The sequence below is a fragment of the Thalassotalea sp. HSM 43 genome (assembly GCF_004752005.1).
In the GTDB taxonomy this organism is placed as follows: Bacteria; Pseudomonadota; Gammaproteobacteria; order Enterobacterales; family Alteromonadaceae; genus Thalassotalea_A.
In genome coordinates this window covers 3,689,168-3,804,510 of sequence record NZ_CP038493.1, presented here as the reverse complement: position 1 = coordinate 3,804,510, position 115,343 = coordinate 3,689,168, and the positions used below count along the sequence as shown (strand labels likewise).

The following is a 115,343-nucleotide window of genomic DNA, read 5'->3' as shown; positions in this document are numbered from 1 at the left end:
GATTCTATTTGCTGTACTTGCTGTTGTTGTTTTGCTGTTAGGTCTTGTTTAGTAAAGGTTTTACCGTTAACGGTATATTCCGTGTTTTGCTTATCATGATTTCTAACTTGTATTTGAACATCGGATTGCGCCCATACCGAACGATTAAACGCGGATACTGCAACAAATAAGGTGACTACTGCCCATAGTGCAGACTTTGAATACGAAACTTTCATTTATAACTCCTAAAATAATTATCAGCGTTACAGCTGGTGTTATTAGTCTTAGTCGACCTAAGCCAATAAAAAGTTTACATGGTCAGTAAAAAATATAAAAAAAACGCCAGCACTATGCCGACGTTTTTTGATAATGATAACTAAGCGACTAACATTTAGCGTCTAACATTTAGCGGCTAAGGCTAAGAGTTAGAGCCCAATGTTTGGTACCTAAGAATTAACGCTTAGCGTCTAATGCTTGTTGAATTTGATCCAATTGCTCTGGTGTAAACTTGCCTTTATTAAGCATCATAACGATAGCTTTTGCATGTCCGCCTTCCTCATCAGAATGCACAAACACATGACTTTCTGAATCAACGTTTTTTACCATGTGATGGCCAACGTCACTGCCTTGGATCACCATGATTTTTTTGTGCTTGCCATCCTCACTAACCCACTCTAGTTCTTCTGAATCAGATAAGGTTTTCACTTTGGTTTTATCAACAACAATGACTTTACCGTCGTGATCAGCATGGATCATACGCATGCCACCCATAGCCTCAAGAATGGTTGCTTGCGTTTCTTCAGGTAAATCAGCAATAGCGGCTTTTAATTGCTCTTGGTCGTGCAATGCTTCTTTTGGCAATTGCAATTGCGTTTTTTGGCCGTCTTTGATTATGGTTACGTCAGCATTGGCGTCTTCACCAGCAACGATTTCAACATTCACGTCTTGCTCAACTGTTTCTGCTAAGGCGTTAACGCTGGTGACTGAAGCGAGCAATCCTAAACTTGCAGCGCTTAAGCCGGTACCGACTAACATAGATTTGATTGTATTAAGTTTCATAACTTTCTCCGTCTTTTTTCTAATTAATTGATGGTTTTCTATCTTTCCTTGATATACCAACAAGATTCGTACCAGATTTTAGGTCAATTAATGTAATGCGAGTAAATACAAGCGATTGCGAAAGTTGCTCAGCTTAGAGTCTAGGTTATCAGCGCTAAATTTCCACAAAAGCCGTGCTCATTTCGGGGTTCGATTTCCCCATATCAGGAAACATTTTTGGCAAATAAATTAACCACACTTTTAGGTGTTTTTAAGTCGTTGATTTATATACAATTAATTCACACTAGAAAATGGCACTAATGTTGTTATATAAACATAACAAGAGAATTTATAAGAGACAACGATATGTCGTTAAAACGATATCTATTTTTATTGGTCAGTGCGCTTATTTTGATGATATTCGTATTATCCCTGTTAGTGCTCGATTTTTTTCGAGACAACTACAAATATGAAGTCAGCCAACAAGCCAAACAAATTTCAAAGCGAGTCATTTCTTTTGCTGCCAATGAAGTACAGTATGCAATATCAGGTGCCGATAAACAGTTTGTCCTTAAAGGCAAGCCTAAGGTTATCTTTGCCGGTGATAGCGAGACCGACATTGAAATAATCCATAATGGTGACGAAGAATACAAAATCATTACAGCCAAGGGCCATTCCAAAGATCATGACAAGGGGCATACTCATAACAGCAAAGACCCCGACTCAGTTGATACTAAGGTGGATACCAAGGTGGACAAGGCAGTAAACCAAGCAGTAAACAATGCGGCTAGTGCAGCAGACAACTCAACAGTTGACGACAAGGTCAAAATAATTGAGCAGCAAACCATAGATGACATAGCCACGCAAACGGCAACCGAGACACCAGCTGAGCAACAAGTTATCGCCGCCCAGCAGTTCTCACAATTGGTTGAGCAATTGCACGAGGTAGTGATCGATGAACAAGGTAAAGAAGTCGAAAAAACCAGTAATTTTGTCTACCAGATCAAACACCCGCAAAACTCTGGTATTGATAACTTAATTGAAGAAATCATGTACACCCTACTTGGCTTAACGATTATCGCGTTAGTTTTTGCTTATTGGCTCAGTCATAAGTTTAATAAACCGCTCAACGCGCTTGCCGGTGGATTTTCCAAACTCGCACAAGGGAATTATCAACATAAAGTGGTGCCACAAGGGGTTGATGAGATCAAAACCACAATCGTGCAATTTAATGACATGGTGTCTCGACTTGATGCCTTGTCACAAGCACAAAAGAAAAACCAACAACTGCAACAACTGGCGGAATTAGGGGAAGTATCAAAGGGCTTAGCGCACGCATTGCGCAACCCAATTCACACCATAGGGCTGAGTGTTGAACAGTTACTGCAAAATAATCTGTCGGCGCAAGACAAACAACAGCTATTGGCGCGTGTGCAAAGTAAAATCGTGCATATGAACAAAACCATCGGTGCGATGTTGCAACTTACCGTGCAAGGTGTAAGTAGAGATCAACAGGTGCCTATTTACGCCGTAATACAGGATATTATCCTTGAATATAAAGCCAGTGATGATAAGCAGTTGTCATTAGCTATTGAAGGAAATAGAGAGTTATGTATAACCGGCAACGAGTCAGAAATACGTTCAATATTGCACACCTTAATTATTAATGCCTGTGAAGCCAGCGATGACAATGGTGACATTATCATCAAAATAGATAACAACAGCGATAACGATACAATTGTGGTAGAGGTGCAAGATCACGGCCCAGGGGTTAGTGCACATATTCAAGCAAATTTATTTAACCCACACACCAGCGATAAAGCCGAAGGTGCCGGCATGGGCCTGTATATTGCCAAACGCATAATCACCTTGAATTATGATGGTGACATTAGCTTAGTTAACACCGACCAAGGTTGCCACGCGACGGTTACCTTTGGAGCAAGCCATGCATAAAGATAGCTTAAATGAAGACAATAACATTCAGGTACTTGTCGTTGAAGATGAACCGCAGCAACGGCAAATCATTGTCGAGCTGTTGCAAGCCTCAAATTATTCGGTGCTCAGCGCAGACAGTTGCGAACAAGCCATTGTTATGCTTAAGGACAATCCCGTCGATGTGATTTTTTCCGATTGGAAATTGGTTAATCTATCGGGCATAGATCTGTTGAATTATTGCCGTAAAAGCGACAGTAACATATTAAGTCGTGATCCAGGCTTTGTCATCGCAACCGCACATGGCACCATCAGTCACGCAGTAGAAGCACTGCAATTAGGTGCAGATGATTACCTAGCAAAACCCTTTCAACGCCAAGAACTGTTGCTGACCATTGATAAAGCGTTAAAAGCCAAAGAATTGCGCTCGCAAAACAAACGATTAAGCGCACAACTGTCAGAACAAAGTGAACTTGTTGGCCTAGTAGGCAAAGCCAAATGCATGCAACAGGTATATCAACGCATTAATCGTGTCTCGCAAACCAATGCCTCTATTTTAATAAACGGCGAGACCGGTACAGGTAAAGAACTCGCCGCCAGAGCACTGCATCAACAATCGACTCGACATGGACAATCGTTTATCGCCATTAATTGCGGAGCGATTTCCGAATCGATAGCCGAGGCGGAGCTATTTGGTGCCGAAAAAGGTGCTTATACTGGTGCAACCGCGTTAAAAATAGGAAAGCTTGAAGCGGCGAACAAAGGCACCATCTTTTTGGATGAAATTGCCGAATTACCGCTTAACTTGCAGGTAAAGTTGCTGAGATTCCTACAAGAAGGCTGCATTACTCGCTTAGGCAGTCATCAAGAAATTCATCTCGATGTACGAGTCATAGCCGCCACTCACCGAGATTTACCCGAGCAAGTGCAGCAAGGTCGCTTTCGCGAAGATTTGTTTTATCGCTTAAACGTGGTACCTATCTTGATGCCACCGTTAAGAGAGCGCCAAGAAGATATCCCGTTACTTAGCGAACACTTTTTAACCTTGCATGCCAAGCGCCATCAATTGCCAAAAACCGAGCTTTCAAGTAATGCACTAAGACGGTTACTGGATTATCACTGGCCTGGTAATGTGCGCGAATTATCGAATCGTTTAGAGCGTTACTTGTTACTTGATGATGAAAGCGAACTCACCGCCAATACGCAATTAAATGACGCTTATGATAGCGCTGGTTTGCCAGTATTTAATTTTCCTAAAAGCAGTTTTAATTGGGAGCAGTTTGAGAAGTATTGTCTTGCTGAGTCGTTATCATTACATGAAGGGAATCGCACCAAAGCGGCTAAATATCTGCAGATGTCGTATAAGGCTTTTCTCTATCGACTGGAAAAATACCAACTCAACGGTTGATCGATCGCTAAATTAATTGTCAGCTAATTCAACAGCTAACCGAATCGTTTTAGGTTTTGCCGAGAATCAATGATCATTTTTCACTGCGCTTTGCCTGGGCCAACATAATACTGACCTCTTACAGGCCAGTAAAAACAGGCAACCTTAATGATTTTAGCCTATTCTTTATAGATGACTCATTCACTTTTGGAGGTAGCATGAGTGGCATGTACAATCATCACGCAAGACACCTTAAAGGCCTGATGACTGCGAACGATGAATTACAAGCGCATTTATATCTTGAGCAATTGATGCTGTTCCCAGTGGATATTCAAGATAAGATAATCGACGAGATTTCTAATCTGAAACGTTGCAGCACAGAAGATATTGCGCAAATCATTCATTTCTATACACGTAGGGCTTAGAGCAACGCCCTATCGTGCACATTATGTCTGGATAAACTCTGTTATGAAGCTAATTGTTGGTCTCTGAGCTTCGAGATTTCATCTCTGCACGCAGCAGCCTTTTCAAACTCAAGGTTGCGAGCGTGCTCAAACATTTCATTTTCTAGCGCAGCGACCTTCTTATCGATGTCTTGCGTTGATAAGTATTCGGCATCGGCTTGTGGTGCAGCCACTTGACCAAGCGCTGCGGCACCTTTAACCGTGGTATCAACCCCCATAACATCGGCAATTTTCTTCACCAATCCTTTAGGCGTAATACCATGTTGTTCATTGTGCGCTTGTTGTTTAGCTCGACGACGATCGGTTTCGTCTATGGCACGTTTCATAGAGCCGGTAATTCGGTCAGCGTATAAAATAGCCCTGCCCTCTAAATTACGCGCTGCTCGACCAATGGTTTGAATCAATGAGCGCTCTGAACGCAGGAAACCTTCTTTGTCGGCATCGAGAATCGCCACCAAAGAAACTTCAGGCATATCCAAACCTTCTCGCAATAAGTTAATACCAATGAGCACGTCAAACTTACCCAAACGTAAATCACGAATGATTTCCATACGCTCTACGGTGTCCACATCAGAATGCAAGTAACGTGTTTTAACGCCATGTTCGCTTAGATAATCGGTTAGATCTTCCGCCATACGTTTGGTCAATGTGGTCGCTAATATGCGCTCATTTTTTGCCACTCGGATGCGAATTTCACTCAATAAATCATCAACTTGTGTTTCAACTGGACGAACTTCAATCTCAGGATCGAGTAACCCAGTTGGACGTACAACTTGCTCGGCAACCTCATCACCACTTTTTTCCAACTCATAGGTGCTAGGAGTCGCCGATACATAAATGGTTTGCGGTGCTAATGCCGAAAATTCATCGAATTTCATCGGTCGATTATCTAGCGCTGACGGCAGGCGAAAGCCATACTCTACTAGGTTTTCTTTGCGTGAACGGTCACCTTTATACATGGCGCCTAATTGCGGTACGGTAACATGCGACTCATCAATGATGAGCAAGCCATCATCGGGTAGGTAGTCAAACAATGTTGGTGGCGCTTCACCCGGTTGGCGTCCTGACAAATAGCGAGAGTAATTCTCGATACCAGAGCAATACCCCAACTCGGTCATCATTTCGATGTCAAATTGCGTACGTTGCACAATGCGTTGCTCTTCAACCAAACGATTATTATCTTTTAGTTGTTGCGAACGCTCTTTTAATTCGACTTTTATATGCTCAACGGCTTTAAGAATTCGCTCTCTAGGGGGTGCATAGTGGGTTTTAGGGTAAACCGTGACCCGTGGCAAGATATTTTCTATTTCACCGGTTAGTGGGTCAAAATGACTGATTCGTTCGACTTCTTCATCGAACAGTTCAATACGCAATGCCAATCGGTCGGATTCTGCAGGGAATATATCAATCACATCACCACGCACACGATAAGTCGCGCGCTGAAAGGCAACATCATTGCGAGTGTATTGCAACTCTGCTAAGCGACGTAATATATCGCGTTGATTAATAATGTCGCCCTGTCTTAAGTGCAACATCATTTTTAAGTACGAGTCGGGATCACCCAAACCGTATATAGCAGACACCGAGGCGATAATGATCACATCGCGACGCTCCATCAACGCCTTGGTTGCCGATAAACGCATCTGCTCAATATGTTCGTTTATTGACGCATCTTTTTCGATAAAGGTGTCTGTGGTTGGCACATACGCTTCAGGTTGGTAGTAATCGTAATAGGACACAAAATATTCGACCGCATTGTGCGGAAAGAACTCTTTCATTTCACCGTATAACTGCGCCGCCAATGTTTTATTGGGCGCTAAGATCATGGTCGGTCGATTTTGTGTGGCAATGACATTGGCAACGGTAAAGGTTTTACCGGAGCCTGTTACACCGAGTAAGGTTTGATGCGCTAAACCAGAGTCGATGCCATCCAATAACTGAGTAATCGCGGTTGGTTGGTCACCGCTAGGTTTGTAATCTGAAACGATTTGAAAATCTTTGCTCATGATCCCCCCTTTTATGCCGAGACCAGTTTTTGTGGACATTTGAATTGGCGCTTAAATAATTGATAAGACACCACAGCCATAAAAAAGTTACCGATTACAGCGCCAATAAAGAAGCCTTCGATATCAAATAACAAGCTGCCAACATATGCCAGCGGTACGTAAAAAACAAACAAACGCAAAACCGATAGCACCAAAGCAATCATCGGCTTGTGTAACGCATTAAATGAGGAGTTGGTTAAAATGATAATGCCTTGCAAGCCGTACCCTAATGGTAAAATATAAATAAACAGCTTTATCAGGTCAGCAACCTCTTGCTCATTGGTAAACGCTGCGGCGATATACGGTGCGATTAAAAGCAACGCCAAATAAACACCCAATTGCCACATTAACACAAAGCGCACCGATACCTTATAGCCCTCTTCGACACGAGACAATTTCTCAGCACCAAAGTTTTGACTGATAAATGGCGGAAGCGTCATTGATAACGCCAACACAACCAAGCTTGCGATCGATTCGATTCGCGAGCCTACACCAAATGCGGCAACGGTCGACTCGCCATACGTGGCAGCGATCGCTGTCATCACAGCCGCTGCGATTGGCGTCAGCATATTAGCTCCCGCTGCTGGCAAGCCAATTTTTAAAATTTGTCGTGTTGAATTACGAATCACCGACCAAGGTGGCAAGTTCATGTGAATCAACTTTCGTTTAATGCCTAGAATATAGGTAATAAACACCAGACCAAATGCCCATGAGATCAAGGTGGCGATAGCCGCCCCTTGTATACCCATTGCCGGTACAGGGCCAAAGCCAAATATAAACACAGGATCCAGAACCGCGTTAATCAAACCTGCGCTACCCATAATAATACTTGGCGTGTGCGTATCTCCTGATGCCCTTAAAATCGCATTACCGATCATAGGTGCCACCAAGCCAATACTGCCTAAGAACCACAAATCCATGTACTGATGAATCAGTGGCAATAATTTTTGCTCCGCGCCGAGTAAGGTAAATATTTCAGCGGAATATAGATAACCCAGTGCGGAGAGAATAATAACAATCACCGATGACACCATAAGAGCCACCGTTGCGGCGTTACAGGCATCGTCTTTATTGCCCTTACCTAGGGTTTTAGCAATAACTGCTGACGTACCTATGCCCAAACCAATGGCCATGCTGATAACGGTAAAGGTGATTGGGAAGGTAAAACTGATTGCAGCAAGAGGTGCGGTACCCAGCATGCCAACAAAGAATGTATCAACCAAATTGAAGGTCATCAGTAGCACCATGCCGTATGTCATCGGTATGGTCATTTGCTTCAACGTTTGGCTAACCGAACCGTTTAATAAATCTCGTTGGGTTCGCTTATTGGATTTGGTCATTAATTAGGGCAACCAGTAACAGAAAATCAAAGACGCTTATTGTAAAAGATTGTTATTGCTGTTGCTAACAAAAATCATCCTAATTGGACAAATTTAAATAGCTCTGTGCAAGTAACGTTAATTTAATACACATAGATCATAAATATGTCACATATGCACAGATTTCGCTCAAATAGATGAAATAATAACCACCAACAACCTAAGCCACTGTATTTGTTATAAAAAATACATATCAAGTAGGCACATAAAAAATATAAAAATCAATAGAAACAAGCTCGTACAGTTTGTTTACACATTCACTAACACAGTTATCCACAACTTTAGTGGATAACTTTGGTCTCTCTACAAACATCAACAACTGGCTAATACGGCTGCGACTTGTACGCAAAACAGGCAATTGAAAAGAATATACACTTTATTATCATTTTTCCTGTTGACAGCCCCGAAAGAGATATATAATATTCCGCACCGTTAGCGCAACGGCGCTTACAGCGATTCCTCAATAGCTCAGTTGGTAGAGCAACGGACTGTTAATCCGTTTGTCCCTGGTTCAAGTCCAGGTTGAGGAGCCAAATTAAAGATAATGGTACTTGTACGGTTATCAGAAGATTTAAAGCACTCAAATAAGACTTTAAAATCGAAAAGAACAATTCCTCAATAGCTCAGTTGGTAGAGCAACGGACTGTTAATCCGTTTGTCCCTGGTTCAAGTCCAGGTTGAGGAGCCATATTACAGATAATGGTAGGTGTACTGTTATCAAAAGATTTAAAGCACTCAAATAAGACTTTAAAATCGAAAAGAACAATTCCTCAATAGCTCAGTTGGTAGAGCAACGGACTGTTAATCCGTTTGTCCCTGGTTCAAGTCCAGGTTGAGGAGCCATATTAAAGATAATGGTACATGTGCTGTTATCAAAAGATTTAAAGCACTCAAATAAGCCTTTAAAATCGAAAAGTACAATTCCTCAATAGCTCAGTTGGTAGAGCAACGGACTGTTAATCCGTTTGTCCCTGGTTCAAGTCCAGGTTGAGGAGCCACTATAAAAAAGCCCGCATTTTGCGGGCTTTTTGCTATCTGCTAACCGCTATTATTGTTGTTACTTAACAGTGACTTTTCAATAGGTAAGTCTTTGCAATACGTAAGTCTTTACAATACGTAAAATTTGTTAATACTTTAGCTGACCTTGCGCCCATACGTTAATGATCGCCATAACCATTCTAACGGGCCGTATTGATGTCGTGCTAGCCAATATTGCGCCAACTTTAACTGAACAAGCCAACAAATAACCGCCCCCCCTAACGCCGTAGTTTGTGGCATCGAATCATACATCCCGCCAGCATAACCATAAAATAGCATGACCCCAACAATGGATTGCCCAACATAAAGTGTTAAGCTCATCCGCCCCGCTGCTGATTGGCTATTCAACAGGCGTCTACACACTGGCAAGTTATACAATGCCAACAATACGCAAACTTCCAATACCATAATGGCCGTATTGTGATAATTGGCGATCACCCCATGTAGACTTCGTAACTCTGCTTGCGCTAATTGCCACGCTTGAATCCGATGCGATAAGAAGTCACACAGCACAATAATACCAATAGCCATCAACGCAATAAGCGCAAGGTCTTTATATGGTATATTTTTCTTAAACAACCAACCTGTACGAGCAATGGCATAGCCTGCAATAAACAAACCAATCAAGGTATATAAGCGTCCGCTCTCGACAAAAAACAACCACTTTCCTAATTGCCCATTTGCACTGTTGTTTATAATAACGTCCCATAACGAGCCATGCGCTAATGCCTCAAACGTTTGTCCCATTACTGAATAATGTAGAGGCTCACCATAACTTAGACCTTGACCAACAAGCCAAGCAACGTGGACTATTAACGGCAATTGTAAAATAAACAGCAATGCCACAACCGCCAACATGCGAGTCGATAAGCCTTGCAACACGACCAGCAAAAAGCCACACACACCCAAGACTAACAAGATATCACCGCTATAAATCAGACCATGCAAATAGCCCAACAAACACAAAATAGCTAAACGGCGTGTAAATAGTCGACTGAAATGTTCCCCCGACATGCGTTTGCTATGCTGCAAGATATAAAAGCTAACCCCAAATAACATGGCAAACATCGCGTAGGCTTTACCGCCAAACAACCCAAACACCACATCATGGACCCAACCTGGCTTAGGTTGATACCAATAAAGCTCAAAATACTCAACCATATGCACAACAAATAGGCCCATCAAAGCAAAGCCTCGCAGTGCATCTATGTTCTCGTAACGTAATGATTTAATAACGGACATCCGGTTTGACTCTTAAAGCTGCTGGTTTGGTAGCGTGTTATTGCCTATAAACTACACTAACCGACAAAAAATGTAAGCGCTTTCTAGGCAAATATGGTCAAGTGCTGTGGTTTAAACACTAAATCGTGCACATACACCCCCTACAAAAACGTTAAAAACCACACCCAGTTAAAATTTATGCTATTTTCAATAAAAACAGGGACTAAGGTATTTGCAATGATCGCCAATCGTTTTGTAACACATATTAAACAGCAAAATTGGCTTGCCGTTATGTTGGATTTATTGATCGTCGTGGTCGGGATTTTTCTTGGTCTACAAGTCAACAATTTAAATATCGAGCGACAAGCAAATAATGAGCTAAAAGCCTACCTTCAAGACTTGGCTACCGAAGTACAAAACTCTATTGATATGAAACAAAGTCATGTCGTTTGGCAAAATAAAGTGCGCCAAGGTTTGCAATTGACATTAACTACCTTAGAGGGGCACCAGCCAAATGATGACGAATTGCAGCAAATCTACTTTGCACTGACTAATGCCTCTTCACCAGCGAACTTCCCCGATAAGCGCGAAGTATTATTAGAAATGCAAGCCACCGGTGCCATGCAACTGATTAAACGAGGTGATTTACGATCCGCACTAAGTGAAGTCAGTTCGCAATACAAACAACGACAACTCTATTTCCAAAAAGAGTTAAAACAAATAACGGCTGCGCCATTCTCACCAATCATTGTCAGCTATGAAATGCTCAGCGATAAAGACTCACTCAAAAATAGTCAAATTATCGTATCAAAAGTCGATTTTGAAAAAGCAAAACAGGATCCTGCGTTTAAATTACGGGTTTTACAGAGCTTTTCACTGTATACCAATATTCGCAATAACAACTGGCATACCATTCAAATGGAAAAACTTATTTTGTCGCAGTTGCACCAACAAGGATACCAACCACGGGATAATTGGTTAAAAACCAACATAGATAAGATATTGGTTGCGCCAAGCAGTGACGATTTAGTATCCAGTAATGATTTAGGTGTCCAGTAATCGCAGATAAGCGTAACCCATCACCCTCGTTCTATAAATTAATTGCCACTGCCCCACTTTATTGTCACCTAGGTGACAGATCGAGAATGCAATATTGTTACAGTGACAATAGTTGTTTTATTTGAGGCTATAGATATGTCTGCACCAATACTTAATCGTCGTGATATTGAGTTTTATCTTTATGAAATGTTCAATGTTGAGGCGCTAACCCAACGTGAACGTTACCAAGATCATGACCGTTCGACGTTTAACGGCGCGATAGACACCGCGCAAGCAATCGCTGAAAAGTATTTTCTTCCTATTCGACAAAAAGTTGACGCCAACGAACCAACCTTTGACGGCGAGAAAATACACATGTTGCCAGAAATAAAAGTCGCCCTCGATGCCGTAACAGACGCAGGATTAATGGCTCCGACCGCTGATTTTGATATGGGTGGTATGCAAATGCCTTTGGTCGCTGCCAGTGGTGCCTTTGCTTATTTATCCGCGGTTGCGAGTACCACCTTAGGTTATATTTCCCTGACTCACGCAAACTGTAATTTAATTGAAGCACATGGCAGCAATGAGCAAATCGAAAAGTGGGTTGTGCCAATGCGAGACGGTCGCTTTGCCGGTACTATGGCGATGACGGAGCCAGGTGCAGGTTCAGGTTTAGCCGACTTAACCACCACGGCGATTAAAGATGATCACGGTAATTATAAGCTTAGCGGCAATAAAATTTTTATTTCCGGTGGTGATCATGAACTAAATGAAAATATCGTGCATTTGGTGTTAGCCCGAGTGAAAGGTGCGCCTAAAGGTGTGAAAGGTATCTCGTTGTTTATCGTTCCGAAATACCTTGTCAATGACGATGGTAGTTTAGGCGAACGTAACGAAGTCGCCCTTGCCGGTCTATTTCATAAAATGGGTGGTCGAGGCCATACCTCTACCGCACTAAGTTTTGGAGAGAAAGACGGAGCTACAGCGTATTTGGTTGGCGAAGAAAATAAAGGCTTACTTTATATGTTTCATATGATGAATGAAGCTAGGATCCTTGTTGGAACCGGTGCTGCACTTACCGCCTTAACCGGGTATCAGTATTCACTGCACTACGCCAAAGAAAGACCACAAGGCCGTCTATTGTCATGTAAAGACCCATACTCGCCGCCAGTAAACATCATAGAGCACCCCGATGTTCGCCGTATGTTGCTCACACAAAAAGCCTATTCAGAAGGCGCTTATGCATTGTGTTTGTATGGTCATCAACTTGCCGACGATGAAAAAACAGCGCCATCAGAGCAAGAACGCCAACAGGCTTCACTGGTTTTGGATTTTCTTACGCCCATCATTAAAAGTTGGCCTTCAGAATATGGCCCTAAATCCAATGATTTAGCCATTCAAGTAATGGGCGGCCACGGTTATATCAATGAACACCCTGTTGAATTGTTTTATCGTGATAACCGACTTAATCCAATCCATGAAGGTACTACGGGTGTGCAATCGCTTGATTTAATGTGCCGCAAAGTACCAATGAACAACGGTAAAGGCTATAACGCCTTTCTTGAGGTGATGAAATCGACTATTGATGACGCCTTGCAACAAGATGAGTTAGCCCAATATGCAGCGCAACTTGCTGCCGCTATAGACAACCTACAGCAGGTAACCACTGAAGTATTAGCGCAATCGACGCAACAACAAATTGACCTAGTATTTTCCAACTCGGTAAGTTACTTAACCATGTTTGGCCATATTACTATTGCTTGGTTATGGCTAAAACAAGCAGTCATCGCCAACGTCGCATTAGCAAACCAACCACATATTGATGACCAACAATTTTATCAAGGAAAAATGCAAGCAATGAAGTACTTTTTCCACAGTGAATTACCCCTGACCTACCACTGGGGAAATTTAGTTAAGAATATCGACAGCACCTGTTTTGACACCAAACCAGACTGGTTATAAGAGAGAATAAAATGTTTGAATACAAAGCCCCATTACGCGATTACAAATTTGTCATGCAAGAGCTGTTTGATTGCGAAAAGCATTACCAATCTCTTGGTTATGAAGATGCCAGTACAGACATGGTAGATGCCATTCTATCTGAAGCAGCAAAATTTACCGAGCAAGTCATCGCACCAATTAACCAAATTGGTGACCAACAAGGTTGTCAATGGCATGATGGCAAGGTAACCACCCCTGATGGCTTTAAAGACGCCTATCAACAATACATCGAAGGTGGTTGGCCGACGTTGTCGCAATCCACAGACTTTGGTGGTCAAGGGCTACCGCATTCCATTAATAGTGTGATCAGCGAAATGCTCTCAGCCGCAAATCATAGTTTCGCCATGTATCCAGGCCTTAGCCATGGCTGTATGTCGACATTGGAACACCACGGCAGTGATCAATTAAAGAATATGTTTATGCCTAAATTAGTGGATGGTTCATGGACAGGTACCATGTGTTTAACCGAGTCGCATTGTGGTACAGATTTAGGCTTGTTGCGCACCAAAGCTGACCTTAACGAAGACGGTACTTACTCACTAAACGGCAGTAAAATATTTATTTCAGCCGGTGAACACGACTTGTCTGAAAATATCGTTCACTTAGTTATTGCCAGAGTGTCAGGCTCCCCTGCGGGCACCAAAGGTATCTCATTGTTCGTGGTTCCCAAATTCAACGTCAACGACGATGGCACAATAGCCGACGAAAATGGCGTAAGTTGCGGATCGATTGAACATAAAATGGGCATCAATGGTAACGCTACCTGCGTGATCAATTTTGATAATGCCAAAGGTTATATGATCGGCGAACAAAACCGCGGTCTGCATTGCATGTTTACCTTTATGAATGGCGCCAGATTAGGTGTTGCCAATGAAGGTGTTGCAGCAACAGAGGCTTCATTTCAAGGTGCTCTATCTTACGCACAAGAGCGTTTACAAATGCGTTCGATGACAGGCGTTAAAAACCCGGATGGTGTCGCGGATCCAATCATCGTGCATCCTGATGTTAGACGTATGCTTTTAACCCAAAAAGTGTTTGCAGAAGGCGGCCGTGCCTTAGTGACGTATTTAGCTCATTTGGTTGATACCTCTCACGCGGGCAGCACTGATATGGACAAAAAACTCGCCAATGATCGTCTCGCGTTGCTAACGCCAATCGCCAAAGCGTTCTTAACTGAAACCGCGGTTGATGCCACAAGTTATGGTATCCAAGTCCTCGGTGGCCATGGTTTTATTAAAGAATGGGGTATGGAACAACTGTTAAGAGATACCAAAATTTGCTGTATCTATGAAGGTACCACAGGCATTCAAGCGTTGGATCTCATAGGTCGAAAAGTGATTGGCAGTAACGGCGCCCTACTCAGCAATTTCACCGATGAAATCCTAGAGTTTTGTCAGGCACACCAATCCGGAAAGTTTGCTGACTTTTGCGCAACATTACGAGAATACATTGAATTATGGCAAGAAGTGACACAAGACATCGCGATGAAAGCGGCAAAAAATCCTGATGAGATTGGCGCAGCTTCTGTTGATTACTTAATGTTATCTGGCTACATAACCTTAGCTTATATGTGGCTTAAAATGGCAAAAACCGCGGATACCATGCTAGCCGTTAATCCTCAAGATGCGGATTTTTACAAGGCAAAATTACACACTGCTGAGTTTTACTTTGACCGAATCTTGCCAAAAGCTCATGGTCATCTTGCCTGCATAGGCAATGGTGCAAAAAGTTTAATGACATTACCAAGCGAACACTTTAGCTTTTAACAAGGAATGCCAACCATGACACAGATCATTAATAAAGCCATAGTTATGAGCACGCGTCCTGTGGGTATGCCTAAACTTGCTGACTTTAGCTTACAATCACACAACATTGATAGCTATAATTTAACTGATGGTCAGGTCTTGATAAAGAACCACTATTTATCGCTCGATCCCTATATGAGAGGCCGTATGAGCTTAAAAAAGTCATACGCCGAGCCATTGCAAGAAGGTGAGATAATCACCGGTGAAGCGGTTGGCGAGATCATTGCGTCGAAAAGTGATAAATACCCTATTGGTACGTTTGTTTGTTCTATGTCTGGTTGGCAAACCCACTTTGTCAGCCACCAAAAATCATCGGCACTTTACCCTGTATTTAATGATCAAATCGCTTTATCCGCTTATCTTGGTATCATTGGCATGCCTGGCAGAACAGCCTATTTGGGCTTTAAGCACAAGGCCAAGCCACAACCAGGAGAAACTATTGTCGTCTCCGCTGCTTCGGGTGCTGTAGGCTCTGTTGTCGGTCAATTAGCAAAACAACAAGGGTTGCGAGTCATTGGTGTTGCCGGCAGTGCGCAAAAATGCCAATACGTAAAACAACAATTAGGCTTTGATGAATGCCTAAGTTATCAAGCGGATGATTTTGAGCAAGCATTAACAACAACCTGCGCCAATGGTATTGATATATATTGGGAAGGCGTTGGTGGGCGCACCTTAAATGCCGTGGCGCCCCTCTTAAATGAAGGTGCTAGAGTGCCTATTTGTGGCTTCATCTCTAATTACAACGATACAAACGTTGCAGCTGAAACGCCTTTTCAAGTATTAGCGAAACTCAAACCAACTCCCGAACACGGATTTTTCCTAGTCAGTGATTGGCTAGACGAATACCCAACTGCAACCATGGCACTTGCCCAAGGTGTCATCGATGGTTCATTAAAATTTAAAGAAAGTACTGCGCATGGGATTGCCAATGCGCCACAAGCATTTATCGGCATGCTTAGCGGTAAAAATTTCGGAAAACAAATCGTAAAGCTCGTGTAAATCTCGAGCTTTTTTGCGTTATAGAAGAGGTTAAAATGGCAAGCTGTCAAAAACTATTGATAAATGGCCGTTGGGTTGAGGCCCATAGCAAAACTCAACTGGACGTAATAAACCCAGCGACAGAAAAAACCATTGCGTCGATTGCCATCGCTAACGAGCAAGACGTCAATGACGCAGTAGACGCTGCAAAAGAGGCGTTTAAGACTTGGCAATATGTCAGCAGTGATGAACGTGGCAGATACATAGAGGCTATTGTCACAAAGCTGAGCGAGAAACGTGCAGATATGGCAGCCACCATCAGTTCAGAACTAGGCATGCCCATCGTGTTATCTGACATGGTTCAAACCGGCGGCCCTTTAACGGGTATGTTGCCATATGCTGCACTAGCTAAGAGCATGGATACTCAAGAGCACATAGATAATTCAATCGTTATTAAACAAGCCATTGGTGTTTGCGCCTTGATAACGCCTTGGAACTTTCCATTGCATCAACTGATCGCAAAAGTTGCGCCCGCATTGGCTGCAGGTTGTACTATGGTCGTTAAGCCGAGTGAAGAGACACCGTTAAACGCCATTATGTTTGCCGAAATACTACAACAAGTTGGCTTACCCGCTGGTGTGTTTAATCTGGTCACTGGCGATGGCGAAACAACCGGTAATGCGCTGACAAAACACCCAGATGTCGACTTAGTCAGCTTTACTGGCTCAACATCAGCAGGAGTAAACGTTGCGCTGAATGCTGCACCATCGGTAAAACGTGTGTGCCAAGAACTCGGCGGTAAGTCAGCAAATATTATCAGCCCAACAGCACCGCTTGAGCAAGCGATTAGCGACGCCATCATATCAGTGATGTTCAATAGTGGCCAAACCTGTGTAGCCGCAACACGAGTTTTGGTTCATCAAAGTCAATATCAGCAAGCGGTTGATATAGCCAAAGCCGTGACAGAGACGTTGATCGTTGGCGAACCTGACAATGAACAAAGCTTTATCGGCCCTCTTTGCTCGGCGAAACAACAACAATCCGTGCTCAACTATATTCAAACAGGTATAAACGAAGGCGCCACGCTCATTACTGGCGGGTTAGAAAAACCTGATGGCTTAGATAAAGGCTTTTATGTAAAACCAACGGTGTTTGCCGATGTCGAGAACGATATGGTGATAGCACAGCAAGAAATTTTTGGCCCCGTCGTGTGTTTTATTGCTTATCAAGATATAGAGCATGCCATCAGAATCGCCAACGATAGTCAATATGGTTTGGCGGCAAAAGTATGGGCAGAAACACAAGATCAAGCCGTCGATATCGCCAAGCATATTCGCGCTGGTCAAATTACCATTAACGGTGGCAACTTTAACTACAATGCACCCTTTGGTGGATTCAAACAATCCGGCAATGGTCGCGAATGGGGTGCGGCTGGTTTAAACGAATTTATCGAACTTAAATCGATGCATTGCTAGCAAAATGCTAATAATTTGGAATAACAATGACCATGAAAATTACCCCCTTTAGCCCTAAATGTGGCGTTACAATTAACAATGTAAATTTGGCCAACCTTACCGACCGTGAATTTTTAGTCATTAAGCAAGCGTTTATCGAACATGGCTTAGTCTTTTTCCGAGATCAAAATATATCTCCAGAACAACATAAACAACTGGCATTGCGCTTTGGCAGCATTGTCAAAAATAAGATATTTAAATCATTGCCTGGTTATCCTGACATAGCTGTGGTGAGCAAAGATAAGAATCAAACAACCAATATTGGTGGTGGCTGGCATACTGATCATTCCTACGATGATGAACCGGCTATGGCATCAATATTAGTCGCTCGGAAATTACCATCGCAAGGGGGAGCAACTAAGTTTGCCAACATGTATGCTGCCTATGATGGTTTATCGCCGGGTTTACAACACACTCTAGCAAGCATTAATGCATTGCATGCCAATGATCATTTATACGGCAAAGGCGGCTATTTTGATGGCACCGATTTAGCCGATAAGCTCGCTGAAAATGTCGAAGTCAGCGCTGCGAAACATCCCGCTATCATTGTCCACCCTGAAAGTAAACGCAAAGTTCTGTATGTCAACAAAGGCCATACAGTTGGATTTGAACACTGGCATACTGACGAGGCATTTGCCTTGCTGAATTACCTATACGAACACGGCAGCAAAGCAGAATATACTTGTGAATTTAATTGGCAGCCCGGGTCCATTGCTATTTGGGATAATCGCTGCACCTGGCACTTTGCAAACAATGATTATCAAGGTGAAGAACGCGTATTACATCGAATAACCATAGCCGGAAAACCATTATCCGGTGTTTTACTTTAAAAGGCGGTCAAAGTGGAGTTGAAGAATAAAGTTGCGTTAGTAACCGGTGCGAGTTCCGGCGTTGGGGCACAAACGGCGACACAGCTTGCACAAAATGGTGTTCGCGTCGTTATTAACTATGCCAACAACAAACAAGGCGCGCTAAAAACCCAACAACATATTACATCCCTGGGTGGTCAAGCAGAGATTTATCAGGCTGATGTTCGTGACCAGCAACAATGTACAGACTTGGTTGAATTTGCTGTAGCAACCTATCAACGCTTAGACATCGTTATTAATAACGCCGGTTATACTCAATTTGTGCCGCATCATGAACTAGACCTTTTAAGCGACGACGTATGGCAACAGACCTTAGCGACCAATCTGCTTGGGCCGTTTTATATTAGTCGTGCTGCTGTTCCCCACCTAGCCATTAGCGGTGGTGAAATCGTCATGACATCAAGTATTGCCGGTTTAACAGCACATGGCAGTTCGATTGCATATTGCGCGTCAAAATCGGGGTTAAACAATCTAACCAAAACGTTGGCGAAAACCTTAGGGCCGCAAAACATTCGCGTCAATGCCATTTGCCCTGGCCTTATCGATGATAAATGGGCAGAAAGTGGCTGGGGTGATAATTGGCAGGCCGCTAAAGACTACACCCTAGCGCATTCAGCAATAAAACGTATTAGTCAGTCCAGTGATGTTGCTGCCAGTATTCTGGCTATTTTAATCGGATCCGATAACATGACAGGACAAGTCATTCGTTTAGATAGCGGCCTGACGTTATAATTTTTATCAACTTAATAGTGAAAGGATCACCATGAACAAATCAACCAACGATGCGGTCATGAATACCAAAGGCAATGCACCTAGCATTCATGAGGGCGATACTATTGCGGAGATTCGCGAGCATCGAAAAAGAGCCTTAGTGGCGGCATTTCGACTATTTGGTAAATTTGGTTTTGATGAAGGCTTAGCTGGACATATTACCGTACGCGATCCTGAAAAACTCGACCATTTTTGGGTAAATCCTATGGCGGTGTCGTTTAAACAAATGACCCTATCGAAATTATTGTTAGTTAACCATCAAGGGGACGTGGTCGAAGGAGATGGTCTATTAAATGGCGCAGCGTTTGCCATCCATTCGCAGATTCACCAAGCTCACCCTAATATTAACGCCGCTGCCCACGCTCACTCTCTTTATGGTAAGGCGTGGTCGTCGTTAGCGAGAACTCTTGACCCTATTACCCAAGATGCATGCGCATTTTATCAAGACCATGTGTTATTTGATGATTTTACTGGCGTGGTTTTGGATCAAAGTGAAGGTAAACGAATTGCCGATGCGATCACAAATAATAAAGCGGCGATTCTACAGAACCACGGCTTACTTACGGTTGGTCTTACGGTTGAAGCAGCTGCATGGTGGTTTATAACGATGGAAAGAAGCTGTCAGACGCAATTATTGGCTGAAGCCGCAGGTACACCAACAATCATTACCAATGAAGCTGCGCAATCTGCACATCAAGTTGTGGGCAGTGAATTGGCCGGTTTTTTTAGTTTTATGCCAATGTTTCAGGTCATTTGTGCAGAGCAACCGCAGATGTTTGAGTAATCGAACATCTACGGTTTAGTTTATCCAATAAAGTGAGTCCAGAGTGGTTAACTATTGCCCTTCCTACTCTTTAACACGCCCTTTTCAAAACCCAATAGTTTTTCATAACTGTTTGGAAACCAACGAACAATTTTATCTAACAGTTTGGCATCCTTGCCAACTAAAATACGTCTATTTTTGTTTTCAACACCAGCTAAAATAGCATCAGCAGCCTGCTCAGGCGTGGTGATCGCTTGTTTGTTAAAACCCTCAAGGATCTCACTTTTAGTGACGGATTTTGCGGTGACTTTTGCGTTATTGGTTATATTGGTTTTTATACCGCCCGGGTGCACACAATGTACCGAGACATTCGTACCAGCCATTTCCATTTTCAATGATTCAGAGAAACCTCTAACGGCAAATTTGGAAGCATTATAAGCACTGGTTAATGGCAACGATAACAAGCCAAACAAGCTTGATACATTAATAATGTGTGCTTTTGGTGCACGTTTAAGAGCGGGCAAAAACGCATTTGTACCATGTACAACGCCCCAAAAATTGATGTTCATTAACCAATGAAAGTCGTCAAGCGACTGATTCTCTACCGAGTCGATTAAACTGACCCCAGCATTATTGAAAAGGTAATTGATTTCAGAAAACTCCTTTTCAACGTTTGCTGCAAATGCTAGAAATGCGCTGTTATCAGCCACATCTAGATCTTCAATCAAGCATCTAACCCCTAGCGCTTCGATTTGTTGCTTCGCCGCTTCTAAGCCATTGATATCACGATCCGCCAAGGCAAGATGACATCCTTGTTCGGCTAATCTGCTTGCCAATGCTAAGCCAATGCCTGATGCAGCGCCGGTAATAACCGCAACCGAATTTTTATACTGATTCATCACATTGGTCCTTTTTTGTTTTTATATGGGTTTGGATATGACCGCTGATATCGGAGACGATAGATGGTAGCAGTTCAACGGGAAAATCATGCCCCATTCCAGGGTATATTTTTAATGTTGCGTTGCGAATTGACTGAGCAGTGGCTTCACCACATGCGACGCGAATAAGGGGGTCAGCGCCGCCATGCAACACTAAGGTAGGCACGTTCATTTCAGCGAGCTGTTTCTCGCGGTTTTTTCCTGCCATGACCGCCAACATCTGTCGCAACGTTCCTTTACCATAAAGACCTCGACGCACAAGCCCTTTAACGTAGTTGTTTAGGTAATGCTCTCGTGCGGGATAGTCTGGACTGCCGATAATTCGCCACTTTTGTACATTAAATTTAACGATATCCTGTTCACTATTAGAGTCTGGCTTAGCACTGAAAATGTGTTTCACCTCATCGCTCATCTTCGGTAACGTTTTATTGCCGGTTGTCGACATGATCGACGTTAACGTCTTAACTCGATGCGGATAATGAATGGCGAGTAATTGCGCGATCATCCCCCCCATTGATGCGCCAATTAGATGGAAGTTCTTGATATTAAGATGATCGACTAAGGCTATGGTATCCCTCATCATGTCTTCGAGCTTATAAGGTACATTAATCGGTAAACCAAGTTTCGATTTAACCACCAGCCATGCCAGATTTGGTATTTTAAGATGCTCAAGTTGTTGTGAATAACCGATATCTCGGTTATCAAACAATAAAACCTGAAAGCCCCGTTCAACAAATTGCTCAACCATAGCCATGGGCCACGCGGTCAGTGGCGCACCAAGGCCATGGATTAACACTAACGTAGGATGGTCACTAGCACCGTAAAGTTGATAAGCGATATCTATACCATTGACATTAACGATTGCTTCTTGGCATTGTTTGTTGGCATTCAGATCACTCACCGTAAACATCCTTATTGGTCATAGCGCGCTGCATAGCCGCACGCATTTGCTCATTAATTGACTCAGGCGTTTGTGTTGTGCGATTGACAAACACGTGGGTTAATTGCCCTGTCGCCGCCGCGCAATTGCTGTGTTCTTTAAATATGGCCACACCATACTGTACTGAGCTATTACCAATACGATTAACTCTTACTGCACCAATCAACTTTTCTGGGTAACAAAGCGAGTGAAAATATTGGCATTGTGATGACACAATAAATCCTATTTGTTGGCTGTTGTTGGGCTCAAAGCCGGCATATTCAATTAAGAATTGATTAATAACCGTATCGAAAAATGAGTAATAGTTAACATTGTTGACATGACCAAACATGTCATTATCCATCCACCGCGTGGTGATTGGAAAAAAGTATCGATAACTGTCTTTATCTTTGTCTTTAAGTGGTTGTGTTGTGTTTGTCATTGTTTGGTTTCATTCTCAAACGAATTAAAAGCCTTTATAGGCCAATAAATAAATATCTTTTGCATCGGCTAAGTTCACAGGTTTTGGGTTATTAACCAATAAACGAGTTTGCAACATAGCGTCGTTCGCTAAGGTATCTAAATCAGCGTATTTAACACCTAGATATTTAAGGCTGGTCGGTAAATTCAGTTGCTTAATTAACTTGGCAATATAATCAATCAGAGCATGTGTTATCTGTTGCTGGCTTTGCGACATACAGATGGTGTTGTCGATGAAAGGCGCTAGCTGAGCATACAATTCACTGGCTGCACTGATGTTAAAACGTAAGACATGCGGCAATACAAGCGAGTTACTCAAGCCATGTGGAATATGAAAGTGTCCCCCCAATGGATACGCCAAGGCGTGCACTGCCGCGACGGGTGCATTAGCAAATGCTTGGCCTGCTAGACATGCACCCAACAACATCGCTTGTCTTGCTGCCAAATTTTTGCCATTAAACGTCGCCTCAACAATATTTTCAGACAGCAATTGCAACGCTTGTTTTGCCAATAGATCCGAATAAGGGTTCTTTTTAATTGCACTGGTGTAGGCTTCAATGGCATGAACCATAGCGTCTATCCCAGTCGCAGCTGTTACATGAGCTGGTAACTTCAAGGTCAATTCGGCATCAAGTAACGCCACATCCGGAAGCAATTTTGCTGAAACGACACCAGCTTTGGTAGTCTCGCCTGTGGTGACAATGGCAATAGGGGTCACTTCAGAACCTGTGCCTGCTGTGGTTGGTATCAGTACTAGAGGAAAACGTTCACCCTTAATCTGCTCTATGCCGTATATATCCTGCAGTTGCTCGTCACTAGAGGCTAACAGCGCGACTAATTTGGCGGTGTCCATAGAACTGCCACCACCAAAGCCTATGACCCCATCGACTGCATGTTGTTGCGCAAATTCAACCACTCGTTCGATCAGCGCATCTTGCGGATCAGCGCTAACGTCAGAGAAGATCTGAGCGCTAATATTGGCATCATTTAGACTGCTCATTATTGAGGTAAGTAAGCCGCAGTCAACAATCCCCTGATCAGTCACAATCAGCGGCTTTGCAATGTTAAGCTTGTTACAAATAGTCGCAATGTGTTTAATTGCGCCTATTTCGCTGACGATTGATTTTGTGGTTTCAAAAACGAATGCTTTCATAGTGACTTATCTGTACACGAACAGTTCATCATCAAGATTGACATTGGGCAGTACGTCTTTTTCTGACCAGTAATCTTGAGTGTGTTGCCACTCAGGTTTATTGCCACGCTTTGGCATTAGGTGCAACGAACGCAGCATATAACCGGGATTAAACTCGTCGGTGTTAATCCATGGCAATAACTCCATATCTTTGTCTTCTTCGCGCAACGTCATGGTGACTTGTTTAACCTGTTTGTCATCCATGTGTTTTAACAATCGACAAATAAAGTCACCGATCAAATCGACACGCAGTGTCCAACTTGCTCTAAAATAGCCCATAACCCATGCCATATTTGGCACATCGGTAAACATTAATCCTCTGTAGCCAACTTTTTCGGCAAAATTAATCGCTTGCTTATCAACCGAAAATTCAATCCCACCAAGTACCGATAGATTGAATCCGGTGGCAGAAATAATGATATCCGCGTCAAGCTGTTCACCGGACTTGAGTTGGATGCCTTGCGCATTAAAACACTCTATTTCGTCTGTTTTGATACTTGCCTTACCGCTACGAATACCGGCAAAAATATCCCCTTCAGGGACGACAGCAATTCGTTGTCGCCAAGGGTTGTATTGCGGCGTAAAATGTTTTTCAACATCAAAATCTGGCTCTAGATGCGCCTTAACACCGTCGATCAAAGCTTTTTTGACTTCCCCAGGGTAATCCTGAGCTAATTTAATAAAGCCTGCCTGCTCTTGCAGGATTTGTTGGCGTGCAATTTCATGAATCCAAGATTCATCAATATTAAGTTTGCGTAACTGTTCGACTAATTCATTTTCATTTTTACGTGGGAAAAAATAGGTTGGTGAGCGCTGCAGCAATGTGACGTGTTTACTCTGCCCTGCTATATTTGGTGCCAACGTCGCAGCGGTTGCTCCAGAACCAATAATAACGACCTTTTTGCCTTGATAATCTAGATTTTCAGGCCAGTTTTGCGGGTGAACCAACTCGCCAGCAAATTCATCCATGCCATCCCATTTAGGGGTATAACCTTTATCGTGCTTGTAATAGCCTTGGCACATCCACAAAAAATTGGCCGTAAATCGCTTGTTTTGCTGTGTTGCTTTGTCAAAGGCGGTAATTGTCCATAACTGGCTTTGGTTGCACCAATTTGCGGTTAACACATTATGGTTATAACGAATGTGATCATCTAAATGATTATCACTGATCACTTCATTCATATAGTTTAAAATCTCTTCACCAGACGCTATCGGCTTACCTGTCCATGGTTTAAAGCGATAGCCAAAGGTAAATAAGTCACTGTCGGAACGGATCCCTGGGTATTTATGTGTTAACCAGGTACCGCCAAAACTTTCCATACCATCCAATATACAAAAGCGTTTATTTGGATGTTGTTGCTGCAAATGATATGCCGATCCGATGCCTGAAATGCCGGCCCCTACGATCAACACATCAAAATGTTCATTGCCTGAATTAACTGCTGAATTCATAATTTTCCTAATTCAATCATCAGGACATAACATGTCCTGGTCTCTCTATGTTGCTTGAGTGTAACGCGGTCGCTTTCGTATTTTTGTCACCAAGGTGACACCTTTTCAAAGGTTGGTTAACCTCTGTCGGTTAATCATTTTTAAGCCGAGTATGTTCTTTTAATGCCGCCATATCTTTAACCAAATAGCGCAAGCCTCTGATGGCAATCACGCCGTCACTTTCCAAAGTTTTAATCACTTTATTTACTCGCTGTCTAGAGCCTAGCGTGAGATCGGCTATCTCTTGTTGGCTCATCTTTTTGTTAATCTGCACACCTAACTCAGTTTGTTGACCATAATGATGTGCAAACCAAAGCAGTCGCCCGGCTACTCTGGCACTAAGTGGATAGAACAACATTCCAGCAAGTAATTCACACATTTTTGCGGTACGGTCTGTTTGCTCGAGAAATAAGTTTTTATAAATAACTGGATGTTTATCAGCCAGATTTTGTACAACGTGCTTGGGAATTTCTAGTAGTTGAGAATCTTCTAGTGCCTGTGCTTCAAACATACGAATGGGCTTATCGGTTAAAGCAAACTCACCAAACCAAGCCCCGGTAGAAAACTCGGTAATGGCAAATTCTTGTCCTTGAATACTGCTAATTTTGACCCGAACAAAGCCAGACAAAACGCAATAAACATAATTTGACGTATCTTCTAATCGATATAGGTATGTTTTGTCTTTGTAGTGTTTTATGCGTGCAGACTTGGTTAATTCAGCTACCCCATTGTCAGGAAGCCCTTGAAACCAACTACACTCTTTCAATACTTGCTCAATTTGTTTCATTATATCGACCTAAACATAAGAGCAGTTCAGGTAGAAGCCACTTAACTAGTGGCCTCTACCTACTTTCTCGTTAGTAAAAGCTATAACGCAACTGCAATCCGTAGGTAATTGGATCGGATAATTCAGCCGCTTGCATTCGGGTTTGTGTTGATGGTGCGCTGTAGCGAAGTACATTGCGCTCATCGCCAGCGTTTTTCACAAACGCGGCAATCACAAAGGCCTCTTCTGGCGATGTCCAACTTAAACGGGCATCGATGCTGTCATAACTGTCCACTTTATCAATATCATCACGGTTAAATTCACGAGAATACTGTTCGCCAACATAGGAGTAGCTTGCGGTTAAAGCAATAGAACCCTTGTCGTTCAAATCGAAGTATTGCGTACCAGCGATACTAAACTTGTTTTCAGGTGCCATATTTAGCTGATTACCCGACAAGTCTTGAATCTCACATTCACCATAAAAAGCACAGGCGATAGAGTCGATAGCGGTAAATTCATCGTATTCAGATTCGTTATATGAATAGGTGGTATTGATCACTAAATCATCGGTAAGCAAAAACTGTAATTCAGCTTCAAGGCCAAGCACGGAGGCCTCAGCGGCATTATCAAATGACGATGTAATAACACCGGATTCTAACTTATCAGACTGCACCTGTAAGTCAGTGTAATCATAGTAATAAGCGGCTAAAGACAGATTCGCGCGATTATCAAACATCGATTTTTTATAACCAACTTCAAACGCTGTAAGCTCTTCTGGATCAACCAAGTCAGGATCGTCGGTCGCCGCAGCACCTAAGTTGAAACCACCTGAACGATAACCTGTTGCGACGTAACCGTATAACAAAGTGTCTTGGTTCATCTGCCAATCGGCTTGTAGGCGCCAAGTTACTTTACTCCAATCATCTTTTACTTTGTGTTGTGTTTGCGGCACAAATAAGTAAGTAAAAACATCATCAGAACCTTCTTTTTCATCTTCCGAATAGCGCAGGCCAGCGGTTAATGTCAGCTCATTTGTCATGTCATATTCAATTTGACCGTAAACTGCTTTCGATGTGGTTTCTAATTCATTTTGAGTTGAATATAGATAGCCTCCGTCACCTTCTGGCGTGGCTTTAAATGGTGCACCACCTAACAATGCAGCATTAAACTGATACAAGCTCAATTGCACACCGGGTAAACCTAAGAATGTACCGGTATCTGACGGCAGACCAAATTCAGGTGGGAAAGAACCATAGTACGCGTTGATTGCATCGCCTTGCATTAAGCCAAAGCCACGTTCAACAAAGTCATTGTATTGACTCTCTTCACTGTTGTAATAGTAAAGACCGGCAATAAAATTAAAGTTACCATCGAAATTCGAGATGAATTGCAATTCATGAGAACTGGTATCAACGTCTTGTTTGATACTTGTCGTCATATCTGACGCTAAGGTGATAGGTTCGCCAGTGATAGGGTTCGGTAGGTAGAACGGACCGCCTGGAATAAATGCACCGGTTGTTTCAGCGAACATCATGGAGAAGTCCATTGCACCATAGGCGGCGTTAGTTACATCACCATCCGCCAATGAATCGTAATCTAAGGTGTAATCACCGTAGATATATTTAACATCAATGTCGCCGACAGTGATGACATTGGTAAAGATAAAACGCTCGGTTTCAGAGCTTAAGTGGCCGACGGTATCGACATTGATTTTATTTTCGTCATCAACCGCTGGGTTAGCCATGGTGTAACCCGATAAATGATTCAATGCGACGGAGTTTGGATACATGCCGGGTAAATTGGCTGGGCCAATATTGATGTAATCCGTTGGGTATTCGTCTAGCAGATAACCAGGAGACGGATTTTCGTCACGATCGGTGTTCATATAACGTAATGAACTGGTCCAGTTTTCACTCCAATCCGCTTTCAATGTCGCCGAATAATATGTGCGGTCTTCATCGTCTAAGTCAGCGACACCTTCAGCAATGTTCTCTTGCAGTGCGTCACGTTCTTTTTTAGATACCGTTACGATAGCGGAGAAAATATCACCTAAACCACCGGTTACTTGGCCTTGAGTTAACAAATAGCCATCATTACCTGCTTCTAGGTTTATGTATCCACCAAAGTCTTTTTGCGGCTCGGTACTGATAAAGTTAATTGCACCACCGACGGCATTGCGACCATACAATGTACCTTGCGGCCCACGAAGTACCTCAATACGGTCAACGTCACAAAAGTTACAATAGCTAAATACACCATTTTCAGTGTTATAAACGCCGTCAGTATAAATACCAACACCCGGATCTGAACCTAACGATGTTGTTGGACGACCAACACCACGAATAGAGACACGATTTGAGGTAATAACCAGTGACGGTGAATATTGAACTAAGCCTTGTGCATCATCAATGCCCAAATCTTCCATTGAATCCGCATTAAATGCACTAACCGCTTGACCGGTTTCCATCAACGATGTTGCCCGTTTGGTTGATGTAACCTGAATCACTTCAATACCAGCTTCATCTGTATCAACAGCATCTTCTTGTGCGTAACCCGATGCACTAAAGCCAGTAACTAACATAGCGCAGGCCAAAGGCGATAATTTAAATCGCAAAGCCTTGTTGGTGATTTCCCTCATAAGTATCCTCGTTATTCTTGATGTTTTTGTTTTATTTTTATGTATCAAAGAGCCGCATATCTACGCATGCTTTTAATGGCCTTAGATGAGTTAGTTTTTTTGTTCGTTAAGTTGCATACAAATTTCTGTATGCTTGGTTTTATTTAGATCGTATTTAGTGGCGATATACGCCGAAATTAGGTAAATAAGCATAGGTACTGGACCTGCGATCATCCCCAAATCAAACAATGCCTCAGCACTCACTTGGGATACGTCGACTTGCTTTGGAAACGCAATAACGTCTAGGCCGATACCGGCAATTAACGTTCCTAAGCCAAACGTCGCTTTTTGGGCAAACGAATTGGCAGCAAAGAATATTCCTTCTTGGCGTTTACGAGTAGTGGTGGCGTGTAGGTCAGCAACATCGGCTAACATTGAGCCAATAATGATTCCCGCAGCAATGAAAAAGCTATAGCCCACAACGTAGGTAGAGAACAAAATAGGCATAATCATTGGCGAACCGTTTTCAGGTAACACGGTTAATAAACGCAATATGATTGGACTAAAACTAAATACTGTCGCGACCAATAGACAAAGCACTAAGCTCGGCATTTTGTCGATTTTTTTCGATAATACCGGGGCAATGATCGTTGCGGGTACTAATCCAACAACAATGGTTAATGTCAGTAAGGAAATTTCAGCTGGAGATAAGGCAAAAAAGTAACTGCCAATATAGAGCATAAACGTTGCACCCGCTCCACCGGCGACCATAGTCAATACTTGAACGATAAATATAAGGCGAAATGGACGTAACTTTAACGCTTCAGCAAACGCACGAAAACTTCGCTTAAAATCGACTTTCTTTTGGTCCTTGGGCGCCTTTGGTAAATGCGGAATGGTATTTTTAGTACCCAAGATACAAAACACCATGGCAACAAAGGCAATGACAGCCGCAAGTAGCCCTAACTGGCTATAGCCTTGAGCATTCAACATGCCATATGGGTTTTGCTCGGTCACTTTAAAAAAGGTGTTTAAGGCAATGACCGAAAGTGAGATGCCACCTACATAGCCTAAAAACGTTCGATAGCTGACAATTTTAGTGCGCTCTTGGTAATCTTTACTCAACTCAGCACCAAGCGCGTTGTGTGGTACATTAAATAGCGTCAACATCACACGTACAATGATTGACCAACACACTAGCCATAGAAACAAGCCTTGCTGATCGAGACCTGCAGGCGGTGAAAACAGCATAAACAATGACAGCGGAAACGGTATCACTGCTGCAATCATAAATGGATGCCTACGACCCCATTTAGAGTGCCAATTATCGGAAACATCGCCCATTAATGGATCGGTAATCGCATCAACAAGGAGGGCTATTAGTGCTGCAAAACCAGCCATAATGGCGGGCATTCCTAAGACCTGACTAAAATAAAAGACCACAAATGATTGAAACGCCGTGTCTTTAACGCCTTGAGAGATCTGACCTACACCATATGAAAACTTGGTAAAGAAAGTAAGTTTTAACATCTAATTCCTACCCTATTTATGCCATTAAAAAATGGGCACATTGGTAATAATAATTAATCTTTATGATTTGAACTTACAGTATGTAAATATAACTTACAAGAATTATTTAACAAAAAATTAAACAATAATATAGAGCAAAACGGCCTTGCAAATCGCTAAAAAGATAAACAATTTGCCAACAAATCGAACAAGTGGTATGTATTTATACCACACAGTATTACGGCAAGTACGCGCATGAGCACCAAGTCAAAAATTGAACAGCAGATAAAGCCATCAGCAACGCAAAAACGTCAGCGTCTGAACAATCAACCTCAAAATGACACGGCCATCACAACCCACCTCGGTATCGCATATGCTGCGCTTAAAACCAACACGCCTCGTTGGAGCTCGAGTCAGGTACGGTCAACCATAGAACAAACTAGCCAATCATTTGGCAATATTGCGCCGCAAACCTTCGACCATAACCCACTATTACAATACGCAAATGATTTAGCGCAAAGCGAAGATTGTTTGAACCTCAATATCTATGCGCCTCAGTCAGACAAAAAACTGCCTGTTATGGTCTGGATACATGGTGGCGGTTTTCTAAACGGTGCCGGTTCACAACCTATTTATGATGCGAAAACCCTCGCCGCTAACGCCAATGTTGTGGTCGTTACCATTAATTATAGACTGGGGGTGCTTGGTTATTTACGGCTGTGCGATGTTAGCAATAATAAGATTCAATCAACCGGCAATGAAGGACTTGGTGATCAGATCACCGCGTTGAAATGGGTTAAAAAGCATATCCATGCGTTTTCTGGGGATGCGAATAACGTGACAGTATTCGGTGAATCTGCCGGTGCAATGAGCATTGCTTGCTTACTTGCCTCGCCATTAGCAAACACCTTGTTTCACAAAGCTATATTACAAAGTGGCGCAGCTCATACCTACGCGACCAAAGAGCAAGCTAACCGCATTGCTCAACGTTTTGTTTGCTATGCTGAGCAGCAAGGTTACTCGTTGGATGATTTGACAACGATACCAAGCGAAAAAATAATGAGCTTGCAACAAGGTTTTTTAACCGACCTATCTGTTTACAAAAAATTTGGCATTTTGCCATTTAAACCGGTCATTGATGGCACCACCCTGACTATTGCGCCCCATGAAGCAATCGCACAAGGCAACGCAAAACACATCACCTTAATAAGCGGCACTAACAGTGATGAATGGGCATATTTTGCCGCCCTGTTAGGACAAAACATAACCACAGACAAAGCCTTGCTCAGGTCAATAACATCGCTCGTTGGCGAGCAAAACATCGAACAATGCTTGGCATTAACAGATCAACAAATTAGCCATAGGCAACACCAGGTAGCTATCACACCACAAGATCGCCTTAATGAGGTGTTATCTGAGTATTGGTTTGGCCAGCCAAGTCATCGTTTACTTGATAAGCACATATCTGCAGGTGGTCACGGCTATGGCTACAAACTGTCTCGTCGGTCAGTGATACCAAGTTTGGGTTGCCCCCACATTGCCGATATTGGTTTGGTGTTTGGTAATTTAGATAAAGCTTTTTATGGTAGCGAACCGAGAGTGGCTGAGCTAAGTAGGCAAATGCAGTCTTATTGGGCAGCAATTGCTTACCTTGATCCAATATCACCGTATCTAAAAAATTGGCCTAGCTACAAAGATAACGGCACGGTTATGGTGTTGCACTTTGGTCATGACCAAACGAAACAACAGCAAGTCAATGATGAGACAATCGCCTTTTGGCAAAAAATAAGCGATCAGCAACTTGCGTCATTTTGACAAACCCGACAATCAAGAATGCAGCATATAACCGCACAAAACTAATTTGAACCTTTAGTATGTTTATTTACTTAAAAATATAATATAGTGACAAAACTTGTTACTTTATGGCGACATTTACATGCCTTTTGAAAAATTACTCAGCCCAATAACGTTGGGCTCTACAACAATAAAAAATCGCTTATTAATGGGCTCTATGCATACCAATCTCGAAGAAGTCGAACATGGTTTCCAGAGAATGGCAGCATTTTATAAAGAACGAGTTGTTGGTGGTGTAGGCCTTATTGTAACCGGCGGCATTGGCCCTAACGAGGAAGGAGCGGTAGCCAAAGGAGCTGCCTTAATGGTCACAGCAGACGATGCCAAAAACCACGAAGTCATTACCCGTACGGTACATCAACATGGCGGTAAAATTTGCATGCAAATCCTGCATGCAGGCCGTTACGCCTATAATCCCGAGTTGGTTGCACCTAGCGCAATTCAGGCCCCTATTAACCCGTTTATGCCTCGCGAATTAACTAGCGATGATGTAGAACAACAAATTGAAGATTTTGTCCGTTGTGCAAGGTTAGCAAAGCAGGCTGGTTACGATGGTGTCGAGATCATGGGCTCTGAAGGCTATCTAATAAATCAATTTATTGTCGAGCATACTAATAAACGGACGGACCAATGGGGTGGCGAGTATAAAAACCGCATTCGTTTTCCACTAGAAATTATCAAGCGAACTCGCCAATGCATCGGCGATGACTTTATTATTATCTACCGACTATCAATGTTGGACTTAATAGAAAACGGCAGTTCACAACAAGAAGTACTTCAGCTTGCTAAAGAAGTCGAAAAAGCTGGGGCGACAGTAATTAACACTGGCATAGGCTGGCATGAAGCTCGAGTACCGACCATTGCGACATCGGTTCCAAGAGCGTTATTTGCGAAAATCAGCAAGCAGGTTAAAGACATTGTCGATATCCCGGTGATCACCAGTAATCGCATCAACACACCAGAGGTTGCTGAGCAAATACTCAATGATGGCTATGCCGATATGGTGTCTATGGCGCGCCCTCTTCTTGCTGATCCCGAATTTATCAACAAAGCCAAAGCGGATAAAAGTGATAACATTAATACCTGTATCGCCTGTAACCAAGCATGCCTAGATCATACCTTTGACAATAAAATATCGTCTTGCTTGGTTAACCCTCGCGCTGCCAATGAAACCTTACTGAATTTTTTAACAACCACAAATGCGAAACATATCGCTGTTGTTGGCGCAGGTCCTGCTGGTATGGCATTCGCCACCTATGCAGCACAGCGCGGTCATAAAGTTAGTTTATTTGATAAGCATGAAGAAATTGGCGGCCAATTCAACTTAGCAAAACAAATTCCGGGTAAAGAAGAGTTTCATGAAACAATCCGTTATTTCGGTAAACGATTAGCTCACGAGAATATCAGCATGCATTTAGGCTGCGAGGTGAGAGCGACCATGTTGGTTGATTTTGATGAAGTCGTACTGGCAACCGGTATTGCGCCACGGACACCAGATATAAAAGGCATTAATCACAGCAAGGTTGTCAGTTATACCGAAGTGCTCAATAAAACAGTTGCTATCGGTAAGCGTGTGGCAATCATTGGCGCCGGTGGCATTGGTTTTGATGTTGCCGAGTATCTAAGCCACCAGGGCACATCGCCAGCACTGGACAAACAGCTTTATGCCAAAGAATGGGGTATCGACTTAAATAATCGCCAGCGCGGAGGTTTGCAGCCAAAACACATAACGCCAAGCGCGAGAGATATTTATTTATTACAGCGTAAAGCCAGTAAGGTAGGTAAAGATCTCGGTAAAACAACTGGCTGGATCCACAGAGCAAGTTTAAAGAACAAGCATGTCGCAATGTTATCAAATGTCCAATACCGAGAAATTAGCGATCATGGCCTAGAAATTAGTATCGACGGCGAGATTCAACTACTCGAGGTTGACCATGTGGTTATTTGTGCAGGCCAAATGTCCTTTAAACCACTACACTGCGAGTTACTCGATGTGGGCTATGAAAAGCCCATTCACGTGATTGGCGGCGCAGATGTAGCAGCAGAGTTAGACGCCAAACGCGCCATCAATCAAGCAGCATGGTTGGCAGCGGATATATAACTAGCCAATAGAGGTGAACATGCTAGATATTGTGATGATCGGCAGTAGTATTTTTGAATTTTGGGGCACACCAAAGTGGTCTAGCTTAGCGGTTTCAAACAACGCCATTCGCAGTACAGTTAGTGCTGATTGGTTACAAGCCGATTTAACCAAACTACCAGAGGCAAGACACATTATCGTCTATTGCGGTAGTAATGATTTGGTCTTTGGCAATGATACCTTGCACATAATTAACAACGTACAGCGGTTGTTAAAGCAACTAAAAACCACCTTTCCTGCGACTCATATAGGGTATTTTTCCATTATTAAATGTCCGCAAAAGCAAGCGGCGAAACAACTTGGCGTAATTGACGAGATTAATGGTCGCATTAAAGATTTTTGTGGCAATCAATATCGCTATTTTGAGTTTAATGATTTCATCACTAATGACCCCAAGTGGTTTGTCGATGATGGTTTGCATTTAACAGAGCAGGCCTATGCCATGCTTGACACAAAAATCGCACCAATATTGCAACAATGGCGTAATGATTTAGCCAATAAATAACACTATAAAGGCACAATATGAGTAATTTATTTTCTGTTAAAGGCAAGACAGCCATTGTCACTGGTGGTTCTCGAAGTATTGGAAAAATGATCAGCAAAGGGTTGGTGGAACACGGCGTAAAAACCTACATAACGGCTCGAAATGAAGCCCAATTGCAGGCCACAGCTATCGAGCTATCAAATCTTGTTGACGACAGTCTATGCATTCCTATTGTGGCTGACTTATCTAGCTTAGAAGGCATTAATGCTTTTGTTGAAACCATAAAACAAAGCGAAGACAAGATTGACATTTTAATCAACAATGCTGGTGCAACATGGGGGGCGAGCTTTACTGAGTTCCCTGAGGTTGGCTGGGATAAGGTAATGAATTTAAATGCAAAGTCACCATTTTTCTTAACCCAAAAGTTATTACCATTGTTATCTCACAGTGCCCATGCAGAGCATCCTGCCCGAGTGGTCAACATTGCCTCAATTAATGCATTTAACAACCCAAGAATGAGCAATTATTCCTATTCAGCTAGCAAAGCGGCGGTTGTGCAAATGACCCGTCATTTAGCTGCCGATCTGGTAAAAAAACACATTAATATTAATGCCATTGCACCAGGATTCTTTTTAAGCAAAATGACAAAGTATGCTGTAGAGAACAAAAAAACGGAGCAATTTGTTAAACAAATGGTGCCCAAAGAGCGTTTAGGTAATGGTGATGATATCGCTGGCAGTGTCATTTATTTATGTTCAAAAGCCTCAAACTGGATGACGGGTCATACTCTAGTTTTAGATGGCGGTGTCATCGCCAGCAGCGGTTATGGTGAGTATTCTGGCTTTCTCGATTAACGACCGATTGACTGCGACTGACAATAGCGCAGGTATAACCGCTAGATAATACCTTGGCGTGTGATACTTCAGGGCATTCTTTATGATTCTGATTTGCAATCATTGATTCAGCTGAAGTTGACCATTTTAGAGTTATTATTGGCTTGGATATATGCGTTTCCAATCTTGTTTCATATCCACTATCAGCCAACCTTGTGATTGCGCCTGTTGTAAACCTTTATCAAGTTGACCTATTTGTGACTTCGCATCATACGCCCACTCTCGATTTGCATCCGTATGATGTATAAGCATCGCTAATCGCAACCCATCACCTTCACTCACGTATTTTAACATTGGTAAGTCACCATCTGAATTACCAAAAGCGGCAAGCGGACGTCGACCAATGTGGTTGTTAATCGCAATAACTTTGTTTTCTTTGTTATTATAAAAAGCCATCGTTGGCAGTCTTTTTATAATGGTTTTGTCAGCCTCCGTGGCAAGTTCTTGCGCCATGACACTCCCTATTACCTGTTCAGGGGGAATGCCATACACCTGTGATGACCAAGCTCGTATAAACTCGATACCACCGCCTGAAACAATGTATGTTTTAAATTCGTTGGCTCTGAAGTATTCGAGCAATTCCAACATAGGTTGATAAACCATACTGGTAATCGGTTTTTGTGTGACTGGGTGTTTCGCGGTAGCGATCCAAGCAGCGACAATCGTTTGATACTCAAGGTCACTCATGCCGGTATTTGCTGCCATGACGATATCATTAACCGCAGATGCGGAACTGCTAAAAGCTGCTTTAACATCCCCTTTCAATATAAGGGAAAACGGCGGCTTCGTTTGCCACTCAGGGTGCTGAGACGCCAAGCTATGGATGCGCTCAATTGCAAATAACAGCTGCGCGTAAATGGGTTGTTCTGCCCATAACGTACCGTCATTATCAAACGTAACGATGCGCTCATTGACGGCAACAAAGTCCACACTGTCTTTATTGGTAACGCGACTAACAAAATCAATAATTGCTTGTTTACTTTTGCCATCTTGCCATGACGGCAATGGCTCGGTAGTCGATGCCATGGCAAGAGTAAAAAAAAGCATCGCAAACGTTGCACTAATAAACGCTATTGAGCGACGTCTAAGATGAGTATTGATAGGCATAATAATCCTTAACTGTTGACCGTAATAGCGGTCTATTTTGGCAACTAAAAAGCGATACAACTAACTATATACATCAATAGAGAGGTATGAGTAAGCTCCACCGCGCTGATTTCAGTCGTTATTTATAGTTATTTAAAGCACTTCAAACAGCCCTGCCGCGCCCATACCGCCACCGACACACATGGTGACAACAACATATTTTGCACCACGGCGCTTACCCTCAATTAGCGCGTGACCGACCATTCGAGCCCCACTCATACCGTAAGGGTGACCAATTGATATCGCGCCACCGCTTACATTTAGCTTTTCCATTGGAATTTTTAACGTATCAGCGCAATACAAGACTTGCACAGCAAACGCTTCGTTAAGTTCAAACAGACCAATATCATCGACCGTTAGGCCGTGTTGTTTGAGTAATTTTGGTACCGCATATATCGGGCCTATCCCCATTTCATCCGGTTCACAACCGGCAACAGCGATACCCATATAGCGGCCTAGTGGCTGCAAGCCTCTTTGTTCTGCCAGGGTCGCTTCCATCAGTACGGATGCAGACGCACCATCTGATAATTGACTGGCATTACCTGCGGTAATACACCCCCCTTCAATGACAGTTCTCAGACCAGCTAAACTGTCCGCTGTCGTCGCGCGTATACCTTCGTCAGCAGATAGCGTCACCTCATGAAAAGACACTTCTTTGGTTTCTTTATCCATGACCGCTTTGGTGGTGGTCATCGGCACAATCTCAGTATCGTAATGGCCAGCTTGTGCAGCCGCCGCCGTGCGCTGCTGGCTCAATAAGCCGTATTCATCTTGGCGTTCACGGCTTATGTTATAACGCTGTGCAACGATTTCAGCTGTTTGTAGCATTGGCATGTATATATCATTATGCATACCAACTAATTGCTTATCGACCGCCATGTGTGTATTCATATGTTCATTTTGAACAAGAGAAATCGACTCAATACCAGCCCCTATTGCCACCTCCATACCATCATGAATGATTTGTTTCGCGGCAGTTGCAATAGCCATTAAACCTGACGAACATTGACGATCTAACGTCATCCCACTAACACTCACCGGCAAGCCACCCGCTAAGGCGGCTTGTCGACCGATGTTCATACTGGTTGTGCCTTGCTGCATGGCACACCCCATGATTACATCTTCGACTTGCCCACCTTCGATGCCTGCGCGCTCAATCGCATGCTTGATGGCATGGCCACCCAGTGTAGGTGCCGTCGTCATATTAAACGCGCCTCGATAAGCTTTACCGATAGGCGTGCGTGCGGTTGAAACGATTACTGCATCTCTCATGATTCGCTCCTATTTGGCTGTTAAGTCAACGCCAAGTGAAGCCGCAGCTTTACCAACGTATTTGTTTGTTTGCATCCAACCGGCTGTAATTTCCTGGGCATTATTTTCATCGTCAATGTCATTCCACATAGCGAGAATGTTTTCAGGTGTTTGCTCTTCAGGTGTAAGATAGATACCGTCGGTTTCTTTAATTACTGCACGAGCATAACCGCCAGCGCCACAGCCTAAAATGGTTCGATTAGGAGAGTTTTCACATACAAGAGCCAATAAGCCATTAGTTACTGATTCAACTGTCATCAGTTCTAACACGCGTTTATCGTCAATTAATTCTTCCGTCATCGCGGTACGAGCCGTCGGCGAAAGACAATTTACATTGATGTTGTATTTAGCACCTTCAATACATAAGGTGTTCATAAAGCCAACAACAGCCATTTTTGCCGCACCATAATTCGCCTGGCCAAAGTTACCGTACAACCCCGATGAAGATGTGGTCATCACAATTCGACCGTATTGTTGCTTCTTCATAATGTCCCATACCGCTTTGGTACAGTTTACCGAGCCCATAACATGAACATCCAACACCAATTTAAAATCAGCGATATCCATATTACCAAACGATTTATCACGTAAAATACCGGCATTATTGACCAGAATATCAACTCGCCCCCACTTTGCCATTGTTTGCGCTACCATATCTTGGACTTGCTCAATGTTAGCAACATTAGCGCCATGAGCCATGGCTTCGCCACCTGCTGCTTCTATCTCAAGTACCGTAGCTAAGGCGCCTTCAGACATTGCGCCGTCTGGACCTGCTAAATCATTAACAACAACTTTTGCACCACGTGCAGCCAACATTAACGCGTGTGATCGACCTAGCCCTGCACCAGCGCCCGTTACTATGGCCACTTGGCCGTCATATCTTACCGACATAAAATCCTCTATCTATCTTATAAACCGTTAATAATTAATGGTTTAAATGGTTATTTTTTGAATTGGTTTTATTTTGTTTTAGTTTGCTTTTGATTTTCTACTCTGTTTCGATAATCGTCATGGTCAGCCACTGCGCCGTTAATGCCGGTTTCGCTTCGCCTTCGATTTCAACCGTTACATCCCAGGTATATAAAAATTGACCTGGACGTTTTTCAATCACGTCGGTTAAAACCATCTGACCGCGAACACGACTATCGACTTTTACCGGTTGTAAAAAACGAATTTTTTCGAATCCGTAATTTAACCCCATAACCGTATTCTCAAGGTTAATCGCAGCGTCATAGGCAATAGCAGAAAATAGCGATAAAGATAAAAACCCATGCGCAATGGTGCCACCAAAAGGTGAACTTTTAGCCTTTTCGGGGTCGACATGAATGTACTGCATATCATGAGTCGCTTCGCCAAATTGATTAATTTGTTGCTGAGTTATCGTAAACCAACGGGAAACACCGGTTTGTTGACCAATGTAGTTCGGAAGCTCTTTTGCGTTTATTTCAATTGTCATCGTTTTTACTCATAAAGTGAGGCCAAATTATTGGCCAAACATGCTAACCAATGTTCGTTTATCTATTTTTCCCGAGCCTAATCGAGGTAGTTTATCTTCGACTAGCCAAATCTGCTGTGGCACTTTAAATTGCGCTAAATGTTGGCCAACAAAATCTTTTAACTGGATTTCGTTTACTGCCGTACTATCGGCAACATAAACCACGGCAGCAACGGCCTCACCAAGCCGTTCATCTGAAACAGAAAAAACTGCAGCTTCAATAACTTGTGCATGTTTATAAAGGGTTGATTCAACCTCAAAGCAAGAAATATTCTCGCCGCCTCTGATAATGATATCCTTGGCTCGATCGACAATAAAAACAAAGCCATCGGTATCAAGATAACCAATATCTCCGGTACGAAAATATCCGTTTACAAACGCCTCTTTTGTGGCGTTATCATCGCGCCAATATTGGTTTATATTGGAGATGGATTTAATAACAATTTCACCAATATCGCCTATTTCTAAAGGTTGATTGTTGTCATCTAGAATCTGAACTTCAACAATTGGTGGCGTTGGTAAACCGGCACTGTTTGGCTTAAGAAGATAATCTGCAGGGCCATTAACGGCGCCTAAGGCATTGGTTTCAGTTAAACCATAGCCACAACTCGGATTGCCGCTGCTGAATGAATCATATATTTTTCTTACGTGCTCTGCCGGCCTTGCCGCACCTCCTGCACACACGTCAAGTAATGAGCTTAAATCATAGTGATCACGCATCGGGTGATCCATTAGCTCCATTGACATAGTCGGTACCCCATTAAAATAGGTAATACGTTCTTGCTCGATAAGTTTCAGTGCATGCTCCGCGTCCCAATAAGGCATCATCACCGTTTTGCGACCCGCGATCATCGACAGTAAAAATAAAGTATGACAACCGGTAACATGAAATAGTGGAACCGTCATTAATGCGGCTGCAGGGTATGGAGACGGCGTGCTGATATCGGCATTAGCAATCGCTGCTGCGTTTCCTAACATCAACCATGTATTGACTGCGGTTAAGATACTTTCGTGAGAAGATACTGCACCTTTTGGTGTTCCCGTTGAGCCGGAAGTATAAAATATCGTCGCAATATCAGTGGTTTGAACGCCGTTAGTGATTTCGCCACGCCCGGTATATTGAGCGCAGAGTTGCTCAATATTGTGCAAATGGCTTTGCGCTTGATTGGGTCTGGCAATAACAAAAGGTAAATTTTTACCGTCTAGCCAGTTGGCTAATAAGCTATAACGTTTGTCATCAGCGATAACCAATACAGCCTGACTGTGTTCAATCACTTGCGTAAATTCTTCGCACTGCCACCATGCATTCAAAGGTACTGCTACCGCACCAATTAAGGTAATGCCCATAAACGCCACTATCCAATCTGGATAATTACGCATAGCAATAGCGATTCTATCGCCTTTTTGTACATTAAACTCTTGTTCTAATGCATGACCAAAAGCCGTGGCTTGTTGATATATATTTGCAAAGCTAATTCTCTCATCTTTATAAATAATAAATTCGCCATGCTCAAACGTATCTGCCGCCGTTTTGTACATATCACCTAAGTTATTTGGAAGATTTTCAAATGCCGTATAGTCAATATTGTTTCTGTTTTTTTTGGTTACTGCAAAAGGTTGACCTGCTGCAGTAATTTTCATTATTTCGTCAACAACTTTGTCTGCCGATACTTGATCAATTGTAATATCTTGATTTTTCAAGCTCATATTTTTATCCCGCAAAGCCACCCAGAACAGCAACCGCTAACATCGAGTTGCCATGAAGCTTTACAATTTATTTATAATTTAACTAATTTGAACTTACAGTATGTTTTAATTGCGCGCAAGTATTTCAACGCTAAAATTTGCTCACATTAGTATTTGCATATATTCGATGGATATATTTTTTCTAGTTTTGACAATCACTTAAGGTCTCGAAAAGTAACACCAGTGAATTTAATGAAGAACAAACGTGCTAACTTTTATTGTTATTGAACAAAGCTTGCGGATAACTTAGAATGGATTTTGAACATTAAGTATGCTTTTTGACTCAATTAAAGTGATTACAAATGCCAAGTTTTAATAATAAAAAAATTACCTCGCCATTTAGCAAGACAAATCAGCATGATGAAAAATATAAAACCATCATATCTGCTGCGTCCGAGCTATTTAATATTCATGGCACGCGAGGAACCACGCTGGCGCAAATTGCACAGCGTTTAGAACTTACCAAAACAAGCCTTTATTATTACGTCAAAACCAAACAAGAATTGGTACACCAATGTTATCTAAATACCTGTATTGAAATGCAAGACATGGTAAATACAGCGATAGAATCAGACGGCTCAGCGTTGGCTAAAATTGAGCTGTTATTAAAGCTTAATTTTGATTGCTGGAATGATATAAGCAATGGCAACCGCGGTCACTTAGCAGGTTTAACTGAAATTGCCTCGTTGTCTAGCAAGCACCAGCAAGAAATATCCGAATATTATCGCTGGTTGGTAAAACAGGTGATTGAGTTAATCAACGCTGGCCGATTAGATAACACTATTCAAGAGCAAGTCAGTGCCGGTAAAACCGCCAACGCGATTATCGGTACGCTGTTTTGGTTGCCAGTGTGGCTAGAGTCCGTTGACCAAGACAAACGCCATGACGCATTTGAGCAATGGGTATCTGTTATTAAATACGGCATCAAAAGCTCAAAGACGCCCTTCTCATTCACCTGGACAGATTTACAAGACGATAAGTTGGCGCCGACAGGTTTCGACCGAAAAGAGCAAAACCGTAAAAAACAAGAAGCGTTTTTTAAAGTCGGCACCATGTTTTTTAATCAAAAAGGCTTTAAAGGCACATCATTAGATGAATTAGCGCAATCATTGGGTGTTACTAAAGGTGCTTTTTATTACCATATTAAGAATAAAGACGATTTACTCATTAAGTGTTTTGAAAGAACATTAATGATTGAAGAAAATGTTTTGCAAAATGCATTAGCGAGCGAATCTTCAGGCATCGATAAATTAGCATCGGCAATGCAACATTTATTTGCCATTCAAATTGGCGATCAAGGACCGTTGATTCGATACGCAACGATGTGGTCCCTATCATTAGACAAACGCAAAGAAATGCAAGTAGCCACCAGTGCTATAAGACGTCTGTTTGGCGAGTTAATCAGTCAGGGGGTTAATGACAACTCGATTAGAGGGGTAGACCCATTTGTTACGCAGAATATTTGTGCGGGCGCTATAGAGTCGATACCAGATATGACCGCAAGCATGAAAAAATATGATGCAAAAACAGACGCGAGCGATTACTTCCACCTTATTTTTAACGGCATAGCTAGCTGATAGCGAGTTGCTATCTGACTAAGTACATAACAATCATTTGTTTATATATTGCTTGCCACACGCAGCGATAATCCCATCGGTAAAGCGCTTTTTCCTTAGTTGCGGCCGACTTAACGTTGCTTTCTACTTTAATTTGTTATCTGTGCCTTAAACCAAAACCAAAATTTTTTGACATTAATTTAGCAAACCTTCGTCTTTTGCATTTAGCCTGCGTCTTATAGGGTGACAATCAATTAATTGAATAGGTATGTAAATGATTAAAGTAGTAAGTTTTAAGATATGCCCTTTTGTACAGCGAGTAACAGCATTGTTAGCAGCCAAAAATATTCCATTTGAGGTTGAGTACATAAGTTTAAAAAACAAGCCGCAATGGTTTTTGCAAGTATCGCCTAACGGTCAAGTACCATTATTAGTTACTGACAACGGCAGCGCCTTATTTGAGTCTGACGCCATTATTGAATACATCGAAGAAGCGTACCCAGCACTTGAAAGTAATGTCAGTTTCGAACAAAAAGCACTCGATAGAGCCTGGAGCTATTTAGCAACCAAGCATTATTTGACGCAATGCTCGGTAATGCGCAGCAAAGATCAAACAACCTTTAGTGAGCGTAACGACAAGCTAATGTCCGCATTTGCCAAAATAGAACAGCAGTTGACCGGCACTGGATTTTTTAAAGGCAACCATATGTCATTAGTGGATATTGCCTGGTTACCGTTATTACATCGTGCCCATATTATTGAAACTCACACTGGTTACGATTTTTTTAACAAGCTACCAAACGTTAAAGCATGGCAACAACGAATCGTTAACAGCGCAATAACCATAGAATCCGTCGCAGACGACTTTGAATCTGCGTTTAGAGAATTTTATTTATCCAACACCACTTGGTTAGGAAATGGCTTTACTGATTGCACTACGGTAGGCGCACCTTGCCAAACAAGCAGTTGTTGTTGATCCGCAATAGCGCTTAAGTTAACGCGCTTAAATTAGCGCGTTTACCCTAACCAGCAAGATGCGTAGTAACCATGATATACATTGGGTTACGCTAATTTCATGGTCTTTACTTCCCTAGCCCACTATATTAAGTCGTATGATGAACATTGAAGATATTTGGCAACAATACCGCAGCCTTCTGCATAAATTTTTGTCCTCAAAAATCAACAATCCGCAGGATGTTGACGATTTATTGCAAACCATTTTAATAAAGGTGCACAAAAATCTATCACAGTTGAATGACGCCAGCAGCGTCAAACCTTGGCTGATGCAAATCGCAAGTAATACCATCACTGATTTTTATCGCCAACAGGCAAAACACAAACAACTAAACGCCGCCGACCTTTGGTATGAAGATGATGATGAAACCGAACACCAACTGGCAAAATGCATTAAACCGTTTATTGACTGTTTAGAGCCAGACACGGCGGAACTGCTCTGGTTGGTGGATATTCAAGGGGTAGCACAAAAGCATCTTGCCGAAACAAAAGGTATTGGTTATTCAACACTGAAATCTCGTATCCAAATTGGCCGTAAAAGATTAAAAATGCTGTTTGAACAGTGTTGCCAATTTGAATTAGATCGCCATGGCAATGCTATCGATTGCCATAAGAAGCCGGATGGATGTACTCCTTGCTAAGCAATTATGATTGACAGTCATTATCGCTAGGTATTTTTTGAATCATTTAAAATCCAAGAATCATTTATCACTGTATATAAACCAATGTATATTTAACGCCTTATAACGAAAAAACATTGACGACATTTAGATTATGAAAAAACTTGTTATCGCCGCCCTCGTCATATTTACTGTGGCTTGTGCAAGCGTCAGTAGCTCGGATGACGAAGCGGTTGTTTACAGCAATAATCATGTGACCCATTCGCAAAAATCGTTTTGGGACTTTGTCTCGATGCGCCTGTTCGGCGATGATGAATGGAACGATCCAGCGCCCTTTAAAGATTTGGTTCCAAGTACCGACATAGATAAACAGGCACTAAATCAAGTGACACAAAGACAAGTCACTTGGTTGGGTCATTCGACGTTCTTGCTGCAAATCGATGGTGTTACCATACTTACCGACCCAATATTTTCAGAAAGAGCATCACCGGTATCGTTTGCCGGACCCAAACGTCTAAGCAAAGCGCCGATAGCAATAGATCAACTACCCAATGTTGATTTTGTCATCATTTCTCATAACCATTACGACCATTTGGATGAAGACAGTATCGCTCAGCTCGGCTCTAAACCACATTATTTTGTTCCCAAAGGTCTTAAAGCTTGGTTTGTTGATTTAGGCATTGAAGACAACAAGGTGACGGAAATGGCTTGGTGGCAAAAACACCGCTTTAACGAGCAAACCAATATTACCGCCACACCAAGTCAACATTGGTCGAGCCGCGGCTTGTTTGATCGTAATAAAACCCATTGGGCGAGTTGGTTGATTAGCATAAACGATTTTACCATTTGGTTTGCTGGTGATACCGGCTACAACGACAAAGACTTTAAAGATATCGGTAAGCACGCGACCAACATAAATCTTGGCTTGATCCCAATTGGCGCTTACGCACCGCGTGACTTTATGCAGCTATATCATGTCAATGTGGAAGAAGCGGTACAAATTCATCATGATATTGGTGCCGAACACAGTATTGGCATGCATTGGGGCACCTACCCGCTAACGGCAGAGCCATTATTAGAGCCGATGCAAACTTTAGAAAAGCTCACCAATAAAGGCGAAGACATTAACTTTACCTCGATGGCAATCGGCGAAACTCGACCTGTACTGTGATGGTATGATGTCTGTCGTGCTGATTGAAGAGATCTGCGTTAGGGCATGACGTTAGTGCAAGGCGGTATGATTTAGCAATATAAAGTCGCTACAAAAGGTAACTGTTTAGGTAAACGGTATGCTTTAACAATCAAGAGAACCAATAAAAGAACCAATAAAAGAACCAATAAAAGAACCATTAATAGAGCAACTAAAACAACAATTAGCCTAGAGCTAACCATACCCCTACCGCCGCCATAAGCGTGCCAGATATTTTATTCATCATCCGCACATTGCTACCTTTTGATAAAAAGGTACTTAGTGCTTTACCACCTGTTGCATATATCATCATACAGATAAACTCTGATACCAAGATGATTGAAATTAACATCACCATTTGTGGTGCCATATCATATTCGGTGTTAATAAAAGGTGGTAATAACGCAACCATAAATCCCCAGCCTTTGGGATTTGATATGGCGGTAAGTAACCCCTGAGTAAACAACGCAGCCCTACTTACATCGGTATCGGCATTGGTATCGATTGCCATCTTTCCTTTTGATAGCCACATCTGTGAACCAAGATAAATAAGGTACGCGCCACCAACATACTTGAATACATTGAAAACATCAGGGTACTTAAGCATAACCGACGCAACCCCTACCACAGCTGCGATAGCAACTGTAGCCACACCTATCAGCTCTCCCACCATCATCCATAAGGTTCTGCGCACACCAACAGACATACCAAGCACAAGTGCTAGGGTCATACACATACCAGGAGTGATTGAGACAAAGAAAAATGTCGGAATAAATACCGCTAATAAAGCGTAGTCAGCCATCAGTTAAACCATATACCTTAAAGTTGCTGCGTAGAGTACTTCAATATGCAGGATAAAAAAAGAGAGCGTCGTGCTCTCTTGTTGGTTTTATCTAAATAATTGCTGTCTTGTCATTGTTCTTTAGCAACACAGCGTATTTAAAAACTAGCGAGTGCGTGGCTAATGCGCATCTCGTCTGACTTCCATCCACTTATCGCAATGTGAATTACGTGACGGTTTATAAAATGTGGTGCCTTTGTAACCGTATGCACATATCACAGCACCGGCTTGAATCTGGGTGCCAGTATTTTGTATTTCTACTACGTCCGACTTACCTGCTACATCTCGTGTTGCGGTTTGGTTGTCCGTACTTACACAACCAGATAATGCGGCAATCGTTACTGATGTTGTTATTAGTTTCTTCATGGTTTGTATATCACCCTACTCAACTTGCTATTGTCTGTATAATTTATGTTGGATTCGGTTAAGATAAACGACACATTGGCACATTACTGTTTCATTGTGTTGGCAAAATGTTTTCACCGTTAACGTACATCATCTCTACTTATGCCGCGTATTCATTGGGCTAATACCTATAAACAGATTAAACACACGATTTATCATCGAATGGAAAACGTAACGCTTTATTAAACGTGCTGTGACGTTGTTGCAGAACAATGAGCAGATATCAAAATCGCTATGGGTTAGTCACTAACACGACAATAAAAAAGCCCGCGACTACGGGCTTTTTTTTCAGCAACATTTAACCCGTGTTAGACAGGCAAGAAATAATAACTTATTGATAACTGGTGAAATCAAAGCTAAAGGCAGTGACATTTCCTTGGCCGTCATCGACTTTGACGATCATCATCCAAACCATACTGTCTTCGGTACAGGCACCGATCATGGTATCGGCGACAAAAGCACCATTTTGATAATTGAAAAACAGTGGAATTTTGCCCATATACATGGTTTTACCTTCGAGGTGCCCGGTTATCGACACATCATCTGCAAAAGCCGCTGATGACAGTCGAAACTGAACCTCGGTTTCAGATTTAATGACCTTAGGATCAGCGTCTAACACGTAGTCAATGTTAGACCGGCTGATTTTGCAGAGACTTTGTTGGAAATCACAAACAGATTCAACTTGTTGCGAGATTTGAGTTGTTAAATTTGGTGATTGTAAATAAATCACTACGAAGCCAACAACAATTATGGCTAAGGATACAAATATAGTGCGCAAATTTTACTCCATTGAACTGATAAAAAAGTGTTAAAAATTAATCAGTTCTTACGTTCAAATTACAAATTAATACATTTTCTTGATCTAGGTCATAATTTAATACAACTTCACGTGACATCTACCTCAGAGATGTATATTATCGCCAGCGAAAAATAACTATATGCGTGTGTTGTTTTTTTTGAACTATAACTATAGGTTAACGAAAATCGGTAAAAAGCGTTAGTTTTCACAGATTTTAGTGACCTTAAACGCTCACATCAACTTAATAACTATAAGTGTGGAACCTTTAATATGAGTCAAAGTAATCTCACAGAAATGGATTACAACTACAAAGTTGTGCGCCAATTTACTGTAATGACTGTTATTTGGGGTATTGTCGGCACTTTGGTCGGTGTTTTGATCGCGGCTCAGTTAATCTGGCCAGCTCTTAACTTCGATACGCCTTGGCTGACTTATTCTCGTTTACGTCCATTACATACCAATGCGGTAATTTTTGCATTTGGTACCAGTGCGCTCTTCGCTACGTCGTACTATGTTGTACAACGTACCTGTAAAACTGCCCTTTTCGGCGGTGCCTTAATACCGTTTACCTTCTGGGGTTGGCAAGCCATCATTGTTGCTGCCGCTATCACCTTACCACTGGGTATTACCTCGTCCAAAGAGTATGCTGAGCTGGAATGGCCAATCGATATTCTTATAACCCTGGTTTGGGTTTCGTATATCATTGTCTTCTTCGGTACTTTGTATAAACGTAAAACGTCCCACATTTATGTTGCAAACTGGTTCTTCGGTGGATTCATTCTAACCGTTGCTGTTTTGCATATCGGTAACTCAATGGCGATTCCATTGACGTTAACCAAATCTTATTCAATTTACTCAGGTGCTATCGATGCGATGATGCAGTGGTGGTATGGTCATAATGCCGTAGGTTTCCTACTGACTGCTGGCTTCCTGGGTATGATGTACTACTTTGTTCCAAAGCAAGCTGAGCGTCCGGTTTACTCATACCGTTTGTCTATCGTTCACTTCTGGGCACTTGTATCTCTTTATATTTGGGCTGGTCCTCACCACTTGCACTACACAGCGCTTCCTGACTGGACTCAAAGCTTAGGTATGGTTATGTCTGTTGTTCTATTCCTACCTTCTTGGGGTGGTATGATCAACGGTATCATGACGTTATCTGGTGCATGGCATAAACTTCGCCACGATCCAATTCTTCGTTTCTTGATTGTTTCATTGTCTTTCTACGGTATGTCTACCTTCGAAGGCCCAATGATGGCAATCAAATCAGTAAACGCATTATCTCACTACACTGACTGGACCGTTGGTCACGTGCATTCTGGTGCGCTAGGTTGGGTAGCTATGGTATCAATAGGTGCTATGTATCACCTTATCCCTGTACTGTTTGGCCAAGGCCGCATGTACAGCATCAAACTTATCAATGTGCACTTCTGGTTACACACTACCGGTATCGTTTTATACATCGTTGCCATGTGGATTTCAGGTGTAATGCAAGGTCTAATGTGGCGTGCGGTTAATACCGACGGTACATTAACGTACAGCTTTGTTGAGTCGCTACAAGCCTCTTACCCATTCTACTTCATCCGTTTTGTTGGTGGTTGTTTCGTAGTAATTGGTTTCTTATTGATGGCTTATAACATGTTCAAAACTATCGGCGCCAAAGACGGTAGTTTACAGAAAGAAGCGATTGCCTAAGGAGTTAATGATGCAAAATAAACATGAAAAAGTAGAAAAGCACATTGGCTGGTTCTTCACCGCAACAATTGCTGCTATCAGTATTGGTGGCTTGGTTGAAATCACCCCTCTTTTCTTCCAAAAAGAGACGACTCAACCAGTAGAAAGTTTGCGCCCTTATACCGCGCTTGAAATGGAAGGTCGTGATATTTACATCCGTGAAGGTTGTAATAACTGTCACTCACAAATGATCCGTCCATTCCGTGCTGAAACTGAACGTTACGGTCACTACTCTGTCGCTGGTGAATCTGTATGGGAACACCCGTTCCTGTGGGGTTCTAAGCGTACCGGTCCTGACTTAGCTCGTGTTGGTGGTCGTTACTCTGATGATTGGCATTATGCGCACTTAATGGACCCACGTTCAGTGGTTCCTGAGTCAAACATGCCGTCATACAAATGGTTAGCTGAAACACCAATCAGCAATAAACTGTCTGCAGATAAGATGAAGTTGTTTAACAACTTAACCAAAAACCGCAGCCACAAAGATGAGAATGGTAACGCCATCCCACTTTACTCGGCTGAGGACATCCAAAATGCAGGTAAAGAGTTTGCCACGACAAAAAGTATTACTGGTAAGGCTAGTCTAACTGAGATGGACGCCCTTATCGCTTATTTACAATCTCTTGGTCACGCGTTGAAATAATTATGGATATAGGCACTATTCGAGGCATATTTACCGTTCTAATTTTTGTAATGTTCATCATCATTGTGTTGTGGGCATACAACAAGAGACGTAAATCATCATTTGATGAAGCCGCTAATTCTATATTCGACGACGAAAAAGATCAGGTGAAAGAGAAACAGGAGACTAATAATAATGTCTAGCTTCTGGAGTGCATGGATAATCGTTCTAACCTTAGGAACCTTGGTTGGTTGCTGGATTCTGTTACGTTGGTGTTTAACAAACTTCGCCGGCGTACCAGAAGGTGAGCCAATGGATCATGAGTTTGACGGTATTCAGGAATTAAACAACCCACTACCTAAGTGGTGGAGTACGTTCTTCTTGGTAACTATTATCTGGGGTTTCGGCTATTTGGCACTGTACCCAGGTTTAGGTAACTTCCAAGGTTTATTGGGCTGGAAAAGCTCAAACCAGAACGTAACCAGCCTTGAAGATTCAAAAATGCAAAACGCCACGTCTAAAGAAGCAGGTTTTGCGGTTCAGTATGACCGTGAAGTTGCCGCTGCAGATGAGCGATTCGGTCCAATTTTTGCGAAATACGCCAGCCAGGATATTGCAACCTTGGCGCAAGATAAAGACGCATTAAAAATTGGTCAGCGTTTGTTTTTACAAAACTGTTCACAATGTCACGGTTCGGACGCCAAAGGTACAACCGGCTTCCCTAACCTAACCGACAAAGACTGGTTATACGGTGGCACCCCTGCCGATATCGAGCACTCATTATTATATGGCCGCACAGCCAAAGGTATGATTGCTTGGGAAACCATGGTTGGTGGTGAACAAGGCGTTAAGGAAGTTGCAGCTTATGTACTTAGCCTTAACCCAGAACGCGCCGATAAAGTTGATGCCGATCTTGCCGCAGCCGGTAAAGATAAATTCGCAATGTGTGCCGCATGTCACGGTGCTAACGGTGAAGGTTCTGACGAAATGGGCATCGCCCTAGGTGCTCCTCGTTTGAACGATGGTATTTGGTTATACGGTGGTAGCGAACGTGCGGTTCAAGAATCAATCCGCAATGGTCGTGCCGGTGTAATGCCAGCCTGGAAACATATTCTAGGTGAAGACAAAATCCGCGTTGTAAGCGCATACGTGTACAGCTTGTCGCAAGACAAATAAACTGTTCTAGTAGAACTAAAACCCTGTAAAGCATCGCTCTGCAGGGTTTTATTTTGCCACCAATTTATATTGTTTTGCCCTTTTATAACGATAAACGTAAAAGAATAAATCAATATGAATTGCCTTTTCGTATCATCTATAGAGCAAAATGCTCGGTTACGTTAAAATAGCGCACAGATTTTTAAGGGAAACAGCAGTAATGAAAACTCCTTGGTACAAAGAGCCTTGGGCTTATTTGGTCTTTATTCTTCCGTTAAGTGCGGTTGTTGCCGGTATAACGACGTTTATCATCGCCAATACCGATGCCGACACTGTGGTGGTTGATGACTATTACAAAAAAGGTAAAGCGATCAATCAAGATATTCGCAAATTTAAACTTGCTCAAAAATTAGGTGTTCGCTTTGACATTAAAGTCACCAATGACGAATTGGTGCTAAAACCAACCGGTATCGAAAAAAGCTTTCCAATGCTTAATGTCAACTTTTACCACTCTACGCTTGCCCATCGCGACTTTTCGGTAAAACTCACACCGGATGGCAAAGGCTGGATGCGTCAACGCATTGATAACGATATTTCGGGCAAATGGCGTATTGTTGTCACACCGTTTGATAATCAGTGGAAGTTGCAAACCACATTAGGCTTGCCACAACAGCAATTTAGAGAGTTTGAGCTTAGATACTAATTATGTCGCACGCGCATCAGGATTGCTTTCATTGTGGCGAAGTCATTCCGCCAGGTATAGATTTAACCGTTGATATCGACGGTAAACGTGAAGACATGTGTTGCATCGGTTGCCAAGCGGTGGCCGAAACCATTGTCGCCAATGACCTGCAAGATTATTACCGATTTCGCAGTGAGAAAGGCAATAAAATTGATGCCCTTGTACCCGATGCGCTGAAAGACAACCGCTTTATCGATGATGAGAATCTGCAAAGCGAATTCACCTTTGATATCGATGATCATAAAGAAACCATTCTGTCTATTGATGGCATGAGCTGCGCCGCCTGTGCATGGCTTATCGAAAAACAATTATCGAAAAACCCTGGTATTGCCAAGATTCAAGTTAATGCGACAACCCAAAGAGCGACGATTGCTTGGGATAATGCCCGTTTAAAACTGAGCGAAATTCTCACCGCTATCAATAATATTGGCTATCAAGCTCTGCCTTTTAAAGCCAATCAAGTAGAACAAAGTAACAACAAGCAATCCAAAGCCTTTATTCGTCGATTAGGGGTCAGTGGCATATTGACTATGCAGGTTATGATGATCGCTGTCGGCTTATACTTTGGTGCATTCAGCGATTTATCCGAACATAACTTGACCTACTTACGAGGCACAAGTTTTGTATTAACACTGCCGATTGTCACCTATGGTGCCTTACCTTTTTATCTTGGCGCCATGAGTGCCCTGCGCGCGCGCCGATTATCGATGGACGTGCCGGTTTCGATTGCCATCATTCTCGCCTTTTGCGCCAGCACCTGGGCGACATTCATGCAAACCGGTGAAGTGTATTTTGAATCACTTGCCATGTTCACCTTCTTATTATTGATAGGTAAATTTTTAGAATTTCGAGCCCGAGCTAGAGCTGCGGAAGTATCAGCCAACTTATTAAAGCTAATGCCCTTGACCGCGACAAAATTGCTCGATGGACAGGAACACGTGATCAGCGCAAAACAACTTGAGGTGGGCGATCAGGTAATTGTAAAGCCTGGTGAAACCATTCCTGGTGATGGTGTCGTTATTCATGGCCGCTCCAGTGTCGACGAGTCCATGCTAACCGGTGAGCACGCCCCCGTTGCCAAGGGGTTAGGTGCGACCGTTTTTGCCGGTACGGTTAACGGTGATGGCAATATCAATATTGAAATCAATAAAACCAATTCAGACAGTTTTTTGACCAACCTGATTCGACTCAGTGAGAACGCGCAAGCTCATAAACCTGCTATTGCGCAATTATCAGACCGTATCGCCCAATATTTTGTCGGTATCATCTTAGTTACCGCCATAGGCACCTCGATTTTTTGGTCACAACACATGCCATCAGAAGCGTTTTGGATCACCTTGTCAGTATTGGTGGCTACCTGCCCTTGTGCGTTGTCGTTGGCAACACCAACCGCCTTAACCTGCGGCACCATCCGACTCAACCGTGACGGCATAATGATCAAGTCGGGTCACGTATTAGAGGCAATGCCGAAAGTCGATAGCATAGCGTTTGATAAGACAGGAACCTTGACCAATGGTGAATTCACCTTGATCGATTGCAAACTATTAAACGGCGATCTTGATAGCAAACACGATAGCAAACTTGATAAGAGTACGATTCTGGCCACCATAGCCGCAATGGAAAGTCATTCTGAACACCCTATTGCCAAAGCATTCGGCGCCTATCGTGATTTCAACATCAATGTCGAACAAGTCGACATTGTCCCAGGTTGTGGCATTACAGCCGTACAAAAAGACCAACAGTTGGCCATTGGTAAAGTCAACTGGATTGCCAGCTTTGCCGATGTCGATGAGCAATATAAAGATGCCCAATGCTTGCTCACCATAAACCAACAGGTGGTGGCGGTGCTCTACCTTGATGACGTAATGCGTGACGATACGGTTAACGTCATTAATGCATTACAACAAAAGCACACCGAAACTCTGTTGATCAGTGGCGATAACCAAGCTGGCGTGGATAAATTTAATCACACATTGCAACTCGATGAGCAACACCATACCTGCTCGGCACAAGATAAATTGACGATCCTTGCAGATAAACAAGCACAAGGTAAAACCGTAGCCATGGTTGGTGATGGCGTTAATGACTCGCCGGTATTTGCACAAGCGCATGTTGCGATTGCCATGGGTAGCGGTACCGAAATAGCGAAAAGCGGTGCCGACGTAATCTTGCTCAATAATAAACTGAGCAGTGTTCTCGACTTAATGACCATATCCAGTAAAACGGGTCGTATCATAAAACAGAACTTTGCCTGGGCATTTGCCTATAATGCCATAGTCTTGCCATTGGCCGTTTGTGGTTTTATTACCCCATATATGGCAGTATTAGGTATGTCAGCAAGCTCGATTATCGTCGTGACCAACTCTTTGAGATTGCTAAAATAAATTAACTTTAGGTTATTGATACATGAGCGTCATTTACATCCTAATCCCTATCGCCATCTTATTTACCGCCATTGCCATTTATCTATTCTTTTGGGCGGTAAAGTCTGAACAGTTTGATGATCTGGAAAAACAAGGTATGAGCATTTTGTTTGACGAAGAGAAAAAACAAACGCCAGGCCAAAAGCGAAGCCAAAGCCAAAGCCATAACAAAGACGCTGAGTCTCACACCGACGATAAACCGAACTCAAGCGATAATTAATGACTTTAGATTTTCTCTCTGCCCTAATGATTGGTATTGCTGGTGCTGGCCACTGTATCGCCATGTGTGGTGGCATCTCGTCTATGCTCACCACCACAGGTGATAGCTCAAATCAACTGAGAAAAGCGTTAAGCTATAACCTAGGCCGTATAGCATCTTATACCTTCTTTGGCGCTGTCGCCGGTTTTACGGGCTCCCTAGCAATAAAGTCGATAGGTATCCAAGTTTTATGGTTAAAAGTCATCGCCGCCATATTCATTATTCTACTTGGTTTGTATATCGCAAGAGTGTGGTTTGTTTTAACGCATATCGAAACGGCAGGTAAATACCTGTGGCGCTATATTCAACCTTTTGCCAAACACTTACTGCCGATAAAGAATGCTAAGCAAGCGCTATTACTCGGTGTTATTTGGGGCTGGCTGCCCTGTGGCCTAGTCTATTCAACACTTACATGGGCATTGGCTGCCGGCAGTGCCAGTCAAGGGGCGATGATCATGTTGGCGTTTGGCATCGGCACCTTGCCAGCGTTATTAGTGTTATCAACCAGTGTTCAATCGGTTACCAACCTTATAAGTTCGTTACTTTTTAAGAAAATCAGTGGCTTTTTGTTAATCGCCTATGGTGTTTATTCATTGTTTATTGCTCTAAATCAAATATTTTAGTAACCTTACGTTTACTAATGTTATTGACGCATTAACTGGATAAATATCAATTTATGGCAATCTCTATAGCACAAAACATCAAGTGCCAAAACTGCAGTATCAGCGAACTTTGCTTACCGTTTAGCTTGAATGAAAACGAACTAAATTTATTAGACGATATCATTCAACGTAAAAAACCGATTCAAAAGAATACGCAAATTTTTAAAGCTGGCGAACAACTGCAAACCTTGTACGCAATTCGTTCTGGTACCTTTAAAACCTTTATTATTTCTGAACAAGGTGAAGAGCAAATCACCGGCTTTCACTTGGCGGGCGATTTAATGGGCTTTGATGCATTAGCGTCAAGACATCACCCAAGCTTTGCTAAAGCATTGGAAACATCTATGGTGTGTGAAATCCCATTTGAGGTTCTCGATACCCTATCCAATAAGATCCCACGCTTGAAGTCGCAAATGTTAAACCTAATGAGCGATGAAATTCAGTGTAATAATGAGATGTTACTGCTACTAAACCGTAAAAATGCGGAAGAGAAACTGGCCACATTTTTAGCCAACTACGGTCGACGCTTAGGCAGTCGTCACTTGTCACCGACGCAATTTAACTTGCCTATGACCCGCAGTGAAATTGGTAACTACATTGGCTTAACCATTGAAACCATTTCTCGTTTGATGACTCGATTCCAAAAAGATGGCTTAATCAAAGTTGAAAATAAGTTGATCACCATCCTCGACAAAGACGCCCTATTCAAATTGGCTGGCTTAAATAAATAACCTGTCTTTATACCTGTAAGGTGTTGTATTGGTTGATTTAAATCAACACCTTGCGGGAAACTTCATTAACAAATTTGTAACATACCCTTTGACCAGTTAAGCTTATCTATAGCGTATTGATCTTTGCCGTCTCTGCTGGCTTTATAGCCAAGCAAGGCGCGCTACGAACCACGTTAAGGTTACGAGGCATGTTATGGAAAAATATCAAAATATACTTGCAGTTGTCGATCCCACCACAGAAGAGCAAAAGGCGTTAGCAAGAGCCTGTACCCTTGCCAAGGAAACTGGCGCCCGTATTACTGCGTTATTGGTTATTTATGATTTCTCTTACGAAATGACCACCATGCTGTCTGGAGACGAGCGAGAAGCCATGCGTGAAACCGTGGTAAATGATCGCAGCGTTTGGCTAAAAGAGATCACCGAACAGTATGAAAGCGATATGGACATTAAAGTGATTTGGCATAATCGCCCGTTTGAAGCCGTTTTATCGCAGGTACGAGACCAACAATTCGATGTGGTATTAAAAAGCACCCATGAACACCCTACATTACAATCGGTTATTTTTACCCCAACAGACTGGCACTTAATTCGTAAATGTTGGGTGCCTCTGTTATTGGTCAAAGATCATCAATGGCCAGAAGGCGGACACATACTTGCCGCCGTCAATGCTGGCAGTGAAGAAGAAGAGCATCAATCACTGAACCGTAAAATCACCGAAGAAGCACAAAATCTTGGCCGCTTGGTCAAAGCTGATGTTCACTTGGTAAACTCTTACCCGGGCACTCCGATTAATATTGCCATTGAAATTCCAGAGTTTGATGCCAACGAATACAATCAAACCATGAAAAACCACCACGCTGATGTAGTGCAGCAACACGCCGACAAATTTAATATCAGCGCTGAGTATTTGCATGTCGAAGAAGGTTTACCTGAAGATGTGATCGAAAAAGTTGCCAACCAAATCGATGCCGAATTGGTGATTTTAGGCACCGTCGGTCGCACGGGGTTATCCGCTGTACTTATAGGCAATACCGCAGAGCATGTTATCGATCGACTCAATTGTGATTTACTGGCGATAAAACCAGACGGTTATCAATCTCCGTTCCTCGAGTAACCATCTTTAACCATTGTTGAGATAATAGATTGTAGAGCTATTGAATCAGCCAGCACAGCCCGAGCAAGCGCTTGGGCTTTTTTATTGCGTTTTTAAAGACGGTTTTATTGTTGGTTATATTTCAGCTTGCATTTCGAAATTTATCGTTTGTTTTTATATTTCGTCAAAATAGGCGTCAATCTGCAAAAACGCGCAAAATAGCTTACAATTTGTAACAAAATTACGTAAAATACCGCGATTTTTTAAAACTGGTCAGTCCTCATGTAACAGCGATGTTAACAGCAGTATGACTGGCTACGCAAAAATAATGCATACATCTTCAGGAAACAAACTAATGTTTGAAAAACTATTCAAACTTGCTGAACATGGTACAAATGTTAAGCAAGAGATATTGGCGGGTTTTACTACCTTTCTAACCATGGGTTACATCATTTTTGTAAACCCAAGCATGTTAGCAATGACGGGTATGGACCAAGGCGCTGTATTCGTCGCAACCTGTTTAGCTGCGGCTATCGGCTGTCTAATTATGGGTTTTTATGCCAACTACCCTATTGCCTTAGCACCTGGCATGGGACTCAACGCATTTTTTACCTTTACCGTGGTTCTAGAGTTAGGTTATAGCTGGAATGTTGCCCTTGGTGGGGTATTTATTTCCGGTGTTATATTTACTCTTTTGAGTGCGTTTAAAGTGCGAGAATGGATCATAAATTCAATTCCGCACGCACTACGCTTTGGTATCGCCGCAGGTATTGGTATGTTTTTAGCGTTAATTGCGCTTAAAAACGCAGGCATCATCGTCGCGAGCCCTGCAACATTAGTAACCTTAGGTGATATTACCTCGTTTGGCCCTATGATGGCGGTGTTAGGCCTGTTCCTAATCGTTGGTTTGGTGAGCTTAAACGTCCATGGCGCAGTAATGATCGCGATTTTAGTGATCACTATATTAGGCCTGATGTTTGGCGATGTGCAATACACTGGCGTTATGTCAATGCCACCATCTATCGCACCAACCTTTTTGGCACTTGATATCGCTGGTGCGTTTGAAGTTGGCATGCTTAGCGTTATTTTCGCTTTCCTATTTGTTGATTTGTTTGACACCTCAGGTACCTTAGTAGCTGTTGCACAACGCGGTAAATTGCTGGATGAGAATGGTAACTTACCACGTCTTAAAAAAGCATTATTCGCTGATTCTGGTGCAACCATTGCCGGTTCATTATTTGGTACGTCAACCACCACAAGTTATGTCGAAAGTACCGCTGGTGTTGCTGCTGGTGGCCGCACAGGTTTGACCGCAGTTACCGTTGCCGTACTATTTTTACTGGCGCTTTTCTTCTCGCCACTTGCGGGTATGATCCCAGCCTATGCGACTGCTGGCGCGTTATTTTTTGTCGGTGTATTGATGGTTGGTGGTCTCGTTAATGTAAAATGGGACGATCTAATGGACGCGGTTCCAGTGGTTGTTATCTTAGTGACCATGCCACTTACCTTTTCGATTGCTGATGGTATCGCTTTTGGCTTTATCAGCTACGCTGCAGTACGTATTTTCTCTGGTCGTTTTGGCGAAATTAGCCCAAGCGTCTGGTTTTTGGCTGCCTTGTTTGTTGCCAAATTTATGTTTATGTAAGCACACAAAAACAAGCCAAAGACGGCACTAAGATGACGTCTTTGGCAACCACAATACTCCCGAGTAAACAACAATCTCAGCAGTAGACTGAGTCCGTTTGCTCGACAACAACGCTATTATATTTTTCAGGGAATCCCATGAACACCTTTAAAACTTTATTTTCATCTGCCCTTTTGGCAGGTGCCGGACTTGTTTGTGCCAATGCTAATGCAGAAATGTTTTGGAGCGACAATTCAATCTCATTGCTTAAAAATGCCAGTGAGTACGAAGTAAACGAACATGAAGACGTGGTAACGGTCACTTTAGAGCATGCGTCTGGACACAACTGGGGCGACCTATTTTTCTTTGCTGACCGTTTAGACTACAAACAAGATTCAGATAATCAAGCAGCAAAAGAAACCTACTCTGAACTTTCACCACGTTTGAGCCTAAGCTACGTAACTGGCAATAAGCTAGGCTACGGCATCATTACCGATGTGTTTATTGCCAGCACATGGGAGCACTCAACCTTTGAGTCAGATGGTTTCTCTAATAGTTTTGATAACTATTTATTGGGCTTAGGGGCCGATTTAAAACTACCAGGTTTTGCTTACGCCAATATCAATGTATACCAAGCCAATAACGAGCAAACGGACAATGATCAGCAATTAACCTTGGTATGGGGTTACCCGTTTAGCCTTGGTAATGCTGATTTCATGTTTGACGGTTTTATTGATTGGTCATCTGCCGAAGAGACCCACAAAGCCGATTTTCACTTTAACCCGCAACTTCGCATGGATGTTGGTAAATACTTTGATGTACCAAAGAAATTTGAAGCCGGTTTTGAATATTCTTACTGGAAAAACAAATTCGGTTTGGATTACCCAGGTCTAGATACAGAATCGACGTTTAGTTTCCTTGTTAAGGTGCATTTATAAGGGACTAGGGACTAGGGACTAGGGACTAGGGACTAGGGACTAGGGACTAGCATTAGTTTAAAATCCTAAAACAAAAAAGCGAGCCTAAGCTCGCTTTTTTTATGTCTGTTTATCACCGCTTAGATAACGGTTTTCTATCGTCTATTCTTCAACCCAAGGCGCTACCACAACCGGTGGCGTAGAAAACTCAATGGCGTTTTCATCGCGCTTATCGTCCATATCAATCAGCAGTTTACATACCGAGCCATCACAATTGAGTGCATCGCGAAGTGAAGAGTCAATGTACTTCAAGCTATCTGCTTTTTTCATATCAATATGCAAACCTTGAACATTTGGCATCATAAACGACAGTAAACCACCAAATTCATCGACCAACTCCTGCATTTGCCAAGTGATCAACGCCAGCTCGCTAAAACTAAATGCTTTTTGTTGTTTATCTTTTACCTGCATTTGCATTTGCAGTATGCAATTTTGACCTGCGTCTTGTTGCTCGACCCGCAACACGGCAAAATTATCATAGTATGACTGCGACAGCGGCACCAACAATTGACCATCGTCTGCGATGGCGATGTCATCATGTTGACCGTTCTTATTAAGCATTTTCGCGTCGCTTAAAACACAACGACTGCGCTTGTAAGAATCAACCAAATAAAACGCCATAGTGATTTTATCTAGTTTGTTTTCTTCAATCAGATTAAGGCGCTGATAAAAGCCTTTATATTCTAGATCAACAGCCGCGACTGGCGCTGAAACGCCCAGCATTATGGATGTTGCTAACAGTAATTTTTTCATTTTACTCATTATAAATAACGACGGTTATGTCTAAGCATAGTATTGATTTCAACGACGTAGTCGATACCACGCTCAGAATAAGGCAATAGCCCGGTTGCTAATATATCCGCTTGCAATGGTACATCATGCTCTCTTAATTGCGCTCTGATCTGACGCAGCATGTTGTATGCAGCATTGGAATTGATATTAAGAAAGTAGTGGCCGATTACATCATCAACCGAATCAAAAGCAGCCACTTCGTGTCTTAAGCCAGCATCACGACCATTTGGCACCATGCCACAGCCCTGTTTGAAGCACCAAATACCAAAAAAGTTAAGCCCTATTTTGGCAAATCGTGAGCTGCCCCATGCGGATTCATTCGCCGCTTGAACAAGCACCAATTGTCTTGGGATCTCATCGACTTTAACCAATAAGGCACTCAACTGTTCTGCAATGTTCCATTTTGGGTTAACACGGTAAGATTTGCTTAATTTTGTCAGCCATAACACTTGTTGGTTTGACAGTGTGTCGCCCTGCTGGTGTTGTTTAGCTAATAACATAATCGTTTGTCTTAGCTTATTTAGGCGTTGATTTTCTTTTTCAATAGCAGGCTTTAAAAACTCAAAGAACGCTTGTTTGCGATCAGGAATATGGCGAATAGACAAAAAGTCTGGTAATTCAACATCATGCAATGGTTGCTCAGGCTTTTTATAATGCGGCTTGTTGGCTATTTCAACATCGCTCACTTCGACTTCGCTAACGCTGTAAAACAGTATTGGCGATAGCGCCATAAAGAAAATAACTATCAGCAAAATACCTTTAATGGTTTTATGCTTTTTTCGATTTGGACTAACCATGGATTCCCTTAAATTTACTTCGTCCTTTAGGCTGAAAAGTAGGTATCTTTTCGGCCGTTATTATCGACAACTTGCATTGATACACCAAATATCTCTCGATACAAAATGCCTTTTACGTTGTAGTAATACGGTGCTAACAATAACAAGGCAACCACCATGATAGGTAAAGAGATCAACAAAGGAGTCCCCATGACCATAGGTAATATCGACATAATCGCTAATGAGAACAATGCACTGTAAATCTGTAATAAGCGCAACCACTGAAAGCGAGTGGCTTTAAACGACAAGATAATTGCCTGGATTGGTGTCATGTTTTTTTCGATAAGCAGCGGTACCGTTAACGACAACGCAATTGCAATATAGATACCAGGCAAAATCAAGGCAAAGCCTAATGAGGTTAACGACCAAACGATAATCGCCGTTAAAGCGATAAACGCGCTGCGTTTTAAAAACGCAAACACAAATCCGGTACGGGTTTTTATGCCAACAGCGTGCGATACGCCCATCATTTCAACCCCGGCTAAAAATGGCCAAATAATCACTGTAAGTACCATATTGGCGATCACGTTCGCTTGCGGATCGGCCATCATATTTTCTGGCCCACCTAAATAACTGGCAATAACAGATACCGCGATAATCGCGATAAAGAACACAAACAACAACCCGGAAATAATCGGTGTCTTATGATTTTTGGTGATCGCCCAACCTTCTTTTAAAATGCTGGCGACATCGAGTGTGTAATCGCCCTGCTCGGCTTTTTCTACCGTAGAGCCAATATGGATAATTTTTTTATCAGACACGAAAATGATGAAATAGGAGAAATTATGGCGCGATTATAACAAACTTATTGATAACGGTCAGGCAATTCACTAACAACAATTAAAAATGATATAAAAAGTTGTAAAGCAATCAAACCATTAGCGTCTGCAGACGATAACGAATGGCGGTTTTAGCGATATCGACAACAGCTAATGTTGCGCTTTACATCACCACAATATTTATCGCCAGTATGATCAACAATGCCCCCATAATGCGTTCGATCCAATAACCATTTCGCTGCAATTTATGGCGAAACTTATCTAACGTCAGCATACACGATAAAAACGAAAACCACGCAAAGGTCGCCATCGCCATATAAAAGCCATAGGCAGATTTTACTATAGTGGGTGTTTGCGCCGAAATAACCACCGAAAATAGTGATAGGAAAAACAACGTCGCTTTTACGTTTAAACCATTGACTAAAAAGCCCGTCGCATAAGACTTCCAGCGACTTTGCGAATGTGCTTGAATGGCCTCACTTGCATCGTCACTATGACCTGGTTTTGCACGCAAGCCCATCACGCCAATATAGGCCAAATACGCTGCTGCAATATAGGTAAGATAAGTAAACAGTTGTGGGTTGCTTTTGATAATGATGGCAATACCCACTAACGAATAAAAGACATGCAAAAGTATTGCGGTACCTATGCCTGCGCTGGTAAACAATGCCGCTTGCCGTCCCCGAGTCAGGCTTTGTTTAACAACAATGGCAAAATCAGGCCCAGGGCTGGCAACTGCCAATAAGTGAGCAAGCGCAATGGTTAAAAATTCGCTGTAATAAGCGGAAAAGTCCATCTTCGCTATCCTTTATGCTTGCTGTCTAATGCGCTGTTTAGTGACGTTAACAATTGACTAAAATAGTCATGGCCTTTGCTATCACACATATCCATATTGGTATGTGGAATCGATTCGGGATCAGGATGCAATTCGACAACCTTAGTCAACAAATCTTCTCGTATGATATGCAATATTGGCCAAGGAGAACGATTGGTATAATTGCTTACATCATCCGCCGGTACCCCTTCGAAACAATAGTTCGGGTGAAAACTGGCCAGTTGGTAAACGCCTTCATAGCCTTGCGATTGCAATAACGCATTGGCTAAATCGAGTAGGTCTAAATACTCGTCAAACTCGTCAAACCCTTGCGGTAACACCACTAACGTTGTGGCGACATCTGCATGTTTATCTAAGTGTTCAAATTCAGCGAGTAACGAGGTTAACGCCTGTTCCATGCCCGATTCAGACTGCACCTGATATCGCACGCGATTATTAACATAATCTTTTTTCGCGAATGGGCAAAAATTAAGACCAATAATGATCTTTTCAATCCAGACCTTGATGTTTTCAATGATTTGCTGTTCAGTATACATACAACACAATATAAAAAAGCTGCTTCGGATCATTCTAACAAGAGCTGAGTGTCGACAACAGCAATAATTAAGAGGTGTGCTATGTTAACGTTTTTTGCCCGGTTAATTGATAAATTGGTGTTTGCCATTGCAGGTGTCACCGCCATGCAATTACCGGCATTAATGCAGCAATATCAACAACGTCTGTCCGGCCATTTATCGGAAGCACAATACCAATTAGGCAAGTACCAACAAATTGCCGATGAGCATTATCAAGGCAACATCGCGTCATTAATTGAACAATACCGTAACAATACCGATCCTGGCATTAACGCCGCAGGTGATCTCGTTTACCAATTGGTTGATCGCATCAGTGTGTTTTCCACGAAATTGCAACATTTGCAAACCGGTGATTATATTCAACAAGTGTATTACTTTGTCAGTGAGATTGAACACTCTATTTTTACGGCAACGCTGCAGGACTTTCAACCAAGTATTCCGTTAGAGTCGTCTGCGATAGCGACCGGTGTGATAGGTGCAGTTTTGATAAGTTCGCTGTTACATATCATCCTTAACGCCTTACAATTACCGTTTAAACGCTACGCCTAAGTAAGCTTTTGCTGGCGCCAATAATGCGATGTGCTTATTGGCGAACTAGCGTAAGCCGACGATGTTTCGCCGTGCTAAGCCATGTAGACATTCAGCATTTAACGAGCAGCCTTTAACTAACGATATCGTCAATTTCATTCAGCAATCGACTACGTAATTCTGGGTATTGTTACCAGGAAAAATGAAAGTCACTATGAAAATTTTCAATTAATTGAAAAAAAGCACTTACCAAATCGAATATTTTGTGTACATTAATATTTAACCTTGTTGTAACATTGTGGTGGCGCTGTGAAAAAAACCGATGTAACTCAATATCAACACTTCCTAAAAGTTGTCGACTGTCAGCAAGCGTGTCCAGCACATACGCCTGTCCCCGAATACATACGTCTTATCGCTGATAAACGCTATAGCGATGCCTATATGCTTAATTGGCAATCAAATGTTTTTCCCGGCATTCTCGGTCGCGTCTGTGATAGGCCGTGTGAACCTGCATGTCGTCGCGGACGAGTTGAAGAAGAGCCTGTAGCAATTTGTCGACTTAAACGTGTTACCGCCGATTATAAAGACGATATCCGTGACCGATTACCAAAAGCGCCAGCTCAAAGTAATGGCAAAAAGGTGGCACTGATAGGTGCAGGCCCAGCGTCACTTACAGTCGCCCGTGATCTTGTACCGCTTGGCTATGAAATCACCATGTTTGACCGCGACATCAAAGGTGGCGGCATGATGCGCAGCCAGATCCCTGCGTTTAGATTACCTGAGTCCGTACTCGATGAAGAAGTCGACTACATTATCGACATGGGTGTAAAAGCGCACTTTGGCACGCCAATAACCAGTCTTGAAAAGCTGGTCAAAGATGATTACGACGCCATCTTTGTCGGTACCGGTGCGCCCAAAGGTCGAGCATTGAATATTGAAGGCGTTGAGGAAGCCAATTCGCACATCGCCATTGGGATTGATTGGTTATCCAGCGTCAGTTTTGGTCATCTAGATAACGCGCCTAAAAGAGTTGTTGTCTTAGGTGGTGGTAATACCGCCATGGATTGCTGTCGTACCGCAAAACGCCTTGGCGCCACTGATGTCAAAGTCGTGGTTCGCTCAACCTATGAAGCTATGAAAGCCTCGCCATGGGAAAAAGAAGATGCCATGGCCGAGAATATCGACATCACTTGTAATCACACGCCTAGCAAATTCGTTATTGAAGATGGTGAGTTTAAAGGGGTGTTATTTGACGAAGTTGAATCGATTTACGATAAGAATGGCAAACGCGTATTAAGAAACTCTGGCAAAACCTTATTGGCTGAATGTGATTTGGTGTTGGTCGCCATCGGACAAGATACCTCTTTCCCGTGGATTGAACGAGACATTGGTTTGGAATTTAATGAGTGGGATCAACCAGCGTTAAACCAATCGAGCTTACAATCGAGCATTGCCAAGGTGTTTTTTGGTGGTGACGCCGCTTACGGCCCCGAAAATATTATCACCGCAGTGGCCCACGGTCACAAAGCGGCTATTTCTATCGATTTATTTTGCCAAGGCAAAGATCCAGGTCAAAGGCCAGACAGTGATTTTAATCTGGTCAGTCAAAAGATGGGCATGCACGAATGGAGCTACACCAATATCGTCGACCATGAAGATCGACATCTTGTGCCCCATATTGATTGGCAAAAAGCCGCTACCGAGTTGGCCACTGAAGTTGAATTAGGTTTCGATGAACAACTTGCCTTTAATGAAGCACAGCGCTGTCTAAATTGCGATATCCATACCATCTTTAGTGAACCGGCTTGTATTGAGTGCTCGGCTTGTGAAGATATCTGCCCTACAGATTGCATTAACTTTATTGCCGATATCAACGACGACAACACCGCGCCAGAACAATTACTCAAGGGTAAGTTGCGAGTCGACAAAATGCATAACGATCAGGATTATATGATTTCTGACAACCTCAAAACCGGCAACATCATGGTTAAAGACGAAGATATGTGTCTACATTGTGGTTTATGTGCTGAGCGATGCCCAACTGGCGCTTGGGATATGCAAAAGCTGGTATTGGATAATATTGAGGCGACAATCAAGTAAGCGAGAAGCAGTTATGAGTGAAATTAAAATAAACGATCTTGTTGTCAAATTTGCGAACACCAATGGTACTGGCTCTGCCAGCGCCAACAATATGTTTGCCAAAGCCATAATGCGCATGGGCATCCCCGTGAGCGCTAAAAATATATTCCCATCGAATATTCAAGGCGCACCTACTTGGTATGACGTACGCATCAACGAACAAAACTTTCTTGGTCGTCGAGCAGGCAAATCCGATATTGTCGTTGCAATGAACGCACAGAGCTTTGTCGCTGATATCAATAATGTATGTGATGGCGGTTACTTAATATACGATAACTCCAAACAGCTCCCAGAAACCTTGTTGCGAGACAATATCCACTTTTTAGGCATCCCAATTTCGTCGATTTGTCTGAAAGAGTTTCAAAATCCGAGGCAGCGACAACTATTTAAAAACGTCATCTATGTCGGTGCGTTAGCGGCGTTACTCAATATTGAGTTTGATGTACTTAAAACCTTGGTTCGTGACCAATTTAAAGGCAAAGAAAAATTAATAGCACCGAATATCTTTGCGCTTGAGCTTGGTCATCAATACGCCATTAATCATTTTGATTGTCCGATTAACTATCGTATCGAACGCCGCGACTTAATTGGCAGTCGTATTATGGTTGATGGCAACACCGGATGTGCCTTGGGCGCCCTTTATGGCGGTGCGACCGTCGTTGGTTGGTACCCTATTACACCGTCAACCTCAGTGATTGAAAAGTTTGCCAGTTATTGCCAACGTTTGCGAATTGATCCCGCCAGCGGGAAAAAGAATTACGCCATCGTTCAAGCTGAAGACGAATTAGCCGCAATTGGTATGGCTATTGGTGGTGGCTTTAATGGCGCTCGTTCGTTTACCGCAACCAGTGGCCCTGGTGTTTCATTAATGGCTGAATTTTTAGGTCTAGCCTATTTTGCTGAAATCCCAGTGGTGTTGATGAACATTCAACGTGCCGGCCCGTCAACGGGAATGCCAACTCGAACCCAGCAATCTGATATTACCGCCTGTGCGTATGCGTCACACGGTGACACCAAACAAGTCTTGTTGTTTCCAGACTCACCGGCAGAATGCTTTGAATTATCGGCCATGGCGTTTGATTTAGCCGATAGGCTACAAACACCTATTATCATCATGAGTGATCTCGACTTAGGAATGAACGATCACCTGTCACCTCCCTTTCAGTGGACCGACAAACAGAAATACGATTTGGGTAAGGTATTAAGCATTCGTGAACTCGATAACATGAAGCAATACGGCCGTTACCGCGACGTCGACGGAGACGGTATCTGCTATCGAACAATTGCCGGTACACACCCAAATAAAGGCGCATTTTTTACCCGCGGAACGTCGCGCAACCAAGACGCGGTATATTCTGAAAAATCTGCGGATTATGTTGAAAACATGGAGCGCCTGACGCGAAAATTTGAAACCGCCAAGCACTACTTGCCAAAAGCGGAAATATCCAAAGGCTTACAAAATACAAAAGTTGGTTTGGTTTACTACGGTACGACGTCGCAAGCGATTAACGAGGCACGTTTTATGCTGCAACAACAAGGCATTCCCGTTGATTTAATGCGTATCTTGGCCTTCCCTTTTGGCGATGAAATAAAAGACTTCGTCGATCATCACGAACAGGTATTTGTTATTGAGCAAAATCGCGATGGGCAAATGCGCAGTTTGCTCATTACTGAACTGGAAATTAACCCAAGTCAGCTCGACAGCATTTTAAATTTTGATGGCTTAGCGGTAACAGCGGATGCCATCGTTGACGGCGTTCAAGCACAAATGGACCAACAACAGCAGGAGGTGATCTAATGAGTTTTGCCAAATCGAAATTTCACCATAAAGCGTTACCTAAAAACGAATTGGGTTTAACTTACCGTGATTACGAAGGCGCTATTTCAACACTCTGCGCCGGTTGTGGCCATGACTCAATTTCATCCGCCATAGTTCATGCCTGCCATGAATTGTCTATTGAACCACATCATATTGTCAAAATGTCGGGCATTGGCTGTTCTTCAAAAGCGCCAAATTATTTTTTGAATAACTCCCATGGATTCAATACCGTACACGGACGTATGCCGTCGGTAACCACGGGCGCTAATATGGCCAATAAAAACCTCAAATACTTGGCTATGTCTGGCGATGGCGATAGCGCCTCTATCGGCCTTGGACAATTTGCTCATGTGGTGCGCCGGCAATTAGACATGGTCTATATGGTTGCTAACAATGGTGTTTATGGTCTAACCAAAGGGCAATTGGCAGCCACCTCAGATAAAGGGGTTAAAAACAAAGCCGGTGAAATAAGCCTATTTAATGACATTGATTTATGTACCATGGCTTTGCAACTCGGTGCATCGTTTGTAGCCCGTTGTTTTTCTGGTGATAAAGCCCAGTTGGTGCCAATCATCAAAGCCGCGATGTCGCACAAAGGGTTTGCGTTTATCGACATTATTTCGCCCTGTGTGACCTTTAATAACCATCCCGACTCGACCCGCTCATATGATTATGTACAAGATCATATCACCACCGGCGCGATTACCGATTATGTACCGATTAAAGAAGAAATAACCAAGGAGATCCCTGCTGGTCGCTTTGAAGATATATGTTTGCATGATGGTTCGATTATGCGCATCAATAAACTTGATGCCGATTACGACACGTCCAATCGGATGAAAGCGATCATCGATGTCGAAGAGCATAAACAACGCGGTGAAATATTGACAGGTCTGTTGTATGTCGATCCGACGAGCCGTTCGTTTCACGAATTAAATGAAACGACCGAAACCTCGTTAAATCAAGTGAAGCAAGATATTCTCTGCCCCGGACAACGGGTTCTAGCGAATATTAACGACGGTTTTCGTTAACCTTTCAAGGGGTCAGAACAGTTGAAATTTCAACTGTTCTGACCCCTTGAAAAAAGGATAATAAAAAAGGCTGCAACTGCAGCCTTTTTTTAATGGTTATCATGCTAATTCAAGCTTAATCGTTGTTTGCTTGCTCAACACGGGACTTAAGTTTTTGTCCCGGTCTGAAGGTAACAACTTTACGAGCGGAAATTGGAATATCTTCACCAGTTTTAGGATTACGACCCGGACGCTCATTTTTGACACGCAAATCAAAATTGCCAAAGCCCGACAATTTTACCTGTTCGCCAGTCTCAAGACTTGCTCGAATCTCCTCAAAAAAGTCTTCAACCAATTGCTTTGCATCACGCTTGCTTAGGCCAATTTCTTCATATAGATGTTCTGCGACTTCTGCTTTCGTTAGCGCCATATTGTTAGTCTCTCAATGTTGCGTTAAATTCGCTCTTAAGGGCATCAACAACCTTGGTTACGACATCTGAAATGTCTTTTTCTTCAAGAGTGCGACTACTATCTTGTAGTGTTAAGGCGATTGCTAAGCTCTTGAAACCAGGGTCGATACCTTTCCCTTGGTATACATCAAATAATTCTAGGCTAACTAAATGATTTGTGCCAACCTTTTCAATAAGTTGTAGCACATTTTTCGCATTAACTTGTTCTTCAACAATTACGGCAATATCACGACGGTTCGCAGGGAACTTGGAAATTTCACCGGCTTCTGAGATTTTTTGCGTCAATATTTCGCTCTGCAATAACTCAAATACCAATGTTCTGCCGTTAAGTCCTAGCTTGCGTTCTAGCTCTGGATGAACTGCACCAACATAACCAACTAACGTATCATTACGATAGATTGCGGCGGTTTGACCCGGATGCAAAGCAGCAATATCTGCTGGCGCAAACTGGTAGTCATTAGCAAACCCCGTCAATGCAAGTAAGGCTTCAACATCACCTTTGGCATCAAAGAAATCAACATTGGTTTTATCTAGGTTCCAGTGTTCACCGTATTTTAGGCCGCTGATAACACCCGCTAGCATAGGTTCTTGGCGCACACCATTTTCAGCGCTAGCATCTGGAACGAATCGCAAACCGGCTTCAAACAAACGAACACGAGATTGCTGACGGTTTTGGTTATAAACCACCGACTGCAACAAGCCTGTCCACAAGCTCAAACGCATTACCGACATCTCTGACGAAATAGGATGTGGTAAGGTCATCACCTCTTCACCTGGGTGTAACTGTTCTTGCACCTTAGGATCAACAAATGAATAGGTTATCGCTTCTTGATAACCACGATTTACCAGCGCATTGCGGAATTTAGCAATACTAAGTTTCGCTTCTTTATGGTTACGCATCTGCAAACTTGCCGTCGGAGACACGTTTGGAATGTTGTTGTAACCAAATACACGAGCGACTTCTTCGGTTAAGTCTTCTTCGATAGAAATATCAAAACGATACGCTGGTACCTGTGTGGTCCAAAGGTCATCGGCAAAACTTACCGTCATACCTAAGCGCTCAAGGATTTCAGTAACCGTGTCGGTATCAATGTGAATACCAATACGAGAATCCAGCTTATTACGACGTAAGGTGACTGTACGTGACGCAGGAATATGTTGTTCGCTAACCGCTTCAACGATAGGACCGGCGTTACCACCGACGATATCAAGCAATAACGTTGTCGCACGTTCCATTGCTTGGCGTTGTAATTGTGGATCAACACCACGCTCGTAACGGTGAGAGGCATCTGTATGCAAACCGTATTGACGTGCTTTACCTAAAATAGCTAACGGCGCAAAGAATGCACTTTCTAACAGGATGTCTTTACTCTCGGCGGTAACACCGGATTTCAAGCCACCAAAGATACCCGCCATTGCAACGGCTTTTTGATGATCCGCGATGACCAAGGTTTGTTCTGACAAGGTAACTTCATTGCCATCAAGCAAGGTTAGTTTTTCATCTTTATTGGCAAAGCGAACTTTAATACCGCCGTCTAATGCCGCCAAGTCAAAGGCGTGCATAGGATGGCCAAGTTCTAATAAAACGTAGTTCGTCACATCAACCACAGGATCGATTGAACGAACGCCACAGCGGCGTAATTTTTCAACCATCCAAAGTGGTGTTGCTGCGTTTACATTGACGTTTTTAATGACTCGAGCAAGATAACGAGGGCACGCTTCGCCGGCGTCAATATCAACCGGTAAACTATCATCAATACTTGGTACGTTGTCGCTTATTTCAACTTCGTTAACCGCTAAGTTATTCAGTACGCCGACTTCGCGAGCCAAGCCTTTAATGCCTAAACAATCACCGCGGTTAGCGGTAAGATCCACATCGATGGTCACATCGTTTAGATCAAGGTATTCGCGAACACAGGTGCCAACCGGCGCATCTTGCGGTAGTTCAATAATACCGTCAGCGCTGTCAGCTAAACCTAACTCAGACTCACTACACAACATACCGTGCGACGGTACACCACGTAGTTTGGCTTTTTTAATCTTAAAATTACCTGGTAATACTGCGCCAACTTTGGCAACAGCTACTTTTAAACCAAGACGACAATTTTTTGCACCACAGACGATATCAACGACTTCATCGCCAACATTGACTTTGGTGACTTGTAATTTATCAGCATCGGGATGCTGGCCACATTCAACAACTTCACCAACAACGACATTGGTAAACTCGCCAGCAACCGGATCAACACCGTCGACTTCCAAACCTGCCATGGTGATTTGATGTGCTAATTCTTCCGAAGAGATCTCAGGATTAACCCACTCTCGTAACCAAGATTCACTAAATTTCATGTTATGGGCCTTCCTACTTGAACTGTTTTAAGAAACGAAGATCGTTTTCAAAGAATGAACGTAAATCGGTTACGCCGTAACGTAACATGCTCAATCGTTCAACACCCATACCAAAGGCAAAGCCAGTGTATTCTTCAGGATCGATACCAACACTGCGCAATACATTTGGATGCACCATGCCGCAGCCTAATACTTCTAACCACTTACCGTTTTTGCCTTTAACATCAACTTCTGCTGAAGGCTCAGTGAATGGGAAGTATGACGGACGGAAGCGAATTTCTAAATCTTCTTCGAAAAAGTTATGCAAAAAGTCGTGCAATATACCTTTTAGATGAGTGAAGCTAACATTTTTATCAACCATCAAACCTTCCACTTGGTGGAACATTGGCGTATGCGTTTGATCGTAATCGTTACGATAAACACGGCCTGGAGAGATGATTCTCAATGGTGGCTTTTCATTTTCCATGGTGCGAATTTGTACGCCAGATGTTTGCGTACGCAACACCAATTTTGGATTGAAATAAAAGGTATCATGATCAGCACGAGCAGGATGATGCGCAGGAATATTTAATGCATCAAAGTTATGGAAATCATCTTCAATTTCCGGACCCGTAGCAACGGCAAAACCAAGCTCACCAAAAAACGTTTGAATACGTTCAATCGTTTTCGTGACCGGATGCAAGCCACCCTCTTCCATGGTATTACCTGGAAGGGTTACATCAATGGCTTCACTGGCAAGTTTCGCTTTGATTTGCTCTTCTCTTAGCAATTCGCCACGAGCAAATATCAGCTTTTGTACTTGCTGCTTGGCAACGTTAATTGCTTGGCCAGCTTTAGGGCGCTCTTCAGCGCTTAGTTTACCTAGGCCTTTTAATTGCTCAGTTAGCAAACCTTTTTTGCCAAGGAATTCTACCCTGACCTGATCCAACGCAGCCGGATCGCTAGCAGCTTGAACTGCTTGCTCGGCTTGCAAGATGATATCGTCTAAATTCATATTCCCCTCGGGCGACGTCAATCGCGAGTATGTGGCCTCTGTTCAACAGCGAAATGCGGAAGATTTTTGGACCAAAAGACTAAAATAGAAAAGCGACAATTCTACGCAAAAAATTGTCGCTTATATAGGGGCTTGTGGCATATTTTTTCGATTTATCGAAGTTTTTTTATAAAAAGCCGTTATTTAATTACATAACAATACAAAATCAGCTGTTTAGCGAAATAATACCGACTCTTTATTAAACCAATAAACACAAAAAGCGAGGGAGGCAAAGGCGAAAATACCAGTCGAGGCAAAGATGGGCACCATATAGGCAAAATCCATCGTACCTTTGAGCAATTCTTTAATGGCTAAGGCGACATTAGAAATCGGCACTAATGCCCACACACCATCAAGATTGATACCTGGGGTCATGCCAACGATGACCGGAAATATCACCAGAACGGTCAGTGGCCCCATGTAATTTTGTGCTTCTTTATAACTGCTCGCATAAATGGATATGGCCAATAGCAAGGCGGCAAATATTGAACAGACAGGGATCAGCAATAAAATCACCATGATAAATTCAAAAAAGCCAACCGCAGCAAGTACCTGTGCGACTTCATCAACACTAAACACACGGCCAACCAAAAAGGTCCAAAACACCATGGATAATATGGTTATCACTGCGGTCATAATCGCGGTGGTTAAAATACAAAGAAATTTGCCAAACACTAATGAAAAACGCGATACCGGTGTTAACAATAAGGTTTCAATGGTGCCCCGCTCTTTCTCGCCGGCACCAACATCAATGGCTGGGTACATTGCCCCTGTTAAACATAATGGGATCAACAAATAGGGAATAAAGCCACCAAGCTGTTCACCAAAGCTCTCTCGTTCATCTGCGGTGTCAACCTCTTCTAAAACAATTGGTTGCTTGAATACGTCAAATTGTTCGCGGCTTAAGCCTAATTGGCTGAACATTTCTTGTTGCAAGTCTTCGGCATAGCGATCCATCGCATCTTCAAGCTTAATGCGACTGCCGCCAATGACTTTTGAGCCATTAAAAAATATTTTCCAAGTCGATTTTTCTGAGGCGTTTTGATGTTTATTAAATTCCGGATCGAGAACAATCACCAAATCAACTTGCTCATCTTTGATCGCTTTTATATACGATGCTTCATCGCTAACCTCGACATCAACCTTTTTAAAATCATTGTGGTAAAACAATACGTTGGCAAAATCCGGTGCCGCCTCTTCATTAACGATGACGTATTTGACGATTTTTTCACTTTGCGTAATCGCGGCTTTGGCGCCTAAAAAACCCATTAAAGCAAAAATAACCGGAAAGATAACCAAGGGTAGCGCAATGATAAAAAACAAGGTTTTCTTATCTCGCAGCAGCTCAATAAGCTCTTTTATAAAGACTTGCCACATTAGCTTGCCTCCCTTAATACATTCATAAATGCTTTACGTAAGTCAAGATCATCAGCATGCTGTTGAAAATCGTCGACGGTTCCGTCGAAACATGAATTGCCCTGAAAAATAACCGAGACTCGATCAGCCAATAAAGCGATTTCATCTAGGTGATGGGTCGAAAAGATAACCGCGGTGCCCTGACTGCGAATGTATTGCACAAATTCCATAATCGTTTCTGTGGCCATAATATCTAAGCCGGTCGTCGGCTCATCTAAGACGACCACCTCTGGCTCATGGATCACTGCGCGAGCTATCGATACTTTCTGTTGCATGCCCGTCGACAGGTGTTCAACTCGGCGATCCAAATAGGCGGTAATCGCTAAGTTTTCGTAGATGCGTTCTGCGTCGTTTTTTAAAAATTCATCATTGACGCCATGTAAACGTGCAAAAAACTCAATGTTTTCACGCGCCGTAAGGCGCCCATATAAACCGGTTTTACCCGATAAAAAGCCAATTTTTTCTTTTGCTACTAAAGGTTTTTTTAACACGTCGACGTCATTGACGATAACTTGACCTGAATCGGGTTTTAATGCGGTGGATAAGATTCGAAGCGCTGTTGTTTTGCCGGCCCCATTAGGCCCCAGCAAGCCAAGCACTTCACCTTTTCCACAGTGAAAACTAACGTCTTTTAGAGCGTAAAACAGGTTGCCGTGGTCTCTTGGGTCGACCTTATTCGAATCCAGCGATTTCTTTGCTTTTGTGACAAAGCATTTGCTCAGATTTTCTACTGAAATCATGAAGTTCCTTTTACCATTGGGGGAGGATTTTTTGTTGTCTTGTTAATTAATTGTAAACGTGTTTTAACACATGGCAATCAATAACGACATATTCAGGTAATTATTTGTAACCAATACTTTATTTCAGTTGCATGACACGTTACATTTAGTCACACTTTTTGCAATCGTCAGGAATGCTATGAAACTAAATAAAATAATGATGATGGCGTTTGGCGCTGGTGTTTTGGCTAGCTCTGCTGCTAACGCTAAGTCATTCGAACGCGCTTACAACGATATTTCCGAAAAATCCCTACACCAACATATAAAAACCATTTCATCTGATGAATTTGAAGGTCGCTTACCGACGTCAAAAGGAGAGAAACTGGTACTGGACTACTTAACCAAACAATTTAAAAAAGCCGGTTGGCAGCCAGGTAACAACGGCAGCTTTCTGCAACCTGTAGAATTATCTGAAATCACCGCTTCTCCAGAGATGAGCTTAAGCGTTGCTGGTAATGGTCAATCCGCTGAGTTTAAATATGAACGTGATATGGTGCTTGGTACCTCTCGAGTCAGTAAATTTGAACAAATCAAAGACAGCGAAATTGTCTTCGTTGGCTATGGTATCAATGCGCCAGAGTACAAATGGAACGACTATGAAGGCTTAGACGTTAAAGGCAAAACCGTGGTGATGTTGGTCAACGATCCAGGTTATGCTTCACAAATTCCGAGTCTGTTTACCGGCAGTGCCATGACCTACTATGGTCGTTGGACGTATAAATATGAAGAAGCCAGTCGCCAAGGCGCAGCTGCGGCTATTATTGTGCACGAAACCGCACCAGCATCGTACCCTTGGTCGGTAGTGACTAATGGCTGGACTGGCCCACAATACGTATTATTCGACAAAGATGGCAACAAAGATCGCGTACAAATTGAAGGTTGGTTAACACTGGATGCCACCCGTGACCTGTTTAAACAAGCGGGACTTGATTTTACCACGTACAAGAACAAGGCAATGCAAGGGCCAATCAATAAATCCCTTGGTTTAACCGCGTCAGCGACGGTAAAAAGCACCATCAAGAATTCGACATCGCATAACTTTGTCGCTACGTTACCGGGTTCTAAACGCCCTACCGAGCAAATACTGCTTACCGGTCACTGGGATCATATTGGCACAAGTGAAGAAACCGAAGGCGACACCATCTATAACGGTGCTCACGATAACGCAACCGGTATCAGTGGCATCATTGAAATTGCGAAAGCGTTAGCATCACTAGATCAACGCCCAGAGCGTTCAATTACCGTTGTTGCGACCACCGCTGAAGAGCAAGGTTTGCTGGGTTCGAAATACTATGCGGAAAACCCAATCTATGCCCTAGCAGATACCGTTGGCGTGTTGAACATCGACAGCATGAACATTTTAGGTCCAGTAAAAGACTTGGAAGTTCGCGGTTTAGGTAAGTCTGAACTTGAAAAATACCTAAAAACAGCAGCATTAAAACAAAAACGTAACTTAGTTAAAGAGTCTAACCCTGCAGCAGGCAGCTATTACCGTTCTGATCACTTTAACTTTGCTAAAGTTGGTGTGCCAGCATTGTACGCGGGCGGTGGCAGCGAACCTCTAAATAGTGACGTCGCAGCATACCGTAAGAAAATTTTACCTAAAATGCGCGCTTGTTATCACCAAACCTGTGATGAATATAACCCAGAGTGGGATCTAAACGGTGCGGTGGATGATGCCAAGGTACATTTTGATATTATTTATCAATTAGCTAACTCACAAGATTGGCCACAATGGTCAGCAACAAGTGAATTCCAGCGTCAACAACCGGTAAACAAACAGTAATGGCTATGCATTAAACTGTTTAATTTGTCATGAATTGGAATAAATATTCTAATTTATAGCGAATGGCTATTGATTTTTAAATGTAAATAGCACAATTTAAAAGCATGAGAAGTTTATTCTCATGCTTTTTTTATGGGTGTTAGGAAAGATCATAGCCATTAAGGCGGTTTCCTTAGACATTTGTATAAAGGTGTATCACTGTTAAATCAGCGTTATTAATTTCGATTTTGGTTAACCGGGGCTGCCCCCAAAGGAAACAACACTATGTGTTCAATATTTTGTATTTTGGACATTCAATCCGATGCGACCAGTTTGCGTTCGCAAGCGATTGAACTGTCAAGACTTCTTCGTCACCGTGGACCTGATTGGTCGGGTGTTTATGCAAACGACAATGCGGTTTTGGTGCACGAGCGCCTGGCCATTGTAGATACCGAAAATGGCGCACAACCTTTATACAACCAAAATCGAAATCACGTGCTAGCCGTTAATGGTGAAATCTACAACCATAACAACCTTGAACATGCCCTTACCGTCGACTATCAATTTCAAACGAAATCTGATTGCGAGGTGATTCTGCCGTTATATCAAGAGTTTGGTGCTAGCTTTATCGACCAACTTGAGGGCATGTTTGCCTTTTGTCTTTATAATGAAGATGACAACAGTTACCTTATCGCACGAGATCATATCGGCATTATTCCGTTGTATACCGGGCATGATGAACACGGAAACTTTTATGTTGCATCGGAAATGAAAGCCTTAACGCCGGTGTGTAAATCGGTAAGCGAATTTCCACCGGGTCACTACCTATGCAGCAAAGAAGGCGAGATCAAGCCATATTATCAACGTGATTGGCAGGAGTTTTCTGCCATCGAAAACAACAGTACCGACATTGATAAATTGCGTGAGTCTTTAGAGTCTTCGGTAAAAAGTCACCTAATGACCGATGTACCTTATGGCGTATTATTGTCTGGCGGTTTAGATTCGTCTTTGATTTCTGCCATCACGCAAAAGTTCGCCGCGCGACGCGTTGAAGAGAATGATTTATCAGAAGCTTGGTGGCCAAAACTGCATTCGTTTGCTTGTGGTCTTGAAGGCTCACCAGACTTGGTTGCTGCGCAAAAAGTTGCCGATGCAATTGGTACCATTCATCACAGTGTTACCTTTACCGTACAAGATGGCCTTGATGCCATTAAAGAGGTTATCTATCACCTCGAGACCTATGATGTCACCACGGTTCGTGCCTCAACACCAATGTATTTGATGGCACGTAAAATAAAAGCCATGGGCATTAAAATGGTGCTTTCAGGTGAAGGTGCTGATGAAATTTTTGGTGGTTACTTATATTTCCACAAAGCGCCTAATGCCAAAGAGTTTCATGAAGAATTGGTGCGCAAATTAGACAAATTGCATATGTTTGATTGCCTTCGAGCCAACAAAGCAATGTCCGCTTGGGGTATTGAAGCGCGTGTACCATTTCTAGATAAAAACTTTCTTGATACGGCGATGCGTATCGACCCAGAAGATAAAATGTGTAAGAACGGACGCATTGAAAAGCATGTGTTGCGTAGCGCATTTGAAGGATACTTACCTGAAGAAATCTTGTGGCGTCAAAAAGAACAGTTTTCAGACGGCGTTGGCTACAATTGGATTGACAGTTTAAAAGAGTTAGTTGAACAAGAAGTCAGCGATCAACAACTGGCAAATGCGGCGTTTAAGTTTCCGCATAACACCCCAGAGAGTAAAGAAGCCTACTTCTATCGTCGCATCTTTGAAGAGCATTTCCCATTAGCGTCAGCGGCAGAGTGTGTGCCAGGTGGTAAGTCCGTCGCCTGTTCAACAGAAGCTGCCTTGGCCTGGGATGAAGCATTCCAAAACATGGCCGATCCATCAGGTCGCGCCGTCAGTAGTGTACATAACGAAGGCTACTAAGCTAGGTTACTAACATAGGCTACTAAGCTAGGCTGTTTTACAACAAAGGTCGCGAAAGCGGCCTTTTTTATTTATGCTTTAGTTATTAGCAACAAGGGCATAAATTTGCGAAACATATTCTTTCTGACATCTTGGGTATTGCAACCTCTTGGCGATATTTTAAAGCAACACAATATTGACATAGAGCAGGCTTGCAGCCAGTCACTGTTTCCTGCAAGTGCATTAAAACAAACGGATGTGGTGATCAGTTGGGCGTGTTTACGGCGCATGTTTCGCGTTATTGAAGACCAAGCCGGCGTACCGGATTTGGGCTTTGAATTGGTTGAAAAGATTAGAATCAGTCACCTCAAGCCATACCTTAATTACGCTGCTGATAACGCCACCACCATTGCACAAACCCTCGAACAGTTTATCCAGTTAAATAACCATCAAGCCAGTAATGCCGAATTATATACTGACGCCAACACGGATGGTCTCTGGTTATGTTTTGAACAACGACAATACGCCGATACGCCACTGCATTCATTTGAACAGCTGATGGTAGCCACCTTTATTGAAGTGATTCGCTATTTAACACAAAGCGATTGGCAGCCAATGCTGGTTGGTATCACTAGCAAGGTGCACAACTTAGGACACCATCAATACCTGAATAACGTCACCGTCGAGCAAAACCATAGCTCTAACCGAGTATTCGTTGAACAAAGCATATTGCAACAAGCGCCTTACATTAGTGGTGACAAGCGTTCAGATTATATTGCCAGCAAAGACGACATTGTTGCCGAGCTAACGTTAGTACTAACCCCTTATTTGCGCGAATATATTCCAAGCCTGCCACAAGCGGCGTTAATCACCGGCATAAGCGAACGCAGCATTCAACGTTATTTGCAGCAGCGCCAACTTAGCTATCGAAAGTTCATCGAAATGTTGCGTATTCGCAGCGCTAAACTGTACTTAAAGAAAGGCGAGATGTCGGTAGCGGATGTTGCGGAAAAACTGCACTACACGCACTATAATAACTTTTCTCGAGCCTTCCAAAAATCTACCGGTCAGTCACCAAGTCAGTATAAAAAATTGCATTGTTAGTGTTATCGCTCTTGTCGTATCGACCTTGCATGCTGGGTTTATAAACCCGTGCTATTAATCCGCCAATATCTAAGCCTTAACATTTGCCCATATATCGCCCCAACCTTGTACACTTTTTCACCAACTTGTAAAAAAATGTCTTGGCGTAAAATGATATAGTGATTTGCCCATCGAGTGTTTAATATGTCGCCACTGTTAACAAATACCGGTTCACGAACAAGGTGACGTATGAAATATTTGAAATCAATGGTTGCAATCGCCGTGTTGCCTTTATTGGCCACAACACAGGTTAATGCCAAAGAAGTCAGCGCTGAAGATGCGGCAAAAGAATTGGCTAACCCCAATACTGCCTTTGCTAGTTTAACCTTTAAAAATCAATTTAAATCGATGGAAGATGGCCGTGAGATTTCACACACCCTATTCCAACCGACGTTGCCTTTTATGCTTGATGATGGTGACAAAGTGATTTTCCGCCCTGCGGTACCGATTGTTTATGATAATGGCAATGGTGAATCCGGCATTGGTGATTTAGGCTTTGATTTGGTTTACGCACCAAAAGCAGAAGACCCGACCGACCTGCTCGCCTATGGTATGGTTGGCTCATTACCCATCGGCAACTCAGATATAGGTGCCGGTGAAGTCACCGCCGTCGGTCCGGCGTTGTTTGTCGGTAAATTTGTAGGCAAAGGTAAAACATTAGTTGGTGCCTACACCTCACATCTAGAAAGTGTAGACGAAGGTGATTTAGGAGAAGCCGGTGAAATGAGTATCACCTCATCACAATTAATGTACATCAATATTGGTGATGGTGGTTGGGCTTATGGCTCGGCACCTAAAATTGAATACAACCACAATGCAGAAGATGAAAAACTGACCCTACCGGTTAACTTTACGATTAGTAAAACCACCATCATCGCCGGTCGACCATGGAAATTCGGTTTAGATCTTGATTACTACGTGCAAAAAGATGAAGACTTTGGCCCGGATTATATGGTCACATTCAGCATCACGCCAGTTGTCGAAAACATGTTCAATACCTGGTTACACCAGTAAACACATAAATTAGACATAACAAACAAGGCTCCTTAGGGAGTCTTTTTTATAAACCGTACCTCAACATTGTTTTAAATGATAAACTAAGCGTATACAGACAAAGCCTACTTTTCTTAAAAAATGCCTCAACAACCAAACTGCTTCCATGCATTTCAACAAGACGTTAGCGCGATTAAATTACCGGCGCGGTTCACCTTTCCGTTTTATTATCAGCCACACCCCTTAGCTGAGATAGCCGCTGAGCAATTGCAACAAACGTTATTAACAAACAATAATTGGCAGCATAATTTTGGTCTGAATGCTGATGATGATCCGGACAGTGCTGTCGGCAAAATGTTTGGTATTTTGGTTGTCCAAGATCAACAAGGCCAACTTGGCTATTTAAGCGCTTTTTCCGGCAAAGTAGCCGACACAAACGCCCTACCAGGCTTTGTGCCACCTGTGTTTGATATGTTATCTAAAGACAGTTTTTTTAAAGATGATTTGGCCATCATTACTAAAGTAAGTAATGAATATAAACAAGCACTGCAGCAACCTTTATATAGCCAATTACAGCGCCAAGTTAGCGAGCAAAATCAAGCCTTTGATAAAGCGTTAGCGCAGTTTAAAGGTGACGCCAGTGAGCGAAAAGCTCAGCGTAAACAACAAAGAGCACAAGCCAAACAAACGTTGTCAGAGCAAGACTACCTAGCATTTGAACAGCAACTCAGCCAAGCCAGTGTCATCGATAAGCTTAAACTTCGAGATTTGAAGGTGTTGTGGCAACAACGTATTCAAGCGACACAACAGAGCTTAGATAGCGTTGAGGCGGAGATTCAATCCTTGGCTAAGACTCGTCGTAAGCTTTCCAATAGATTGCAAAAACGCTTATTTTCTCAATATCGATTTTTAAACAACCTTGGTGAGCGCAAAGATCTCAATGATATTTTTGCTGAAACACCGTTTAAAGTGCCGCCGGCAGGCGCTGGCGAATGTGCTGCGCCAAAACTGTTGCAATACGCCTTTGAACAGGCACTCGCGCCTATCTGTATGGCTGAATTTTGGTGGGGCCGTTCGCCAAAATCAGAAATAAGACGACACAAGCACTATTACCCATCGTGTTATAGCAAATGCCAACCAATACTTGGCCACATGCTCGAAGGCTTGGCCTTAGATGAGAACCCTTTGTTGATTAACCCAGGCAAAGATAAGCACCTGGCTATCGTCTACGAAGACAATGATATGGTTGTTGTCAATAAGCCATCGGGCTTGCTCAGTGTACCGGGCAAAAACATTGATGACTCGGTCTATTCGCGCATTAAACGGCAATACCCACAAGCGACCGGCCCCTTGATCGTTCATCGCTTAGATATGTCGACCTCAGGCTTAATGGTATTGGCGTTAACCAGTCGTGCCAACAAAGCACTGCAACGCCAGTTTGTCGAACGCAGTGTTAATAAAAACTATATTGCCGAGGTCACCGGCATAGTCGAGGCTGACGAAGGTGAAATAACCCTACCGCTGACACTAGACATTGATGATAGACCAAGACAAAAAGTGTGCTTTGATACCGGCAAGCCTGCCCACACCATTTACAAAGTGATGCAACGCACGGCAACGACAACACGCTTATCCATGTACCCTAAAACCGGACGCACCCACCAATTACGTGTGCACTGTGCCCATCCGCAAGGTTTAAATATGGCGATTGTAGGCGACGAACACTATGGTACTAAAGCCGATAGACTGCGTTTACATGCCGAATATTTACAAATCAAACACCCGATTACTCAGAAGGTGTTAAGTTTCAAAGTGGCCGCTGAGTTTTAATTAACTCTTAGTCGTTGACTACTGTTGGGTGTTTTAAGGTGCTCAATACGCCCTCTGGTAAATACAAATTAAGCAACAAAAAAGGAGCTCATTGAGCTCCTTTTATCTATTCATTTAAATCTATTCCCTTTAATCTATTCCATTTAATCTTGGAATAAATGGGCCATTAAAGACTGTCGACAATATCTTTAATCAAGCCAGGGCCTTCGTAAATAAAGCCTGTATAAATTTGCACTAGGCTGGCACCAGCCGCTAATTTTTCTTTCGCCGATGCCGCGCTGTTAATACCACCGACACCAATAATTGGCATCTTACCGTCTAGGGCTTTGGCGAGCATTCCAATAACTTCAGTACTTTTCTTTTGTACTGGCAGGCCGCTTAAGCCGCCCATTTCATCACCGTGTTCAAGGCCTTCAACACCTTCTCGGCTTAATGTCGTATTCGTGGCAATTACCGCATCGATATTGTTAGCCAATAAGCATTCAGCGATACCATTGATTTCTTCTTCTGTAGAATCAGGAGCAATTTTAACCGCAACAGGTACGTATTTGCCATGTTGTTCAGCCAAACTGGTTTGCTCTGCTTTTAACGCCGACAATAACGTATTTAGCGCGTCACCGTACTGTAGATCGCGAAGACCCGGCGTGTTCGGTGAAGAGATATTTACAGTAATGTACGTCGCATAAGCATACACCTTGCGCATGCAATGAATGTAATCGTCTTTAGCATTTTCTTCTGGGGTATCTTTGTTTTTACCGATATTGATACCCAACACGCCTTTAAAATTGGCGCGTTTAACCTGTTCAACTAAATAATCAACACCGTGATTATTGAACCCCATACGGTTAATAACAGCATCAGCTTGTGGTAGGCGAAAGATACGAGGCTTAGGGTTACCCGGTTGCGGGCGCGGGGTCACCGTACCCACTTCAACAAAACCAAAACCAAGTGCAGAAAAACCATTGATACACTCGCCGTTTTTATCCAAACCTGCGGCAAGACCAACCGGATTAGGGAATTCGATTCCCATCACATTAACCGGTTTGTTTTTAACCTTGGCACCGTATAAGCCTTTCATGGCAAACGCTGCAGGCATTTTCATCATATTAATGGTGAAGTCATGAGCCTGTTCTGGGCTCATTTTAAATAAAAGGTTACGTGCAAATGAATAAAGCATGATGTTCCGATTCTGTAGTAAAAAGCATTAAATGTTAGGGGATTAGATACAAAAACTCCCCGACGCGCGGGGAGTTTACCATTATTTGATGCTGAGCAAAACCAGCATTACATCAAGTTACTTGGTTAACTTACATTATGATCATTGTGATGTGACAACATCATCAATTCACGTAACGCGACTGAGAACTTAGCAAATTCGTGAGTTTTGCTGGTTCTAAAGTCAGCCAACACTTGACGCCAGCGCTCTAACGGTTGATCACAACTTTCGATCCAGTTATTGATCATCGCTTCAATGTCATTGCTGTCTGGGTTTAGACGCAAAATTGCCGTGGTTAATGCACGTTGTTGCCAATCAAGCTCTTCACGGAATGACGCTCTGGCTAGTGCTTGCCAGTGATTATCGACAGGTTGCTTGGTAATTTGGTCAAGGAACCAATGCAAGTCTAAGCGAACACCAATGTTGTAGTATAGCTTGGCGACCAAATCAATATCGCGCTGGTCTTGACACGCTACTTGAGCAATATCCATGGTCGAGAACAAGGTCGACAATTGTGATATACGCTCGGCAATTTTCGCCGGTACTTTTTTCTGCTTCAAACTGTCTTTAAAGTCGTGCAAGCCTTTCGCTTCTTTCGGATCTTGGAATTTATCCAATTTCGTTGTTAGCACCTTAAAGGTCGGTGCAAAGAAGTCGATTGACTGCTCAATAGTAAGTGCCTTATTGCGATGACGCAGTAACCAACGCGTTGCACGGCGGACGTTACGACGCAACTGGAACAACATCTCTGTTTGTACATCAGCATCAATCTTGTTATCAAGTTCGGTAATTTGTTGCCAAATATCTTGTAACTCAAAAATTTCGCTGGCGATGGTATAACACTTAGCAACTTCGGCCACAGGTGAACCGGTCTCTTCTCGCATACGAATAACAAAGTTAGAGCCCATGTAGTTACACAAGTCATTTGCCAATCGAGTGGCAATGATTTCGGCGCGCAATGGATGCGATTGCATCTCACTCTTGTAGGCATCTTGCAATTGCTTAGGGAATGCGGTGATTAACAGTTTACCTAAATATGGATCATTGGTGATTTCTTCAACCACCAACTCTTCTTTCAATACCATTTTACCGTAAGCAACGAGTACTGAAAGCTCAGGTCGAGTTAAGCCGCGATTTCTCGCCATACGTTCAATGATCTCTTCATCGGTTGGAATAAATTCCAATGCGCGGTCAAGCTTACCTTGACGCTCTAGATGATGAATAAAACGTTGTTGCTCTTTCAGTTTGTTGGCACCGCGGGATTGAGAAATCGAAATCGAGTGAGTTTGGTGATAACAATCTTCAAGCACAATTTCTTCAACTTCTTCGGTCATATCATAAAGCAACTTATTGCGTTGCTTTATGGTCAAATCACCGTTGGCGACAAGGGTATTAAGTAGAATTTTGATGTTAACTTCGTTATCCGAACAATCAACACCACCAACGTTATCAACAAAATCGGTATTCATACGTCCGCCACTGCGGGTATATTCCATACGACCTAGTTGAGTACAACCTAAGTTACCACCTTCACCAATGATTTTTGCTTGTACTTCTTTACCATCAACACGCAACACGTCATTGGCTCGATCACCAACCTCAGCATGGCTTTCGCTTGACGCTTTAATGTAGGTACCGATACCACCGTTCCAGATCAAGTCGACCTTCATCTTAAGAGCCATTTGAATCAGCTCATTTGGTGACATTGAGGCTTTTTTGGTGCCCAGCATTTGTTTCATTTGCGCAGACAATTTAATCGACTTTTCAGCGCGAGAGAAAATACCGCCGCCTTCAGAAATCAATTCACGATTGTAATCATCCCAGCTTGAACCTGGCAGATCGAATAATCGTTGACGCTCAACATACGTTGACGCGGAATCTGGTGTTGGGTCGATGAAGATGTGCATGTGGTTAAAGGCAACCTGCAAACATATGTGTTTTGATAACAGCATACCGTTACCAAACACGTCGCCGCCCATATCGCCGACTGCTAATACCGAAAAGTCAGTGCTTTGACAATCTATGCCAATTTCACGGAAGTGACGTTTAACTGACTCCCAAGCGCCTTTAGCAGTAATACCCATCTTCTTGTGGTCGTAACCAACCGAGCCACCGGATGCGAATGCATCACCTAACCAAAAACCGTAATCGTCGGCAATGGCATTGGCGGTGTCAGAGAATGTCGCGGTGCCCTTATCAGCGGCAACAACTAAGTAGGTGTCGTCTTCATCTAAACGTACCACTGACTCTGGATGAACCACTTCACCACCGACGATATTGTCTGTGATGTCTAATAACGCACGAATAAAGGTTTTATAACATTCACGACCTGCTTCAAAGATTTCTTGACGAGTTCCACCTACCGGTAACTGTTTACAATAGAAACCACCTTTCGCCCCCACAGGCACGATAACCGTATTCTTAACCTGTTGTGCTTTCACCAAGCCAAGTACTTCGGTACGGAAGTCTTCGCGTCGGTCTGACCAACGCAAACCACCACGAGCGACTTTGCCACCACGAAGGTGCACACCTTCGACTTGCGGTGAATAAACAAAAATTTCAAATTTCGGCAACGGCTTTGGCATCTCAGGGATCAATTCAGGCATGAGCTTAAATGATACGTATGACTTATCTTGGCCTTCAGCATTTGCTTGGAAGTAGTTGGTACGCATGGTCGCGTTGATGATTTCAACATAACGACGAATGATACGATCGTCATCTAAACTGGCCACCGAATCAAGCGATGCTTCAATGGTGTCCAACACCTTTTGAATGGCTTTGTCTGATGTTTTCGCTTTTGGATCAAACTTCATTTGGAACAAATTAACCAAAAGTTCGGCAAAGTTTGGATAACGCGTAAACGTTGATTCAATATACGTTTGCGAGAAGGTGCTGCCAATTTGCTGCTGATATTTCGCATAAGCACGTAAGATTGAAACCTGACGACCTGCAAGGCCTGCGCCTAGGATCAACTTATTAAAGCCGTCATCTTCTAACTCGCCATGCCACACTTTAGCAAAAGCGTTTTGGAACAAGGTTTGCACCTGTTCAAGATTAAATGCTTTATTGCCGGTCAGTAACATAGAGAAATCTAGGATCCAACACATCTCGCCGTCGTTACTGCGCACCATGTATGGGCTTTCGCCAATAACGCGCAAACCGAAGTTCTCTAACATCGGCAACACATCGGATAAATGTAGTGGCTCACCTTTGTGGAATAATTTCAGCTTAACAAAACGACTGTCCGCTTTTTCTTCCAACGGTTGATAAAACAACATCTCAAGTGGACTGTCATCGCTCACCGCTTCTAACTTGTCGATATCAACAATCGCCGTACCCGGTAAGACTTCGTCTTTGTAGGCCTGTGGGAAGCTGGCATATTTACGTGCCAACGCTTTACCCTGAACTTCACCCTTATTAGAATTTAGGGCATCGGCAAATTTGTCATCCCAACTACGGGCGGCTTCATTTAGGTTACGTTCGATTTCTTTCACGTTGATATCTGCTTTGGTTGAGTCCACACGGACAATGTAGTGAGTACGAGCCTGGACAGATTCAGAGAAGAAAGTATTGAACTCAACTTCATGTTCACTACCAAAGGCATCTTGTAATACTTTTTGCGTATCAATTCTTAATTGGGTGTTATAACGTTCACGCGGCACGTAGACCATGCACGAGTAAAAACGGTCAAATACATCACGACGCACAAATAATCCGGTAACGTCGCGCTCTTGCATTTGCAACACGCCCTTAACGGTTTGCACCAACTCTTCTTCAGTTGATTGCAAAATCTCATCGCGAGGATAGGTTTCAAGTATGTTGATTAATGTTTTAAATGCGTGCGAGCCAGGGGCGAATCCTGAGTCATCACACACACGTTGCACTTTATGACGGATAATCGGCAAATTAAGCGCGCTGTCATTGTAAAACGCACTGCCAAACAAACCTAGGTAGCGCTCTTCGGCGACCACATTGCCTTTGTCGTCAAATCGTTTAATACCGATATAATCCATGTGCGCCGGACGATGCACGCGTGATTTGCTGTTGGTTTTGGTTAATATCAATATGTTGTTGCCAAGCGCCATCTCTCTCGCTTGCTCAGGCAAACTATTCACCATGCGTACACCGTTGCTTTCATCGGCATCACGCATTAAGCCAAGGCTCGAATCATAGTCGGCTTGCAATGCAACGTCACCCTGTACCTCTTGCACCGTGTAATGACGGTAGCCCATAAAGGTAAAGTTGTTATTCAACAACCATTCTAAAAATTCTTTGCTTTCTTTGAAGTCGACAGCATCAACAAACTTTTTCGATTTGCTTAAGCCTTTAATCGAATCTTTGAACTTTCCGGTCAATGCCTGCCAATCATGTACCGTTGATAACACGTCTTTGTATACTGACGCTAATTCAGCGGTAAGGGTATCAATTTGCTCTTGTGCGGTAAGGCGGTCAATTTCGATGAAAAAGACGGTTTCAGTGATACTGTCTTTTAACGATTTAGAGGCATCGCCTAACGCCGATACCTGACCGTTGTAATCGCGTACGATATTAATCGGGCAATTGACAATTAAATGTGGCGATAAACCTAAGCGGTTCAATGCAATTCGAGTCGAGTCGACTAGAAATGGCGTGTCTTTCAAAATGATTTCAACGACGGTATGGCTTGATTTCCAACCATTTTTTGACACTTCAGGGTTAAGTACGCGAATAAACGCTTTATCGTCTTCACGAGAGTTTAAGGCTTTCCACAAACTCAGTGTTGCACCATAAACGTCGCTTTCGTTTCGACCAGCTAAATCGTCAGCTGACAAATTTTTGTAAAATAACGACGTGAATTGATCAAGTAACGGGGCCGTATCGGCAGGTACTTTTTCATGAATCAACTTTTTAACGTTGGTAAAAAGCACGGATGAGTGATTATCTAATGACGCCATCAATATTACCCTCAAATAGGCGAAAGGTTTATTAACCTACACAAACGATAACCACTGTTATGGCATTTAAAATCGCTTATGTTGTAATTATTGTTCTAAACTTTCACAACAAAATACAAAACATTTCTTTGCATTAAGCCAAATTAATAATTTGTTAGTTATTAGGATAGACTACGGGGGCGAATTCTATTAAGAAAATTAAGGTTTTGCGAGAACTTTTTTAGAGTAAAAGTACCAATTATTAAGCGTTTGTTAATCAAGGTTAATTTAATATTCAGGTGCCATAAATAGAAAATGGCCTTTCGGCCATTTTCTTGATTATTTATGCAAAACTTTCATTTTGCTGAAAATCAGTTTTTTCTTTTCCATAGGAACGTTGAAAGTGCTGGCAAAATAATTATTGCCGCCAACATGTTTACCAGAAACATAAAGGTCAACAAGATGCCCATGTCGACTTGGAATTTCAGTGCTGAAAAGAACCAAGTAGAGACACCAATTGCTAACGTCACACCGGTGATCAATACCGCACTGCCCCGCTCTTTTAATGCGCCAAGATATGCATCCGCCATCGACTCACCCATTTTCAGGCGCTGACTCATGGTCGATAGAATATAAATACCGTAATCGACCCCGATACCAACACCAAGAGCAATGACTGGTAATGTTGACACCGTCAGACCGATATCAAGAAATGTCATTAGCGCTTGAGCTAATGTTGATACAACATACAGAGGCACGATAACGACTATCGTCGCTCTCACAGAGCGAAAGCTAATCAAACACAATAAGGTAACCGCCGCATAGACATACAGCATCATAGGTAACTGTGCTTCGGCAACGGCTTCGTTTGTCGCCGCCATAACACCCACTGGGCCTGACGCCAGTTTAAACTGAATCTCATCGGTGCTTAATTCTGCAAGATTCAATTTTACCGCATCAACCACGCGTTCGATGGTTTGCGCTTTGTGATCTTCCATAAACAAGATAATCGGCATCGCACTACAATCTGTGTTTAACAGACCACTGGTGGTTGGCACCAAGGCAATAGATTGCACCAAAGATGATGAATTACGCGGTAATACATGCCAACGTTTATTGCCTTCGTTGAAGTTCGAATTAACTTTTTTCGCAACTGTCGCCAACGATACTGCTGATTGTACGCCGTCAATGTTCTCTAGTCGCCATTGCATGGTATCAATGGTTTCCAGTACCTCATGATTAATACAAGAGTCACTGTAGGTCTCGACAACCACCGACATGTAATCAACGCTGATGGCATATTTATCGGTTATTAAGAACGTGTCCTGATTATAGCGAGAGCTTTCATGCAAGGCAGGAGCACCGGCATGCAATTCGCCAATCTTTAACTTTTCACTCTGATTAAAGCCCCATAGGAACAACACCGCTGTAACCGCCAGAATGATGCCCGCAGCTTTCGGTGAGCTAACAATCGCGGCTTTCTTCCATAACAAGCGATTCATCAATTTGTGATCGGCATTCTCGATAATTTTTCTTTGCTCTTCTTGATCAAAGCGAACAAACGACACCAGCACAGGTAACAGCACCAAGTTGGTAAAGATAATCAAGCCAACACCCAACGACGCGGTGATTGCTAATTCACGGATAATGCCGATATCAATCGCCAATAAGGTTAAGAAGCCTACGGTATCTGATAGCAACGCAATACCGCCTGGTACCAACAGACGTCTAAATGACTGTTGTGCCGCTTGCTTAGCGTTGTTGCCTTTAGCCACTTCTTTGGATATGGCGTTGATCATCTGCACACCATGAGACACACCGATGGCGAACACCAAAAACGGTACCAAAATTGACATCGGATCAAGACCAAAACCGAGCTCGGTGAGCATGCCCATTTGCCATATAACCGCAATAAGCGAACAGGTTATTGGCAACAGTGTTAAGGTGATCGATTTACAGAACAGATAGACCATAACCGCAGTAATGGCGATGGCGATGGCAAAGAAGGTCACAACACCTTGTGCACCGTTAGCAATATCACCGACCATTTTGGCAAATCCAATAATGTGAATACTGATATTGTCTTTTTCAAACTTGCCACGGATTTCGTCCTCCAATTGCTTGGAGATTTTTAGGGTATCAAGTTTCTCGCCGGTCTGTGGATCCATTTCCATCAGAGACGCTTTAACCATGGCACAACTGTAGTCATCAGAGACCACTGAGCCGACGATACCGGCCTTTTCAATATTACTCTTAACCGTCGCTAAACCCTGTTTATTGGGTTTAAAGTCCGCAGGAATGACCGGCCCACCGGCAAAGCCATCCTCGACCACTTCAACAAAACGCGTCGATGGTGAATACAAAGAGTTAACCAAAATACGATTGACGCCAGGAATAAAAAACAACTGGTCGTGCACGCCTTTTAAGGTCGAGAAAAATGGTTCGTTAAAAATATCACCATCGGTATTACATACCGATATCAAGACATTATTGGCACCACCAAAGTCTGTTTGGTGTTTAAGGTAAGTCTGCATGTAGCTGTGTTGCAGAGGGATATTTTTTTCAAATGAGGCATCAAGACGAATATTGGTCGCTTGAGCCAGCAAGTAACCGGTAATAAAAAGGAAAACGCCCAACACCGTAAATCGAAATCGAAACAGGTTGCGCTCAAAGTGATTCAAGAATTTTTTAAATATCATTATTGTACATCCAGAACTTTCATTCCAACTTCTGAAGCGACGACGAGTTTATCGTTAAACCAAACTCCCGCAATAAGCGCCTTACCGTCTTTTTCAGTGGTCAAGGTAAACTGTTTGCCATCATCACTGGCTAGCAATACACCGGCATTGGCTAAGACAAAGACCTTGCCATTATCATTCGTCACGATACCGTTTAACAAGGCAATGGAATCAATCTCAACGTGCTGCCATTGCGTGCCGTTGTCTTCACTGTAAAACAAATTGCCACGCAGACCTGCTGCCAACATCACATTGCCCTTAACCACAGCGATATCGAAAAATGAGCCGATATACACTTCATCAAGCAATTGCCAGGTTTTACCCCAATCACCGCTTTTAGCCATCAAGCCAATTTCACCTGCTAGAAATAACTCGTTTTGATGCATATACAAGGCATTGAAATGTGGCAAAATGCTGCCAATTTCTTCTTTGTAAAACTCAGGATCTTCAAGCTTAAGATCTTCCAAATACAATTGGTCGTCTTCATTGAGCAGCTCTAAGTGATATTCTTCCTGCCACGTCTTGCCGCCATCTTGGGTGCGATACATAAAACCATAGGCGCCTACCGCGATACCGTTATTGGCATCGAAGAACATCAAATCAAATAAAGGTCGTTCGAGTTCAGGCTTATAGTTTTGCAATTGCCAGCTTTTACCACTATCAGTGGTGTGTAATATCACTGAATCATGACCAACCGCCCAGCCGGTTTGCTCATTTAAAAAGAAAAGTTTATTGATTGTCGATTGGGTTGGAACAGCGGTTTGTTGCCAGTTTTCGCCATCATTTGAAGTCAGAATATGACCTCGCTCTCCGGCAGCAATCAAAGTCTCACTGTTCACTTTAATCACATCTAACATTAAAGACTTACTTGCTAAAGGTTGCATTTCTGCATCATTCGCCCATACCTTGCCTGTCATTAAGACAAGTAACGCGAGCAAACAACTTGTTATTGTTTTGTTCATTAAAAGCAGTACCTACTCAGGTTATCTATTCTGCTCACTTATACACGTATATGGCACAATACTCAAGACATCGGATGAGTGTTCACGTAAGCAAAAAAAACGGTTGGCCAAGCCAACCGTTTATTATAATCAGTTTGTCGGTTAGCGACGTCCTTCTCGACGCAACGCCGAAGAAGTAAAGTCACGGTCTTTAACTTTAGGAGCAAAATCGTACATATTGTGCTCATTATCTAGACCAATCGCGATATAACGGCGAGAGTTAAGATCGTGATACACCTCAAGTGTAGACCATTGCGCCGGTAATTCGTAGTAATTCAAGCCATGTGCTTGCGCTACACGATACAACTGATCGCGGTTATCGTACATGTCAGAAACCGATACTTGCCAGCTGTCTTCGTCAATGTAGAAAACGCGGGTTTTGTATACATGGCTGGTGCCATCTTTAAGTTTTGCTTCCACAACCCAAACACGGTGTTTCTCGTAGCGAACCAAGTCAGAGTTGATATGGCCTTTCTTAAGAATTTGATCGTATTTAACTGAGTCGCTGTGCAAACGGTAATCGTTATATGGAATCAATAATTCCTGCTTACCTTTTAACTCCCATGTATAACGATCTGGTGCGCCGTTAAACATGTCAAAGTCATCGGTTGTACGTAAACCATCTGACGCTGTACCTGGTGCATCATAAGCAACGTTTGGCGCACGACGTACACGGCGTTGACCTGTATTGTATGTCCATGCCTGACGAGGCGTTTTCACCTGATCCATTGTTTCGTGTACAAGCAATGCAGTACCAGCCAAACGTGCTGGCTCTGACACTTTTTGCTTAAACTTAAACAGAATATTGGTCTTTTCCAAGTCTTCATAGCTTGCGCCTTGAACACCGTAAGGAATGATCAACGATTCATCAAAACCAATGTAAGTGTAATCACCGCTAGCGGTAGGCGCTGCCTGACCACCTTCGCGAGCGATACGCTCACCACGGTAACGTAAGGTATGGTTCCAAATCGCTTCCAAACCGCTTTGTGGAATTGGGAACGGTACGCCAACAGCCGCTTTAGTGATACCGTTACCGTCACGAATCAATTCTGAACGGGTCGCATTTTTAACGGTTTCATCATATACATGCTGTGGGTATGACGCACTGCGGCGAGTCTGATAGACATTCATTTTGAATGTCTCAGGATACAGTTCAAACAATTTCATTTGACCCGGAGTCAAAATATCTTTGTATTGCGCTGCGTTTTGCGCAGTTACCGTATATTGCACTTTATCTTCTGGGTACGGGTCTGGGTGATGATCACCAACAGTGTAGCCAGCCGGAGCCTGTGTAATACCGCCAGTCCAGGCTGGAATCGAACCGTCTGCATTAGCAGCGGTTTCCGCGCCCATAGGCGTTAATTCTTTACCTAGCTTGGCTGCCTCTTCCGGCGAAACCTTAGCTATAGATGACGCTGAACATAATGCCAAGGTCACTGCTAAAGATAAGCTTGTAATTTTTTTCATGTCTACCTCTAGATTGAGTACTTGATGTTAAACGAGACAAAGTCACGGTCTTCGATCCGATTGGTTGTACCTACACCGTCAAAAAACGCGTTGTAGTTTATATCAGCGGACCATCGGCTTTGATAATCAAATGAAACGCCAGCGGAAACTGACTTTCTCTCTTCAACAAATAAAAATAGTGGATCTGGTGTAATACCATTAACATCATGCGAGAACACCACACGAGGTGCGACATTAATGCCCCAGAATACATCGTTGTAATCTAATTTCGCCAACACGCGATAACCCCAGGCACTATCACTTGGGAATGGGTTGGTTTCTGTGCCACCAAACAATACCATTCGACCATCTTGCGACAGCGGAGTTCCTGAACGGGCGCCACCTGGGCCATTTAGACGTAATTCATCATGCGATGGCATGTCCTGAATACTGATACCACCAACCTCTAGTAAAGTGGTAAATTGGCCAGCGCCAAATGTTGGCCCCCACAAATTAGTTAGCGTGATTTGTGCTTGAATCGTATCTAGCTCGATATAACCTTGTGCTAATTCGCCTGGCGGAATATCGTCCATCTGTGAAATACCGTCAAGTGGTGCCAGACCTGCCGCAGCAAGTTGCTCTGGAACAGCAGCAAACAGTAATTCAACGTCATCAATTTGTAGTGGCTCATCTTCACGGTATGACACTTCACCCGCTACCGATGTAACACCTATGGTGGTGTTAAAGCTCAAGCCATACATGTTGATGTCTTCAGGGTAGATAAATAATGCTTTCGCATAGGCGTTAAGGTTAGTGATATTGTCTTCCGTGATGCCAGCATTTAACTGCGCCAAATCCGCTGCCAGCGCTGGGGTTCCAAAGTCCGCTGTTTGACCAGAGATTACCGGACGACGAGAATGATAGTTAACGTAATATAGCGCTAATTCAGTATCGTTTAATTCAGGGAAGAAATACGAGAATTTCAAACCATACTGACCGCCATCTTCAGGCTCAATTTCACCCTTTTCATTTTCTGGCGTTAACGTAGCCGCACGTGCTAAATCGATATAATCGCCTAGCTTGGCGAAATCTGCCGGAGTACCGGTCAGTGAATCACCGAGTTCATTTAACTGGGCTACTAACTCTTGCAAGTTGATATCGGCTGTACCACCAAAACCTAACTGAATATTGTTGTTGTAACCACCAGAACCGGCGAAATCATTGGTAGAAAAATAACTGCCTGGGGCTGGAAGAATTGATTGCTCCCAACGGTATTGGTAGAAGGCTTCAATATTGAAGTTTTCCGTTACACCAACAGATGCCCAAACAGCACCAAATGGAATAAAGGCTTCTTTAAGTTCGGCACCAGGTGCTCTTAAACGAGCGATATCAACTGGGTTGATTTCTGAAATACCGTGCGCGATCAAAGTCGACTCACCCCAACCGATAAGTTGGTCACCGACACGAATACTTACTGGCACATCACCAAAATACAAATCGGCGTAAACAAACGCGTCAAGTAAGCGAATATCGCGACAAATTTCGTCTTTAGCGTCGTCATCATCACATGGGCTATATGATTCACCGGTTAACGGATTCACGTATGGACGATCGTTGTCCATCATTTCAAAGTCATAGAAATACATACCACGACCAAAGAAACCGAAATCACCGATATCTGCGGCGTAACGAATATCCAGTTCATGCGAACCTTTTAATGTTTTTGAAAAAGCTTCACCAGAATCGTAATTCAGGTTACCCAAATCACCATTACTTGAATACGAACCAGGCAACGCCCAAACCTGACCTTGGCTGTAACTATTGTTCATCCAATCAAGGTTGTTTTTAAGGTTGTTAGACTTGGCGGTGAGATTACTCCAATCACGATTTTCTATTCGGTAACTTTCACCGTAAGAAAAGGTAGAATCAAACGATACTTCAAATTCACCTACATCGAATCGGACAGCATGGGAAGGCATGGCGCTAAGAAACAGCAGACCCGCTGCGACGCTTTTAGCAACCGGGCTTTTACCAAACTTACGCAAAGAACTTGGCTTCATTTTTTAAATCCCCGAGAGTTTCGAAAAACTTTTGTTTGTTATTAGTTATTTTTCTAGTTTAAGTAGAACTCAAACAATCATTACACTATTTTAGCATCTAAGCAACACAAAATAACAGACGTCAACCCTATGTAAATAGGTGCTTTGTTTGCAATTTACCCAATTTACCATTAACAAGTTTTAAACAAGCGTTTAAAACTTGTACGAATTAATGAATACGCTTAAATCATAGGTGTGAAACCCATATTGTGCAAAGTCAAACAGGGTAATGGTCAGACCAGCGTTTAAAGTATTAACTCTAAAGGTAATAAGCTTGTTAACAAAAAAAGAGAGAAAATAAAAAATATTTTCTCTCTTTATGTAAACAACATTCTGTTTGTTTAATAAGTAACCAAATTATTTTAACGCAGCAATGACTTTTTCTTGTAGATCCCGACTCAGGTTTTCAATTGCTGCGATGCGCTGCAGTTGTTCAATCATCATTTGTTGATGTTGTTTAGCAAACGACTTGTACTGAATCAAAGGTGTGATCAAGCGTGACGCTACTTGCGGATTAATATCATTCAAGGCAATCACCTGATCCGCTAAGAATTGATATCCCCTACCGTCTTGGCGATGAAAATGCTTACTGTTAAAGTTGGCAAAGCCACCAATTAAGGCTCGGGCTCTGTTTGGGTTATCAAGGCTGAACTTCGGGTGGCTCATTAACGATTGCACCATTTCGAGTACATCATCACAATCTTGCTGACCTTGCACCATAAACCACTTATCCATCACCAGCGTATTGTCTTGCCATTTTTGTTCAAATGCATCGAGCATTGAACCTTTATTGGCAAGTGAATGCTGACAAGCAACTTTCAATGCGGCCATTTCATCGGTCATATTGGTTGCCGTCGCAAACTGTTGTTGACTGCAATCTTCGCCATGCGCGGTTAACGCCAGATAACTGAGGCAAACGTTTTTAAGGGCACGATCGGCAATCGCTTGGCCATCTTTACTAAATTCGTCTCGGCACAAGCTGTGGTATGTATGCAGAAATAGCTCGGATAATTCCCTCGCCAAATTAGCTTTTAAACCTTGCAACGCTTTGACCAATTGCTGTGGGTCGATAAATGGCATGGCATCAGCCATTTGTTCGAAGTCCGGAATGGTCAGCTGTTCAGCCTTAAGCGCATTGTCGCCGTCTGCGGTTAAAATACTGGCCACGGCGTCGACAACGTTTTGCGGTAACTGATGCGACGGCTCGTTTAACATTTGTTTAATGTGCGCCGCAAATAGTTGTTGCCCCGCATCCCAACGATTGAATGCATCATCTGCACCCACCATGATGTGCAATAAATCTTGTTCACTGTAGGGAAACTCGCATTTTACCGGCGCGGAAAAATTACCAAGCAATGCTGGCACCGGGTGTTGCTCGATACCCGTAAAGGTATATGTTTGTTGCGCTTGGGTAAGTTGCAATAATTGTTTAGCAACCACGTCACCATCAGCCAAAAGTTCAACATTGATTGGGATATGTAAATCCAGTTTTGCTTGGTCATCGTCATTTTGCAGATGACTTTGCTTAATCGTTAACTGGTAGGTTTTACTATCCGCATTGTAGTTATCTTGGACATGCAATTGCGGCGTGCCTGATTGCGAATACCAACGTTTAAATAAGCTTAAATCAACGCCGCTGGCATCACTCATTGCGGCAACAAAGTCGTCACAAGTAACGGCTTGACCATCATGACGCTGAAAATAAAGCTGCATACCTTGTTTAAAACCTTCGGCACCTAAAATGGTATGCATCATACGAATCACTTCTGAGCCCTTTTCATAAACCGTTAAGGTATAGAAGTTATTCATCTCGACCACTTTTTCGGGACGAATAGGATGCGCCATAGGCCCTGCGTCTTCGGCAAATTGATGCGAGCGCAATAGGCGTACGTTTTTAATACGGTTTACCGCCGGCGAATGCATATCGGCACTAAACTGCTGATCACGAAATACCGTTAAGCCTTCTTTAAGGCTTAACTGAAACCAATCGCGACAGGTTACTCGATTACCGGTCCAGTTATGGAAATATTCATGGGCAATCACGGCTTCAACATTAAAGAAATCGTCGTCTGTGGCACTGGTGTCATCGGCCAATACAAACTTCGAATTAAACACATTAAGGCCTTTGTTTTCCATCGCCCCCATGTTGAAGAAATCGACCGCGACGATCATGTAGATATCAAGGTCGTATTCTAAATCGAACACTTGTTCATCCCACTGCATCGACTTTTTCAAGCTTTGCATCGCGTGTTCAGCTCGACCTAAATTGCCTTTATCGACAAATAACTCAAGCGCGACATCGCGCCCAGAGCGCGTCAGGTAACTGTCTTGCAATACGTCAAAGTCGCCTGCGACCAAGGCAAATAAGTAACATGGCTTTGGAAACGGGTCATGCCAAGTTACAAAGTGTTGTCCCTGGGCTAAATCGCCACTATCGACTTTATTACCGTTGGCCAATAAATATGGATACTGTGTTTTATCAGCAATAATTTTGGTGGTAAAGGTTGCAAGTACGTCAGGACGGTCAAGATAATAGGTAATGCGACGAAAACCTTCTGCTTCACATTGACTACAAAAAACGTCACCGGATTTATATATCCCTTCTAAGGCGGTGTTGTCTTTGGGATTAATCTCGGTCACCAAGGTCAGCTCAAAAGCCTGTTCTGTGGTGGTAATTTGCAGGCCATTGTCGCTCACCTGATAACAGCTATCCGCTAAAGGCGCGCCATTAATGGATACCGACAGCAAAGACATATGCTCACCATCGAGTTGCAATGGCTCGCTATGGTTACCTTGGCGGCTGATTGCCATGGTGTTAGTGACCTTGCTGTGATGATCGGATAATTCGATTAACAAGTCAACGGTAGAGATAGTAAAAAGCGGTGCTTGATAATCTTTCAGATAACGGGGAGTAAATTCGCTCATAACGGCTTCTTTGTTTTTAATGATGTTTAGATTCTACCTGCGGTTACAGGTATTGCAACTTGAAAACCGCATGACCATAAAAAAGCCCGCTAGTGCGGGCTTTTTTGATTCATTAAAACGCTAGCTTATTGCCAATTACGCGGTAACCGCTTTGGCCAATTTTCTGATTTTAAAACCTATAAAGCCATAAACTACCGCCAGTACAGGGTTAATCAAGTTAAAGAAACAGTAGAATGCGTATTCCAGTGGATTAACCGCTAATACACCGTGCATATAGGCACCACAGCTATTCCATGGAATGAGTGGCGAGGTCAAGGTACCTGAATCTTCAAGAGTACGAGATAAGACCACAGGATCTAATCCACGACGCTCATATTCTTCTTTGTACATACGACCCGGCATGACAATCGCCATATATTGGTCAGCGGTAACAAAGTTAGTCGCAATACAGGTGCCTACAGTACTAGAAATCAAACCGCCAACCGATTTAATGCCACTTAAGATAGCGTTCATCATGCGACGCAATAAACCAAGATGCTCAAGAACCGCACCAAAGGTTAATGCACAAATAATCAACCATACGGTATTTAACATACCAGACATACCGCCACGGCTAAGCAAGTCATCGAGATTTGCATTACCTGAGTTCACCGACACACCGTCAAAGAACGCGGTCCAAACAATAGTGACATTAGCGGTAATGGCATCAACGTCTTCACCGGCTAATGACATAATGAAATCTTGCTGAAACAACACTGCCCATACGGCACCGGCAATTGCGCCAAGGGATACAGCAATAAACGCCGGCACTTTTTTAATAGCCAGAGCCAATAAAATCACCAAAGGGATCAGGTTAAACACACCGATGTCGAAATTCTCTTGCAACAACGTGTTTAGCTGCATTGCATTGTCCGTTGTTTGGCTGACGTCTTCATTCAAACCTAAAATAATGAACAACACCAACGCCGTGGCAATAGACGGTAATGTCGTCCATAGCATGTAGCGAATGTGGGTAAATAATTCTGAACCGGCAACCGCGGGGGCTAGGTTGGTGGTTTCCGACAATGGCGATATCTTATCACCGAAATAAGCACCAGAGATGATGGCACCAGCGGTGATTGGAGCAGACAACTCTAAACCACCTGCAACCGCTAGTAAGGCAACACCGACGGTGGCCGCTGTGGTCCACGAACTACCAATAGACATTGATACCAAACCACAAATAATACACGTTGCCGCATAAAACCAAGATGGGTCTAGTACATTAAGTCCGTAATAAATCAACGTTGGCACAGTACCCGCTAATAGCCATGTACCAATTAGTGAACCAACCGCTAACAGGATCAAAACCGCGCCTAGTGAGATTGAAATACCATTGATGATGGCTTTTTCAATACTGACCCAGTTATGGCCATTTTTAAAACCGATGATGATAGCAACACCTGTTGCCATAAGAAGACCAATTTGGTTTGGCCCATAAGAAGAATTGTCACCGAAATACATCACCGCTGCGGCCAGTAAGCCGATCATTACGAATACCGGGATCAACGCATCAAGTAAACTTGGTTGTTTGATGGTACTGCTATTAGACATCTGAACTAATACCTTATTTATCGCAGCGACATTATTGTTAGGCACTTAAAAATGCTCATTGTATTGCGTCGCTGCTCTGTTAAAAAAGTGTTACGAGTGTATTACGATTGAAAGCAAAATCAAGCTATTATTTACAACCTAGGGTTATATTGACGCGCTACAACTCCTGTGAATGTGCGGCAGTATAAAAAATCTATTCAGTAATCGCGAATACATATGCGCTCTGATTACAAATTAATATAATTTTATGCAGACGCTCAACATAAGGCAAAATAATCACCAGCAGCAATTCGCTACCAATGTTGGTAAAAATTGCAATAAAAAAGCCGCTAACATGCGGCTTTTTCAGACTAAAGTATCGAGTGTTGTTACTGTTTTGCTAAACGACCAACTTCCACTAAATCGAAAGTAATGTTGGCCGCCTCATCTAAAAACGGATCCAATTCATCAAGATCTTCAGGAATATCATCCACTGAGGCAACTTGTTCCTTACCCATCGCTTTCAAGCGAAGGTTGGCACGTGTTAAACGTTTGGTTTTGTTTTCTTCACGTTCGGCTTTGCGCTCATCGAAATTTAAGGATACCGACTTCTTATCCTTGTTTTCGCGATAGTAGGCGATGTCTTCGTTTAAATATTTAAACTCATCGTTGCCTTTTATACGCTCTTGATACAACGAATCTAGGTAGGTAATGTCTTTACTGAAATCATTCATCTGAGAATAAGACGCTCTGTCAATCTTATCCCAAGGTAAAGCATTGTCTTCACGACTTTCACCCCAATCACCTGGGTCAATTGCCGATGGGAATTTAATATCTGGTGTTACGCCTTTATGCTGGGTACTACCACCATTGATGCGGTAGAACTTAGCAATGGTGAATTGAATCGAGCCTAATGGATTGTCGTACAAATCATACACACGACCTAAGCCACGATGTTGTTGCACGGTACCTTTACCAAAGGTGTTTTCACCAATAATCACCGCGCGACCGTAATCTTGCAGCGCTGCGGCAAAAATTTCTGACGCTGACGCACTGTAACGATCGACCATAACCGTTAATGGACCATCGTAGTAACTGATGCCATCGGTGTCTTTATTCACTTCCACACGGTTAGCACCGTCACGAACCTGTACCACAGGTCCTTTATCAATGAACAAACCGGTCAACAAGGTTGCTTCAACAAGAGAGCCACCACCGTTACCACGCAAATCAACGATAATACCTTGGACATTATCTTCTTTTAGCTTGGCAATTTCTTTGGCGACGTCACGAGACAGCTTGTTATAGAAACTCGGAATGGTAATCACCCCAAGCTTCTTATCATTTTCTTCGTAAACTTCAGATTTTGCTGCACGATCTTCTAGCTTGATGGTATCGCGCACAATGGAAATCACTTCAATAACAGGGTCGTCTTCGCCCTTTTCAACTTGCAAGCGAACCGTGGTACCTTTTGGTCCTTTGATTAAATCGACAACATCATCTAAACGCCAGCCAACGACATCAACCAATTCTTCGTCGTCTTGCGCAACACCGATGATTTTATCTTTTGCTTTAAGCTTTTTCGACTTGTCCGCAGGTCCACCGGTGACAACGCTTTGGATAACCGTAAAGTCATCTTCAAGACGCAATACCGCACCGATACCTTCGAGCTTTAAATTCATTTCCATTTGGAAACGTTCTGCATTACGCGGTGACAAGTACGAGGTATGAGGTTCAACGGTACGAGAAAATGAATTCATGACCACTTGGAACACATCTTCTGACTCACCTTGACTTAGACGTTTCATCGCATAACGATAACGTTTGCCAAGAACTGTTTGAATTTCTTCCCACTTCTTGCCGGCAAGTTTCAGATTTAATGCGTCATATTTAACACGCTTGCGCCACAACTCATCAAGTTCTTCACGTGATGTGACATAAGGCATGTCTTCACGATCAAACTGGTATTCTTCCTTAACCGAAAAATCAAATTCTTTTTCGAGCAATGAAAGAGCGTACTCGTAACGCTCAAAGCGGCGTTGCACATTTAAGTTGTATATATCAAACGCAGGATTCAATTTGCCAGAGGTCACCATATCGTCAAACGAGTTGCGATATTTTTCGAAACCATCGATATCAGATTGCAGGAAGATATTACGCGAAAAATCTAAATTTTTAACATAATGGTCAAACACTTCCGATGACAATTCATCATCAAATTGAAATTTTTTGTAGTGTTGACGTGCAAAAGTTGCCGATATTCGCTGGCTTGCTTTCTTGTGCTGGACTTCTTGAGTGAGCACAGGTAAATCCTGAGCGGTGACAACCTTAGTTTCGGCAAAGGATGCTAATGAGGTGACAGACAATGAAATGGCAAGGGCTAATCGACAGACTTTTTGCATATAACAGCTCCGGTGATTTTACTTGGTAAAGATTTTGTCGGCTTGCGTTTTAACGATCATGCCTGAAACAAGTTGAACGGAAACATCTTTACCCGCTACTTCTGTAATAGTAGCAGCTATTGGTGAATTCCCAAATTGCACCATAACACTGGCGCCTACTGACAACGCAGAGGCGTCAGCTTGGGTTAATTTAACAGCAGGTTTTGGTTTAGCAGACGACTTCTTCGCCTTACCAACCTTAAACTTTTTCGCTTTCTCATCAGAGCGTTTGTCGCCCTGTTTAGTTCCTTTATAAGACGAATTTTCTTTTTTGTCTTGTGTTTTTTTGTTAGAAAACTTTTCTTGGCTCTCTTTTAGCGTCTTCGCAGCGTAATCAGCTTGCTCTTGATCTATCTCTGCGATCTCCGCTCCGCTAAGGTCTATACGGTGCGTTCCGGCCTTAACAGACTTAAGATAGCGCCAGCTAGAGGTGTAGTGGCGTAAAGCTTGACGAAGCTGTGTTTTGCTCACTTTCTCGTCGCCGTTTAGTGCTTCAGCCAAATCTTGAAAAATACCCACCTTTAACGGTTTCGCTTGTCCTTCTAAGGAAAAACAGGCTGGGAATTTTTCAGCCAAATAGGCAATCACTTCTTTACTGGTGATACGTTTAGTTTCCATAATTCGATTACTTCAAATAATTAAAATTGTTGTTCGAGATATTGCTCACGGTTATCCAGCACATGGCGGCACCAGTCATAAATATCTTCATGTTCGATTTCGGCCAGCGCGGGCTGACCAATCCAATGTTCCCACACCAAATCAAGCAACTGAGTCAATTCAGTTGGTTCGATATCGTCTTCAGCCAATTGATATAGGGTGTGATAAATCTCATTCAGGTTTTCTGTAACACACTCTTCCTCGCCATCCCAGTCACCAACGACTTCTTCAGAGACAAGAAAATCATGTATTACAACAAATTCTTTCATTAATTATACGCCAACTCGGTTAAAGGTGATGGATTAATTCAAAGATAGCTGAAAACGTTCAACTATCGCTTGTAATCCAATCGCGTCCTGTTCATCAAAATTACCGTATTCAGTGCTGTCGATATCCAGCACGCCTATAACCTTGCCATCGTTAAACACAGGAATAACGATTTCCGAATTGCTCGCCGCGTCACAGGCAATATGACCGCTAAACTGGTGCACATCAGTGACCAATTGCAACTTGCCTTCTGACACAGCGGTGCCACATACGCCACGACCAATGTCAATGCGAATGCAAGCGACCTGCCCTTGGAACGGACCAAGTACTAATTGGCCGTCAACCATACGATAGAAGCCAGCCCAGTTAACGTTTTCAAGGCTGTTAAACAAAATAGCGCTGATATTGGCCATGTTGGCTGTTACATCGGTCTCATCACCAATAATGGCGTCAACTTGAGCCAACAGGGTGCGATAAAATTGTGTTTTTTCCATGGGTGTCATTTAATTCGGATTATACGATTATAAAACTGGCATAACATACCTGTTAAAGCTCCGAAATTAAAGGCTTTATTGCATTTTTTTACGGAAAAGTAAGTGTCAGAGGCTGGCTTAGCTATTCAATTGAGAAGTTGATTAGCACTTGTGCAGCAATTTCACGTCTTCCTGGGGTCGACGTTAATGCAACCGCTCTGCTTGTTTCAGCGTCATCATTTACCCGTAACACCCGTGGTGCATTAACCGGTATCTCAGCCATATAGGTTACCTTGCCGACTTTAACATTAAGTTGTTTCGCCAATTGTTGTGCTTTGGCTTTGGCATCTTCAATGGCGATATCCATAGCTTGGCGGTAATACATGTCTGCTTTTTCGGTTTGATAATTCAATCCAGAGATATGCTTAACGCCAATCACGATGGCGCGCTCCATTAACGGATCATAGTGAGCAAAGTCATTGAGAATAAACGTTAATTTACGCGACACTTCAATAAGCGCTGGTTGATATAAGCTGTCTTGATTTTGTGATGAGTGGTCAAAAATTGGACGAATCAACATTTGTGCGGTTTCAATGTTGTCATCTTTCACACCTAAAGACTTAGCTACGGCTAAGATGTCTTGTGATTTTTCATCGACAACTTGTTTTGACTGTTCGGCGCTAACAGCACGGTCGGCAATAGTAATAGAAAAGGTAAACACATCAGGATCAATTAAGATGGCGCCTTTGCCTGTTACTTCTAACCCATGTTTTTGATACTCATTCGCGTGCGCAAGATTGGACATAAGGCACACTAAGGCGAATAGGCTTAGATGTAGATATTTCATGTATTACTCCTGCTCTTCCAAGTATTGCAAAAATGCCTCTTTGTCTTGTTGGCTAGCTTGTTGCCACCAATATTTAAGCATAGACAAGGATTGCGGCGATTGGTTTGCTACCGGCGCTTGTTCGCTTTGCAAAGACTTTTTGACGATTTGTTGGCGACGATTCATGGTTTCTCTCATCACCTCATCTTCATAACTTGCCAATGATTGATTTACCATCGCAATGGCTTTGCCTTGGCTGTCGATTAATTGCACTTGCGGATCTTTGGCAAATAATTTGGCGCTGTCGCTATCGATTGGCTTTGTATAACTGAAGGTGAGCTGTTCGTCACCGGCAATCGAAAATAACAAAATAAACGGCTTAGAACGAATCGTGGTGTGATGATCTTCCATATCGTCATCAAATAACTCTGAATATTTTAACACAACCACGTTTTGCCCTGGCTCAAGCGTGACTTTGGACTCTCTAGCAAAAAACGACGTCGAATGCTCTTCCCCATTGACGCGCAGCACACTGAACGTATCAGGAACAACCAACTCGGTTGCACTTAAAGCGCTGCTAAACAACAACGCCATGGCCAATAGCGGTTTATAGATGGTGTTAAATTTCAAACTAGACTCCATTATTGAAACGATTTATGGAACATTATTTTCGCGTCATCTAATCCCGAGTTCCCCTGATAGCCACTTATTTTATAGCCATTTTTCAATAGGAACTGCATCATCATCGGGTATATGTTCATCGATTTGACCCGTAATTGTTTATAGCCTTGTTGCTCGACCCAGGTCTCTTGATAACTCAGTAAACTTTGCGCCAACCCCAATTTACGATATTCGGGGTCTACGCCGCCCAACCAACTGTAAAACACATTTTGATTAAGCTGATAACCCACTTTTACCGCAACCGGCTGCTCGTCTACATAAGCAGCTAGGGCCAAGAAGGATTCGTTACCAATGCGATTGCGTAAATACTCTGCATCAATTTTTGGCTCAGCGGCAAGCTCTGGAATATTGCTAAGTAAATGTGCCGCCTGCTCCAAGGATATGGACTCAATATGACAATGGTGTGACGATTTTTCCGCTGCGCTGTTATTGTCTGAAAAATAATGTACAGCTAACCACAAAGTGGTTTCAGTTTGACTGGTTTTCGCGACTCGGTGTTTTAAGCCAGATTTAATAAAACAATAATCGCCTTTACCTAAGGTGACGGTTTCACCAGACTCAAACTCCAGCACGCCATGGCCATTTAGCACAATAACCCACTCATCTTGTTGCTGCTGATACCAATATCCATCGGCAGAACATTCGCCATTTGAAATAATGCGTTCGATCTTAAGTTGATTGTGGCCCGTGTTGCTAGGCCCCATTTCTAGAAGGGTTTCTATGATTTCTTTGTTTTGATGTTCGGGCAAAGATGTGAAAACGTTATTTATTGTGGTCATGGGCCGTTAATTAAGTTGCTCTATGCTATAAGACCTTAGCAAAGATTTGAATAATAAAAAGGGTTAGCCTCAGCCAACCCTTTCACTTGTTTAGCATTGTTGTAGAGTTTAGCAAGCGCCAAGCTCTTTTAAAACATTTTAAAAACAATCACCTGGTATACGAACCCAGCCTTCCATCAAAATACGAGCGCTGCGACTCATGATGGCTTTATCGACTTGCCAGCGATCATCAACACAACTTGCTTGTGCGCCGACCTTTAACGTGCCCGATGGGTGACCAAAGGTGACAAACTGACGTTCACCGCCACCTGCGGCAATATTCACTAGCGTGCCAGGTATTGCTCCTGCGGTGCCGATAGCAACAGCAGCCGTGCCCATCATGGCGTGGTGCAATTTGCCCATAGACAAGGCACGAACATTTAAGTCGATGTCATTTACGCTAACGTTTTTACCACTTGAGGCTTTATAGGCTTTTGCCGGTGCGACAAAGGCAACTTTTGGTGTGTGTTGTCGTGATACTGCTTCTGCAACGTCATTGATTAACCCCATCTTAATCGCACCATAGGCACGGATGGTTTCAAAACGGTTGAGGATCTCATCACTGTTGTTGATATCATCTTGCAGTTCACTGCCGCTAAAGCCTAATTCTTCTGCATTAAGGAAGATGGTTGGGATCCCAGCGGTGATCATTGTTGCTTGAAAGGTGCCAACGTCTGGTACATGCAATTCATCAACAATATTACCGGTTGGAAACATGGCTTCATTTGGATCGACAGGGGCAACAAACTCCACCGGTACTTCGGCAGCAGGAAAGGTGACGCCATCTAATTCAAAATCACCGGTTTCTTGCACGTCGCCATTTACCATTGGTACTTTAGCAATGATGGTTTTGTTGATATTGGCTTGCCAAATACGTACTGTCGCAACACCATTTTCTGGCACACGCTCGGCAGCGACTAAACCCGAGTATATCGCAAAGCTACCAACCGCTGCGGTTAAGTTACCGCAATTTCCCGACCAATCGACAAACGCTTTATCAATCGACACCTGGCCGAACAAGTAATCGACATCATGATCAGCCTTTTCACTTTTCGCCAAGATAACGGTTTTGCTGGTACTCGACGTAGCCCCACCCATACCATCGGTTTGCTTGCCGTAAGGATCTGGGCTGCCAATGACGCGCAACAGCATGTTGTCGCGCGCAGCACCCGCAACCTGACAACGTTCAGGCAAGTCGGTTAGGTTGAAAAACACCCCTTTTGAGGTACCACCGCGCATATAGGTTGCTGGAATTTTTACTTGAGGAACATGAGCCATGGCTCTCTCCTTTTAGTTATTATACAAACGGCGAGTTTCCTCACCGTTTATTCTTAGTTTTGTATCAGAATTTGACGATTAGGCGAATTATTTGCTTCTAAGAGCAAGGCGGAAATGCGCAGCCTAGTACCCTAGGTGAGCATATCCAACACAGCTCGCAAAGAAAATAAACGTCTAGGCGTTAGATTCTAAGAAGTCTTGGGCAAACTTTTGCAATACACCACCGGCATTGTATACAGACACTTCTTCGGCGGTGTCTAAACGACACTTAACCGCGATTTCTACCGTTTCACCATTTTGGCGAGTCATTACAACGCGCATTGGTGCACCAGGCGCTGGTGTGCCGATGACATCAAAAGTTTCACTACCGTCAATGTGATAAGTGTTACGAGTATCACCCGCGGTAAACTCTAATGGCAATACACCCATACCGACCAAGTTGGTGCGGTGAATACGTTCAAAACCTTCAGCAACGATGGTTTGTACGCCAGCAAGACGAACCCCTTTGGCGGCCCAATCTCGTGAAGAACCCTGACCGTAATCAGCACCGGCAATAATGATCAAAGGCTGATTGCGTTGCATATAGGTTTCGATCGCTTCCCACATACGACTTTGCTGCCCTTCTGGCTCGATACGAGCGTAAGAGCCTTGCATAATGTCGCCGTTTTCATCACGCACCATTTCATTAAGCAGTTTTGGATTAGCAAACGTTGCGCGCTGTGCCGTTAAGTGATCACCACGGTGCGTGGCGTACGAGTTAAAGTCTTCTTCAGGTAAGCCCATTTTAGCCAAGTACTCGCCAGCTGCGCTTGATGCTAAAATAGCGTTCGACGGTGACAAGTGATCGGTGGTGATGTTGTCACCAAGAACCGCTAATGGACGCATGCCTTTCATGCTGCGCTCACCGGCCAATGCTCCTTCCCAATATGGCGGACGACGAATATACGTGCTCATCTCACGCCAGTCGTATAGTGGGCTTTCCGCACTGTCGACATTGCGAATTTCAAACATTGGTTGATATACTTTTTTGAACTGCTCTGGTTTAACACAAGCACGAACAATCGCGTCAATCTCTTCATCCGATGGCCACAAGTCTTTCAAGACAATATCATTGCCGTTGTCGTCTTTACCCAATACGTCTTTTTCAATATCAAAACGCACCGTACCGGCGATGGCATAAGCGACGACCAAAGGTGGAGACGCCAAAAACGCTTGTTTTGCATAAGGGTGAATACGACCATCAAAGTTACGATTACCCGATAGTACAGCGGTCGAATATAAATCGCGCTCGATCACTTCTTGTTGAATTGTCGGGTCTAGAGCGCCAGACATACCATTACAGGTTGTACAGGCGTAACCGACAATACCAAAACCAAGTTTTTCAAGTTCAGGTAATAGACCTGCTTCTTCAAGGTACAACTTTATGACTTTTGAACCCGGTGCGAACGATGTTTTCACCCATGGTTTGCGCACGAGCCCCAGTTCATTTGCACGTTTGGCAACAAGCGCTGCGGCAATGACGTTACGTGGGTTTGAGGTGTTAGTACAACTGGTGATGGCAGCAATAATACAGGCACCATCAGGCATATTGCCCTGCCAATTTTGTAAATCAGGCTCTTGCCATTCGCCAGCAATTTCACGCTCAGCTAGCGCCGATGTAGGCAGACGACGATGCGGGTTCGATGGACCCGCCATGTTACGAACAACCGTCGATAAATCAAATTCCAACACACGCTCATATTCAGCGTTTTGCATACCGTCGGCCCACAACCCCGTGGCTTTGGCATAGTTTTCAACTAAGGCTACTTGCTCTGAGTCGCGGCCGGTTAGTTTTAAGTAATCAATGGTTTGCTCATCAATGTAGAACATACCTGCTGACGCACCAAATTCTGGTGTCATGTTTGATATGGTTGCTCTGTCACCAATGGTCAATTGACGGGCACCGTCACCGAAAAACTCAAGATAACTTGATACAACACGTTGTTGACGTAAGAACTCGGTAATCGCCAAAACGATATCGGTCGCCGTAATACCCGGGTTACGATGCCCGACCAATTTTACGCCGACAATGTCCGGTAAACGCATCATCGATGGACGACCCAACATGACGGTTTCTGCTTCTAGACCACCAACACCGATAGCGATTACCCCCAAGGCATCAACATGCGGTGTGTGCGAGTCGGTACCAACACACGTATCAGGGTAAGCAACACCATCGCGGGCTTGAATAACCGGTGACATTTTCTCTAAGTTGATTTGATGCATAATGCCGTTACCCGCAGGGATCACATCGACATTTTCAAACGCAGTTTTGGTCCACTCGATAAAATGGAAACGGTCTTCGTTACGACGATCTTCAATGGCACGGTTTTTATCAAATGCTTGCGGATCAAAGCCTGGTGCTTCAACAGCCAATGAATGGTCGACAATAAGCTGTGTCGGTACAACCGGGTTTACTTTCGCCGGATCACCGCCTTTATCGGCAATGGCGTCGCGCAGACCAGCAAGGTCAACTAACGCGGTTTGCCCTAAAATATCATGACAAACGACACGCGCTGGATACCAAGGAAAGTCGAGATCACGTTTGCGTTCAATAATCTGTAGTAAACAATCGTTTAAGGTATTTGGGTCACATTTACGAACCAACTGTTCTGCCAGTACTTTTGAGGTGTATGGCAAGGTATCGTAACTGCCAGGTTTCAGTGCTTCAACAGCTTCACGTGTGTCGAAGAAATCAATATTGGCGTTCGCTAACGGTTTGCGGTATTGGTAATTCATATCAATATCCATGAATAGATGAGTAAAGGGGAAATCGTCGATCTCCCCTATAATTTGCTGCGTGCTGCCTTATGTTAACAGCACATATTTTTATCGCTCGGCGATTGGTGCAACGGTGCGCGGCTCAGCACCAATGTAATCAGCACTTGGGCGAATAATACGGTTATTGTCACGTTGTTCCATGACATGCGCTGCCCAACCGGTTAATCGTGAACACACAAAAATCGGTGTGAACAATTTGGTCGGGATGCCCATAAAATGGTATGCCGAGGCATGGAAAAAATCAGCATTACAGAATAATTTTTTGCTATCCCACATAAATTCTTCACATGCAACAGAAATGTCATACAGTGAACTGTCACCAAACTCCTGAGCCAATTTTTCTGACCAAGCTTTAATGATGGTATTGCGCGGGTCAGATGTGCGGTAAACAGCGTGACCAAAACCCATGATTTTTTCTTTGCGCTCAAGCATACCAGCCATTTGCAGTTTGGCATCTTCTGGTGATTCAAATTTTTGAATCATATCCATCGCCGCTTCATTCGCACCACCGTGCAATGGACCACGTAAAGAACCGATAGCGCCGGTAATACATGAGAACATATCCGATAACGTTGAGGCACAAACGCGTGCGGTAAAGGTAGAGGCATTGAATTCGTGCTCAGCATACAAAATCAGAGAAACATCGATCACTCGACGATGCAATTCCGACGGTGTTTTACCAGTCAGTAATTTTAAGAAATGGCCGCCAATAGACTCTTCATCGGTGACACAATCAATCTCAACACCATCGTGAGAATAACGGTACCAATAGGTCATGATCGCTGGGAACGCCGCAAGCAGACGGTTTGCAGCACGATGCTGTTGGCTAAAGTTTTCTTCAGGTTCGATGTTACCAAGGAAAGAAGCACCGGTACGCATAACATCCATTGGATGCGCCGTTGCTGGAATGTGCTGTAAGACTTCTTTTAATGCTAGAGGTAAATCACGCATTTGTGCCAATTCGGCTTTGTATGCGTCAAGTTGCGCCTGATTTGGTAGCTCACCATTGAATAATAAGTAAGCAACTTCTTCAAATGTCGCATTTTTAGCTAGGTCTGAAACATCGTAACCACAATACGTTAGGCCAGTACCTGATTTACCGACTGTACATAGTTTTGTTTCACCGGCACTTTGACCACGTAGGCCTGCACCACCTAATTTCTTGTCCACCATAATAGTCTTCCTGTTATAGATTAATTCTTGTTGTATTTTGAGTGCCCGACGCTACTGCGCCAGGCTAAATTTCATATTCGCATCCGCGAAACGGCGTTTTATTTGTTTTTGCCTTCAGCAAACAACGAATCAAGCTTTTGCTCGTAATCGTGATAGCCAAGATAATCGTATAACTCCATGCGAGTTTGCATGTTATCAATAACGGCTTTTTGGTCGCCGTCGGCTAAGATAGTTTTGTAAACGAGTTCGGCTGCTTTGTTCATTGCACGAAATGCCGATAAAGGATAAAGCACCATGGCACAACCCCACTCACCTAATTGCTCGCGATTCCAAAGTTCGGTTTTACCAAATTCAGTGATGTTGGCAAGAATCGGTACATCAAGTGCCTCAGAGAAAGCACGGTAGTGTTCTTCGGTTTGAATTGCTTCAGCGAAAATACCGTCAGCACCGGCAGCTACGTAGGCTTTTGCACGTTCGATTGCGGCATCAAGTCCTTCTTGCGCAAACGAGTCGGTGCGCGCCATAATGAAGAAATCGTTGTCGATGCGTGCATCAACGGCGGCTTTGATTCGATCAACCATTTCAGCTGTCGAAACAATTTCTTTATTTGGACGGTGACCACAACGCTTTTGCGCCACTTGGTCTTCAAGATGAACCGCCGCTGCGCCGGCTTTTTCCATATCGCGTATGGTTTTGGCAATATTAAACGCACCACCCCAACCGGTGTCGATATCAACCATTAATGGCAATGATGATGCCGATGTAATACGCTGCACATCAGCAACAACATCGTTCAAAGAGGTCATGCCCAAATCAGGTAAACCGTATGATGCATTGGCAACACCGCCACCAGAAAGGTAAATGGCTTGGTGACCTAATTGTTCAGCCATCATTGCTGAATAGGCGTTAATCGTACCAACGATTTGTAATGGTTTATTCGCTTCTAAGGCGGCACGAAATTTGGCGCCCGGGGACATTCTTGCTGTCATATTAATATTCCTTTTCTAATTTCTTTTCTATGTTCTTTCTTGATGCGGCAATATGTCGGCGCATCAATATTTCGGCTAACTCACCATCACGTTCAGCAATGGCGGTCAAAATGTGGCGATGTTCATCAAAAGCACGTGTGGCTCGCGGACTATTCATACCAAACTGACAACGATACATGCGCACTAAATGGTAAAGCTCGCTGCATAATATGGTGATCAGTTGGGCGTTATGGCTGCCTAAGATGACCCGATAATGAAAATCTAAATCGCCTTCTTCTTGGTAGTAGGCGATGCCATCTTGCAATTCTTTGGTGTCCGCATGTACAGCCAATACCCGTTTCAAGTCTTCAATTTCTTGGTCGGTCATGTTTTGCGCCGCCAAGCGACAAGCCATGCCCTCTAACGCTTCACGCACTTGATATATTTCTAACAAGCCCGTAACAGAACATTCCACCACGCGCGAGCCAACATTGGCTTTGCGTTCGATGAGATGACATTTTTCTAGGCGGTTGAGTGCTTCGCGTAAAGTAGAACGACTGACTTGGTATTGTTTTGACAATTCAGGCTCTGAAATTTTACTGCCCGGTTCTATGCGCCCCTCAACGATATCGTGTTGTAATGACTCAAACACTTTGTCGGCTGTGGTAATCGCTTGTTTTTGTACGGGATTTGCTAGATTCATAAAATTGTCGACAATTTAGAAGATAGTTGCAGATATTACGCCCATTTCAAATATTGTCAATATCTAAAACGCAACATTGTCGACAATCAATAAACTAAAAGCGGTAAATTACGATAATAACGCGGTTTGCGTCGACAGATTGTTCGACATACAAGCGTTTGAATCAAACGTTTAAGTGGGGTTAAAGATTGAATGAGTGATTGAAATAACACAGAATAATGGCAAAAACTGACTATCCGATACTACATACCGATAACAGTTTTGCACAAAGTGTCGACAAACATAGCGAATAAGTTGTCGACCAAAACATCGAATAAGCGATCGATTACGCTATCGTAAGCCAGTCGATAAACGTGTGTATATGTTTAAAGCAACACAGACGTTGTTACGCCTATCTCTCTAGTGCTTATGTACTTCTCGCAACTTTTCCACAACGCGGCGCCTATCCACGACTTTGCAAAGCAATTTAGTGATCACAAAAGCCATATATATTGCCGCAAGAGTTTCGACGTAAATATTCGACCAAATATCAAGGTAAATGGCCGTTTGATGTAAGGATACCGCCAACGCTAAAGTGCTGACAGCAAAGGTGACTAATCTTAGACTCATGTTCTATCCTTTTGTTTTTGTTATTCTAATTTAAGATTAGTAAAGCCAGTAGAAATGTCAAAAAAACACTAAAAATTTATACATTTGTACAAATCAATTCATTGTATGAAAGCCAATAACACCAAGGTTTATTGCTATCGTGAAAATCGGTGAATAAGCTCGCATTATCAATTAGGCGTTAGTACCAATAAATGCTAACAATAACTCCGAATGAAAAAGGCCGTTGTCTTATTACGACAACGGCCTTTTTCAATACGTTTTTAAAATAACGGTAACGTGGCATTTACGCCACTTATCAATACCCCGTTAAGTTAACCTTATCCAGGAACAAAACAGCAGGCTATAATAATAAGGGAAAGAATAGCCCACGTTACGCCAACGTTGGTCAATGTTTTTGCCACTTCAGCTTCTTTAATCGTTAACTCTTTAATATCCGCTATCTCAACGGATACATCTTTGCCAACTAATTGAGTGTCGGTAATTTGCTCAATTCTAAATTTATGGCGTGTATCGTCTTTCATTGTGACGATGACGTAATCGCGAACTTTTACTTGTTCTGCAAGTGAGACAAAGGAGCCTTGCTCATTTGGCTTTACCTCATGAAACGTCGAGCAACCACCTATAAACAGAACAAATAGACAAAACGATAGGGTTTTTATTATAGAAGTATTCAATTTACATCCTTATATTATGAATATGTTTCACTTGAAATTAGAGCTTAAATATTAATCAAACGATGCGATATTCTTGGCGTTTACAAAGTAAACTCAGTATCAATTAAACATCACTGTTAAGGTCATACCCGCTAAGATAACGGCACAGAGCATCTTTGAAACGTTGATGACCATCTCTTGCATCTTGACCAAGAAGCCGGTGATGTCACTTTCTATGACATCGCCTTGGTGTGCGTATTGTTTTAGATCTCGATTGGGTTCTGATTGAACCGATAAGTGCTGTTCTGTTGGCTGAGCCAATTGCTGATAGGCTTGACTCTCTCCTAGTACCATAACAAGTTGTTCTTGTCTCACACGGTCTCCACTAGCACACAAT

The 115,343-nt window shown here is 43.0% G+C and carries 94 protein-coding genes and 4 tRNA genes (2 of these 98 running past the window's edge); 44 read left to right on the top strand and 54 right to left on the bottom strand.

All coding sequences use genetic code 11. From position 1 onward, the window contains the following. Together E2K93_RS16665 and E2K93_RS16660 are read right to left on the bottom strand one after the other, a co-directional pair. Positions 1-215, bottom strand: partial view of a hypothetical protein gene (locus E2K93_RS16665; RefSeq protein WP_135440173.1) — the 5' end (the start) only. It extends 349 nt beyond the left edge of the window; the window shows 215 of its 564 coding nt (coding positions 1-215); its start codon is at positions 213-215; its stop codon lies off the left edge, out of view. Between the two features lie 217 nt (positions 216-432). Beyond that, complete coding sequence (locus tag E2K93_RS16660; protein ID WP_135440172.1) at positions 433-1,038, bottom strand: hypothetical protein; 606 nt, start codon at positions 1,036-1,038, stop codon at positions 433-435. A gap of 345 nt (positions 1,039-1,383) precedes the next feature. Between E2K93_RS16660 and E2K93_RS16655 the strand changes: the two genes are divergently transcribed. The 3 genes from E2K93_RS16655 to E2K93_RS16645 all read left to right on the top strand — a co-directional run bounded on the left by E2K93_RS16655 (position 1,384) and on the right by E2K93_RS16645 (position 4,761). Next, positions 1,384-2,970 carry a sensor histidine kinase gene (locus tag E2K93_RS16655; RefSeq protein WP_135440171.1) on the top strand — a complete coding sequence of 529 codons (1,587 nt, stop codon included), beginning with the start codon at positions 1,384-1,386 and terminating at the stop codon, positions 2,968-2,970. After that, a complete protein-coding gene (locus tag E2K93_RS16650; RefSeq protein WP_135440170.1) occupies positions 2,963-4,357 on the top strand; it encodes a sigma-54-dependent transcriptional regulator in 1,395 nt (464 codons plus the stop codon). The genes E2K93_RS16655 and E2K93_RS16650 overlap by 8 nt, the downstream gene beginning before the upstream one ends. 197 nt (positions 4,358-4,554) lie before the next feature. Then, positions 4,555-4,761, top strand: a complete 207-nt coding sequence (locus E2K93_RS16645) for a hypothetical protein (RefSeq protein ID WP_135440169.1) — start codon at positions 4,555-4,557, stop codon at positions 4,759-4,761. 41 nt (positions 4,762-4,802) lie between these two features. On the opposite strand, the gene uvrB is transcribed toward E2K93_RS16645, so the two are convergent. Continuing rightward, positions 4,803-6,806, bottom strand: coding sequence for an excinuclease ABC subunit UvrB (uvrB, locus tag E2K93_RS16640; RefSeq protein ID WP_135440168.1), 2,004 nt, complete (start codon positions 6,804-6,806; stop codon positions 4,803-4,805). Between the two features lie 11 nt (positions 6,807-6,817). Then, complete coding sequence (locus E2K93_RS16635) at positions 6,818-8,185, bottom strand: MATE family efflux transporter (protein ID WP_135440167.1); 1,368 nt, start codon at positions 8,183-8,185, stop codon at positions 6,818-6,820. Between the two features lie 496 nt (positions 8,186-8,681). Between E2K93_RS16635 and E2K93_RS16630 the strand changes: the two genes are divergently transcribed. The 4 genes from E2K93_RS16630 (at position 8,682) to E2K93_RS16615 (ending at position 9,222) form a co-directional block, all read left to right on the top strand. After that, a tRNA-Asn gene (locus tag E2K93_RS16630) sits at positions 8,682-8,757 on the top strand. Between the two features lie 79 nt (positions 8,758-8,836). Further along, positions 8,837-8,912: transfer RNA gene (locus E2K93_RS16625), tRNA-Asn, on the top strand. A 79-nt stretch (positions 8,913-8,991) separates the two neighbouring features. After that, a tRNA-Asn gene (locus tag E2K93_RS16620) sits at positions 8,992-9,067 on the top strand. Positions 9,068-9,146: 79 nt separating this feature from the next. After that, positions 9,147-9,222: transfer RNA gene (locus tag E2K93_RS16615), tRNA-Asn, on the top strand. Between the two features lie 136 nt (positions 9,223-9,358). On the opposite strand, the gene E2K93_RS16610 is transcribed toward E2K93_RS16615, so the two are convergent. Then, positions 9,359-10,504, bottom strand: coding sequence for a DUF418 domain-containing protein (locus E2K93_RS16610; RefSeq protein ID WP_135440166.1), 1,146 nt, complete (start codon positions 10,502-10,504; stop codon positions 9,359-9,361). Positions 10,505-10,720: 216 nt separating this feature from the next. Between E2K93_RS16610 and E2K93_RS16605 the strand changes: the two genes are divergently transcribed. The 8 genes from E2K93_RS16605 (at position 10,721) to E2K93_RS16570 (ending at position 20,243) form a co-directional block, all read left to right on the top strand. After that, positions 10,721-11,542, top strand: coding sequence for a hypothetical protein (locus E2K93_RS16605; RefSeq protein ID WP_135440165.1), 822 nt, complete (start codon positions 10,721-10,723; stop codon positions 11,540-11,542). Positions 11,543-11,677: 135 nt separating this feature from the next. Continuing rightward, positions 11,678-13,483 (top strand): acyl-CoA dehydrogenase, encoded by a 1,806-nt coding sequence (locus E2K93_RS16600; protein WP_135440164.1) that lies wholly within the window; start codon positions 11,678-11,680, stop codon positions 13,481-13,483. Between the two features lie 11 nt (positions 13,484-13,494). Further along, positions 13,495-15,288 (top strand): acyl-CoA dehydrogenase C-terminal domain-containing protein, encoded by a 1,794-nt coding sequence (locus E2K93_RS16595; RefSeq protein ID WP_135440163.1) that lies wholly within the window; start codon positions 13,495-13,497, stop codon positions 15,286-15,288. A gap of 15 nt (positions 15,289-15,303) precedes the next feature. After that, complete coding sequence (locus E2K93_RS16590; RefSeq protein ID WP_135440162.1) at positions 15,304-16,326, top strand: NADP-dependent oxidoreductase; 1,023 nt, start codon at positions 15,304-15,306, stop codon at positions 16,324-16,326. A 35-nt stretch (positions 16,327-16,361) separates the two neighbouring features. Continuing rightward, positions 16,362-17,780 (top strand): aldehyde dehydrogenase family protein, encoded by a 1,419-nt coding sequence (locus E2K93_RS16585; protein WP_135440161.1) that lies wholly within the window; start codon positions 16,362-16,364, stop codon positions 17,778-17,780. Positions 17,781-17,806: 26 nt separating this feature from the next. After that, on the top strand, positions 17,807-18,649 hold the full coding sequence (locus E2K93_RS16580) for a TauD/TfdA dioxygenase family protein (protein ID WP_228445380.1): 843 nt from the start codon (positions 17,807-17,809) through the stop codon (positions 18,647-18,649). 12 nt (positions 18,650-18,661) lie between these two features. Next, positions 18,662-19,420: an SDR family NAD(P)-dependent oxidoreductase gene (locus E2K93_RS16575; protein WP_135440160.1), complete on the top strand. Its 759-nt coding sequence runs from the start codon at positions 18,662-18,664 to the stop codon at positions 19,418-19,420. Between the two features lie 31 nt (positions 19,421-19,451). Then, entirely contained in the window at positions 19,452-20,243 is a 792-nt protein-coding gene (locus E2K93_RS16570) for a class II aldolase/adducin family protein (RefSeq protein WP_135440159.1), read from the top strand. Between the two features lie 47 nt (positions 20,244-20,290). Here the strand turns inward: E2K93_RS16570 and E2K93_RS16565 are convergent, their stop codons facing one another. The 8 genes from E2K93_RS16565 to E2K93_RS16530 all read right to left on the bottom strand — a co-directional run bounded on the left by E2K93_RS16565 (position 20,291) and on the right by E2K93_RS16530 (position 30,155). Then, positions 20,291-21,121 carry an SDR family NAD(P)-dependent oxidoreductase gene (locus E2K93_RS16565; protein ID WP_135440158.1) on the bottom strand — a complete coding sequence of 277 codons (831 nt, stop codon included), beginning with the start codon at positions 21,119-21,121 and terminating at the stop codon, positions 20,291-20,293. Next, the gene (locus tag E2K93_RS16560) at positions 21,108-22,061 is read right to left on the bottom strand and encodes an alpha/beta fold hydrolase (RefSeq protein WP_228445378.1); all 954 of its coding nucleotides are present in this window, start codon (positions 22,059-22,061) and stop codon (positions 21,108-21,110) included. The genes E2K93_RS16565 and E2K93_RS16560 overlap by 14 nt, the downstream gene beginning before the upstream one ends. Beyond that, positions 22,054-22,521: an acyl-CoA thioesterase gene (locus tag E2K93_RS16555; protein WP_135440156.1), complete on the bottom strand. Its 468-nt coding sequence runs from the start codon at positions 22,519-22,521 to the stop codon at positions 22,054-22,056. The genes E2K93_RS16560 and E2K93_RS16555 overlap by 8 nt, the downstream gene beginning before the upstream one ends. 24 nt (positions 22,522-22,545) lie before the next feature. Further along, positions 22,546-23,712, bottom strand: a complete 1,167-nt coding sequence (locus E2K93_RS16550; RefSeq protein WP_135440155.1) for an iron-containing alcohol dehydrogenase — start codon at positions 23,710-23,712, stop codon at positions 22,546-22,548. 6 nt (positions 23,713-23,718) lie between these two features. Next, the gene (locus tag E2K93_RS16545; RefSeq protein ID WP_135440154.1) at positions 23,719-25,203 is read right to left on the bottom strand and encodes a flavin-containing monooxygenase; all 1,485 of its coding nucleotides are present in this window, start codon (positions 25,201-25,203) and stop codon (positions 23,719-23,721) included. Positions 25,204-25,333: 130 nt separating this feature from the next. Further along, a complete protein-coding gene (locus E2K93_RS16540; protein WP_135440153.1) occupies positions 25,334-26,029 on the bottom strand; it encodes a Crp/Fnr family transcriptional regulator in 696 nt (231 codons plus the stop codon). Positions 26,030-26,099: 70 nt separating this feature from the next. Further along, a complete protein-coding gene (locus E2K93_RS16535; RefSeq protein ID WP_228445376.1) occupies positions 26,100-28,589 on the bottom strand; it encodes a TonB-dependent receptor in 2,490 nt (829 codons plus the stop codon). 147 nt (positions 28,590-28,736) lie between these two features. Further along, on the bottom strand, positions 28,737-30,155 hold the full coding sequence (locus E2K93_RS16530) for an MFS transporter (protein WP_135440151.1): 1,419 nt from the start codon (positions 30,153-30,155) through the stop codon (positions 28,737-28,739). A 234-nt stretch (positions 30,156-30,389) separates the two neighbouring features. Here E2K93_RS16530 and E2K93_RS16525 point away from each other — a divergent pair, with 234 nt between their 5' ends. The 4 genes from E2K93_RS16525 (at position 30,390) to E2K93_RS16510 (ending at position 35,466) form a co-directional block, all read left to right on the top strand. After that, entirely contained in the window at positions 30,390-31,949 is a 1,560-nt protein-coding gene (locus tag E2K93_RS16525; RefSeq protein WP_135440150.1) for a carboxylesterase/lipase family protein, read from the top strand. 121 nt (positions 31,950-32,070) lie between these two features. Further along, positions 32,071-34,089: an NADPH-dependent 2,4-dienoyl-CoA reductase gene (locus E2K93_RS16520; protein ID WP_135440149.1), complete on the top strand. Its 2,019-nt coding sequence runs from the start codon at positions 32,071-32,073 to the stop codon at positions 34,087-34,089. 19 nt (positions 34,090-34,108) lie between these two features. After that, entirely contained in the window at positions 34,109-34,633 is a 525-nt protein-coding gene (locus E2K93_RS16515; RefSeq protein ID WP_228445374.1) for a GDSL-type esterase/lipase family protein, read from the top strand. 17 nt (positions 34,634-34,650) lie between these two features. Next, a complete protein-coding gene (locus E2K93_RS16510) occupies positions 34,651-35,466 on the top strand; it encodes an SDR family oxidoreductase (RefSeq protein ID WP_135440148.1) in 816 nt (271 codons plus the stop codon). 135 nt (positions 35,467-35,601) lie between these two features. On the opposite strand, the gene E2K93_RS16505 is transcribed toward E2K93_RS16510, so the two are convergent. From E2K93_RS16505 to E2K93_RS16485, 5 genes are all read right to left on the bottom strand, one after another. Continuing rightward, positions 35,602-36,612 (bottom strand): HAD family hydrolase, encoded by a 1,011-nt coding sequence (locus E2K93_RS16505; RefSeq protein ID WP_135440147.1) that lies wholly within the window; start codon positions 36,610-36,612, stop codon positions 35,602-35,604. Positions 36,613-36,744: 132 nt separating this feature from the next. Next, positions 36,745-37,923, bottom strand: a complete 1,179-nt coding sequence (locus tag E2K93_RS16500) for an acetyl-CoA C-acyltransferase (protein ID WP_135440146.1) — start codon at positions 37,921-37,923, stop codon at positions 36,745-36,747. Between the two features lie 9 nt (positions 37,924-37,932). Beyond that, positions 37,933-38,853, bottom strand: a complete 921-nt coding sequence (locus tag E2K93_RS16495) for an SDR family NAD(P)-dependent oxidoreductase (RefSeq protein ID WP_135440145.1) — start codon at positions 38,851-38,853, stop codon at positions 37,933-37,935. A 97-nt stretch (positions 38,854-38,950) separates the two neighbouring features. After that, positions 38,951-39,418: a MaoC family dehydratase gene (locus tag E2K93_RS16490; protein WP_135440144.1), complete on the bottom strand. Its 468-nt coding sequence runs from the start codon at positions 39,416-39,418 to the stop codon at positions 38,951-38,953. A 27-nt stretch (positions 39,419-39,445) separates the two neighbouring features. Next, positions 39,446-41,164: a class I adenylate-forming enzyme family protein gene (locus E2K93_RS16485; RefSeq protein ID WP_135440143.1), complete on the bottom strand. Its 1,719-nt coding sequence runs from the start codon at positions 41,162-41,164 to the stop codon at positions 39,446-39,448. A 341-nt stretch (positions 41,165-41,505) separates the two neighbouring features. Here E2K93_RS16485 and E2K93_RS17875 point away from each other — a divergent pair, with 341 nt between their 5' ends. The 4 genes from E2K93_RS17875 (at position 41,506) to E2K93_RS16465 (ending at position 45,564) form a co-directional block, all read left to right on the top strand. Next, positions 41,506-42,780 (top strand): TetR/AcrR family transcriptional regulator, encoded by a 1,275-nt coding sequence (locus tag E2K93_RS17875; RefSeq protein WP_135440142.1) that lies wholly within the window; start codon positions 41,506-41,508, stop codon positions 42,778-42,780. A gap of 253 nt (positions 42,781-43,033) precedes the next feature. Then, on the top strand, positions 43,034-43,735 hold the full coding sequence (locus E2K93_RS16475) for a glutathione S-transferase family protein (protein ID WP_135440141.1): 702 nt from the start codon (positions 43,034-43,036) through the stop codon (positions 43,733-43,735). A 136-nt stretch (positions 43,736-43,871) separates the two neighbouring features. Continuing rightward, positions 43,872-44,414 (top strand): RNA polymerase sigma factor SigZ, encoded by a 543-nt coding sequence (sigZ, locus tag E2K93_RS16470; protein WP_135440140.1) that lies wholly within the window; start codon positions 43,872-43,874, stop codon positions 44,412-44,414. 133 nt (positions 44,415-44,547) lie between these two features. Continuing rightward, positions 44,548-45,564 carry an MBL fold metallo-hydrolase gene (locus E2K93_RS16465; RefSeq protein ID WP_135440139.1) on the top strand — a complete coding sequence of 339 codons (1,017 nt, stop codon included), beginning with the start codon at positions 44,548-44,550 and terminating at the stop codon, positions 45,562-45,564. 202 nt (positions 45,565-45,766) lie between these two features. On the opposite strand, the gene E2K93_RS16460 is transcribed toward E2K93_RS16465, so the two are convergent. From E2K93_RS16460 to E2K93_RS16450, 3 genes are all read right to left on the bottom strand, one after another. Continuing rightward, on the bottom strand, positions 45,767-46,384 hold the full coding sequence (locus E2K93_RS16460; RefSeq protein WP_135440138.1) for a LysE family translocator: 618 nt from the start codon (positions 46,382-46,384) through the stop codon (positions 45,767-45,769). A 159-nt stretch (positions 46,385-46,543) separates the two neighbouring features. Continuing rightward, on the bottom strand, positions 46,544-46,789 hold the full coding sequence (locus E2K93_RS16455; protein WP_135440137.1) for a hypothetical protein: 246 nt from the start codon (positions 46,787-46,789) through the stop codon (positions 46,544-46,546). A gap of 370 nt (positions 46,790-47,159) precedes the next feature. Continuing rightward, positions 47,160-47,606, bottom strand: coding sequence for a hypothetical protein (locus E2K93_RS16450; protein ID WP_135440136.1), 447 nt, complete (start codon positions 47,604-47,606; stop codon positions 47,160-47,162). Positions 47,607-47,897: 291 nt separating this feature from the next. Between E2K93_RS16450 and ccoN the strand changes: the two genes are divergently transcribed. From ccoN to E2K93_RS16390, 12 genes are all read left to right on the top strand, one after another. After that, positions 47,898-49,322 (top strand): cytochrome-c oxidase, cbb3-type subunit I, encoded by a 1,425-nt coding sequence (gene ccoN, locus E2K93_RS16445; protein ID WP_135440135.1) that lies wholly within the window; start codon positions 47,898-47,900, stop codon positions 49,320-49,322. 10 nt (positions 49,323-49,332) lie between these two features. Next, a complete protein-coding gene (gene ccoO, locus E2K93_RS16440) occupies positions 49,333-50,004 on the top strand; it encodes a cytochrome-c oxidase, cbb3-type subunit II (RefSeq protein WP_135440134.1) in 672 nt (223 codons plus the stop codon). Positions 50,005-50,006: 2 nt separating this feature from the next. After that, positions 50,007-50,186, top strand: coding sequence for a cbb3-type cytochrome oxidase subunit 3 (locus E2K93_RS16435; RefSeq protein ID WP_135440133.1), 180 nt, complete (start codon positions 50,007-50,009; stop codon positions 50,184-50,186). Beyond that, positions 50,179-51,159, top strand: a complete 981-nt coding sequence (ccoP, locus tag E2K93_RS16430; protein ID WP_135440132.1) for a cytochrome-c oxidase, cbb3-type subunit III — start codon at positions 50,179-50,181, stop codon at positions 51,157-51,159. The genes E2K93_RS16435 and ccoP overlap by 8 nt, the downstream gene beginning before the upstream one ends. Positions 51,160-51,358: 199 nt before the next feature. Beyond that, complete coding sequence (locus E2K93_RS16425) at positions 51,359-51,841, top strand: FixH family protein (RefSeq protein WP_135440131.1); 483 nt, start codon at positions 51,359-51,361, stop codon at positions 51,839-51,841. 2 nt (positions 51,842-51,843) lie between these two features. Beyond that, the gene (locus E2K93_RS16420; RefSeq protein ID WP_135440130.1) at positions 51,844-54,264 is read left to right on the top strand and encodes a heavy metal translocating P-type ATPase; all 2,421 of its coding nucleotides are present in this window, start codon (positions 51,844-51,846) and stop codon (positions 54,262-54,264) included. Positions 54,265-54,286: 22 nt separating this feature from the next. Then, complete coding sequence (gene ccoS, locus E2K93_RS16415; RefSeq protein ID WP_135440129.1) at positions 54,287-54,523, top strand: cbb3-type cytochrome oxidase assembly protein CcoS; 237 nt, start codon at positions 54,287-54,289, stop codon at positions 54,521-54,523. Continuing rightward, the gene (locus tag E2K93_RS16410; protein WP_135440128.1) at positions 54,523-55,185 is read left to right on the top strand and encodes a sulfite exporter TauE/SafE family protein; all 663 of its coding nucleotides are present in this window, start codon (positions 54,523-54,525) and stop codon (positions 55,183-55,185) included. Before ccoS ends, E2K93_RS16410 begins: the two co-directional genes overlap by 1 nt. 53 nt (positions 55,186-55,238) lie before the next feature. Beyond that, a complete protein-coding gene (gene fnr, locus E2K93_RS16405; RefSeq protein WP_135440127.1) occupies positions 55,239-55,955 on the top strand; it encodes a fumarate/nitrate reduction transcriptional regulator Fnr in 717 nt (238 codons plus the stop codon). A gap of 193 nt (positions 55,956-56,148) precedes the next feature. Then, complete coding sequence (gene uspE, locus E2K93_RS16400; protein ID WP_135440126.1) at positions 56,149-57,069, top strand: universal stress protein UspE; 921 nt, start codon at positions 56,149-56,151, stop codon at positions 57,067-57,069. A gap of 334 nt (positions 57,070-57,403) precedes the next feature. After that, complete coding sequence (locus E2K93_RS16395) at positions 57,404-58,693, top strand: NCS2 family permease (RefSeq protein WP_135440125.1); 1,290 nt, start codon at positions 57,404-57,406, stop codon at positions 58,691-58,693. A gap of 137 nt (positions 58,694-58,830) precedes the next feature. Beyond that, positions 58,831-59,610 carry an outer membrane protein OmpK gene (locus tag E2K93_RS16390; protein ID WP_135440124.1) on the top strand — a complete coding sequence of 260 codons (780 nt, stop codon included), beginning with the start codon at positions 58,831-58,833 and terminating at the stop codon, positions 59,608-59,610. 141 nt (positions 59,611-59,751) lie between these two features. Here the strand turns inward: E2K93_RS16390 and E2K93_RS16385 are convergent, their stop codons facing one another. The 5 genes from E2K93_RS16385 to E2K93_RS16365 all read right to left on the bottom strand — a co-directional run bounded on the left by E2K93_RS16385 (position 59,752) and on the right by E2K93_RS16365 (position 63,427). Then, positions 59,752-60,402: a DUF2987 domain-containing protein gene (locus E2K93_RS16385; protein WP_189637804.1), complete on the bottom strand. Its 651-nt coding sequence runs from the start codon at positions 60,400-60,402 to the stop codon at positions 59,752-59,754. An 8-nt stretch (positions 60,403-60,410) separates the two neighbouring features. Then, the gene (locus E2K93_RS16380) at positions 60,411-61,238 is read right to left on the bottom strand and encodes a glucosaminidase domain-containing protein (RefSeq protein WP_135440122.1); all 828 of its coding nucleotides are present in this window, start codon (positions 61,236-61,238) and stop codon (positions 60,411-60,413) included. A gap of 26 nt (positions 61,239-61,264) precedes the next feature. Further along, complete coding sequence (locus tag E2K93_RS16375) at positions 61,265-62,038, bottom strand: hypothetical protein (RefSeq protein WP_135440121.1); 774 nt, start codon at positions 62,036-62,038, stop codon at positions 61,265-61,267. A 181-nt stretch (positions 62,039-62,219) separates the two neighbouring features. Further along, positions 62,220-62,852: a LysE family translocator gene (locus E2K93_RS16370; RefSeq protein WP_135440120.1), complete on the bottom strand. Its 633-nt coding sequence runs from the start codon at positions 62,850-62,852 to the stop codon at positions 62,220-62,222. Positions 62,853-62,857: 5 nt separating this feature from the next. After that, on the bottom strand, positions 62,858-63,427 hold the full coding sequence (locus E2K93_RS16365) for a DUF1415 domain-containing protein (protein ID WP_135440119.1): 570 nt from the start codon (positions 63,425-63,427) through the stop codon (positions 62,858-62,860). 81 nt (positions 63,428-63,508) lie between these two features. Between E2K93_RS16365 and E2K93_RS16360 the strand changes: the two genes are divergently transcribed. The 4 genes from E2K93_RS16360 to E2K93_RS16345 all read left to right on the top strand — a co-directional run bounded on the left by E2K93_RS16360 (position 63,509) and on the right by E2K93_RS16345 (position 68,983). Then, positions 63,509-64,015: a DUF2937 family protein gene (locus E2K93_RS16360; RefSeq protein WP_135440118.1), complete on the top strand. Its 507-nt coding sequence runs from the start codon at positions 63,509-63,511 to the stop codon at positions 64,013-64,015. A gap of 288 nt (positions 64,016-64,303) precedes the next feature. Next, positions 64,304-66,094, top strand: coding sequence for an FAD-dependent oxidoreductase (locus E2K93_RS16355; protein ID WP_135440117.1), 1,791 nt, complete (start codon positions 64,304-64,306; stop codon positions 66,092-66,094). A gap of 13 nt (positions 66,095-66,107) precedes the next feature. Continuing rightward, complete coding sequence (locus E2K93_RS16350) at positions 66,108-67,931, top strand: 2-oxoacid:acceptor oxidoreductase subunit alpha (protein ID WP_135440116.1); 1,824 nt, start codon at positions 66,108-66,110, stop codon at positions 67,929-67,931. After that, positions 67,931-68,983: a 2-oxoacid:ferredoxin oxidoreductase subunit beta gene (locus tag E2K93_RS16345; protein WP_135440115.1), complete on the top strand. Its 1,053-nt coding sequence runs from the start codon at positions 67,931-67,933 to the stop codon at positions 68,981-68,983. Before E2K93_RS16350 ends, E2K93_RS16345 begins: the two co-directional genes overlap by 1 nt. Before the next feature lie 115 nt (positions 68,984-69,098). On the opposite strand, the gene ihfA is transcribed toward E2K93_RS16345, so the two are convergent. The 5 genes from ihfA to E2K93_RS16320 all read right to left on the bottom strand — a co-directional run bounded on the left by ihfA (position 69,099) and on the right by E2K93_RS16320 (position 74,970). Beyond that, positions 69,099-69,392: an integration host factor subunit alpha gene (gene ihfA, locus E2K93_RS16340; RefSeq protein WP_135440114.1), complete on the bottom strand. Its 294-nt coding sequence runs from the start codon at positions 69,390-69,392 to the stop codon at positions 69,099-69,101. A gap of 4 nt (positions 69,393-69,396) precedes the next feature. Then, positions 69,397-71,781: a phenylalanine--tRNA ligase subunit beta gene (gene pheT, locus E2K93_RS16335; protein WP_135440113.1), complete on the bottom strand. Its 2,385-nt coding sequence runs from the start codon at positions 71,779-71,781 to the stop codon at positions 69,397-69,399. 13 nt (positions 71,782-71,794) lie between these two features. After that, positions 71,795-72,775, bottom strand: coding sequence for a phenylalanine--tRNA ligase subunit alpha (gene pheS, locus E2K93_RS16330; protein WP_135440112.1), 981 nt, complete (start codon positions 72,773-72,775; stop codon positions 71,795-71,797). 213 nt (positions 72,776-72,988) lie between these two features. Further along, positions 72,989-74,191 (bottom strand): ABC transporter permease, encoded by a 1,203-nt coding sequence (locus E2K93_RS16325; protein WP_135440111.1) that lies wholly within the window; start codon positions 74,189-74,191, stop codon positions 72,989-72,991. Then, positions 74,191-74,970, bottom strand: a complete 780-nt coding sequence (locus E2K93_RS16320; protein ID WP_135440110.1) for an ABC transporter ATP-binding protein — start codon at positions 74,968-74,970, stop codon at positions 74,191-74,193. Before E2K93_RS16320 ends, E2K93_RS16325 begins: the two co-directional genes overlap by 1 nt. 178 nt (positions 74,971-75,148) lie before the next feature. On the opposite strand from E2K93_RS16320, the gene E2K93_RS16315 reads away from it, so the two are divergent. The 5 genes from E2K93_RS16315 to E2K93_RS16295 all read left to right on the top strand — a co-directional run bounded on the left by E2K93_RS16315 (position 75,149) and on the right by E2K93_RS16295 (position 82,669). Beyond that, complete coding sequence (locus tag E2K93_RS16315; protein WP_135440109.1) at positions 75,149-76,795, top strand: M28 family metallopeptidase; 1,647 nt, start codon at positions 75,149-75,151, stop codon at positions 76,793-76,795. A 264-nt stretch (positions 76,796-77,059) separates the two neighbouring features. Next, complete coding sequence (gene asnB / locus E2K93_RS16310; RefSeq protein ID WP_135440108.1) at positions 77,060-78,724, top strand: asparagine synthase B; 1,665 nt, start codon at positions 77,060-77,062, stop codon at positions 78,722-78,724. Positions 78,725-78,829: 105 nt separating this feature from the next. Next, positions 78,830-79,807, top strand: a complete 978-nt coding sequence (locus E2K93_RS16305; RefSeq protein ID WP_135440107.1) for an AraC family transcriptional regulator — start codon at positions 78,830-78,832, stop codon at positions 79,805-79,807. A 228-nt stretch (positions 79,808-80,035) separates the two neighbouring features. Beyond that, positions 80,036-80,860 (top strand): hypothetical protein, encoded by an 825-nt coding sequence (locus E2K93_RS16300; RefSeq protein ID WP_135440106.1) that lies wholly within the window; start codon positions 80,036-80,038, stop codon positions 80,858-80,860. A 120-nt stretch (positions 80,861-80,980) separates the two neighbouring features. Next, the gene (locus tag E2K93_RS16295; RefSeq protein ID WP_135440105.1) at positions 80,981-82,669 is read left to right on the top strand and encodes an RluA family pseudouridine synthase; all 1,689 of its coding nucleotides are present in this window, start codon (positions 80,981-80,983) and stop codon (positions 82,667-82,669) included. Between the two features lie 166 nt (positions 82,670-82,835). Here the strand turns inward: E2K93_RS16295 and pyrD are convergent, their stop codons facing one another. From pyrD to E2K93_RS16180, 23 genes are all read right to left on the bottom strand, one after another. Further along, on the bottom strand, positions 82,836-83,846 hold the full coding sequence (gene pyrD, locus E2K93_RS16290) for a quinone-dependent dihydroorotate dehydrogenase (protein ID WP_135440104.1): 1,011 nt from the start codon (positions 83,844-83,846) through the stop codon (positions 82,836-82,838). 125 nt (positions 83,847-83,971) lie between these two features. Then, the gene (locus tag E2K93_RS16285) at positions 83,972-88,819 is read right to left on the bottom strand and encodes an NAD-glutamate dehydrogenase (protein WP_135440103.1); all 4,848 of its coding nucleotides are present in this window, start codon (positions 88,817-88,819) and stop codon (positions 83,972-83,974) included. Between the two features lie 350 nt (positions 88,820-89,169). Beyond that, positions 89,170-91,497 (bottom strand): efflux RND transporter permease subunit, encoded by a 2,328-nt coding sequence (locus E2K93_RS16280; RefSeq protein WP_135440102.1) that lies wholly within the window; start codon positions 91,495-91,497, stop codon positions 89,170-89,172. Further along, the gene (locus E2K93_RS16275) at positions 91,497-92,498 is read right to left on the bottom strand and encodes a WD40/YVTN/BNR-like repeat-containing protein (protein WP_135440101.1); all 1,002 of its coding nucleotides are present in this window, start codon (positions 92,496-92,498) and stop codon (positions 91,497-91,499) included. The genes E2K93_RS16280 and E2K93_RS16275 overlap by 1 nt, the downstream gene beginning before the upstream one ends. A gap of 141 nt (positions 92,499-92,639) precedes the next feature. Further along, positions 92,640-94,004 (bottom strand): DUF1329 domain-containing protein, encoded by a 1,365-nt coding sequence (locus tag E2K93_RS16270; protein ID WP_135440100.1) that lies wholly within the window; start codon positions 94,002-94,004, stop codon positions 92,640-92,642. A gap of 8 nt (positions 94,005-94,012) precedes the next feature. After that, positions 94,013-96,043 (bottom strand): DUF1302 domain-containing protein, encoded by a 2,031-nt coding sequence (locus E2K93_RS16265; RefSeq protein WP_135440099.1) that lies wholly within the window; start codon positions 96,041-96,043, stop codon positions 94,013-94,015. Between the two features lie 396 nt (positions 96,044-96,439). Continuing rightward, positions 96,440-99,007 carry an aminopeptidase N gene (gene pepN, locus E2K93_RS16260; RefSeq protein WP_135440098.1) on the bottom strand — a complete coding sequence of 856 codons (2,568 nt, stop codon included), beginning with the start codon at positions 99,005-99,007 and terminating at the stop codon, positions 96,440-96,442. Positions 99,008-99,142: 135 nt separating this feature from the next. Continuing rightward, complete coding sequence (gene nhaC, locus E2K93_RS16255) at positions 99,143-100,600, bottom strand: Na+/H+ antiporter NhaC (RefSeq protein WP_135440097.1); 1,458 nt, start codon at positions 100,598-100,600, stop codon at positions 99,143-99,145. Between the two features lie 368 nt (positions 100,601-100,968). Then, positions 100,969-102,981 (bottom strand): carboxy terminal-processing peptidase, encoded by a 2,013-nt coding sequence (prc, locus tag E2K93_RS16250; RefSeq protein ID WP_135440096.1) that lies wholly within the window; start codon positions 102,979-102,981, stop codon positions 100,969-100,971. 18 nt (positions 102,982-102,999) lie between these two features. Continuing rightward, positions 103,000-103,641: an RNA chaperone ProQ gene (proQ, locus tag E2K93_RS16245; protein ID WP_189637923.1), complete on the bottom strand. Its 642-nt coding sequence runs from the start codon at positions 103,639-103,641 to the stop codon at positions 103,000-103,002. Positions 103,642-103,658: 17 nt separating this feature from the next. Beyond that, positions 103,659-103,946 (bottom strand): hypothetical protein, encoded by a 288-nt coding sequence (locus E2K93_RS16240; RefSeq protein ID WP_135440094.1) that lies wholly within the window; start codon positions 103,944-103,946, stop codon positions 103,659-103,661. Positions 103,947-103,979: 33 nt separating this feature from the next. Beyond that, positions 103,980-104,438: a GAF domain-containing protein gene (locus tag E2K93_RS16235; RefSeq protein ID WP_135440093.1), complete on the bottom strand. Its 459-nt coding sequence runs from the start codon at positions 104,436-104,438 to the stop codon at positions 103,980-103,982. Positions 104,439-104,559: 121 nt separating this feature from the next. Beyond that, positions 104,560-105,264, bottom strand: coding sequence for an SIMPL domain-containing protein (locus tag E2K93_RS16230; RefSeq protein WP_135440092.1), 705 nt, complete (start codon positions 105,262-105,264; stop codon positions 104,560-104,562). Between the two features lie 3 nt (positions 105,265-105,267). Next, entirely contained in the window at positions 105,268-105,873 is a 606-nt protein-coding gene (locus tag E2K93_RS16225) for a DUF2057 domain-containing protein (RefSeq protein ID WP_189637803.1), read from the bottom strand. An 11-nt stretch (positions 105,874-105,884) separates the two neighbouring features. Continuing rightward, positions 105,885-106,703, bottom strand: coding sequence for a GNAT family N-acetyltransferase (locus E2K93_RS17725; protein ID WP_189637802.1), 819 nt, complete (start codon positions 106,701-106,703; stop codon positions 105,885-105,887). Between the two features lie 138 nt (positions 106,704-106,841). Beyond that, the gene (gene prpF / locus E2K93_RS16215; RefSeq protein WP_135440090.1) at positions 106,842-108,020 is read right to left on the bottom strand and encodes a 2-methylaconitate cis-trans isomerase PrpF; all 1,179 of its coding nucleotides are present in this window, start codon (positions 108,018-108,020) and stop codon (positions 106,842-106,844) included. A gap of 174 nt (positions 108,021-108,194) precedes the next feature. Continuing rightward, a complete protein-coding gene (gene acnD, locus E2K93_RS16210) occupies positions 108,195-110,810 on the bottom strand; it encodes a Fe/S-dependent 2-methylisocitrate dehydratase AcnD (RefSeq protein WP_228445372.1) in 2,616 nt (871 codons plus the stop codon). Between the two features lie 78 nt (positions 110,811-110,888). Further along, entirely contained in the window at positions 110,889-112,013 is a 1,125-nt protein-coding gene (gene prpC / locus E2K93_RS16205; RefSeq protein ID WP_135440088.1) for a 2-methylcitrate synthase, read from the bottom strand. Between the two features lie 98 nt (positions 112,014-112,111). Next, complete coding sequence (gene prpB / locus E2K93_RS16200) at positions 112,112-112,990, bottom strand: methylisocitrate lyase (protein WP_135440540.1); 879 nt, start codon at positions 112,988-112,990, stop codon at positions 112,112-112,114. A 13-nt stretch (positions 112,991-113,003) separates the two neighbouring features. After that, complete coding sequence (locus E2K93_RS16195; RefSeq protein ID WP_135440087.1) at positions 113,004-113,684, bottom strand: GntR family transcriptional regulator; 681 nt, start codon at positions 113,682-113,684, stop codon at positions 113,004-113,006. Positions 113,685-114,083: 399 nt separating this feature from the next. Beyond that, the gene (locus E2K93_RS16190; protein WP_135440086.1) at positions 114,084-114,293 is read right to left on the bottom strand and encodes a hypothetical protein; all 210 of its coding nucleotides are present in this window, start codon (positions 114,291-114,293) and stop codon (positions 114,084-114,086) included. A gap of 317 nt (positions 114,294-114,610) precedes the next feature. Beyond that, the gene (locus E2K93_RS16185; RefSeq protein ID WP_135440085.1) at positions 114,611-114,967 is read right to left on the bottom strand and encodes a hypothetical protein; all 357 of its coding nucleotides are present in this window, start codon (positions 114,965-114,967) and stop codon (positions 114,611-114,613) included. A gap of 99 nt (positions 114,968-115,066) precedes the next feature. Continuing rightward, positions 115,067-115,343, bottom strand: the 3' portion of a protein-coding gene (locus E2K93_RS16180; protein ID WP_135440084.1) for an acetyl-CoA carboxylase biotin carboxyl carrier protein subunit. The gene runs 185 nt beyond the window's last position; 277 of the gene's 462 nt are visible here — the last part of the coding sequence; the start codon falls outside the window, past its right edge — the gene reads right to left on this strand; the stop codon is at positions 115,067-115,069.

What these genes read in the sequence shown, in the direction of transcription:
- E2K93_RS16660 (WP_135440172.1), bottom strand. Translation starts at nt 1,038, where the DNA reads ATGAAACTTAATACAATCAAATCTATGTTAGTCGGTACCGGCTTAAGC.
- E2K93_RS16655 (WP_135440171.1), top strand. Translation starts at nt 1,384, where the DNA reads ATGTCGTTAAAACGATATCTATTTTTATTGGTCAGTGCGCTTATTTTG.
- E2K93_RS16650 (WP_135440170.1), top strand. Translation starts at nt 2,963, where the DNA reads ATGCATAAAGATAGCTTAAATGAAGACAATAACATTCAGGTACTTGTC.
- E2K93_RS16645 (WP_135440169.1), top strand. Translation starts at nt 4,555, where the DNA reads ATGAGTGGCATGTACAATCATCACGCAAGACACCTTAAAGGCCTGATG.
- uvrB (WP_135440168.1), bottom strand. Translation starts at nt 6,806, where the DNA reads ATGAGCAAAGATTTTCAAATCGTTTCAGATTACAAACCTAGCGGTGAC.
- E2K93_RS16635 (WP_135440167.1), bottom strand. Translation starts at nt 8,185, where the DNA reads ATGACCAAATCCAATAAGCGAACCCAACGAGATTTATTAAACGGTTCG.
- E2K93_RS16610 (WP_135440166.1), bottom strand. Translation starts at nt 10,504, where the DNA reads ATGTCCGTTATTAAATCATTACGTTACGAGAACATAGATGCACTGCGA.
- E2K93_RS16605 (WP_135440165.1), top strand. Translation starts at nt 10,721, where the DNA reads ATGATCGCCAATCGTTTTGTAACACATATTAAACAGCAAAATTGGCTT.
- E2K93_RS16600 (WP_135440164.1), top strand. Translation starts at nt 11,678, where the DNA reads ATGTCTGCACCAATACTTAATCGTCGTGATATTGAGTTTTATCTTTAT.
- E2K93_RS16595 (WP_135440163.1), top strand. Translation starts at nt 13,495, where the DNA reads ATGTTTGAATACAAAGCCCCATTACGCGATTACAAATTTGTCATGCAA.
- E2K93_RS16590 (WP_135440162.1), top strand. Translation starts at nt 15,304, where the DNA reads ATGACACAGATCATTAATAAAGCCATAGTTATGAGCACGCGTCCTGTG.
- E2K93_RS16585 (WP_135440161.1), top strand. Translation starts at nt 16,362, where the DNA reads ATGGCAAGCTGTCAAAAACTATTGATAAATGGCCGTTGGGTTGAGGCC.
- E2K93_RS16580 (WP_228445380.1), top strand. Translation starts at nt 17,807, where the DNA reads ATGACCATGAAAATTACCCCCTTTAGCCCTAAATGTGGCGTTACAATT.
- E2K93_RS16570 (WP_135440159.1), top strand. Translation starts at nt 19,452, where the DNA reads ATGAACAAATCAACCAACGATGCGGTCATGAATACCAAAGGCAATGCA.
- E2K93_RS16565 (WP_135440158.1), bottom strand. Translation starts at nt 21,121, where the DNA reads ATGAATCAGTATAAAAATTCGGTTGCGGTTATTACCGGCGCTGCATCA.
- E2K93_RS16555 (WP_135440156.1), bottom strand. Translation starts at nt 22,521, where the DNA reads ATGACAAACACAACACAACCACTTAAAGACAAAGATAAAGACAGTTAT.
- E2K93_RS16550 (WP_135440155.1), bottom strand. Translation starts at nt 23,712, where the DNA reads ATGAAAGCATTCGTTTTTGAAACCACAAAATCAATCGTCAGCGAAATA.
- E2K93_RS16545 (WP_135440154.1), bottom strand. Translation starts at nt 25,203, where the DNA reads ATGAATTCAGCAGTTAATTCAGGCAATGAACATTTTGATGTGTTGATC.
- E2K93_RS16540 (WP_135440153.1), bottom strand. Translation starts at nt 26,029, where the DNA reads ATGAAACAAATTGAGCAAGTATTGAAAGAGTGTAGTTGGTTTCAAGGG.
- E2K93_RS16535 (WP_228445376.1), bottom strand. Translation starts at nt 28,589, where the DNA reads ATGTTAGTTACTGGCTTTAGTGCATCGGGTTACGCACAAGAAGATGCT.
- E2K93_RS16530 (WP_135440151.1), bottom strand. Translation starts at nt 30,155, where the DNA reads ATGTTAAAACTTACTTTCTTTACCAAGTTTTCATATGGTGTAGGTCAG.
- E2K93_RS16525 (WP_135440150.1), top strand. Translation starts at nt 30,390, where the DNA reads ATGAGCACCAAGTCAAAAATTGAACAGCAGATAAAGCCATCAGCAACG.
- E2K93_RS16520 (WP_135440149.1), top strand. Translation starts at nt 32,071, where the DNA reads ATGCCTTTTGAAAAATTACTCAGCCCAATAACGTTGGGCTCTACAACA.
- E2K93_RS16515 (WP_228445374.1), top strand. Translation starts at nt 34,109, where the DNA reads ATGCTAGATATTGTGATGATCGGCAGTAGTATTTTTGAATTTTGGGGC.
- E2K93_RS16510 (WP_135440148.1), top strand. Translation starts at nt 34,651, where the DNA reads ATGAGTAATTTATTTTCTGTTAAAGGCAAGACAGCCATTGTCACTGGT.
- E2K93_RS16505 (WP_135440147.1), bottom strand. Translation starts at nt 36,612, where the DNA reads ATGCCTATCAATACTCATCTTAGACGTCGCTCAATAGCGTTTATTAGT.
- E2K93_RS16500 (WP_135440146.1), bottom strand. Translation starts at nt 37,923, where the DNA reads ATGAGAGATGCAGTAATCGTTTCAACCGCACGCACGCCTATCGGTAAA.
- E2K93_RS16495 (WP_135440145.1), bottom strand. Translation starts at nt 38,853, where the DNA reads ATGTCGGTAAGATATGACGGCCAAGTGGCCATAGTAACGGGCGCTGGT.
- E2K93_RS16490 (WP_135440144.1), bottom strand. Translation starts at nt 39,418, where the DNA reads ATGACAATTGAAATAAACGCAAAAGAGCTTCCGAACTACATTGGTCAA.
- E2K93_RS16485 (WP_135440143.1), bottom strand. Translation starts at nt 41,164, where the DNA reads ATGAGCTTGAAAAATCAAGATATTACAATTGATCAAGTATCGGCAGAC.
- E2K93_RS17875 (WP_135440142.1), top strand. Translation starts at nt 41,506, where the DNA reads ATGCCAAGTTTTAATAATAAAAAAATTACCTCGCCATTTAGCAAGACA.
- E2K93_RS16475 (WP_135440141.1), top strand. Translation starts at nt 43,034, where the DNA reads ATGATTAAAGTAGTAAGTTTTAAGATATGCCCTTTTGTACAGCGAGTA.
- sigZ (WP_135440140.1), top strand. Translation starts at nt 43,872, where the DNA reads ATGATGAACATTGAAGATATTTGGCAACAATACCGCAGCCTTCTGCAT.
- E2K93_RS16465 (WP_135440139.1), top strand. Translation starts at nt 44,548, where the DNA reads ATGAAAAAACTTGTTATCGCCGCCCTCGTCATATTTACTGTGGCTTGT.
- E2K93_RS16460 (WP_135440138.1), bottom strand. Translation starts at nt 46,384, where the DNA reads ATGGCTGACTACGCTTTATTAGCGGTATTTATTCCGACATTTTTCTTT.
- E2K93_RS16455 (WP_135440137.1), bottom strand. Translation starts at nt 46,789, where the DNA reads ATGAAGAAACTAATAACAACATCAGTAACGATTGCCGCATTATCTGGT.
- ccoN (WP_135440135.1), top strand. Translation starts at nt 47,898, where the DNA reads ATGAGTCAAAGTAATCTCACAGAAATGGATTACAACTACAAAGTTGTG.
- ccoO (WP_135440134.1), top strand. Translation starts at nt 49,333, where the DNA reads ATGCAAAATAAACATGAAAAAGTAGAAAAGCACATTGGCTGGTTCTTC.
- E2K93_RS16435 (WP_135440133.1), top strand. Translation starts at nt 50,007, where the DNA reads ATGGATATAGGCACTATTCGAGGCATATTTACCGTTCTAATTTTTGTA.
- ccoP (WP_135440132.1), top strand. Translation starts at nt 50,179, where the DNA reads ATGTCTAGCTTCTGGAGTGCATGGATAATCGTTCTAACCTTAGGAACC.
- E2K93_RS16425 (WP_135440131.1), top strand. Translation starts at nt 51,359, where the DNA reads ATGAAAACTCCTTGGTACAAAGAGCCTTGGGCTTATTTGGTCTTTATT.
- E2K93_RS16420 (WP_135440130.1), top strand. Translation starts at nt 51,844, where the DNA reads ATGTCGCACGCGCATCAGGATTGCTTTCATTGTGGCGAAGTCATTCCG.
- ccoS (WP_135440129.1), top strand. Translation starts at nt 54,287, where the DNA reads ATGAGCGTCATTTACATCCTAATCCCTATCGCCATCTTATTTACCGCC.
- E2K93_RS16410 (WP_135440128.1), top strand. Translation starts at nt 54,523, where the DNA reads ATGACTTTAGATTTTCTCTCTGCCCTAATGATTGGTATTGCTGGTGCT.
- fnr (WP_135440127.1), top strand. Translation starts at nt 55,239, where the DNA reads ATGGCAATCTCTATAGCACAAAACATCAAGTGCCAAAACTGCAGTATC.
- uspE (WP_135440126.1), top strand. Translation starts at nt 56,149, where the DNA reads ATGGAAAAATATCAAAATATACTTGCAGTTGTCGATCCCACCACAGAA.
- E2K93_RS16395 (WP_135440125.1), top strand. Translation starts at nt 57,404, where the DNA reads ATGTTTGAAAAACTATTCAAACTTGCTGAACATGGTACAAATGTTAAG.
- E2K93_RS16390 (WP_135440124.1), top strand. Translation starts at nt 58,831, where the DNA reads ATGAACACCTTTAAAACTTTATTTTCATCTGCCCTTTTGGCAGGTGCC.
- E2K93_RS16385 (WP_189637804.1), bottom strand. Translation starts at nt 60,402, where the DNA reads ATGAAAAAATTACTGTTAGCAACATCCATAATGCTGGGCGTTTCAGCG.
- E2K93_RS16380 (WP_135440122.1), bottom strand. Translation starts at nt 61,238, where the DNA reads ATGGTTAGTCCAAATCGAAAAAAGCATAAAACCATTAAAGGTATTTTG.
- E2K93_RS16370 (WP_135440120.1), bottom strand. Translation starts at nt 62,852, where the DNA reads ATGGACTTTTCCGCTTATTACAGCGAATTTTTAACCATTGCGCTTGCT.
- E2K93_RS16365 (WP_135440119.1), bottom strand. Translation starts at nt 63,427, where the DNA reads ATGTATACTGAACAGCAAATCATTGAAAACATCAAGGTCTGGATTGAA.
- E2K93_RS16360 (WP_135440118.1), top strand. Translation starts at nt 63,509, where the DNA reads ATGTTAACGTTTTTTGCCCGGTTAATTGATAAATTGGTGTTTGCCATT.
- E2K93_RS16350 (WP_135440116.1), top strand. Translation starts at nt 66,108, where the DNA reads ATGAGTGAAATTAAAATAAACGATCTTGTTGTCAAATTTGCGAACACC.
- E2K93_RS16345 (WP_135440115.1), top strand. Translation starts at nt 67,931, where the DNA reads ATGAGTTTTGCCAAATCGAAATTTCACCATAAAGCGTTACCTAAAAAC.
- ihfA (WP_135440114.1), bottom strand. Translation starts at nt 69,392, where the DNA reads ATGGCGCTAACGAAAGCAGAAGTCGCAGAACATCTATATGAAGAAATT.
- pheT (WP_135440113.1), bottom strand. Translation starts at nt 71,781, where the DNA reads ATGAAATTTAGTGAATCTTGGTTACGAGAGTGGGTTAATCCTGAGATC.
- pheS (WP_135440112.1), bottom strand. Translation starts at nt 72,775, where the DNA reads ATGAATTTAGACGATATCATCTTGCAAGCCGAGCAAGCAGTTCAAGCT.
- E2K93_RS16325 (WP_135440111.1), bottom strand. Translation starts at nt 74,191, where the DNA reads ATGTGGCAAGTCTTTATAAAAGAGCTTATTGAGCTGCTGCGAGATAAG.
- E2K93_RS16320 (WP_135440110.1), bottom strand. Translation starts at nt 74,970, where the DNA reads ATGATTTCAGTAGAAAATCTGAGCAAATGCTTTGTCACAAAAGCAAAG.
- E2K93_RS16315 (WP_135440109.1), top strand. Translation starts at nt 75,149, where the DNA reads ATGAAACTAAATAAAATAATGATGATGGCGTTTGGCGCTGGTGTTTTG.
- asnB (WP_135440108.1), top strand. Translation starts at nt 77,060, where the DNA reads ATGTGTTCAATATTTTGTATTTTGGACATTCAATCCGATGCGACCAGT.
- E2K93_RS16300 (WP_135440106.1), top strand. Translation starts at nt 80,036, where the DNA reads ATGAAATATTTGAAATCAATGGTTGCAATCGCCGTGTTGCCTTTATTG.
- E2K93_RS16295 (WP_135440105.1), top strand. Translation starts at nt 80,981, where the DNA reads ATGCCTCAACAACCAAACTGCTTCCATGCATTTCAACAAGACGTTAGC.
- pyrD (WP_135440104.1), bottom strand. Translation starts at nt 83,846, where the DNA reads ATGCTTTATTCATTTGCACGTAACCTTTTATTTAAAATGAGCCCAGAA.
- E2K93_RS16285 (WP_135440103.1), bottom strand. Translation starts at nt 88,819, where the DNA reads ATGGCGTCATTAGATAATCACTCATCCGTGCTTTTTACCAACGTTAAA.
- E2K93_RS16280 (WP_135440102.1), bottom strand. Translation starts at nt 91,497, where the DNA reads ATGATATTTAAAAAATTCTTGAATCACTTTGAGCGCAACCTGTTTCGA.
- E2K93_RS16275 (WP_135440101.1), bottom strand. Translation starts at nt 92,498, where the DNA reads ATGAACAAAACAATAACAAGTTGTTTGCTCGCGTTACTTGTCTTAATG.
- E2K93_RS16270 (WP_135440100.1), bottom strand. Translation starts at nt 94,004, where the DNA reads ATGAAAAAAATTACAAGCTTATCTTTAGCAGTGACCTTGGCATTATGT.
- E2K93_RS16265 (WP_135440099.1), bottom strand. Translation starts at nt 96,043, where the DNA reads ATGAAGCCAAGTTCTTTGCGTAAGTTTGGTAAAAGCCCGGTTGCTAAA.
- pepN (WP_135440098.1), bottom strand. Translation starts at nt 99,007, where the DNA reads ATGAGCGAATTTACTCCCCGTTATCTGAAAGATTATCAAGCACCGCTT.
- nhaC (WP_135440097.1), bottom strand. Translation starts at nt 100,600, where the DNA reads ATGTCTAATAGCAGTACCATCAAACAACCAAGTTTACTTGATGCGTTG.
- prc (WP_135440096.1), bottom strand. Translation starts at nt 102,981, where the DNA reads ATGCAAAAAGTCTGTCGATTAGCCCTTGCCATTTCATTGTCTGTCACC.
- E2K93_RS16240 (WP_135440094.1), bottom strand. Translation starts at nt 103,946, where the DNA reads ATGAAAGAATTTGTTGTAATACATGATTTTCTTGTCTCTGAAGAAGTC.
- E2K93_RS16235 (WP_135440093.1), bottom strand. Translation starts at nt 104,438, where the DNA reads ATGGAAAAAACACAATTTTATCGCACCCTGTTGGCTCAAGTTGACGCC.
- E2K93_RS16230 (WP_135440092.1), bottom strand. Translation starts at nt 105,264, where the DNA reads ATGAAATATCTACATCTAAGCCTATTCGCCTTAGTGTGCCTTATGTCC.
- E2K93_RS17725 (WP_189637802.1), bottom strand. Translation starts at nt 106,703, where the DNA reads ATGACCACAATAAATAACGTTTTCACATCTTTGCCCGAACATCAAAAC.
- prpF (WP_135440090.1), bottom strand. Translation starts at nt 108,020, where the DNA reads ATGGCTCATGTTCCTCAAGTAAAAATTCCAGCAACCTATATGCGCGGT.
- acnD (WP_228445372.1), bottom strand. Translation starts at nt 110,810, where the DNA reads ATGGATATTGATATGAATTACCAATACCGCAAACCGTTAGCGAACGCC.
- prpC (WP_135440088.1), bottom strand. Translation starts at nt 112,013, where the DNA reads ATGGTGGACAAGAAATTAGGTGGTGCAGGCCTACGTGGTCAAAGTGCC.
- prpB (WP_135440540.1), bottom strand. Translation starts at nt 112,990, where the DNA reads ATGTCCCCGGGCGCCAAATTTCGTGCCGCCTTAGAAGCGAATAAACCA.
- E2K93_RS16195 (WP_135440087.1), bottom strand. Translation starts at nt 113,684, where the DNA reads ATGAATCTAGCAAATCCCGTACAAAAACAAGCGATTACCACAGCCGAC.
- E2K93_RS16190 (WP_135440086.1), bottom strand. Translation starts at nt 114,293, where the DNA reads ATGAGTCTAAGATTAGTCACCTTTGCTGTCAGCACTTTAGCGTTGGCG.